General features: G+C 68.9%; 103 protein-coding genes, 3 tRNA genes and 1 other RNA gene (2 of these 107 only partly in view). 44 read left to right on the top strand and 63 right to left on the bottom strand.

The genetic code is table 11. The annotated features are described in order from the left end of the window. A protein-coding gene (gene ileS, locus QM708_RS09725; RefSeq protein WP_415107452.1) for an isoleucine--tRNA ligase crosses the window boundary here: on the bottom strand, positions 1-683 show its start. Its footprint begins 2,461 nt before the window's first position; the window shows 683 of its 3,144 coding nt (coding positions 1-683); it begins with the start codon at positions 681-683; the stop codon falls past the left edge of the window. A gap of 223 nt (positions 684-906) precedes the next feature. On the opposite strand from ileS, the gene QM708_RS09720 reads away from it, so the two are divergent. The 3 genes from QM708_RS09720 to QM708_RS09710 all read left to right on the top strand — a co-directional run bounded on the left by QM708_RS09720 (position 907) and on the right by QM708_RS09710 (position 3,106). Beyond that, positions 907-1,080, top strand: coding sequence for a hypothetical protein (locus tag QM708_RS09720; RefSeq protein ID WP_415107449.1), 174 nt, complete (start codon positions 907-909; stop codon positions 1,078-1,080). A gap of 11 nt (positions 1,081-1,091) precedes the next feature. Next, the gene (locus QM708_RS09715) at positions 1,092-1,370 is read left to right on the top strand and encodes a hypothetical protein (protein ID WP_415107446.1); all 279 of its coding nucleotides are present in this window, start codon (positions 1,092-1,094) and stop codon (positions 1,368-1,370) included. Positions 1,371-1,735: 365 nt separating this feature from the next. Beyond that, the gene (locus QM708_RS09710; protein ID WP_415107443.1) at positions 1,736-3,106 is read left to right on the top strand and encodes an alpha/beta hydrolase; all 1,371 of its coding nucleotides are present in this window, start codon (positions 1,736-1,738) and stop codon (positions 3,104-3,106) included. On the opposite strand, the gene QM708_RS09705 is transcribed toward QM708_RS09710, so the two are convergent. The 8 genes from QM708_RS09705 to QM708_RS09670 form a co-directional block, all read right to left on the bottom strand. Further along, positions 3,094-4,896: an SIP domain-containing protein gene (locus QM708_RS09705; RefSeq protein WP_415107440.1), complete on the bottom strand. Its 1,803-nt coding sequence runs from the start codon at positions 4,894-4,896 to the stop codon at positions 3,094-3,096. The genes QM708_RS09710 and QM708_RS09705 overlap by 13 nt on opposite strands. A gap of 52 nt (positions 4,897-4,948) precedes the next feature. Further along, a complete protein-coding gene (locus tag QM708_RS09700; protein ID WP_415107437.1) occupies positions 4,949-5,920 on the bottom strand; it encodes a zinc-binding dehydrogenase in 972 nt (323 codons plus the stop codon). A 61-nt stretch (positions 5,921-5,981) separates the two neighbouring features. Further along, positions 5,982-6,797, bottom strand: a complete 816-nt coding sequence (locus QM708_RS09695; protein ID WP_415107434.1) for an HAD-IIB family hydrolase — start codon at positions 6,795-6,797, stop codon at positions 5,982-5,984. 58 nt (positions 6,798-6,855) lie between these two features. Then, a complete protein-coding gene (gene recR, locus QM708_RS09690) occupies positions 6,856-7,455 on the bottom strand; it encodes a recombination mediator RecR (RefSeq protein WP_415107431.1) in 600 nt (199 codons plus the stop codon). A gap of 10 nt (positions 7,456-7,465) precedes the next feature. Next, positions 7,466-7,789, bottom strand: a complete 324-nt coding sequence (locus QM708_RS09685) for a YbaB/EbfC family nucleoid-associated protein (RefSeq protein ID WP_415107428.1) — start codon at positions 7,787-7,789, stop codon at positions 7,466-7,468. Between the two features lie 143 nt (positions 7,790-7,932). After that, a complete protein-coding gene (locus tag QM708_RS09680) occupies positions 7,933-10,731 on the bottom strand; it encodes a DNA polymerase III subunit gamma and tau (RefSeq protein WP_415111371.1) in 2,799 nt (932 codons plus the stop codon). Positions 10,732-10,830: 99 nt separating this feature from the next. Then, an RNA gene (ffs, locus tag QM708_RS09675) (signal recognition particle sRNA small type) lies at positions 10,831-10,927 on the bottom strand. A 40-nt stretch (positions 10,928-10,967) separates the two neighbouring features. Further along, positions 10,968-11,792 (bottom strand): carbon-nitrogen hydrolase family protein, encoded by an 825-nt coding sequence (locus QM708_RS09670; protein WP_415107425.1) that lies wholly within the window; start codon positions 11,790-11,792, stop codon positions 10,968-10,970. Between the two features lie 168 nt (positions 11,793-11,960). Between QM708_RS09670 and QM708_RS09665 the strand changes: the two genes are divergently transcribed. Both QM708_RS09665 and QM708_RS09660 read left to right on the top strand, forming a co-directional pair. After that, a tRNA-Ser gene (locus QM708_RS09665) sits at positions 11,961-12,048 on the top strand. Between the two features lie 232 nt (positions 12,049-12,280). Then, entirely contained in the window at positions 12,281-13,480 is a 1,200-nt protein-coding gene (locus QM708_RS09660; protein WP_415107422.1) for a Fic family protein, read from the top strand. Between the two features lie 28 nt (positions 13,481-13,508). Here QM708_RS09660 and QM708_RS09655 read toward each other — a convergent pair whose 3' ends face one another. The 3 genes from QM708_RS09655 to QM708_RS09645 form a co-directional block, all read right to left on the bottom strand. Then, positions 13,509-13,892 carry a PIN domain-containing protein gene (locus tag QM708_RS09655; protein WP_415107419.1) on the bottom strand — a complete coding sequence of 128 codons (384 nt, stop codon included), beginning with the start codon at positions 13,890-13,892 and terminating at the stop codon, positions 13,509-13,511. Between the two features lie 3 nt (positions 13,893-13,895). Beyond that, on the bottom strand, positions 13,896-14,153 hold the full coding sequence (locus tag QM708_RS09650; RefSeq protein ID WP_415107416.1) for a hypothetical protein: 258 nt from the start codon (positions 14,151-14,153) through the stop codon (positions 13,896-13,898). A 152-nt stretch (positions 14,154-14,305) separates the two neighbouring features. After that, a complete protein-coding gene (locus QM708_RS09645) occupies positions 14,306-14,662 on the bottom strand; it encodes a VOC family protein (RefSeq protein WP_415107414.1) in 357 nt (118 codons plus the stop codon). Between the two features lie 193 nt (positions 14,663-14,855). Between QM708_RS09645 and QM708_RS09640 the strand changes: the two genes are divergently transcribed. Continuing rightward, complete coding sequence (locus tag QM708_RS09640; protein ID WP_415107411.1) at positions 14,856-15,218, top strand: iron chaperone; 363 nt, start codon at positions 14,856-14,858, stop codon at positions 15,216-15,218. A 178-nt stretch (positions 15,219-15,396) separates the two neighbouring features. Next, positions 15,397-16,200, top strand: coding sequence for a hypothetical protein (locus QM708_RS09635; RefSeq protein WP_415107408.1), 804 nt, complete (start codon positions 15,397-15,399; stop codon positions 16,198-16,200). 54 nt (positions 16,201-16,254) lie between these two features. Here QM708_RS09635 and QM708_RS09630 read toward each other — a convergent pair whose 3' ends face one another. After that, on the bottom strand, positions 16,255-17,133 hold the full coding sequence (locus QM708_RS09630; RefSeq protein WP_415107405.1) for a bifunctional helix-turn-helix transcriptional regulator/GNAT family N-acetyltransferase: 879 nt from the start codon (positions 17,131-17,133) through the stop codon (positions 16,255-16,257). A 247-nt stretch (positions 17,134-17,380) separates the two neighbouring features. On the opposite strand from QM708_RS09630, the gene QM708_RS09625 reads away from it, so the two are divergent. Next, positions 17,381-18,271: a L,D-transpeptidase family protein gene (locus QM708_RS09625; protein ID WP_415107402.1), complete on the top strand. Its 891-nt coding sequence runs from the start codon at positions 17,381-17,383 to the stop codon at positions 18,269-18,271. A 132-nt stretch (positions 18,272-18,403) separates the two neighbouring features. On the opposite strand, the gene QM708_RS09620 is transcribed toward QM708_RS09625, so the two are convergent. Then, complete coding sequence (locus tag QM708_RS09620) at positions 18,404-20,023, bottom strand: AbgT family transporter (protein ID WP_415107399.1); 1,620 nt, start codon at positions 20,021-20,023, stop codon at positions 18,404-18,406. Between the two features lie 83 nt (positions 20,024-20,106). Next, complete coding sequence (locus QM708_RS09615; protein WP_415107396.1) at positions 20,107-21,456, bottom strand: amidohydrolase; 1,350 nt, start codon at positions 21,454-21,456, stop codon at positions 20,107-20,109. Between the two features lie 134 nt (positions 21,457-21,590). Here QM708_RS09615 and QM708_RS09610 point away from each other — a divergent pair, with 134 nt between their 5' ends. Both QM708_RS09610 and QM708_RS09605 read left to right on the top strand, forming a co-directional pair. Then, positions 21,591-22,250, top strand: a complete 660-nt coding sequence (locus QM708_RS09610; protein ID WP_415107394.1) for a 5-oxoprolinase subunit B family protein — start codon at positions 21,591-21,593, stop codon at positions 22,248-22,250. Continuing rightward, complete coding sequence (locus QM708_RS09605) at positions 22,250-23,125, top strand: biotin-dependent carboxyltransferase family protein (RefSeq protein WP_415107391.1); 876 nt, start codon at positions 22,250-22,252, stop codon at positions 23,123-23,125. The genes QM708_RS09610 and QM708_RS09605 overlap by 1 nt, the downstream gene beginning before the upstream one ends. 77 nt (positions 23,126-23,202) lie before the next feature. Here the strand turns inward: QM708_RS09605 and QM708_RS09600 are convergent, their stop codons facing one another. From QM708_RS09600 to QM708_RS09580, 5 genes are all read right to left on the bottom strand, one after another. Continuing rightward, positions 23,203-23,472 carry an HPr family phosphocarrier protein gene (locus tag QM708_RS09600; RefSeq protein WP_415107388.1) on the bottom strand — a complete coding sequence of 90 codons (270 nt, stop codon included), beginning with the start codon at positions 23,470-23,472 and terminating at the stop codon, positions 23,203-23,205. A gap of 27 nt (positions 23,473-23,499) precedes the next feature. Then, entirely contained in the window at positions 23,500-25,503 is a 2,004-nt protein-coding gene (locus tag QM708_RS09595) for a fructose-specific PTS transporter subunit EIIC (RefSeq protein ID WP_415107385.1), read from the bottom strand. Positions 25,504-25,516: 13 nt separating this feature from the next. After that, positions 25,517-26,539: a 1-phosphofructokinase family hexose kinase gene (locus QM708_RS09590; RefSeq protein ID WP_415107382.1), complete on the bottom strand. Its 1,023-nt coding sequence runs from the start codon at positions 26,537-26,539 to the stop codon at positions 25,517-25,519. A 240-nt stretch (positions 26,540-26,779) separates the two neighbouring features. Next, on the bottom strand, positions 26,780-27,580 hold the full coding sequence (locus QM708_RS09585) for a histidine phosphatase family protein (protein ID WP_415107380.1): 801 nt from the start codon (positions 27,578-27,580) through the stop codon (positions 26,780-26,782). A gap of 198 nt (positions 27,581-27,778) precedes the next feature. After that, on the bottom strand, positions 27,779-28,546 hold the full coding sequence (locus QM708_RS09580) for a DeoR/GlpR family DNA-binding transcription regulator (protein WP_415107377.1): 768 nt from the start codon (positions 28,544-28,546) through the stop codon (positions 27,779-27,781). A gap of 135 nt (positions 28,547-28,681) precedes the next feature. On the opposite strand from QM708_RS09580, the gene ptsP reads away from it, so the two are divergent. From ptsP to QM708_RS09555, 5 genes are read left to right on the top strand one after another with little or no spacing between them, the layout of a single operon-like run. Then, entirely contained in the window at positions 28,682-30,346 is a 1,665-nt protein-coding gene (gene ptsP / locus QM708_RS09575; RefSeq protein WP_415107374.1) for a phosphoenolpyruvate--protein phosphotransferase, read from the top strand. An 18-nt stretch (positions 30,347-30,364) separates the two neighbouring features. Beyond that, positions 30,365-31,405: a cobalamin biosynthesis protein gene (locus QM708_RS09570; RefSeq protein ID WP_415107371.1), complete on the top strand. Its 1,041-nt coding sequence runs from the start codon at positions 30,365-30,367 to the stop codon at positions 31,403-31,405. Then, positions 31,390-32,844, top strand: a complete 1,455-nt coding sequence (locus QM708_RS09565; RefSeq protein ID WP_415107368.1) for a cobyric acid synthase — start codon at positions 31,390-31,392, stop codon at positions 32,842-32,844. Before QM708_RS09570 ends, QM708_RS09565 begins: the two co-directional genes overlap by 16 nt. Further along, on the top strand, positions 32,841-33,494 hold the full coding sequence (gene cobO, locus QM708_RS09560; RefSeq protein WP_415107365.1) for a cob(I)yrinic acid a,c-diamide adenosyltransferase: 654 nt from the start codon (positions 32,841-32,843) through the stop codon (positions 33,492-33,494). The genes QM708_RS09565 and cobO overlap by 4 nt, the downstream gene beginning before the upstream one ends. Next, positions 33,488-36,058: a cobyrinate a,c-diamide synthase gene (locus QM708_RS09555; protein WP_415107362.1), complete on the top strand. Its 2,571-nt coding sequence runs from the start codon at positions 33,488-33,490 to the stop codon at positions 36,056-36,058. Before cobO ends, QM708_RS09555 begins: the two co-directional genes overlap by 7 nt. A 64-nt stretch (positions 36,059-36,122) precedes the next feature. On the opposite strand, the gene QM708_RS09550 is transcribed toward QM708_RS09555, so the two are convergent. Both QM708_RS09550 and QM708_RS09545 read right to left on the bottom strand, forming a co-directional pair. Beyond that, positions 36,123-36,263, bottom strand: coding sequence for a hypothetical protein (locus QM708_RS09550; RefSeq protein WP_415107360.1), 141 nt, complete (start codon positions 36,261-36,263; stop codon positions 36,123-36,125). 267 nt (positions 36,264-36,530) lie between these two features. Next, positions 36,531-36,719, bottom strand: a complete 189-nt coding sequence (locus QM708_RS09545) for a hypothetical protein (protein ID WP_415107357.1) — start codon at positions 36,717-36,719, stop codon at positions 36,531-36,533. A 238-nt stretch (positions 36,720-36,957) separates the two neighbouring features. Here QM708_RS09545 and hxlA point away from each other — a divergent pair, with 238 nt between their 5' ends. The 3 genes from hxlA to QM708_RS09530 all read left to right on the top strand — a co-directional run bounded on the left by hxlA (position 36,958) and on the right by QM708_RS09530 (position 39,226). Beyond that, complete coding sequence (gene hxlA, locus QM708_RS09540; RefSeq protein WP_415107354.1) at positions 36,958-37,623, top strand: 3-hexulose-6-phosphate synthase; 666 nt, start codon at positions 36,958-36,960, stop codon at positions 37,621-37,623. Further along, entirely contained in the window at positions 37,620-38,180 is a 561-nt protein-coding gene (gene hxlB / locus QM708_RS09535) for a 6-phospho-3-hexuloisomerase (protein ID WP_415107351.1), read from the top strand. Before hxlA ends, hxlB begins: the two co-directional genes overlap by 4 nt. A 242-nt stretch (positions 38,181-38,422) precedes the next feature. Then, positions 38,423-39,226 (top strand): HAD family hydrolase, encoded by an 804-nt coding sequence (locus QM708_RS09530; protein WP_415107348.1) that lies wholly within the window; start codon positions 38,423-38,425, stop codon positions 39,224-39,226. 102 nt (positions 39,227-39,328) lie between these two features. On the opposite strand, the gene QM708_RS09525 is transcribed toward QM708_RS09530, so the two are convergent. The 6 genes from QM708_RS09525 to QM708_RS09500 all read right to left on the bottom strand — a co-directional run bounded on the left by QM708_RS09525 (position 39,329) and on the right by QM708_RS09500 (position 45,630). Beyond that, positions 39,329-40,459 (bottom strand): ABC transporter ATP-binding protein, encoded by a 1,131-nt coding sequence (locus tag QM708_RS09525; RefSeq protein ID WP_415107345.1) that lies wholly within the window; start codon positions 40,457-40,459, stop codon positions 39,329-39,331. Continuing rightward, the gene (locus QM708_RS09520) at positions 40,456-42,213 is read right to left on the bottom strand and encodes an ABC transporter permease (protein ID WP_415107342.1); all 1,758 of its coding nucleotides are present in this window, start codon (positions 42,211-42,213) and stop codon (positions 40,456-40,458) included. Before QM708_RS09520 ends, QM708_RS09525 begins: the two co-directional genes overlap by 4 nt. Before the next feature lie 4 nt (positions 42,214-42,217). Further along, positions 42,218-43,279, bottom strand: a complete 1,062-nt coding sequence (locus tag QM708_RS09515; protein WP_415107339.1) for an ABC transporter substrate-binding protein — start codon at positions 43,277-43,279, stop codon at positions 42,218-42,220. Positions 43,280-43,405: 126 nt separating this feature from the next. Further along, on the bottom strand, positions 43,406-44,110 hold the full coding sequence (locus tag QM708_RS09510) for a response regulator transcription factor (RefSeq protein ID WP_415107336.1): 705 nt from the start codon (positions 44,108-44,110) through the stop codon (positions 43,406-43,408). Continuing rightward, complete coding sequence (locus tag QM708_RS09505; protein ID WP_415107333.1) at positions 44,110-44,958, bottom strand: sensor histidine kinase; 849 nt, start codon at positions 44,956-44,958, stop codon at positions 44,110-44,112. Before QM708_RS09505 ends, QM708_RS09510 begins: the two co-directional genes overlap by 1 nt. 126 nt (positions 44,959-45,084) lie before the next feature. After that, positions 45,085-45,630, bottom strand: coding sequence for an NADPH-dependent FMN reductase (locus QM708_RS09500; protein ID WP_415107330.1), 546 nt, complete (start codon positions 45,628-45,630; stop codon positions 45,085-45,087). 199 nt (positions 45,631-45,829) lie between these two features. On the opposite strand from QM708_RS09500, the gene QM708_RS09495 reads away from it, so the two are divergent. Continuing rightward, the gene (locus QM708_RS09495) at positions 45,830-47,677 is read left to right on the top strand and encodes a hypothetical protein (protein ID WP_415107327.1); all 1,848 of its coding nucleotides are present in this window, start codon (positions 45,830-45,832) and stop codon (positions 47,675-47,677) included. Position 47,678: 1 nt separating this feature from the next. On the opposite strand, the gene QM708_RS09490 is transcribed toward QM708_RS09495, so the two are convergent. Continuing rightward, positions 47,679-48,275 (bottom strand): DUF4870 domain-containing protein, encoded by a 597-nt coding sequence (locus tag QM708_RS09490; RefSeq protein ID WP_415107324.1) that lies wholly within the window; start codon positions 48,273-48,275, stop codon positions 47,679-47,681. Between the two features lie 110 nt (positions 48,276-48,385). Further along, positions 48,386-49,078 (bottom strand): transglycosylase family protein, encoded by a 693-nt coding sequence (locus QM708_RS09485; protein ID WP_415107322.1) that lies wholly within the window; start codon positions 49,076-49,078, stop codon positions 48,386-48,388. Between the two features lie 145 nt (positions 49,079-49,223). Between QM708_RS09485 and QM708_RS09480 the strand changes: the two genes are divergently transcribed. The 3 genes from QM708_RS09480 (at position 49,224) to QM708_RS09470 (ending at position 54,674) form a co-directional block, all read left to right on the top strand. After that, positions 49,224-49,505, top strand: coding sequence for a cell division protein SepF (locus tag QM708_RS09480; RefSeq protein ID WP_415107319.1), 282 nt, complete (start codon positions 49,224-49,226; stop codon positions 49,503-49,505). A 71-nt stretch (positions 49,506-49,576) separates the two neighbouring features. Next, on the top strand, positions 49,577-52,957 hold the full coding sequence (locus QM708_RS09475; RefSeq protein ID WP_415107316.1) for a hypothetical protein: 3,381 nt from the start codon (positions 49,577-49,579) through the stop codon (positions 52,955-52,957). Positions 52,958-53,099: 142 nt separating this feature from the next. Further along, on the top strand, positions 53,100-54,674 hold the full coding sequence (locus QM708_RS09470; protein ID WP_415107313.1) for an OmpA family protein: 1,575 nt from the start codon (positions 53,100-53,102) through the stop codon (positions 54,672-54,674). 118 nt (positions 54,675-54,792) lie between these two features. Here QM708_RS09470 and cysK read toward each other — a convergent pair whose 3' ends face one another. Next, positions 54,793-55,728: a cysteine synthase A gene (gene cysK, locus QM708_RS09465; protein ID WP_415107310.1), complete on the bottom strand. Its 936-nt coding sequence runs from the start codon at positions 55,726-55,728 to the stop codon at positions 54,793-54,795. A gap of 367 nt (positions 55,729-56,095) precedes the next feature. Here cysK and QM708_RS09460 point away from each other — a divergent pair, with 367 nt between their 5' ends. Further along, on the top strand, positions 56,096-57,808 hold the full coding sequence (locus QM708_RS09460; RefSeq protein WP_415107307.1) for a PQQ-binding-like beta-propeller repeat protein: 1,713 nt from the start codon (positions 56,096-56,098) through the stop codon (positions 57,806-57,808). A gap of 4 nt (positions 57,809-57,812) precedes the next feature. On the opposite strand, the gene QM708_RS09455 is transcribed toward QM708_RS09460, so the two are convergent. Next, positions 57,813-59,741, bottom strand: coding sequence for an ABC transporter ATP-binding protein (locus tag QM708_RS09455; protein WP_415107304.1), 1,929 nt, complete (start codon positions 59,739-59,741; stop codon positions 57,813-57,815). After that, a complete protein-coding gene (locus tag QM708_RS09450; RefSeq protein ID WP_415107302.1) occupies positions 59,738-61,570 on the bottom strand; it encodes an ABC transporter transmembrane domain-containing protein in 1,833 nt (610 codons plus the stop codon). The genes QM708_RS09455 and QM708_RS09450 overlap by 4 nt, the downstream gene beginning before the upstream one ends. 291 nt (positions 61,571-61,861) lie before the next feature. Between QM708_RS09450 and QM708_RS09445 the strand changes: the two genes are divergently transcribed. From QM708_RS09445 to QM708_RS09435, 3 genes are all read left to right on the top strand, one after another. Beyond that, positions 61,862-62,092, top strand: a complete 231-nt coding sequence (locus QM708_RS09445) for a hypothetical protein (RefSeq protein WP_415107299.1) — start codon at positions 61,862-61,864, stop codon at positions 62,090-62,092. Beyond that, complete coding sequence (locus QM708_RS09440) at positions 62,089-62,388, top strand: type II toxin-antitoxin system RelE/ParE family toxin (RefSeq protein WP_415107296.1); 300 nt, start codon at positions 62,089-62,091, stop codon at positions 62,386-62,388. Before QM708_RS09445 ends, QM708_RS09440 begins: the two co-directional genes overlap by 4 nt. An 85-nt stretch (positions 62,389-62,473) precedes the next feature. Further along, a complete protein-coding gene (locus tag QM708_RS09435; protein WP_415107293.1) occupies positions 62,474-62,773 on the top strand; it encodes a DUF1345 domain-containing protein in 300 nt (99 codons plus the stop codon). A gap of 314 nt (positions 62,774-63,087) precedes the next feature. Here the strand turns inward: QM708_RS09435 and QM708_RS09430 are convergent, their stop codons facing one another. The 3 genes from QM708_RS09430 to QM708_RS09420 are packed head-to-tail and all read right to left on the bottom strand — an operon-like array spanning position 63,088 to position 65,414. Then, positions 63,088-63,477 (bottom strand): type II toxin-antitoxin system VapC family toxin, encoded by a 390-nt coding sequence (locus tag QM708_RS09430; protein ID WP_415107290.1) that lies wholly within the window; start codon positions 63,475-63,477, stop codon positions 63,088-63,090. Continuing rightward, positions 63,474-63,710, bottom strand: a complete 237-nt coding sequence (locus tag QM708_RS09425) for a FitA-like ribbon-helix-helix domain-containing protein (RefSeq protein ID WP_415107287.1) — start codon at positions 63,708-63,710, stop codon at positions 63,474-63,476. The genes QM708_RS09430 and QM708_RS09425 overlap by 4 nt, the downstream gene beginning before the upstream one ends. A gap of 54 nt (positions 63,711-63,764) precedes the next feature. Continuing rightward, positions 63,765-65,414, bottom strand: a complete 1,650-nt coding sequence (locus tag QM708_RS09420; RefSeq protein ID WP_415107285.1) for a helicase HerA-like domain-containing protein — start codon at positions 65,412-65,414, stop codon at positions 63,765-63,767. Positions 65,415-65,471: 57 nt separating this feature from the next. Here QM708_RS09420 and QM708_RS09415 point away from each other — a divergent pair, with 57 nt between their 5' ends. Both QM708_RS09415 and QM708_RS09410 read left to right on the top strand, forming a co-directional pair. Continuing rightward, the gene (locus QM708_RS09415; RefSeq protein WP_415107282.1) at positions 65,472-65,765 is read left to right on the top strand and encodes a type II toxin-antitoxin system VapB family antitoxin; all 294 of its coding nucleotides are present in this window, start codon (positions 65,472-65,474) and stop codon (positions 65,763-65,765) included. A 36-nt stretch (positions 65,766-65,801) separates the two neighbouring features. Then, positions 65,802-66,326, top strand: coding sequence for a LytR C-terminal domain-containing protein (locus tag QM708_RS09410; protein WP_415107279.1), 525 nt, complete (start codon positions 65,802-65,804; stop codon positions 66,324-66,326). Between the two features lie 36 nt (positions 66,327-66,362). On the opposite strand, the gene QM708_RS09405 is transcribed toward QM708_RS09410, so the two are convergent. Then, positions 66,363-67,832 (bottom strand): potassium/proton antiporter, encoded by a 1,470-nt coding sequence (locus tag QM708_RS09405; protein WP_415111368.1) that lies wholly within the window; start codon positions 67,830-67,832, stop codon positions 66,363-66,365. Between the two features lie 191 nt (positions 67,833-68,023). Between QM708_RS09405 and QM708_RS09400 the strand changes: the two genes are divergently transcribed. Next, on the top strand, positions 68,024-69,850 hold the full coding sequence (locus QM708_RS09400; protein ID WP_415107276.1) for a phosphoenolpyruvate carboxykinase (GTP): 1,827 nt from the start codon (positions 68,024-68,026) through the stop codon (positions 69,848-69,850). A gap of 89 nt (positions 69,851-69,939) precedes the next feature. On the opposite strand, the gene QM708_RS09395 is transcribed toward QM708_RS09400, so the two are convergent. The 5 genes from QM708_RS09395 to QM708_RS09375 all read right to left on the bottom strand — a co-directional run bounded on the left by QM708_RS09395 (position 69,940) and on the right by QM708_RS09375 (position 74,668). Next, positions 69,940-71,481, bottom strand: a complete 1,542-nt coding sequence (locus tag QM708_RS09395) for a tripartite tricarboxylate transporter permease (RefSeq protein WP_415107273.1) — start codon at positions 71,479-71,481, stop codon at positions 69,940-69,942. Then, positions 71,478-71,981: a tripartite tricarboxylate transporter TctB family protein gene (locus QM708_RS09390; protein ID WP_415107270.1), complete on the bottom strand. Its 504-nt coding sequence runs from the start codon at positions 71,979-71,981 to the stop codon at positions 71,478-71,480. Before QM708_RS09390 ends, QM708_RS09395 begins: the two co-directional genes overlap by 4 nt. Further along, positions 71,969-72,865 (bottom strand): dihydrodipicolinate synthase family protein, encoded by an 897-nt coding sequence (locus QM708_RS09385; protein WP_415107267.1) that lies wholly within the window; start codon positions 72,863-72,865, stop codon positions 71,969-71,971. The genes QM708_RS09390 and QM708_RS09385 overlap by 13 nt, the downstream gene beginning before the upstream one ends. A gap of 74 nt (positions 72,866-72,939) precedes the next feature. Further along, on the bottom strand, positions 72,940-73,914 hold the full coding sequence (locus QM708_RS09380; protein ID WP_415107264.1) for a tripartite tricarboxylate transporter substrate binding protein: 975 nt from the start codon (positions 73,912-73,914) through the stop codon (positions 72,940-72,942). Positions 73,915-73,978: 64 nt separating this feature from the next. After that, the gene (locus tag QM708_RS09375; RefSeq protein WP_415107262.1) at positions 73,979-74,668 is read right to left on the bottom strand and encodes a GntR family transcriptional regulator; all 690 of its coding nucleotides are present in this window, start codon (positions 74,666-74,668) and stop codon (positions 73,979-73,981) included. Positions 74,669-74,902: 234 nt separating this feature from the next. On the opposite strand from QM708_RS09375, the gene QM708_RS09370 reads away from it, so the two are divergent. Further along, entirely contained in the window at positions 74,903-76,117 is a 1,215-nt protein-coding gene (locus tag QM708_RS09370) for a globin domain-containing protein (RefSeq protein ID WP_415107259.1), read from the top strand. 317 nt (positions 76,118-76,434) lie between these two features. Here QM708_RS09370 and QM708_RS09365 read toward each other — a convergent pair whose 3' ends face one another. Together QM708_RS09365 and QM708_RS09360 are read right to left on the bottom strand one after the other, a co-directional pair. Continuing rightward, positions 76,435-76,797 (bottom strand): hypothetical protein, encoded by a 363-nt coding sequence (locus tag QM708_RS09365; RefSeq protein ID WP_415107256.1) that lies wholly within the window; start codon positions 76,795-76,797, stop codon positions 76,435-76,437. Between the two features lie 10 nt (positions 76,798-76,807). Continuing rightward, on the bottom strand, positions 76,808-79,312 hold the full coding sequence (locus QM708_RS09360; protein WP_415107253.1) for a DUF4185 domain-containing protein: 2,505 nt from the start codon (positions 79,310-79,312) through the stop codon (positions 76,808-76,810). Between the two features lie 47 nt (positions 79,313-79,359). Here QM708_RS09360 and QM708_RS09355 point away from each other — a divergent pair, with 47 nt between their 5' ends. Then, entirely contained in the window at positions 79,360-79,839 is a 480-nt protein-coding gene (locus QM708_RS09355; protein WP_415107250.1) for an aminoacyl-tRNA deacylase, read from the top strand. Between the two features lie 503 nt (positions 79,840-80,342). Here the strand turns inward: QM708_RS09355 and QM708_RS09350 are convergent. Then, positions 80,343-80,597: a FitA-like ribbon-helix-helix domain-containing protein gene (locus QM708_RS09350; protein WP_415107247.1), complete on the bottom strand. Its 255-nt coding sequence runs from the start codon at positions 80,595-80,597 to the stop codon at positions 80,343-80,345. An 817-nt stretch (positions 80,598-81,414) separates the two neighbouring features. Here QM708_RS09350 and QM708_RS09345 point away from each other — a divergent pair. Further along, positions 81,415-82,572, top strand: coding sequence for a hypothetical protein (locus QM708_RS09345; RefSeq protein WP_415107244.1), 1,158 nt, complete (start codon positions 81,415-81,417; stop codon positions 82,570-82,572). Positions 82,573-82,744: 172 nt separating this feature from the next. Here QM708_RS09345 and QM708_RS09340 read toward each other — a convergent pair. Next, positions 82,745-82,837, bottom strand: a tRNA-Ser gene (locus tag QM708_RS09340). Between the two features lie 122 nt (positions 82,838-82,959). Next, entirely contained in the window at positions 82,960-83,160 is a 201-nt protein-coding gene (locus tag QM708_RS09335; protein ID WP_415107241.1) for a hypothetical protein, read from the bottom strand. Positions 83,161-83,255: 95 nt separating this feature from the next. On the opposite strand from QM708_RS09335, the gene QM708_RS09330 reads away from it, so the two are divergent. After that, positions 83,256-84,539: an LCP family protein gene (locus tag QM708_RS09330; RefSeq protein WP_415107238.1), complete on the top strand. Its 1,284-nt coding sequence runs from the start codon at positions 83,256-83,258 to the stop codon at positions 84,537-84,539. Between the two features lie 12 nt (positions 84,540-84,551). Here QM708_RS09330 and QM708_RS09325 read toward each other — a convergent pair whose 3' ends face one another. Then, positions 84,552-85,001 carry a hypothetical protein gene (locus QM708_RS09325; RefSeq protein ID WP_415107236.1) on the bottom strand — a complete coding sequence of 150 codons (450 nt, stop codon included), beginning with the start codon at positions 84,999-85,001 and terminating at the stop codon, positions 84,552-84,554. Position 85,002: 1 nt separating this feature from the next. Continuing rightward, positions 85,003-85,087 (bottom strand) — tRNA-Ser (locus QM708_RS09320). 184 nt (positions 85,088-85,271) lie between these two features. Here QM708_RS09320 and helR point away from each other — a divergent pair. From helR to QM708_RS09280, 8 genes are all read left to right on the top strand, one after another. Next, complete coding sequence (helR, locus tag QM708_RS09315; protein ID WP_415107233.1) at positions 85,272-87,527, top strand: RNA polymerase recycling motor ATPase HelR; 2,256 nt, start codon at positions 85,272-85,274, stop codon at positions 87,525-87,527. 58 nt (positions 87,528-87,585) lie between these two features. Continuing rightward, entirely contained in the window at positions 87,586-88,557 is a 972-nt protein-coding gene (locus QM708_RS09310) for an NAD(P)H-quinone oxidoreductase (protein WP_415107231.1), read from the top strand. Between the two features lie 9 nt (positions 88,558-88,566). Beyond that, on the top strand, positions 88,567-89,784 hold the full coding sequence (locus QM708_RS09305) for an MFS transporter (RefSeq protein WP_415107228.1): 1,218 nt from the start codon (positions 88,567-88,569) through the stop codon (positions 89,782-89,784). Between the two features lie 217 nt (positions 89,785-90,001). Then, a complete protein-coding gene (locus tag QM708_RS09300) occupies positions 90,002-90,832 on the top strand; it encodes a DUF4253 domain-containing protein (protein ID WP_415107225.1) in 831 nt (276 codons plus the stop codon). A gap of 107 nt (positions 90,833-90,939) precedes the next feature. Next, positions 90,940-91,392 (top strand): Fur family transcriptional regulator, encoded by a 453-nt coding sequence (locus QM708_RS09295; protein WP_415107222.1) that lies wholly within the window; start codon positions 90,940-90,942, stop codon positions 91,390-91,392. Positions 91,393-91,463: 71 nt separating this feature from the next. Next, positions 91,464-93,695, top strand: coding sequence for a catalase/peroxidase HPI (gene katG, locus QM708_RS09290; protein ID WP_415107219.1), 2,232 nt, complete (start codon positions 91,464-91,466; stop codon positions 93,693-93,695). Between the two features lie 296 nt (positions 93,696-93,991). After that, complete coding sequence (locus QM708_RS09285) at positions 93,992-94,300, top strand: ArsR/SmtB family transcription factor (RefSeq protein WP_415107216.1); 309 nt, start codon at positions 93,992-93,994, stop codon at positions 94,298-94,300. A gap of 20 nt (positions 94,301-94,320) precedes the next feature. Continuing rightward, positions 94,321-94,485, top strand: coding sequence for a zinc transporter permease (locus QM708_RS09280; RefSeq protein WP_415107214.1), 165 nt, complete (start codon positions 94,321-94,323; stop codon positions 94,483-94,485). Positions 94,486-94,716: 231 nt separating this feature from the next. Here QM708_RS09280 and QM708_RS09275 read toward each other — a convergent pair whose 3' ends face one another. The 4 genes from QM708_RS09275 to QM708_RS09260 form a co-directional block, all read right to left on the bottom strand. Next, positions 94,717-95,448 (bottom strand): class I SAM-dependent methyltransferase, encoded by a 732-nt coding sequence (locus tag QM708_RS09275; RefSeq protein ID WP_415107211.1) that lies wholly within the window; start codon positions 95,446-95,448, stop codon positions 94,717-94,719. A gap of 1,982 nt (positions 95,449-97,430) precedes the next feature. Next, positions 97,431-97,928: a DUF1707 SHOCT-like domain-containing protein gene (locus QM708_RS09270; RefSeq protein WP_415107208.1), complete on the bottom strand. Its 498-nt coding sequence runs from the start codon at positions 97,926-97,928 to the stop codon at positions 97,431-97,433. Positions 97,929-97,978: 50 nt separating this feature from the next. After that, on the bottom strand, positions 97,979-99,310 hold the full coding sequence (locus QM708_RS09265; RefSeq protein WP_415107205.1) for a DUF4921 family protein: 1,332 nt from the start codon (positions 99,308-99,310) through the stop codon (positions 97,979-97,981). 288 nt (positions 99,311-99,598) lie between these two features. Continuing rightward, positions 99,599-99,931: a type II toxin-antitoxin system HicB family antitoxin gene (locus QM708_RS09260; RefSeq protein ID WP_415107203.1), complete on the bottom strand. Its 333-nt coding sequence runs from the start codon at positions 99,929-99,931 to the stop codon at positions 99,599-99,601. A gap of 172 nt (positions 99,932-100,103) precedes the next feature. Here QM708_RS09260 and QM708_RS09255 point away from each other — a divergent pair, with 172 nt between their 5' ends. Further along, positions 100,104-101,108, top strand: coding sequence for a magnesium transporter CorA family protein (locus QM708_RS09255; protein WP_415107200.1), 1,005 nt, complete (start codon positions 100,104-100,106; stop codon positions 101,106-101,108). A gap of 522 nt (positions 101,109-101,630) precedes the next feature. Here QM708_RS09255 and QM708_RS09250 read toward each other — a convergent pair. The 4 genes from QM708_RS09250 to serS all read right to left on the bottom strand — a co-directional run bounded on the left by QM708_RS09250 (position 101,631) and on the right by serS (position 106,282). Next, positions 101,631-101,843 (bottom strand): hypothetical protein, encoded by a 213-nt coding sequence (locus tag QM708_RS09250; protein WP_415107197.1) that lies wholly within the window; start codon positions 101,841-101,843, stop codon positions 101,631-101,633. Between the two features lie 868 nt (positions 101,844-102,711). Continuing rightward, entirely contained in the window at positions 102,712-103,734 is a 1,023-nt protein-coding gene (locus QM708_RS09245; protein WP_415107194.1) for a pentapeptide repeat-containing protein, read from the bottom strand. Between the two features lie 329 nt (positions 103,735-104,063). Then, positions 104,064-104,933, bottom strand: coding sequence for an aminoglycoside phosphotransferase family protein (locus QM708_RS09240; protein ID WP_415107191.1), 870 nt, complete (start codon positions 104,931-104,933; stop codon positions 104,064-104,066). A 74-nt stretch (positions 104,934-105,007) separates the two neighbouring features. Next, positions 105,008-106,282: a serine--tRNA ligase gene (gene serS, locus QM708_RS09235; RefSeq protein WP_415107188.1), complete on the bottom strand. Its 1,275-nt coding sequence runs from the start codon at positions 106,280-106,282 to the stop codon at positions 105,008-105,010. 62 nt (positions 106,283-106,344) lie between these two features. On the opposite strand from serS, the gene QM708_RS09230 reads away from it, so the two are divergent. Then, positions 106,345-107,892 carry a diacylglycerol kinase family protein gene (locus tag QM708_RS09230; RefSeq protein WP_415107185.1) on the top strand — a complete coding sequence of 516 codons (1,548 nt, stop codon included), beginning with the start codon at positions 106,345-106,347 and terminating at the stop codon, positions 107,890-107,892. A gap of 105 nt (positions 107,893-107,997) precedes the next feature. On the opposite strand, the gene QM708_RS09225 is transcribed toward QM708_RS09230, so the two are convergent. Beyond that, positions 107,998-110,004, bottom strand: a complete 2,007-nt coding sequence (locus QM708_RS09225) for an S-layer homology domain-containing protein (protein WP_415107182.1) — start codon at positions 110,002-110,004, stop codon at positions 107,998-108,000. Here QM708_RS09225 and QM708_RS09220 point away from each other — a divergent pair. Beyond that, the gene (locus QM708_RS09220; RefSeq protein ID WP_415107179.1) at positions 109,979-110,131 is read left to right on the top strand and encodes a type II toxin-antitoxin system VapC family toxin; all 153 of its coding nucleotides are present in this window, start codon (positions 109,979-109,981) and stop codon (positions 110,129-110,131) included. The genes QM708_RS09225 and QM708_RS09220 overlap by 26 nt on opposite strands. Positions 110,132-110,313: 182 nt before the next feature. On the opposite strand, the gene QM708_RS09215 is transcribed toward QM708_RS09220, so the two are convergent. From QM708_RS09215 to QM708_RS09195, 5 genes are all read right to left on the bottom strand, one after another. Beyond that, positions 110,314-110,490, bottom strand: coding sequence for a hypothetical protein (locus QM708_RS09215; protein ID WP_415107176.1), 177 nt, complete (start codon positions 110,488-110,490; stop codon positions 110,314-110,316). Positions 110,491-110,536: 46 nt separating this feature from the next. After that, the gene (gene pheA, locus QM708_RS09210; protein ID WP_415107173.1) at positions 110,537-111,463 is read right to left on the bottom strand and encodes a prephenate dehydratase; all 927 of its coding nucleotides are present in this window, start codon (positions 111,461-111,463) and stop codon (positions 110,537-110,539) included. 105 nt (positions 111,464-111,568) lie between these two features. Continuing rightward, positions 111,569-113,314 carry a polyprenol phosphomannose-dependent alpha 1,6 mannosyltransferase MptB gene (gene mptB, locus QM708_RS09205; protein WP_415107170.1) on the bottom strand — a complete coding sequence of 582 codons (1,746 nt, stop codon included), beginning with the start codon at positions 113,312-113,314 and terminating at the stop codon, positions 111,569-111,571. 26 nt (positions 113,315-113,340) lie between these two features. Next, complete coding sequence (locus tag QM708_RS09200) at positions 113,341-114,336, bottom strand: S-layer homology domain-containing protein (RefSeq protein WP_415107168.1); 996 nt, start codon at positions 114,334-114,336, stop codon at positions 113,341-113,343. 236 nt (positions 114,337-114,572) lie between these two features. Beyond that, on the bottom strand, positions 114,573-115,343 hold the 3' portion of the coding sequence (locus QM708_RS09195; protein ID WP_415107165.1) for an S-layer homology domain-containing protein. Its footprint extends 312 nt past the window's final position; the window shows 771 of its 1,083 coding nt (coding positions 313-1,083); the start codon falls outside the window, past its right edge; its stop codon occupies positions 114,573-114,575.

The following is a 115,343-nucleotide window of genomic DNA, read 5'->3' as shown; positions in this document are numbered from 1 at the left end:
AGGTCGGCCTTGCCGGCGAGCGGGCCGGAGGTGAGCGGGAACCGCACGTACACGCTGGGGTCGGTGACGTCCTCGTAGCCCTGGGCCAGCTCGTGATCCGACAGCGTGGTGCCACAACGCGGGCAGTAGGGGGCAACCCGGTAATCCTCGACCAGCAGTCCCTTGGAATGAATCTGCTTCAGCGACCACCACACCGACTGCACGTACTCGGTCGACATGGTCTCGTAGGCGTCGTCCATGTTGACCCAGTAGCCCATCCGGGTGGTCAGCTCGGTCCACTGGTCGACGTGCCGGCTCACCGAGGTGCGGCAGCGCTCGTTGAACGCCTCGACGCCATAGGCCTCGATGTCGGCCTTGCCGGAAAAGCCGAGATCCTTCTCGACGGCGAGCTCGACGGGCAGGCCATGGCAGTCCCAGCCGGCCTTGCGGTCGACCCGGAAGCCCTGCATGGTCTTGAACCTCGGGAAGACGTCCTTGAAGGCGCGGGCCTCGATGTGGTGGGTGCCCGGCATGCCGTTCGCGGTCGGCGGGCCCTCGTAGAAGGTCCAGCGCGGGCCGTCGGCGGTCTGGGCGAGCGAGGCGGCGAACGTGTCATTGTCGCGCCAGAAGTCGAGCACGTCGTGCTCCATCGCGGGCAGGTCGACCTGCGGTGCGACGGCGTTGTACCCGGGCTGGGTGGTCATGTCATCCCTCTTCGTCTGATCGGCGGACGAAGGGACGAGGCTTACGGCCCCGCGGTACCACCCTTCTTGGGCGCTCGCGCACCCCTCTCTTGCTCGCCGCGGCCGGTTCTAGTGAGATCATCGATCCGTTCTTCCGGCAGCTCCGGGGTGATGGCCCCATCATCGCCTTGCGACCCTTCTAGTGTAGGAAGGTCGTCAACGGTGCGGAAATCGGGAGGCTGGCGTGGACGGACTGCTCGCGGTACTGATGCTCGCCGGCGTGGCCGCCGTGGTCGGGTCGATCCTCATCTTGCGTAAGGTCCCCCGCGACATCCGCCCCGTCGCGATCGTGCCCCTGCTGGTGGTCTTGGTGGGTTTCGCGATCGGCTTCCTGGCGTTGAGCGGAGTCTTCGGGTGAAAGGGAATGAGATGGGCGAACGCGAACGGCTCCGGTCACGCATCGCCGAGTTCGAACTGCTTCTGCGCGTGAACGCCGACCCGCGGCCGGTCGTGGCCGCGCTGGCGTCCGCCGAGCAGGGTGACGTCACCGCTCGGCTCGCCCGCGCGATCGGGTGCAGCGAGGAGGAAGCCGAAAACCTGCGCTGGCAGCCTCTGGACTACCTCACTCCCGAGCGCCGAGGCCTGTTCGAGGCTCAGATCGGGCAACTGCGCGAACAGTTGGACCGCTGCGACGAGGGTGGAGAGTAAATCACTGCACTCAAAATCGTGGGGCGCCGAAAAAACTCAGTGGGACTGATGTTTTCTGATGCTCTCGCTGGTTGAGTGCAGTGATTTACTCTCCGGACCGGGGAGACCGGTGTGGCGCCTCCGGGTACTCGTCGCAGATCGGCGATCCACCCTCGGGGCTGGAGCCCCCGGATCCTGTGCGGTTCCGGACGTTCACCTCTCCCCGGTCTCCGGCGAGGGAACACCATGGACAACGCGCATCAGCGGTTCCAGACCTTCGCCTCTCCCCGGTCTCCGACGCCGGACTACAGTGATCGTCGCCTGGCCGGTGATCGGCCGAGGCCTGCGACACCCACCATCCGGGCGGCCCGGAATGAAGGAAGACGATGACCGAGAACTCCCGCGTGCCCGGTGGTGGGCGCCCATTGCGCGAATGGCGTGACCGGCACGGAGTTCCGCACCAGGAGCGCCGCGCGGCGCCACGCACCGACGAACCTCGTGTGCAGCGCGTGGTCGGGCCCCTCGAAGCCGCCTGGCGCAAGGGGAACGAACCTGGCGCGCAAAGCAGTGTCATCACGGGCGCCGCCGGAGACGGCGACCATCTCGTCGAATCTGAGCGGCATTCCCTGCTCGCGCAGGAGGCGCTGGAGCGGCCCAATCCGCATATCGAACCCGATCCAGACGACTCGGAGCGCAGCCTATGGACCTGGGTGATCGAAGACGCCGACGCCCGGGCCATCGTGTTGTGGGTCAACCCCGTGTTCGACTTCCGCGATGCCCGCGAGGCCGAGTTCACCCGGCTTCCGGGCTCCGACCTGTGGACCATCTGCCTGCGGTTGTCGTCCGCGCTGCGCGCCTCCTACCGCATCGCGTCCTGGTACGAGGAGGGCCCACCACCGTGGCGCACCGCGGTCGGGCGCCGCAATGTGATCCTCGCCGCCCGCGATCCCGGCCTGCCAGATCCCCGCGGCGTCCACACGATCCGTGGTTCCTGGGGACAGGAATCCTCGATCGGCGCGGGCCCGCTCGCTCCGGTCGAGTTGTGGCGGGTGAGCACGGAGAGGCCCGCTCCGGCTTCCTCACGCCTCGATGAGCTGACGCTCCCCGACGGCGAGCGGGCCTGGGTCTACTCCCCCGGCCAGGTCGAGGCGCCGACACCCTTGCTGGTGCTGTTCGACGGTCAGGTGTGGAAGGGCGTCGGACTACCCGAGATCCTCGACATCGTCATCGCCGCCGGTCATCTGCCGCCGCTGCATGTCGCCTTGCTGGACTCGCGCGACCGCGACCACCGCTGGGCCAAGACCGGTGTTCCGGGCGGCCAGGTCGATACCGTGATCGACCACCTGCTGCCGCGTGTGCGTGCGAACTGGGCGGTCGACCCGAGCGGTGATTCCACCCTGGTCAGCGGCCAAAGCCTCGGCGGGATGGCCTCGCTCTGGACACTCGCGCTATCGGAGGGTGAGGTGCAGCACGCGATCGCCCAATCGGCGTCGCTGTGGCGCTTCGATATCGCCGAGCCGTTGTTGAACGAACCACGCTGGCGTTCGCTCGAACTCCAGGCGGGCACCTGCGAGGGCGCCATGCTTCCCACCGCCCAAGCCTTGGAGGCTTCCTTACGGGCGGATCAACGCCTCGGGCACCGCACCGTGCGCACCACGGGTTTCGAGGCCGGCCATGACTGGGCCGTCTGGCGCGCCAACCTGATCAACACCCTGGCCGACCGGTTCCGCCCGCAAACGGCGGTTCAGCAGGCGTAGCGGCGCAACCGGAGGCCCCACCCGATGGTTTCGCGCGCGACCAGATGTAGGCCGGCGTCCTCGGCCAACGCATCGGTGGCAGCCTCGGTGCGCACCGCACCACCCGTCGTTGCGAGGGCGATCAGGTCCTGTTCGCGTTCGTGCTCGCCGGCGTCCTCGCCCAGCGGGCGATCGATGAGCAGCACCGATCGGTCGCCGGTGGATGCTGCCGCCTGAGCCAGCACGTGCGCGGCGTCCGCGTCGGGCAGGTCGACGAGCGGGTTGAGCAGCAGGAACGCCTCCGACGTGACCGGGCGGGCATCCAGCAGGCCGCCGACTTCGACGCGGATCCGGTTCCCGTCCACCCAGGGCTCGGCCTCGACCAAGGCCTTCTGCGACGGGGTGACCAGCAGGATCAGCGACAACTCCGGCAGGGTGCGCGCCAGCACGGCGCCGACATCGAGCACGCCGGGGCCGGCCAGGCGCAGTTCGCGCAGCCCCGTGATCAGCGACGACCGCGCGAGCGGCTCGGCGATCACCCGGGCGCGCACGTCATGCAGACGCTCCGGCTCGGCGGCGCGAACGACGTCCGTAAACGGCGCGCCGAACGCGGCGTGGTAGCCGGAGGCGCCGGTGCGCACGGCGTCCGGCAGGCCGACGATGCCGAGGAGGCTGCGGCCCTCGAAACTCGTCAGGTCGAGGCTTTCGGCGGCGTCCTCATCGGTCAGCATGACCCCGGTCGGCGTGAGTCGCCACGATCCGCCCTCGGCCTCGGTCAGGTCGAGTGCGGCCAGGTAGGCGAGCAGGCGCGCGGTGGCTCCGGCATGCAGGCCGAGCCGGGCGGCGAGCGCGGACGCCGACGTCGGCCCGGCGGTCAGCGCATTGAGCAGCCCGAGCGTGGAGGCCGTCCGTATCGCGATGCCGGGCACGATCTCGAGCAGCTCGTGCAGGTAGTCCTCGGGATCTTCTTCGGGTGCCGATACCTCGGCCGCTCCGTCGGCGTTCCCGGCACGGCGCCAGTAGCCGGTGACCTCGACGCGTTCCTTCGGCAGGCCCTTCTCCTGCCGGAGCCAGCGCCGGATCGGGGCGAGCGTGATGGCCTCGCCGGCCACCCAGGCGTAGACGTCGTCGCCGTGCCAGGGAGCCGCGCGGAGCGCATCGAACAGCCATGTGGTGGTCCCGGCGGGCGCGCCGTCACGGGTCAGCCAGGTGATCCGCGCGCCGGACGGGGCGGCCAGATCCTGAATCCGGGTGGCGTCGGCGACCTCGATGAACACCTCGGCGACGCTCTCGGCCGGCATCTCCTCAAGCCAGCGGCCGATCGCGGGCAGCGCGGTCTCGTCGCCGGCGATCAGCACCCACCGCGCCGGCGGATGACCGGAACTCACCTTGGGCCCGGCGATGTGGATGTCGTCACCGGGACGGCAGCTGTAGGCCCAGGTGGTCCCGGGGCCGGAACCGTGCTTCACCACGTCCAGGTCGAGCTCGCCCGCCTCGGGATCCCAACGGCGGATCGTGTAGGTGCGGGTGTTCCCGAACGCCTCACGCGGCCAGTCGAGCGTACCTTCGCCCTGCGCGGGTACGAGCAGTTCACCGGTCTGCGGGTTGGGCAGGATCACCTTGAACTCGTCATCGAACCCCTCCGACCGGAACGCCGCCACCGGATTCCCATTCGGCGCCGCATGCGCCGCCAGACCGGGACCACCCAGCGTCACACGCCGCATCCCCGGCGTGACATCCACGGCCCGGATCACCTGCAACCGGCGCGTCGTGATGCCGAAGACGGTCGCCGGACGGATCGATTGCAGCATGAAGCGTCTCCAGAGTCAGGGAGCAAGAGCAGAATTCAGGTCACCCTAGTGGCTATGCCTGCGGGGTCAGCACCACCTTGCCGAGCACACGGCCCGCCTCCAGGTCGGCGATCGCGCCGGCGATGCCGTCGAAGCCGGTCACCCGATCAATGCGGGGCCGGACGCCGGTGCGCTCCAGCAGGTCGAGCAGTTCGGCCAACTCGGCACGGTTGCCCATCGTCGAGCCGATCACGCGCAACTGCAGGAAGAACACCCGGTTCAGGTCGGCGGGCGGATTGGCGCCCGAGGTGGCGCCGCAGACCACGACGGTGCCGCCGGGGCGCAGCGACTTCAGCGAATGCGACCAGGTCGCCTCGCCCACGGTCTCGACCACCAGATCGACGCGCTCGGGAAGACGTGCGCCCGGCTCGAAGGCCTGGTCAGCGCCGAGTTCCACGGCAAAGGCGCGCTTGGCGTCCGTACGGGCGGTCGCCCACACCCGATGGCCGAGCGCCTTCGCCAGCTGGATCGCCGCCGACGCCACGCCGCCGGAAGCTCCCTGCACCAGCACGGTGCCAGGACCGGTCAGGCCCGAGTCACGGGTGAGCATGCGATAGGCGGTCAGGTAGGCGGTGGGCACGCAGGACGCCTCCGCGAACGACAGCGAGGCGGGCTTGTCGACCAGGTTGCCGGACGGCACGGTCACCCATTCGGCGAGGGTGCCCTGGTGCAGTTCCGACAGCAGCGAGCGGCGCGGGTCGAGAGTCTCCTCACCGGTCCATCCCGGCGAGGTGATCACCGCGTGCACGATCACCTCACGGCCGTCCTCGGTGACGCCTGCGGCGTCCGTGCCCAGAATCATCGGCATCCGGTCGGCGGGCAGTCCCACGCCGCGCAGCGACCAGACGTCGTGATGGTTGACCGCGGCCGCCTCGACCCGAACGCGCACCCAGCCCTCGGCGGGTTCGGGTTCGGGTCGCTCACCGACGACCAGGGCCGCCAGCGGATCGGACGGGTTGGCTTCTTCGACGAACACGGCGCGCATGGCGTCCACCCTACGCACCCGGGCCTTCGTTCGCGCCGACTCTCCCGAGGACGCCGCGCGCTCAGCCGAGCAGGCGTTCGATGACCACCGCGACGCCGTCGGCGTCATTGTCGAGGGTGACCTCATCGGCGGCCGCGAGCGCGGGACCGGTGGCATTGCCCATCGCGACACCGAGGCCGGCCCATTCCAGCATTTCGACGTCGTTGGTGTTGTCACCGAAGGCGACCGCCTCGCCCGGATCGATGCCCAGGCCGTGCGCCAACCGGGCCAGCGCGCTCGCCTTCGACACGCCCTCACGCGCTACCTCGAGGAACGGTGCCCCGGAGATCGTCGGGTGGACGCCCGGGATCCCCCACGAGCGGCTGACCTCCAGAAGCTGGTCGGGTGTCACCTCGGGATCGCTGATCACCAGCTTGAGCGAGGGCGCCGCCAGCACTTCGTCGAGGGACGCCTCGAGGTAGTCGACCGCCCACAGCGTGTGCTCGGCGCCGGGATCCCGCTGGCCGACGTAGCCGTACTGCCCGACGTAGGTGTTGCCGCCGTCGCGGACCGACACGATCCGGACGCCGGGGAACGCGTCCACCAGCCGTTCGGCGAGCGCCCGTTGGGCGTCCACCTCGATCATCTCCTCGAACAGCAACGAGCGGTCGCGCAGGTCGACGCCGACCGCGCCGTTGCTGCCGATGATCGGGCCCTCCAGCGCGGTGCCGGCGACCAGCGCGCCGATCGAGTAGGGCTGGCGTCCCGAGATGGCGACGACGGCGATGCCAGCATCGCGGGCGGCGGCGAAGGCCGCGCGGGTGCGTGGGGAGATGGTGCGATGGTCGCTGCGGACGGTGGTGCCGTCCAGGTCCGTGGCGATGAGCCGGATGGCCACCGGGCCTTCCTTTCCGGGCCCGTGCGGGCCGTTTCGTTGAGAGTGTGGGGGCGGCGTCCTACACGCCGACCCGGCGGCGTCCGGAGAAGGCGCGGCCGAGGGTGACCTCGTCGGCGTATTCCAGGTCGCCGCCCACAGGCAGGCCCGAGGCGAGCCGCGACACGACGATGCCGGTCGCGGCGAGCAGGCGGGTGAGGTAGGTGGCCGTGGCCTCGCCCTCGACGTTGGGGTCGGTGGCGAGGATGACTTCGGTGACGACCGGGCCGGAGAGCCGCCGCAGCAGCGGCGCGATGTGCAGGTCTTCGGGGCCGACATGGTCGATCGGGCTGATCGCGCCGCCGAGCACGTGATACAGCCCGCGGTATTCGCGGGTGCGCTCGATGGCGGCGACGTCCTTGGATTCCTCGACGACGCAGATCAGCGACTGGTCGCGGCGCGGGTCGCGGCAGATCCGGCAGGTGGTCTCTTCGGACACGTTGAAGCAGATGTCGCAGAACTTCACCTTGTCGGCGACCTCGCGCAGGGCGTCCGCCAGGCGGTCGACGTCGTCGCGGTCGGCGTTGAGCAGGTGGAATGCGATCCGCTGCGCGCTCTTGGGGCCGACGCCGGGCAGGCGTCCGAGCTCGTCGATCAGGGTCTGGATGGGGCCTTCGTACACGCGTTTCCGATCAGAACGGCATGCCGGGGACTTGCGGCATGGCGGCGCTGGCCAGCGCCTGGATCTGGTTCTGTGCGTCACGGACGGCGGCCACGATCAGGTCGCCGAGCGTCTCGGTGTCGTCAGGGTCGATGACGGACGGGTCGATGAGCACCTGCGTGAGATCGCCGGAGCCGGTCATGACGACCTTCACCAGGTCGCCGCCCGCCGAACCGGTCACCCTGGTGGCGGCCAACTGCTGCTGCGCGTTGACCATCTGCTCCTGCATCGCTTGGGCTTGCTGCAGCAGCGCGTTCATGTCGAACCCGCCACCTTCGGTGCCGAACAGGGACATGGCGTCCTCCTTCACGTCGTCTGGCCCATCGTAGGCGAGGGGGTCCTGCTCGCGGCGGCGGGCTCACCGTGCGCGAGCCGGTCCTCCGTTGCCGCGCGGCCCCCTCGTTCGCCGATTACCGCGCGGCCTCTCTTCTTCACCGACTACCGCTCGGGTTCTTCTTCCCCGATCAGTTCCGCGCCGAGGTGTTTGATCAGCAGTTCATCGACGTTCACGACGCCTTGATCGAGGTCGACATCGTCGAGCGACTCCCCCGCCTCGTCCTCGTCGTCGCCGACCCCGATCTGGGTGGGCTGGACGTTGGCGCGCGCCCGCGCGATCGCGCGCGCGGCCTCGGCAGATCCTTCGGCGTGCGGCGCCGGCGCGGGGCCGCACCCGGCGTCCGGACGTGTTCCGCTGGGCGCGGGAGCATACGGATCCTCCGGTGGCATCGCCGCCGACTGCCCGGCATACGGGTCGCCCCACCCGGGATCGTCGCCGAACCGGCGCGGGGCGGGCGGCTCGCCGGGCCGGGAGGCGGCGGCCGGGGCGGGCGGCGCGTCGAAGGCCGGCGTGGCCACCACGGGAGCGGCCTCCGCGTTGTCGATGGCCCGCACGGTGGCCGCGACCCCGAACGCCTCACGGAGCACCTCGCGCAGGATGGCGTCGTGCCCGCCCCGCGCGAAGCTCTCGCGTGCGCCCGGGTTGTTGAAGGCGAGGGTCAGCACGTCGCCGGCATAGTCGTGGACGACCGCGTTCTCGCGCACGACGATCCAGGTAACCCGACGGCGCCCCTTGATGCGCTCCAGCACGCTCGGCCACTCGGCCCGCAGTTGCGCGGTCGACAGCACCGAGGGGTCGGACGCCGCCCGCGCCTGCCGCTCCGTCGGCTGGGATGTCGCACGGGGAGCCGCCTGCTGCCGCTCCGGCTGCGACGGCCGAGCGGACGCCTCAGGGCGCGGTGCACCCCCCGAGGGCTCAGGACGAGCCGCCGATGCGGCGGGCGCCGGCGACGCTCCGGCCGGCGCGTCCGGCCAAGGCTGAGCCCACGGATCAGCGACGGGCGGCCTTGCGGGTGCGGCCTCCTGCTCGCGACCGGCCGGGTACTGCCCGGTTTCTCCTGGCCGCCCCGCAGGGGGCTCCTGGGGCGCGACCGAGCGGCGCTCCGCGGGCAGATCCCCGGACGCCGGAGACGGTGTGTCGGATGGGCGCTGCCCGAATGCCTGCTCAGGCACGGGCCGTGGCTCGGGACGCTGAGCGTCGGGACGATCGGGCATAGGGGCCTGCTCCGGCACCGGCCGCGGTGCGGGACGTGTGGCGCGCGGGCGATCCGGCGCGGGTGGCGCGTCCGGGCCGGCGGGTTCGATCCGGTCGGGCGACGGTGCGGACGGCCCGGTGCCCACCACCATTTGCAGGCGGCGTTCGATGCGGTCGAGGCGTGCGTGCACGCCGCGGTCGTCAACGTCGGCGCCCGGCAGCAGCACGCGGGCGCACATGAGTTCCAGGTGCAGGCGGGGCGCGGTGGTGCCGCGCATGTCGGTGAGGCCCTTGGCGATCACCTCGGCGGCCCGGGTCAGTTCGCCGGCCCCCATCGCCGAGGCCTGCGTGGACAGCCGTTCCGCCTGATCGGCGGCCACATCGACCAGGCCGGAGGTGAGCGCGTCCGGCACCGCGGCGACGATGATCAGGTCGCGCAGGCGGCGCAGCAGGTCTTCGCCGAAGCGGCGCGGATCCTGCCCAACTTCGACGACCTTGTCGATGCACGCGAACACCGCCTGGGCGTCGCCGGCGGCGAAGGCGTCCATCACCTCGTCGAGCAGCGAGTCGGGCGTGTAGCCGAGCAGCCGGGTGGCATGCCGGTAGCTGACGCCGCCGGCGTCCGCCCCGCCCAGAAGCTGATCGAGCACGGACAGCGAGTCGCGCACCGATCCGGCGCCCGCCCGGACCACCAACGGCAGCACCGACGGATCGACCGAGACGCCCTCAGCTTCGCAGAGTTGGGCCAGATACGAGGTCAGCGTGCGCGGCGGCACCAGCCGGAACGGGTAGTGATGCGTGCGCGAGCGGATCGTGCCGATGACCTTCTCGGGCTCGGTCGTCGCGAAGATGAACTTCACGTGCGCCGGAGGCTCCTCGACCACCTTCAGCAGAGCGTTGAAGCCCGCGTTGGTGACCATGTGGGCCTCGTCGATGATGTAGATCTTGTAGCGGCTGTGCACGGGCGCGAAGAACGCGCGCTCGCGCAGGTCGCGCGCCTCGTCCACACCGCCGTGACTAGCGGCGTCGATCTCGATGACGTCAATGCTTCCCCCGCCGCCGCGGGCCAGATCGCGGCACGACTGGCACACGCCGCACGGGTTCGGCGTCGGCCCCTGCTCGCAGTTGAGGCAGCGCGCCAGGATGCGCGCCGAGGTCGTCTTGCCGCAGCCGCGCGGACCACTGAACAGGTACGCGTGGCTCACCTTGTTATTGGTGAGCGCCCGCTGCAACGGATCGGTGACGTGCTCCTGCCCGATCACCTCGGCGAACGTGTCGGGACGGTAGCGGCGGTACAGCGCCAGCGGAGCGTCCGGCCGGTTGCGCTGCGGCGCCCGATGCGGTGCCGACGGCGGAAGAAAAGCGGACGCCGCGTCCTCCGGCGCGAACGCGGCCGGCTCGGGCACCAGCGCTTCCGCCGGCTCGGGCACCAGGGTTTCCCCAGGTTCGGGAACCGTCGGGGAGGCACCGCCGATCAGACCGTCCGCACCAGCGCCAGGACCCACGAGAGCATCGGCGTCCGGATCATCGTCGGAATCCTCATCGGGGTCGATCGGGATCTCGCTCATCTCGTCGAGGTCAATCTCCATCTCCGGATCAGGAGTGGGCACCGGTTCGGAAGGCAGGATCAGTTCGTCAGGCTCCAGGCCGAACAGGTCAGGACCAGCCTGCGCGAAGGCGCCCAGCGGCTCGGCGGCGAGACTCATCTCGTCGTCGAACAGGCCCTCGGGTACGTCATCTGCCACGTCAAGAACACTACTCGACCCCTCTGACAAAATTCTCCGCCGGCTGCGCGGGCAGCGGACGCGCAAGGGCCCCCGCGCACCTGACAGAGCTCACTTACCCTTGCTGCCTTCCGGCCCTGGGGGAGTTGGGCGAGGTACCACCGCGCGGGGACCCGGAGAACACCATACCCGACCGGCCCGCCCGTGCGCAGATCGGGTCAGGGCGCCGCGATCGTGAACCGCGAGGTGGCCAGCACCGGCAGCCGGGCGCGGGCGTCCGCGACGACGGCCGGGTCGAGATCGGCGATCAACAGGGCCGGGGCTGCGTCGGCCTCGGCGAGAATGTCTCCCAAGGGGCTGACCACGACGCTGTGGCCAACCCCGGTCGGGGAATCGGGCTTGACGGTCAAGCCCACGGTGGCAGGGTCACCCTGCCCGGCGGCGACGATATAACAGGTGGAGTCGAGCGCGCGCGCCACCGTGAGCGCACGCCACTGGTCGATTTTCCTTTCCCCTCTCATCCAGGACGCCGCCACCAGCACGACCTGGGCTCCCGCCAACGCGAGATATTTGAACAGTTCAGGAAAGCGCACCTCGTAACAGGTGGCCAGGCCGAAGGTGATCCCGCCGCAGGTGAAGGTGACCGGACGGTCGCCGGCCTCGATGTGCCGGGACTCCTCGAACCCCCACGCCTCGAACAGATGCATCTTGTCGTAGTGCGCGACCACGCCGGAGGCGTCCGCCACCAGAAGGGTGTTGCGGGCGCGGGGCCTGCCTCCCGCGGCCTCGCGCGCGGGGGTGAACATGCCGGCGACGATGGTCATCTCGAGTTCGCGCGCCACCGTGAGGACGCCGTTCGCCCACTCCCCGTCGAGAGGCTCGGCCACCTCCGCGGAGCGGGTGGCGAAGCTCGCCATGGTCGCCTCGGGGAACACCACCAACTCGGCACCGGCGTCCTTGGCGCGCCGCGTACAGTCACGGATCAGGTCAAGGTTGCCCCCGGGGGCGACCCCGGAGACCACCTGGGACACTGCGATCCGCATGGGTCCATTCGACGTGCTGATCCCGCATGCGTCAACGCGACGCGCCACACGCGACCCCTTCGTGACCTCACCCCCACACGCCGCGCGCCCGCACGATCCGGGCCCGGACGAGCACAGCCCCGGGCACCCGATTGGGCCCCGCGAGGGTCATCGGGTAGCATCTCCGGCGGAGGATTCGCCTAGAGGCCTATGGCGCTCGGTTGGAAACCGGGTTGGGTTCACGCCCTCACGAGTTCGAATCTCGTATCCTCCGCCATATGAGCGCTACTCGAACTCCCGATGGAAACATCGGGAGTTCGTTCGCGTTCAGAGGCACCCACGGACCTGGCCGGGCAAACGACACGGGCCTCCTGCCGGACGACCTCGCAGGGCTCTGACGTAGCCGAGGCCACCGGGCCCAGTCTTGGGCGGCGCTGCGGCGACCGATCACTCGAATCTGGATCAATCACATCGATGAAAGTTTCCACAACGGCCAGTAGTGTTGCATTGTGGACGTCCAACTGTTCCAGAAGGCGCCGTTCGGCACCCTTGTTCCGATCAGCGGCTCACTTCCTGGTGGCAACACGTGGGAACACTGGGCCTTCCTTCCCAACCCGCTCCCGGACGACAGCCCAGAGCTGAGCGGCCGGGCGTACCGGTACGTCGGCGACGCGCGCGCGGCTCTGGCAGCCCTGGACGCCACCGCCCAGCGGTTGCCGAATCCGAGGTTGTTCAGGAGTTCCGCACTGCGCTTGGAGGCCCAGTCGACCGCCGCACTCGAAGGCACCTACGAACCGTTGGCCCGCGTCTTGGCCGCCGACTCAGATGATGTGCAAGACCCCTCGCTTCGAGAAGTCCTCAACTACGTGATCGTGGCCGAGGCCGCCTTCAGCTGGGCGGAGGAGGGACGTCGCTGGAGCATGCCTGGTCTGGCCAGTCTGCAAGGCGTCCTCGTGCGAGGAACCCCATCGGAGCGGGAACACTCCGGACAGGTCCGCCCGGTCCAAGTGGTGATCGGGCGCCGAGAGGGCACGCCGCCGAGCGAGATCCCGATCAAGGCGGCACGCTACGTGCCACCCCCTCCGGGAGCCGACCTTGAAGCGAGACTGCGGGACCTGATCGCCTGGATGCAGGCCGATCACGGCGGCCGGATCGATCCGGTCGTAGCAGCGGCAATGGGGCACTACGGGTTCGAAGCCCTTCACCCGTTCCACGACGGTAACGGACGCCTCGGGCGGCTGCTGATCGTCCTGCAGTTGTACGCGTCCGGCGTCCTGACCGAGCCCACCCTCTCGGTATCGACGTGGTTCGAGGCACGGCGGACGGAGTACTACGACGCCCTGCTCGGTGTCTCGACCGATGGCGACTGGTCGACCTGGGTCGAGTTCTTCGCACAGGGTCTGGCGGAATCGGCCGAGGCCGCACACAGAAGGATGCTGGCTCTAGCCGCAGTCCAGACCGAACTGAAGGAGCACCTTCAGTCGACACCGATCCGGACCGGAAATGCGCGGCTGCTCGTCGACTTCGCCGTCGGCCAACCCACCTTCACTGTCGCCCAAGCGGCCAAAACGCTGGGCATCGGCAACGCCGGCGCCAAGAAACTCATCGACTCTCTCGTCCACCACGGCATCCTCGCCGCCTATGACGAGCGTGTGTACGGCCGACGATTCCACGCACCACGAGTCTTGGACGTTCTTCTCAAGCAGTAGAGAAGGACCCGCGATCGTAGGTCAGGCATCAGACCACCTCGAGAGTCACGTTGAAGCCGAGCGCGTCCGCGATCCGCTGCAGATCGCCGGGATCGGAGGTCAAGATCGCTGTCGCCTGCTGACGGCGGGCTGTCGCCACGACCGCAGCGTCGACAACGCCAGACGTGCCCGAGGCGCCCAACAAGCCCCCCACCTCGCGCGCGTGGTCCTCGGTCATTGCTTCGACCTCACACAGCCGCAGCATGCGGGCCAACGACGCCTGCCGCGCACCACCGCGCCACGCCTGCGCCAACACCGGCGCCGGAACGGTGGGGGCGATATCGCGAGCAAGCAGTTCGGCGTGCACCGCCCACATGCGGCGATCATTGCGTTCTCCAGCCAGCAGCGCGCCAGCGTCATAGACGACACCCATGCTTCAGGCGCTCTGCCGCGCCTCGCCGAGGCCGAGCATGCGATCAACGCGCAAGCTGGCATCGCGACGTTCTTGTTCGGTCAGAACACCGTTCTCGGCTTCCCACTCGGCAAACGCCCTGCGCCCGGCCTCCATCCGCAGACGATGAGCGGCACTCTCGGCCAACCACGCGCTCACCGAGGTGTCCGCCGCCGCCGCCGCAGCCTCGATCTGCGCCGCGAGGTCGCCCGCCAACGAAATCGACCGCTTCACCCGTGTCATGGACCCACTCTACCCGTCAGGTAGGACAGATGGTAGGACAACTGCCAGACACACTCGGCCGCTCGTCTGGCTGCGTGCCGGGCCCACCCCGAAGAAACCCTCGGGGGAAGAGCTCAGAACGCCGGACCTTGGCTCGATACAGCCCCTACGCCTTATGCCGTGCCGAACATGACCTCTCGGCCGTCCGGATCGACCACGGTGACCACGACATCGTCGACGGTGAGCGGTTCGATCCCGAGATCGTTCAGCTGGACGACGAAGGCCTCGCGGTCCTCGATCGTGAAGTAGAGGTGGGTGAGGTTGGAGCCGCGGTTGGGCGGGTAGGCATAGTCGGCGAACGCCTGCGCGTCGTGGATGGCGAGTTGCATACCGTCGCGGTCCAGCCGCCAGTAGGTGTAGCCATCTCCGCCGGCCTGTTCCAGCGGCAACCCGGCCACCTCGCGGTAGAACCGCGCGGTCGCTGCGGGATCGGCACCGGTGAGGAACACCCCTCGGAAAGTCGTCTTCATGCGCTCTCGTCCTCTCGTTCCGTTCGACCGGCGAACCGGCTCCGGTGCTCGTCGTGCAATTCCTGCCACCCGTAGGCCATCGCGCGCTGCCCGGTCGGACGCTCCCGATCGGTTCCATCGACGAGCATATGCTCGCCTTCGAACCGCCGAACAGCGACCGCACTGTGGCCGCCAGCCAGGAAAGGCAGGAGTGATGAGCGGCAAGGTGACGAGCATCGATGAGTACCTCGACGGGGTCGACCCCGCGTACCGGCCAGAGCTCGAACGGATCCGTGCGCTCGTGACCAGGCTCATGCCGAGCGTCGAGGAGACCATCAGCTACCGCATGCCCACCTTGAAGTACAAGGGTCGCGCCTTGGTGTACTTCACGGCATCCAAGAAGCACATGAGTTTCTATCCCTCGTCCTGGGCTATCGAAGAGCTGAAGGATCGGCTCTCGGGCTACCGGACCACAGAGCACGCGATCCAGTTCACACTGGAGAACCCGCTTCCCAGTGAGTTGATCGAAGACCTCGTTCGATTCCACGCACTCCAGATCGACCTCGACCGGCACTGACCGATCACCGGAGTCGTCAGGCACCCCCGCAAACGAGGGGGTTCACCCACCCGGGGAGCACCTCATCCCCCGCAAATCTGGGGTGTTCACAGCGTCTTCACAGGCGGACACTGAGCACACCACCGGGGCGCACGGGTTGACGCGGGCCCCACCACTTGAGTCGGTAAGGATGGTGTCGATGATGAAAGCCCGATGGAGGATGCTCGGCGCGCTGGTTCTCACCGGGGCGCTCGCGTTCACCGCGATCCCCGCGTCCGCCACGTCAGGACGTGGCCACTCGCATGCCGCCAAGGCATATGTCTGCACGGGCGGCGAGATCCCGTCCGGCACCTACTCCAGCATCATCGTGAAGGGCCAGTGCGCGGTCGCCAACGACGCCAAGATCACGGTCAAGGGCAACATCGACGTCCGGGCGGGTGCGCTGCTCGACGCGCAGAGCGCGCCGTCGACGATCACGGTCGGCGGCAACGTATACGGCGCCCGGGGCGCGATGGTCGGACTCGGCTGCCAGGCCCCGACACACACGGGCAACTCGGCGCACCCCTGCATGTCCGATCCTGAGAACGGCAAGTCCACGATCACGGTGAAGGGCGACGTCAAGCTCACCAAGCCCGCCGCAGTGATGATCAATGGCATCACGGTGCGCAGCATCAAGGTGGCCGGCGGTGGCTCTTACGAGATCCCGTGGTCGATCAAGAACAACACCGTCAACGGCAGCGTCTTGCTGTCAGGCCAGAAAACCTGGTGGATCGGCGTCCTGTTCAACAAGATCAAGCGTGACCTGGTGCTCACCCACATCAAGCTCGACGACCCCCACCCCGCCGAGAACCCGGATTCGGAGGACATGCTCTTCGTCGTCCGCAATGACATCGGCCGCCACGCCGCGTGCATGTACGTGACCAAGGGCATTACCGGCTACGGCAACACGATCGGCAAGCGAGCGCTCGGTCAGTGCTCATCACTGGTCAGCAGCCAGCCGTAGAACAGCGACGGCAACGAGGGGTCCGGCAGCAGCCGGGCCCCTCATCCGCGCCCGCTAGGAGTGGGGCGCGCGCAGCACCTTGGCGTGAAAGCTGGTCGCGTACGGGTTGTCGTTGTAGCGCTCGATCCGCTCATACCCGGCGCGATCATAGAGCGCGACCGCCTCGTGCAGGTGCTCGTTGGTGTCGAGTACCGCCCGACCGAACCCGGACGCCGCCGCGTGCTCCTCGAGCAGCCGCATCAGCCGGGAGGCGACGCCGGCGCCGCGCCAGTCGGGGCTGGTCCACAGGCGCTTGATCTCGGCGTCGCGCTGCGACAGCGGACGGTAGGCGCCGAAGGCGACCAGCCGCCCATCGCTGAGCGCGGCCAGACAGTACGCCTCCGGGTCGACCGCCTCGTCGCTCACCTCGAAACCGGAGGGGAACCGTGCGTCGAGTTCGGCGAAGTAGTGCTCCATGGCCTGGCGCGCGAGCGGCCCGTCCGGGGGAACCTCCCGGAACTCCAGCGTCGCCGCACGAAGCAGCAGGTCGGCGGTGGCCAGCGCCTCTTCGAGGCGGCGTCGCTGGCCGGGTGACAGTGGCGCGACGAGGCGTTCCACCAGGCCTTCCGAACGAAGGTCCAGCAGTTCGGCCGCCTCGGTTCCCGGTCGGGTGAGCGACACGATCCTGCGCCGGCGATCTTCACGATCCTCCGCGACGACCACCAGCCCTTCGTCAGCCAAGTGAGTGAGCATCCGCGACAGGTAGCCCGAGTCGAGCCCGAGCCGTGCGCGGAGGTCCAGCACACCGATACGCCCGCCGGGAGCGTGCGCGATCTCGAACAGCAGACGCGACTGGTTCAGCGGACGCCCGGTGCCGAGATGGTTCGCATCGAGCAGGCCAACCCGCTGCGACCAGGAGCGGTTGAACTGGCGAAAGACATCCGAGAGACCCATGTCTCTGACATTAGTCAAATAATCATCGCGTGGCGACCCCGCGCCGCGGCACGCGCACGACCCGGTTCAGCACGCCGGTGACCGATTTCTATGTCCAGATCGAGGCCGCGTCGCGAAACCCCTAGTCGCGCACCCGCCCTGTCGAACTGAACATCGAAAACGACCATCCGCACCGCGACCGACACGAGGCCGGCAACCTCGAAAGCATCTGCGACACTGGAGTGACCACCCCTGTGAGGAAGCGCCCGTGAATCGTCGTCTCGTCGTGAGCCTGTTCGGCCTGCCGCTGCTACTGCTGAGCGCATGCGCTGCGCCACCGCAGATGCCGCCGGCACCTGCGCCCGGCACCGACGCGCGGGCACCGATCGTGCAGCAGGCCGAGGCCACCCCCGACCCTTCCCCCACCCCGGTGCCCGACCTGACCCTCGGCTACCGCCGCCCGGTCTTTCCCGAGGACGCCCCGCTGCCCACGCTGACCGGCGAGCAGCAGGCGGCCTACGGCGACTGCCTGACCACCACGATCACCAGCGGCTCGGGCGGCGACTGCGCCGCCCTGCTCCAGGACAAGCTCACCGAGCTGGGCTACTTCACCGGCAAGAAGACCTCACGCCTGGGCGTCGCCGCGGTCAACGCGTTGCTGCGCTACCAGCGTTCCCGCGAGCTGCCGGCGACCGGCAACGCCGCAGAGCGGACCTGGTACGCGCTGGCCTCCGAACAGCCCGCCCGCTCGGAGGAACTGCCCGCCGAGTGCACCATCCCGGGCGTGGTGCTGTGCGTCGACCAGGCCCATGACACGCTGCGTTGGATTCGCGACGGCGAGGTGGTCAAGACGATCAAGGTGCGCACCGGCGGGTTCATCACCGAGCCGAAGACCGGCAAGTGGCGGGTGCACGCGACCGTCAACGGTTTCTACCGCGTCTACAACAAGCACCGGAACCCGAAGTCGGAGAACTACGGCGCCGGCGCGATGCCATATGCGGTCATGTTCGACCCGAACATGTACTTCCACTACTCCTCTGACTTCGCCAAGCGCGGCTATGCGACCTCCAGCCACGGCTGCGTGAACATCGGCTCCAAGGAGGAGGCGAAGTGGGTGTTCGACAACACCCCGATCGACGCGCGAGTGCTGATCTACTGAGCACCTCACGGACGGCCGCGTGCTCAGTGCCGGCACGGACACGGCGACCAAGAACACGATGACGGTAGAGGCGGTGCCCCCGCTCGGGGGGCACCGCCTCTACCGTCATCTCGTCAGCGGAACATCATCCGGTCAGCGCAGCGCCTCGATGAAGATGCCGTTGCCCGGGCCGAGCGGCAGATCGAAGAAGTAGTAGATCGCCACGACGCCCATCCACAGCACCCAGAACGGCACCACGAACGGCATCATGCCGGCGGCGAGGTTGCCGAAGCCGGCCTTGGGCATGTACTGGCGCAGGTAGGTGAGCAGCACGATCATGTACGGGTTCATCGGCGTGATCACCTGGGTGGCCGAGTCGCCGACGCGGAAGGCGGCCTGCACGAAGGCGGGTTCCAGGCCGACCAGGCCGAACATGGGCACGAACACGGCGGCCATGATCGTCCACATCGCCGATCCGGAGATGATGAACAGGTTCAGCAGCGAGCACAGCAGGACGAACAGCACGATGACGCCGAAGCCGGTCATCCCGGTGGCCTGCAACGCCTCGGCACCCGACACGGCGACCCAGGAGCCGATGCCCGACCAGTTGAACAGCGCCACGAACTGGCCCATCACGAAGGCGAGCACCAGGAACGGGACCATGTCCTTCAGCGCCTCGCCCATCAGCCGCGGCACGTCGTCGAACCCGTTGATCGACTTGGACTTGGTGCCGTACACGTAGCCGCTGGCCGCGAACAGCAGGAAGACGATGAACACGATCGAGTTGAGCAGCGGCGAGCGCGGCAGGAACTCTCCGGCCTCGTTGCGCCACGGCGAGTTGGGCAGCACCGCCACCACGGTGACCACGATCGAGGTGATCAGGGCCGTCCATCCACCCCAGCGCAACCCTCGCCGCTCGTCATCGGTCAGGGCGTGATCGGCGCCGAGATCGGTCGCCACCGTGACTTCCACGCCATCGTCCTCGATGGTGACCGAGCTCTCCCCGGACGTGCGCGCGACGGTCGGCACGTTCTCGCGGGTGAGCCGCGGCTCAAGCACCTTGTCGATCAGGAAGCCGGCCGCGATCATCAGCACCACCGAGGAGACGATGTTGAAGTAGTAGTTCGACACCGGGTTCACCGGCGCGGCCACCGCCGCCACCGTGGGCACCGTCGGCAGCACGGCGGTGGTGATGCCGGCGAACAGGGCGTCCAGCGAGGTGGGCACGATCGAGGTCGAGTAGCCCGCGCCGGCCGCGGCGAAGCCGCCGAGCAGGCCGGCGACGGGGTGGCGTCCGACCGCCTTGAACGCGAGCGCGGCCAGCGGCGGCAGGATGACGAACACCGAGTCGGCCATCACCGAGCCGGTGATGCCGAGGAAGCCGACCATGTAGGGCAGCAGCCACTTCGGCGCCGAGCCGATCGCCGCCCGGATCGCCGCCGACAGGAAGCCTGTCTTCTCGGCGATGCCGATCGCGAGCAGGATCGGCATGACGGTCACCAGAGGCGGGAAACCGATGTAGTTGGCGCCCAGGTTGGAGGTGAACCAGGCCAGCCCCTCCCCGGTGAAGAGTCCCTTGACGACCGTCGCCTTCTCCGCACCCGGCACGGACACGGTCACCCCCATCAACGAGGCGATGGTGCCGATGGCCCCCACAATGATGAACAGCCATAGGAACAGATTGAACGGTGAGGGCAGCTTGTTGCCGGCCACCTCGATCGCGGTGAGCATGCGGTCGCTGAACGTCCGCCGTCCGGTGCTTGTCTCGGTCATGCTTGTCACTCCTTCGATGAGAGCCGGGCGGTGGGAGCCACGCGGCGGACGTACTACGGGAGGCCTGCCTCCTGAAGGTGGGTTTACTGAAGTCCGGCGAAGAGCGCGTCGATGTCGCGCGGTCCGCCCGCGGCGACGAAGTCGGCATGAACCGCTTCGGCCAACGCGTCGTCGGTGAGGAAATCGAGCGCGGTGGCCGCCAGCCCGTAGGCGGCATCCGCGACGGCGGCATACGCCGCATCGGACGCCGCGGCGTCCGCGAACGCCCGGGTGTGCAGCGCCACGTCGGAGTCAGCGATCTTGATCAGCGGGTGGATTCCCGGCACCCGGAAGCTGACGTTACCGAAGTCGGTGGACGCCGCCAGCGACTCGGGCACCACGCCCAGCGGCAGCGCGCGGCGTCCACGGGCGGCCTGGCTGATCGCCCAGCGTTCGGTGAGCGGCCCGTTGGCGAGGACGGGCAGCGAGGGCGGGTGCTTGTCCCAGTTGATTTGGACGCCGACGCCGGCCATCAGCGCCGCCCCGTTGGCGATGTCGCGGATGCGGTGGGACAGGTCGGCGAGGGTCTCGGCGTACTTGGAGCGCACGTACAGGTCGACCACGGCGCGCTCGGGAATGACCGACGCCCGGGTGCCGCCCTCGACGATGACGGCGTGGACGCGGTCGACGGGGATCATCTGCTGCCGCAGCAGCCCGATGCCCTGGTAGAACAGCGAGGCGGCGTCCAGGGCGTTGCGGCCCATGAACGGTTCGGCCGAGGCGTGCGCGGTGATGCCGGTGAACACCACCTGAAGCGTGCGGCGTCCGAGCCACACCTGTTCGGCCACGTCGTAGCCGTAGGGGTGCACCATGATCGCCGCGTCGAGGCCATCGAAGGCGCCTTCGCGGGCCATGTACTCCTTGCCGGTGTGCCCTTCCTCACCGGGGGTGCCGAGCAGGACCACCCGGCCGTCGAAGGCTCCAGGATTGGCTTCGGCCACCCGGCGCAACGCGAGGTAGGCGCCGACGCCGGAGGCGCAGATCACGTTGTGGCCGCACGCGTGGCCGATCTTGGGCAGCGCATCGTACTCGGCGAGGACGCCGATGGTCCGCCCGCCCGATCCGGCGGTGAACTCGCTGCGCACGGCGGTGTCGAGGCCATGGACGCCGACCTTCGCCTCCGCCCCTTCCGAGGCGAGCAGGTCCGCGATCCGGCGAGCGGAGCGGACCTCCTCGAAGGCGGTCTCGGGGTCGGCGTGCAACGCCGACGCCAACGCGGACAACGCCGGGTGGAGGGCCGCGACAGCATCGGCGGTGGCGTCCAACAACGCCGCCGGCGCACCATCGAACGCAGACGTGATCGCAGGCGCCGAAGCGAGCCTTTGCCCGGTGTCAGCGGCCACCTGCTGGGAGTAGTACGGATCGGGGCGGGTGAGGCGGGGTTGCGCGGACATGGGTTTACGCTAGCCGGACCGAACATGCCCGGGTGGGCGTTCAAGGTTAAAGCCCCGTTTCATCATGGTCGCCCGGCGTCACGATCTGACCGGGTTCGCCCAGGCACCAGGGATCACCGTGGCAGTCTTGCCCCATGAATTCGCGACTACTGCCGTGCGGCGAGCGGGCGGTACTCGTCGAACTCGATGACCTGTCGCAGGTGTTGGCCCTCGAAGCCGCGGTGCGGATTCTGCTGGAACGCAACGAAGGCCCCTGGGCCGCGGTCGTGGACGCCGTGCCCGCCGCCCGCACGCTGCTGCTGAAGGTGCGCCATGCCGGCGCGCTCGCCGCGCTCACGGCGGCGCTGCCCTCGCTGCTGTCGGCGATTAGGTATGCCGGCGCCAGCGGCTCCGAGCGCCCACCGAGCGCGGACACCACGACGATCGCGGTGCACTACGACGGCCCCGATCTCGGCGAGGTCGCCGCGCTGACCGGGCTGAGCACCCGCGAGGTCGTCCAGGCCCACACCCGCACGCCGTGGCGGGTCGGGTTCGTCGGGTTCGCCCCCGGCTTCGCCTATCTCGTCGACGGCGACCGCCGCCTCGAAGTGCCCCGGCGCGCCGAGCCACGCACGGCCGTCCCGCCCGGTTCGGTCGGCCTGGCCGGGCCGTTCTCGGGGGTCTATCCGCGCACCTCGCCGGGCGGGTGGCAGTTGATCGGCCGCACGGACGCCGTGCTGTGGGACACCGATCGCCAACCGCCCGCGCTGCTGCAGCCGGGCTCGTGGGTCCGCTTCGTCGCGGTGGAGGACTGATGGCCGGATTCCTCGAAGTCCTCAGCCCCGGGCCGCTGGCCACCCTGCAGGATCTCGGCCGCCCCGGCTATGCGCACGTGGGCGTGGGGCCGGCCGGTGCCGCGGATCGCGGGGCGCACGCGCTGGCGAACCGGATCGTCGGCAACGAGACCGACCAGGCCACCATCGAGGTGCTGCTCGGCGGGCTGGCCCTGCAGATGCGCGGCTTCGCGGTGCTGGCCGTCGCGGGCGCCCCGGCCCCGGTCACCATCAACGGTCGCGCCGCCGATCACCACAGCCCGCTCTATCTAGCCGACGGCGACGTCATCCGCCTGGGGACGCCGCCCGCCGGGCTGCGCAGCTATGTCGCCGTCGCCGGGGGGATCGCCGAGCCGCCCGTGCTCGGCTCGCGCGCCTGGGACTCCATGGCCCGGATCGGCCCGGAACCGCTGGCCCCCGGCAAGCTGCTGCCGATCGGGGAGGGACGCCATCACGCGCCGAATCTGGGGGTGGTGCCCACTCTGCCGCCGACCCTGGATCCGGTGATGGTGGCATTGATCCCGGGCCCGCGCGACGCCTGGATCGCCGGCGGGGTGCGCCGGCTCACCGACGGTCATTGGACGGTCTCGGTGCAGTCGGACCGGGTCGGCGTCCGGCTCGAGGGCGACCCGCTGACCCGCGCCCGCGGATTCGCCGACCGAGAGTTGCCCAGCGAGGGCACGGTCCGCGGCGCCATCCAGGTGCCGCCGTCCGGGCTGCCGGTCGTGTTCGGTGCCGATCACCCCGTGACAGGCGGGTATCCGGTGGTCGGAGTGCTGCGCGAAATCGACTCCGACCGGCTCGCCCAAGCCCGCCCGGGCCAGCAAATCGTCTTCACCACCCGTCCCACGAACTGAGATGACGCCCACCCGGACACGCTGAAGGGCCCCCTTCCGGCGATGGAAGGGGGCCCTTCAGCGCAATTCAGGCCGGATCAGGCGGCGTCGAGATCCTTGGCGATGAGCCCGGCGATCTTCTCGACGGCCTCTTCGTTGTCGGATTCGACCGTCACCTCGGCGCCCTTCTCGGCGCCCAGGGTCATGATCATCAGGCTCGACGCCGCATCCACAGCGTCGTCGGCATCGGTGCCGGCGAGACGAAGGGTGATCTCGTCGTCGAACTCACCAGCCGCCTCAGCGATGAGCGCGGCGGGACGGGCGTGCAGGCCGACGGACGAGCCGACAGCCACGGTCTTGCTTGCCATATGAGTTTCCTCTCTCAGGGTTTCCGGTTAGGCGCTAACGGGGGTCTTCTTGGTGAACTGCTTGGCAGCGATCACAGCCGCAGCACCGACAACCATGCCCGCAAGAATAGCGATGATGAACCCCCACAGGGGGTCGATCGCGAAGAAGACGAACAGGCCGCCATGCGGTGCGCGGCTACCGACGCCGAGTGCCATGGTGATGGCACCGGTCACGGCGCCACCGGCCATCATGGACGGGATGACACGCAGCGGGTCGGCCGCGGCGAACGGGATCGCGCCTTCGGAGATGAAGGCGGCACCGAGCAGCCAGGCGGTACGGCCGTTCTCGACCTCGTTCTTCGAGAACAGCTTCGGCCGGATCGTCGTGGCCAGCGCCAGCGCGAGCGGCGGCACCATACCGGCGGCCATGACGGTCGCCATCACCGCGAAGGACGCCGGGGTCTGGGCATCCAGGCCCGCGGTGGCGAACAGGTAGGCAGCCTTGTTGACCGGACCACCGAGGTCGAAGCACATCATCAGGCCCAGCACCAAGCCCAGCGCGATCGCCGAGCCGCCCTGCATGCCTCCCAGGCCGGTGTAGAGCGCCTGGGTGAGCGCCGCGAGCGGCTTGCCGAGCAGCATGTACATCAGGCCACCGGTGAGGAAGGTGACCACGAGCGGGATGATCACCACCGGCATCAGGCCGGCGAGCCAGCGCGGCGGACGCAGCGTGGTGAACCACAAGGCGACGACGCCGGCGAACAGGCCGGTGACCAGACCGCCGAGGAAGCCGGCACCCAGGGTGACGGAGATGGCGCCGCCGACGAAGCCGGGAGCGATGCCGGGACGGCCGGCGAGCGCGTAGGCGATGTAGCCCGACAGGGCCGGCACCAGGAAGCCGAAGGCCGCCCCGCCGATCTTGAAGCTGATGGCGCCGAGCCAGATCCCGAGCCCACTGCCCGGGCCGATGGCGAGCGCGATATCGGCGTTCTGGCCCATCTTCTCGCACGCGTCGGCGTCGAAACCGGACGCCCAGGCGGGCAGCGCGTCACAGGCAGGGGCGAGGTTGATGTCGTAGCCGGCCAGCAGGAAGCCCAGCGCGATCAGCAGACCGCCGGCGGCGACGAAGGGCAGCATGTACGACACGCCCGTCATCAATGCCTGCTGAATCCGCTTGCCCCAGCCCAGCTGGGTGCCGGTGTTCTCATCGGAGGAGCCACCCGGAGTCCCGGACACCTTGCGGGCGTTCGGGTTCTTGGACGCCGCGAGGGCCTCTTCGACCATCTTCGCGGGCTCGTTGATGGCCCGCTTCACACCGGATTCGATCACCGGCAGGCCGGCGAAGCGCTCGCGCTCCTTCACCCCGACGTCGGTGGCGAAGATGGCCGCGGCGGCGCTGGCGATGGTGGCGGCGGGCAGCGGGGTCACGCCGCCGGAGCCCTGGGTCTCGATGATGACCTCGACGCCGGCCTCCTTGCCCGCGGCGACGAGCGAGTCGGCGGCCATGTAGGTGTGCGCGATGCCGGTCGGGCAGGCGGTGACGCCGACGATGATCGTCTTGCCGGCCGCGGGCGCGGCGGGCGCCGGGGCGGGAGCGGCATCGGCGGGCGGGTTCACCACGCCGTCGACGAGCGCGACGATCTCGGCGGGGCTTCCGGCGGCGCGCAGCGACGCGAGGAACTCCTTGCGGACCAGCGCGCGGGCGAGCTTGGTGAGCAGCTTGAGGTGGTCGGCGTCCCCGTCTGCGGCGGCGGCGATCAGGAAGACCATGTCGGCCGGGCCGTCCTTGGCGCCGAAGTCGACCGGGTGGGCCAGCCGGGCGAACGCCAGCGACGATTCGCGAACGGCGGCGGAGCGGCAGTGCGGAATGGCGAAGCCGCCGGGCATGCCGGTGGCGAACTTGGCTTCGCGGGCGAGCGCGTCGGCGGTGAGGCCTTCGGCCTCGGCACGTCCGGCCTTTTCGACGATCCGGGCGAGCGAGGCGATCACCTCCTCCTTGACGACGCCGAGGTCGGCATCGAGCGCGACCAGTTCCTCGACGATGAGTGACATCGCAGTCCCTTCCTTAGGAGTCGAGTCGGGTGATGACGACGTCCCCGGCGGGGAGGTCGGATGGAGTGGGCAGGGTGGTTCCGGGCAGGGACGCCGCGGCGGAACCGTAGCGGACGGCGCTGGCCAGGCACTCCTCGGCGGGCTTGCCCGCCACGTCCGCCAGGATGAACCCGGCCACCGAGGAGTCGCCCGCGCCCACGGTGCTGCGCACCGCGATCTTCGGCGCGGTGGCGTGCCAGGCGCCCTCGGCGTTCACCAGCACCGCGCCGGACCCGCCCAGGGTGACCAGCACGTTGGTGATGCCCCGGTCGCGCAGCTGGGCGGCCGCGGCCACGATGGCGGCGACCTCGCCGCGGGCGGCGTCCGCCTCGAAGGCGGCGGCGTCACCGCCGGTGAGCTGGGCGAGTTCGTCGGAGTTGGGCTTGATCAGGTCGAACGAGCTCGCGGGCAGCCCGGCGATCACCGCGTCCAGGGCGGCGTCGGAGGTGTCGACGGCGATCTTGCAGCCGGACGCCTTGAGCGCGACGACCAGGTCGGCGTACCAGCTGTCCGGCGCGCCGGGCGGCAGCGATCCGGACAGCGCCACCCACTTCGCACCCGCGGCGGCGGCCACGAGCTGCGCCGAGGCGGCCTCCAGGTCGGACGCGTCCAGCGTCGGCCCGGGCTCGTTGAGCTTGGTGGTGACCCCGTCGGGCTCGGTGACGGTGGTGTTGGTGCGCGGGCGGTGCCGGATCGCCGGGGCGCTGACCGCCATGAGTCCGGGCCGAGCGGCATTCAGCGCCGCCAGGTAGGCGTCATCGCCGAACGGCAGCACCGCGGTGCAACCGACGCCGGACTCGGCGACGACACGGGCCACGTTGACGCCCTTGCCGGCGGCTTGTTCGGTGGCGGACGCGACCCGCTGCACTTCGCCGCGGGCCAGCGGCCCGCCGAGCAGCAGCGTCTTGTCCATACTGGGGTTGGCGGTGAACGTGACGACGGGCGCCGTGCCGGCTCCGCTCTGCGGATCCGCGTCCACCGGATCGGTGTAAGTCATGCGCACTCCCTCGGGCGATGGTGACCTCTCGTCCGTTTATATCTCCCTCACGCAGGCCACCACAAGCGGTCAGCATACTTTTGGCGTCCGATTACTTGGTTTTGAGTCTGTTCACCTGCGTATGAGCCCGTTGTCGCCCTGCGACTCCACGGCGACCGGGCCCGCGAGCGGGCCGGGAGAGAGCCGAGGCCCCGCGTGGTCGATCCACGCGAGGCCCCGGAGACTGAGGTGGCCGGACGATCAGGCCTTGCCCTTCTCGATGTAGCTGGTGTCGTTGACCGACTCCAGGGTGAACTTGCCATCGGAGTACTTCAGGATCGAGACGGCGGCGTTCTTGATGTTGCCCTCGGGCATCACGTAGTTCTCGGTCACCGTGTCGAACAGCGCCGAGATGCTCAGGCCGTGCGAGACCAGCAGGATGCTGTCGTTGCCCTTCGCGGCCTCCTTGGTGACGATGTCGTTGATGCCCTCCGACAGGCGCGCCGAGATCGTCTCGTAGTTCTCCGCCGGCCAGTTCTTCGCGGCCTCGGGGTTGGCGGCATCGAGCTTGGCCACCGAATCGGCGAAGCTCTTGGGCGTCATGTTCTTGAGGAACTCATCCAAGGTGATGCCCTGATCGGCGGCGATGGCCGACCACATGGTGTGGTTCAGGTCGCCCTCCCAGGTGCCGAAGTTGAACTCGCGCAGGCGGGCGTCCGTCTCAAGGGTCGCCTTGGTCGCTTTGTTCTCCTTCAGGATCAACGTGGCCGTCTCGACCGCGCGGCCCGAGTCGCTGCTGTAGGCGGCGTCGAACTGGATGTCCTTCAGGCCGCGCCCAGCGGCCTTGACCACCTCCGCCCCCTCGGGCGTGAGCGGGGCGTCCGCCCAGCCCTGGACGCGGTCGGTGGTGTTGAGCATGGTCTTACCGTGGCGCACGACGTAGACGGTCACGTCCTTGACCGGCGTGGGCGACGGCGTCGCGGGGGCCTGCGGGGCGGCGGAGCAGCCGGTGAACGCGACGAGTCCGACGGTCACCGATGCCAGCAGGGTACGAATCTTCATTGATCAGCTTTCTGTTGGGGGAGCAACAAAAAAGACCCGGCGGTGCCGTCTGCGCGCGAACGCGCAGCGAAACCAGCCAGGTCTAGCTTGCCGTGGGCAATCACTATCCTCGTGATCGGCGCCGATCCTATGCAGCGCCTTTCGGTGGCGTCAAGGACGCCTTCGCGCACCCGCGCCGCCGCTCCCGGAACTGAGCGCTCACGCCAGTTCGACCTGCATCCCGGCACGGGTGAACTCGGACACGCTGGCCTCAGGCAGTCTCGTGTCGCTGATCAGGACGTCGGCGTCCGAGACACCGGCGAAGCTGACCAGGTAGTCGGCGCCGAGCTTGGAGGAGTCGGCGAGGATGAACACCTCGCGCGCCGAGCGCACCATCAGCTCCTTCATCGCCGCCTCGGTCGGGTCGGGCGTCGAGAAGCCGTGCTCGACGGAGAATCCGTTGGTGCCCATCAGGGCCACATCCACCCGCAACTGCCGCAACGAGTGCAGCGACTGGGGGCCTACCGTCGCCTGGGTGATGCCACGGACCACCCCGCCGAGCAGCACCACCTCCATCTCATGCCGGGCGGCCAGCTCGGCCGCCGAGGGCACCGAGTTGGTCACCACCAGCGTCACCCAGCTCGGCAGCAGGCTGCACAGGCGCGCGGTGGTGGTGCCGGCGTCCATCAGGACGGTGAGCCCCTCGCGGCGCGGCAGCAACTCGACCGCACGGCGCGCGATCGCCAGCTTCTCCTCCGGCCAGGACACCTCACGGTCGCCCATCGGCGCCTCCGTGAGGCGCAACTTCTCGGCGGGCACGGCACCACCGTGCACGCGGCTGAGCAGGCCCCGCGACGACAGCGCGTCCAGGTCCCGCCTGATCGTTTCGGGCGTCACGTCGAAGTGAACCGCGAGCTCGGCGACGGACACTCGGCCCAGCCCCCGCGCGCGGGTCACGATCTCGTGCTGTCGCTCCTCGGCGTACATCGTCCCAACTCCCTCGTTGAGAAACACAAGCGTTCAAACATCTTCCACGTCTTGGTATAGCGCCTTTGTGTTGACCGCGGCAAGACGGAGGCGAGATGATCAGCGGACAGCATTCCCTCAATGCGGAGGAACTTCATGGAGAGCAAGACCGTTCGTGGCACCGGCGTCGTTCCCGGATACGCGTACGCCCCTGTGGGCTGGGTGCATCAGCCCTACGTCCCGTCCGTCACCACCGCCACCATCGGCGAGGACGAGCGGCCTGCCGAGATCGAGCGCTTCAAGGCGGCCGTCGAGGTCGTCGCCGGGCGCTTCGAAGAGCGTTCGTCGCTGGCCGCCGGTGCGGCCGCCGAGGTGCTCGGCGCCACCGCGGCGCTGGCCCGCGACCGCGGCTGGGCGCGTGCGGCGACCAAGCTGATCAACTCCGGCCAGAAGGCCGAGCCGGCCGTCGCCGGTGCGATCGCCGACTTCGTCGAGAAGTTCGAGAAGATCGGCGGCCTGATGGCCGAGCGCACCACCGACCTGAAGGACATCCGCAACCGCGTCGTCGCGGAGCTGATGGGCCTGCCCGAGCCGGGTGTGCCGAAGCCGACCACGCCGATCATCCTGTGCGCCGACGATCTCGCCCCGGCCGACACCGCCGGTCTCGACCCGACGTTCATCCGCGCGCTGGTCACCCGCCTCGGCGGCCCGACCAGCCACACCGCGATCATCGCCCGCCAGCTCGGCATTCCCTGCATCGTGGCCGCCTCCGCGCTCGACACGGTCAACGAGGGCACCCTGGTGCTGGTCGACGGCGTCTCCGGCGTCATCACCCTCGAGCCCGACAAGGCCGAGGCCGAGGCGCTCGTCGAGGCGGACGCCGCCCTGCGCGCCGAGATCCGCGCCTGGACCGGCCCGGCCAAAACCTCCGACGGCGTCCACGTCCAGCTGCTCGCCAACGTTCAGGACGGCGCGGCCGCGGCCAAGGCGTCCAAGAGCGAGGCCGAGGGTGTCGGCCTGTTCCGCACCGAGCTGTGCTTCCTGACCGCCCAGACCGAGCCCTCCACCAAGGAGCAGGCCCGCATCTACGGTGAGGTGTTCAGCGCGTTCCCGGGCAAGAAGGTCGTCGTCCGTACCCTGGATGCCGGCTCCGACAAGCCGGTTCCGTTCGCGAACCATGCCGAGGAGGAGAACCCGGCGCTCGGCGTCCGCGGCATCCGCCTGGGCTGGACGAACCCCGGCCTGGTCGACCGCCAGCTGGACGCGATCCAGCTCGCCGCCGAAGACAACAACGTCGAGGCCCCCTGGGTGATGGCGCCGATGGTCGGCACCATCGACGAGGCGTTCGAGTTCGCGCAGAAGTGCCGCGAGCGCGACCTCAAGCCCGGCATCATGGTCGAGGTTCCGGCCGTGGCGATGCTCGCCGAGCAGTTCCTGGACGAGGTCGAGTTCTTCTCGATCGGCACCAACGACCTGACCCAGTACACGATGGCCGCCGACCGCATGTCGAGCGACCTGGCCATGCTGACCGATCCGTGGCAGCCGGCCGTGCTGCGCCTGATCCAGCTGACCGCCGCCGCCGGCATCAAGAAGAACAAGCCGGTGGGTGTCTGTGGTGAGGCCGCGGCCGACCCGCTGCTCGCCTGCATCCTGATCGGCCTGGGCATCACGTCCCTGTCGATGGCCAGCGGCGCGATCCCCGCGGTGGGCGTGCAGCTGTCCAAGGTGACGCTCGAGCAGTGCCAGAAGGCCGCCGTCGAGGTGGCCCAGGCGCGCAACTCGCGCGACGCCAAGGATCTGGCCGCCAAGCTGCTCGGCTGATCTGAAGATCGTTTCGTCGTGACGCTCGGCCACCCGGCTCGCGCTCGCTCGCTCGGCCACCTGGTCGGCGCTCGCGCGCTCGGCCTGGTGCTGGGCGTCACGGCGGATGCTCTGATCGGAGACCCGCGACGGTTCCATCCCGTCGCGGGTTTCGGCACGTTTGCGGCCGCCGTCGAGCGGCGGATCTGGGCCGACCGCACCGTGCGCGGCGGGCTGCACGTCGCGTTGACGGTGGGGCCGGTGGTCGCGCTCGGGGTCGCCTCGGAGCGGCTGACCCGCGGGCGTCCGGTGGCGCGGATGCTGACCACGGCGGTGGCGACCTGGGCCTCGCTGGGGGCGCATTCGCTGGCACGCGAGGGCCGGTTGATGGCCGACGCGCTGGATTCGGGTGATCTGGACGCCGCCCGCGCCCGGCTGTCGCATCTGTGCGGGCGCGCGCCCGAGGGTCTGGACGCCGAGGAACTCGGCCGGGCGACGGTGGAGTCGCTGGCCGAGAACACCAATGACGCCGTCGTCGCTCCCCTGTTCTGGGCCGCGACCTGCGGCGTCCCGGGGGTGCTCGGGCACCGGGCGATCAACACCCTCGACGCGATGGTGGGCCACCGCTCGGCCCGCTATGCCCGGTTCGGGTCGGCCGCCGCGCGGCTGGACGACGCGTCGGCCTGGCTGTCGGCGCGGGTCACCGGCGGTCTGGCCTGCCTGCTGGCCCCGATGGTGGGCGGCTCACGCACCGAGGCGTGGCGGGTGATGCGCCGGGACGCCCACGACCATCCCAGCCCCAACGGCGGCTGGTGCGAGTCCGCCTGGGCGGGTGCGCTCGGCGTCCGGCTGGGCGGGCGGAACGTCTATCACGGCCGGGTCGAGGTGCGCGGACGCCTCGGCGACCCCTCCTCGCCGCGTCCGGACGCCGACGCCGTGCGCCGGGCGGCGCGGCTGGTGACCGGTGTCACGGCGGCGGCCACCGCGCTCGCGGCGGCGTCGGTGGTGAAAGGATCGTGGCTGGCGCGCAAAAGGCCGTCGCCGAACGATCCGAAGGGAACCGCATGCCGGGCGTCCTGATCGCGGGCACCTCCTCCGACGCGGGGAAGTCGCTCGTGGTGACCGGGCTGTGCCGCGCGCTGCGCCGGCGCGGCATCGACGTGGCGCCGTACAAGGCGCAGAACATGTCCAACAATTCGATGGTGTGCTCCGACGGCTCCGAGATCGGGCGGGCGCAATACCTGCAGGCGCAGGCGGCCTGCGTGGAGCCGAGCAGCGCGATGAACCCGGTGCTGCTCAAGCCGGGCACCGACCGGCGCTCGTTCGTGGTGGTCCGCGGCCAGCCCTCGGGCACGCTGGAGGCCGGCGAGTACGCCACCGGACGCCGCCACCTCGCCGAGGCCGCCTTTGCCGCGTACGCCGAGTTGGAGTCCTCGTGCGACCTGGTCGTCGTGGAGGGCGCCGGATCGCCGGCCGAGATCAACCTGCGCGAGCGCGACTACGTGAACCTCGGTCTGGCGAGGCATGCCGGGCTGCCGGTGGTGCTGGTCGGCGACATCGACCGCGGCGGCGTGCTGGCGTCCATTTTCGGCACCTGGGGCATCGTCGACGACGCCGACCGGGCACACCTGGCGGCCTATCTGATCAACAAGTTCCGGGGGGACGCCTCGGTGTTGCAGCCCGGGTTGGTGGAGTTGACCCGGCGCACCGGGCTGCCCTGTCTGGGCGTGCTGCCCTGGCTGGACGGGGTGTGGCTCGACGGCGAGGACGCCCTCGACCTGACCCGCTGGCCGGCCTCGGACGCCGAAGGCGCCTTGCGGGTGGCGGTGGTGCGGTTGCCGCGGATCTCGAACTCGACCGATGTGGACGCCCTCGCCCACGAGCCGGGGGTGGAGGTGGCGGTGACCACCGATCCTCGGGTGGTGGCGGCGGCCGATCTGGCCGTGTTGCCCGGGTCGCGTTCGACCGTCACCGATCTGGCCTGGTTGCGCGACCGCGGTCTGGCGGATGCCGTCGTCGAGCGGCATCGTGCCGGACGCCCCACGATTGGCATCTGCGGCGGCTATCAGATGCTCGCCCGCACCATCGACGACCCGGTCGAGTCGAAGGCCGGGGTGGTGGACGGCTTGGGCGTGCTGCCCGTCGAGGTGGCGTTCGGTGAGAAGGTGCTGGCGCGCACCCGTCATCCGTGGCGGGGCCTCTCGGTGCCCGGCTACGAGATTCATCACGGCCACTGCACCGTCGTCGGGGACGCCGACGAGGAGTTCCTGGACGGCGTCCGGGTCGGTGCGACGTTCGGGACGCTACTGCACGGCGCGATGGAGGATGACTCCTTCCGCCGGGCATTCCTGGCCGAGATCGCTCCACTCAGCGGCAGCCGTTGGACGCCCGACCCCGAGGCGTCCGGCTATGCCGACCGGCGTGAGGCCATGATCGAGACCCTCGCCGATGCGGTCGAAGAACACGTCGACATCGACGCCCTGCTAGCGCTCGTCCGCGACTTCCGGAGTGTGCGATGACCAGGCCTGACGATGAGGTGCCGGTTACCGGCGGATCGGCGACCGGCAACCGCGGCGTCCCCCCGGTGCGTGCGGGTGTCAGTCAGCGTGAACTGCGGTTGGCGCACCGGTTGCTCGTCTTCACCGGCGAGGGCAAGGGCAAGTCGACGGCGGCGTTCGGCATGGGGTTGCGCGCGTGGGCGCAGGGATGGTCGACCGGGGTGTTCCAGTTCGTGAAGTCGGCCAAATGGCGCACCGGCGAGGCCGCCGCGTATGCCGCGCTCGACGAGCTGCACCGGACCACCGGGCAGGGCGGTCCGGTGGAGTGGCACACGATGGGGTCGGGGTGGACGTGGCTGCGCGCCACCCAGGACACCGATCCGGCGGCGCTGGCCCGCGCCGGATGGGAGCGGGTCGCCGAGCAACTCGAGCAGGGCGTGCACCGGCTCTACATTCTCGACGAGTTCAGCTATCCGCTGGCGCGCGGGTGGGTGGATGTCGATGAGGTGCTGGACGTGCTCGCCCGGCGTCCGTCACCGCAACATGTGGTGATCACCGGACGCGGCGTGCCCGAGGCGGTGCGCGAGGCGGCCGACCTGGTCACCGAGATGACGAAGATCAAGCACCCGTTCGACAGCGGGGCGAAGGGACAGCCGGGGATCGAATGGTAGAGCTTCCGCGTCTGGTGATCGCCGCGCCGAGTTCGAGCACGGGCAAGACGACCGTGACCGTCGGCCTGATGGCCGCGCTGCGCGAGCGCGGGCTGGCGGTGTCGCCGCACAAGATCGGTCCCGACTACATCGATCCCGGTTTTCATGCGTTGGCCACCGGACGCCCCGGCCGCAACCTCGACCCGTGGTTGTGTTCGGAAGAACTCCTGGTGCCGCTGCTGCTGCACGGCGCCCGGGACGCCGACATCGCCGTGATCGAGGGCGTGATGGGCCTGTTCGACGGCCGGATCGGCGCCCGCGGTTTCGGCTCGACCGCCCACGTCGCGCGGCTGGTCTCCGCGCCGGTCGTCTTGGTGGTGAACGCCGCCAGCACGTCACGGACGGCCGCCGCGGTCGTCGCCGGAATGACATCCTTCGATCCCGGGATCACCGTGGCCGGCGTCATCCTGAACCGCGTCGGATCGCCCCGCCACGAGACGGAGATCCGCGACGCCCTTGGCGAGATCGGCATGCCCTGCCTCGGCGTCCTGCCCCGGGTGAAGGACTTGAGCACCCCCTCGCGCCACCTCGGCCTGGTCCCCGCGCAAGAGCGCGACGAGGCCGCCGCGTTGATCGCCGAGGCGTCCCGCCTGGTCGCCGAGCACATCGACCTGGACGCCGTCCTCGACGTCGCCCGCTCGGCGCCCGCGCTGGACGCCGAGCCGTGGTCACCCAACGCCGTGGTGGTTCCCGTCACACGAGCATTGGACGCCGATCTCTCCCCCGCGCCGCAGCCCCCGATCACCCCCGCATCTGGATCACCGGCAGGCGTTGGCACCCCAGCGGTACGGCGCCCGAGGATCGCCGTCGCGGGAGGGCGCGCATTCACCTTCCGCTATGCCGAAACCACCGAACTCCTGGAGGCCGCGGGCTGCGAGGTGGTCACCTTCGACCCCGTGTCGGCGGCGTCTTTGCCCGAAGGAACCGCGGGCTTGTACGTCGGCGGCGGCTTTCCGGAGGTGTATGCCGAGGACCTGGCCGCGAACGCCGCCCTGCGCGCCGACGTGGCGCAAGCGGTGGCGTCCGGGCTGCCCACGGTCGCCGAATGCGCCGGACTGCTCTACCTCGCCGACACCCTCGACGGACGCCCGATGGCCGGCGCGCTGCCGATCGAGGCGGCGATGCGCCCGCGGCTGACGCTCGGCTACTACGTGGCGACTGCCCCGCGCGACACCCTGTTGGCGCGTGCGGGCGAGACGGTGCGCACGCACGAGTTCCACCGCACCGGGGTCACCCCACTGCCGGGAGCGACCATCGAACCGGCCTGGTCGATCGGCGACGAGGCCCGCCCCGAGGGCGCCTCCGCTGATCCCGCCGGACTCGGCACCCCGACCGTCCATGCCGCCTACCAGCACCTCCATTGGGCGGGCTCTCCTCAATTCGCCCAGCGTTTCGCGGACGCCGCAGCCGCCTTTGCGTCGCGAACAGCCGGCAAGGGCTGGCGACCGACGTCCGATCCGGCCGCCCCTGCGCGAAGCCACGCCGACTCTGCCGTCTTGGATGAGGCAGCATTCGACCTCGATCACCACGGAGACCGCGACGCGGCGCCCGGATTGGTCGACCTCGCCGTCAACGTGCACTCCCCCGCGCCGGGGTGGCTGATTCGGGCGGTGATGGAGTCGGCGTCCGAGTGGTCGCACTACCCCGATCCCTCCGCTACGCGCACCGCACTCGCCGCCCACCACGGCGTCAGCGAGTCCTGCGTGCTACCCACCGCGGGCGCCGCGGAGGCGTCCACCCTGATCGCTCGCGGACTCGGCGCGACCCACGCCGCGGTGGTGCACCCGCAGTTCACCGAAGGCGAGGCGGCGCTGCGCCGTGCCGGCGTCCGGGTCACTCGCGTCCTGACCAGGCCCGAGGACGGATTCGCGCTCGATCCGGCCGCGATCCCCTCCGACGCCGACCTGGTCCTGATCGGCAACCCCACCAACCCGACCGGCGCCCTGCACGCGGCGGCGCTGCTGCGCGCGCTCGTCCGCCCGGGACGCACCGTGGTCGTCGACGAGGCGTTCATGGACTTCGTCCCGGGCGAACCGGAATCCCTGATCGGCCCGGACATGACCGGCCTGGTGGTGCTGCGCTCGGCCACCAAGCTCTGGGGCATCCCCGGATTGCGCGCCGGCTACGCCGTCGGCGACCCGGCGCTCATCGCACGCTTGGCGACCCAACAGCCACCCTGGTCGGTCTCCGCACCGGCGTTGGCGGCCTTGATCACCTGCGCTTCGGACGCCGGCCGCGCCCACGCCGCCGAGGTGGCCGCACAAACCGATCACGATCGCGCGGCCTTGATCGAAGCGCTCGCCCTGGCCGGCTTCCCCGCCGCCGGCCATCCGCGCACCCCGTTTGTCCTGGTGGACGCCTCCGCGGCGGGTCCCAATGTCCGTCAACGTCTCGCCGACCAGGGTTTCGCGGTGCGTCGAGGCGAGACATTCCCCGGCCTGGGACCTCAGTGGATCAGGATCGCCGTCCGCGACACCACGACGAGCCACAGTCTGGCCGAGACCCTGGCTGGGCTACGCGCATAACACCGTTTCGGCGCCTCCGACTCTGGGCACAAGCCGATGGCCGTTAGCAGTCGACGGCCGCCCCTCACACCAACCAGAAAAGCAGCGACAAGACGATCCCGACGACGTGGGCAATCACCACCATGCCCACGTTCATCTTGCGGGTGAGCCACGCGGCGGCCGCCGCGAGAACGATGGGCAGATACACGAGCACGACGGCAGCCATGTGGTTCAAAAACGACCCCATCTCGGACGAATCGGAGAAAAGTCTTGACGCCACCAGTCCCACTTGGACGAAACACACGGCAGCCCAAAGCGCACCGAATAGGACATTGACAAGCAACCGGACCGCGCGCTCGGTCGAGGATGTTGAACCCCGACTGTCCGGCGCAACCCGCGCCTCCCGAGTTAGCATGCCTCCTCGCCCCCTTGCTAGTGGAACGTGCTATGATACCGGACGCCCGGCCGGGCATCGTCCGCCTTCCGCTGGTCTCTAGGCTTGGCTGCTCTGGATTCGGCGACTCAGCCTGCCGAACGATGCCACGAGCGCGAGCGTCCACAGCACCCAGGTGATCTCGTCGGTGCCGATGGGATTGGAATGAGGCCCTATCGCGAATCTGACCAGATAGATGGCGTAGGCGATCGCCGTGGCCACCAGCACCAGCACGATCGTTTCGGCCACGAAGCGGGAAAACATCCCCCACCGCATCAACATAGCTTCCTCCCCAGCAAGCCCGTCGTCGGGACAGGGCCGCCGCCCCATCCGTCTGCTCCAGTCCACGGTTCTACACCAAGGCCGGGGCTTCCGCCAGGCGCGCTGCACCTCGGCAAACAGGCCCCGGAAACTGTCCGATCGAGGGCGTAGGGTCGGCTTTGTCCTGTCGGGCGAACCCCGCCTGCAGGTGCCGAGGAAGGGATCCATGCCAACACCATCATCGCCACGGGCACTGCTTCAGCTCGCGCTGGACGATCTCTCCCGCGAGCAGATCTTCGCCCTGCTCGACCAGGTCGCCGCGCAGGTCGACATCATCGAGGTCGGCACGCCGCTGCTGATGCGCTACGGGGTCGAGATCATCACCGACATCAAGCGCCGCTACCCGGGCCCGAAGGTGCTCAGCGACACCAAGATCATGGACGCCGCGCACTACGAAGCGGTGCTGTCGTTCGATGCGGGCGCCGACTACGTCACGATCCTCGCCCTCACCGACGACGGGTCGGTGACCGAGGCCGTCCGTGCTGCTGCCGAATATGAGGGACGCCAGATCGTCGCCGACATGATCTGCGTGCCCGATCTGCCCGCGCGCGCCCACCAGCTCGCGGCACTCGGGGTCGACGTGATCGCCGTCCACACCGGCGTCGATCAGCAGGCCCAGGGCCGCACTCCCCTCGACGATCTGCGCGAACTGACCGACGCCCAGGCCGGCGTCCCGCTCGCCGTCGCCGGCGGCATCGCGCGCGAAACCCTGGCCGACTACCTGGCGCTCGGCCCACACATCGTCATCGTGGGCGGCGGCATCACCGGACGCCCCGATCCCGCCGCCGAGGTCGCCCACCTGCACGCCCGCCTCACGCAAGGACTGTCGTGAGCGTCCGTACTCATCTCACCGGCATCCTGGCCGAACTGACCCGCAACGCCGCGCTCGTCGACGACGCTCAACTCGCCGCCGCGGTGGCCGAGATCCAGCGGGCGAACCATCTCTTCCTGGCCGGAGCGGGACGTTCCGGGGTGGCGATCACCGGTTTCGCGAACCGGCTGATGCACCTAGGTAAGTCGGTGTCGTTGGTCGGCGAGATCACCAGCCCGCACTCCCGGCCGGGTGATCTGTTGATCATCGGCTCCGGGTCCGGCGAGACCGCCAGCCTGGTCGCCCTGGCCCGCAAGGCGCACGCCGGCGGCGTCCGGATCGTGCTGATCACCATGGACGACCGCTCCACCATCGCCGGGTTGGCCGACGTGTGCGTGGTGCTGCCCGGCGTCTCGCCGAAGCTGCGCGCGGCCACGGCGGTCACGTCGATCCAGCCGATGGGGTCGGCGTTCGAGCAGATCTCGTTCCTCAGCTACGACGCGATCATCCTCGAACTGATGGACGCCCTCGGCGAAACCTCCGAGACGATGTTCCCCCGCCACGCCGACCTCGAGTAAACGTCGTCATCGCGCACGCTTCTTCTTGAGGTTGCCCGCGCGCAGCCTGCCGATGGTGACGACTATGGTCGCCAGAAGTGGACGTTATGGCGACCATAGTCGTCATAACCGCGACCGCCCTCAGGTTAACGCGCACGGCGTCCGGCCAACCGCCCACCGAACGGACTGCGACGAAACACCGCGGCGGCGCGCGAGACACTGGTGTTCCCGCACTCGCCACCACCGAAGGACACCTCGCGCCGATGAAGGACATCCGCCTCATTGCCTCCGACATGGACCACACCCTGCTCACCAGCAGCGGCGAGTTCCCGCCCGGATTCCATGACCTCGTGGCACGCCTCAATGAGGCCGGCATCACCTTCGTGGCCGCGAGCGGGCGCGCGCTGATCAGGCTGCGGCGGATGTTCCCGCAAGGCGGCCCGGGGATCGCCTACATCGGCGACAACGGTGGCGCGATGGTGCACGACGGCGAGGTGCTGTTCACCAGCGTGATGGACGCCGCACGCTACCGGGAGATGGTCACCCGCACCCTGGAGGCGACCCGAGGCGTCCCGATCGTCTGCGGCGTCGGCCGCGTCTACACGCTTGCCGAGTATCGCGGCTACGAGGACGCCTTTCGTGTCTTCTTCGGCGAGGTCGAGTTCGTCGGCAGCCTCACCGATCTCGACGTCGACGTGGTGAAGTTCACCGCCTACTTCCCCGGCGGCGACGCCCTCCGGCACCGCGACGAGGTGTTCGATCCGGCCTACTCCGAGGAGTTCTCGATCACCCTCGGCGGCCCGCAGTGGCTCGACATCATGAATCCCGGCGTCACCAAGGGCAGCACCCTGCTCCGGTTGGCCGATCACCTCGGCCTGGAGCCCGGCCAGATGATGGCCTTCGGCGACACCTTCAACGATCTCGAGATGCTGGACGCCGTCCGGCACAGCTACGCGGTCGCCAATGCCCACGACGTCGTGCGCGAACGCGCACGCTTCCTGACCGGCTCCAATGACGAGTACGGCGTCGTCCAGGTGATCGACCAGGTCCTCGCCGCGAAGTCCTGAGCCACCGAACTGCCGGAATCGTCACACTCATCTCCCGCCACGGCCGGAATCCCAAGGATTCCTGTGACGTTTCCGGCAGTCCTCGCCCGAACACTGCAAAGATCAGGCCGGCAACAACCAGCCTCGGCTGCGCGGGAAGTCGACCTCGACCAACTCGCCTTCGACCATGATGTCGGACGGATCGGGGTCGGCGACCTCGGCGATGATCGTGCCGGCGTCGGTGTCGATCTCGTACTCGACCACCGAGCCGTAGAACACCGCGCGCAGAATCCGTCCCCGCCCGCCGACCACGGCCTCCCCCGGCGCGACATCGGCCGGAGCGTCGGCCACCCGCCGCACCTGCACCGACTCGGGACGCACCAGCACCACGTGCGCGGTAGCGGACGCCGCCCCGGGCGCGGCGGGCAACTCGCGCTGACTCCCCAGAACGTCGACCCGGGCCACGTCGTCGACGACGCTCACCGAGGCCGGGTCGAGGAAGTTCGCCGAGCCGATGAAGTCGGCGACGAACACGGTGGCCGGACGCCGGTAGATCTCGTCCGGGGTGCCGCACTGCTCGATCTTGCCCTTGTTCATCACCACGATCCGGTCCGACAGCGACATGGCCTCGTCCTGGTCGTGGGTGACGTACAACGCGGTGATCCCCAACCGCTGCTGCAGGGAGCGGATCTCGGTGCGCATCTGCACGCGCAGCTTGGCGTCCAGGTTCGACAAGGGCTCGTCGAACAAGAGCACCTTGGGCCGCATCACCATCGCGCGGGCCAGGGCGACGCGCTGCTGCTGGCCGCCGGAGAGCTGGTTGGGCGCGCGTCCTGCGAGCTTGACCAGATCCATCGACGCCAACGCGGAGTCGACCGCCTCGGTGATCTCGGCCTTGCTCATCTTCTTCAGCTTCAGGCCGTAGGCGACGTTGTCGAAGACGCTCAGGTGCGGGAAGAGCGCATAGCTCTGGAACACCATCGACATGGGCCGCTTGTCGGGGGTGAGCCGGGTCATGTCGGCGCCGTCGAGCAGGATCTCGCCCGAGGTCGGGGTCTCGAATCCGGCGATCATCCGCAACGTCGTGGTCTTGCCGCACCCGGACGGCCCCAGCAAGGTCAGGAACTCGCCCGGTTCGGTGACCAGGTCGACGTCGTCGACCGCGCGGGTGGTGCCGTCGCGTCCGGTGAACTCCTTGACGAGGCTGGTCAGGCTGATCCGCCCCGTGTCTTCGTGGCGTCCTGCGATGGTCATGCTCCGGCTCCAATCTGGGTGCGGACGTCGTTGCGCCCGTGCACGAGAAGGGTCATCAGGCCCATCACCGCGAGCACGATGATCAGCAGCAGGGTGCAGAAGGCGAACGCGTTGCCGAACCGGCCGGCGTCCACTTCGGCGAGGATCTGCTTGGTCATGATCTGCGTCTGCGGTGTGGTGATGAAGATGATGGGTGACAGCGTGGTCATCGACCGCGCGAAGGCGTAGATGAGGCCGGCCAGGAAGGCGGGCCTGATCAGGGGCAACGTGACGGTGCGGAACACCGTGGTGCTCTCGGCTCCCAAGGACGCCGCGGCCTCGTCGATCGACGGGTCGATCTGTTGCAGCGCCGCGATGCCGGTGCGCTGGCCCGAGGGCAGCGAGCGGATCACGTACACCATCACGATCGCGATGGCGCCGCCGAACATGGCCGCGCCGCCGCCCAGCGCCGGCAGCAGCTGGTAGGTGGTGCCGCCCAGCTGGACGCGCAGCGGCGTGTTGAACGCGATGGCGTAGCCGATGCCGACGACGGTGCCGGGCACGGCCAGGCCGAGCATGCCGAGGAAGTCGAGCAGCGCCGAGCCGCGCTTGACCTTGCGGACCACCAGCCAGGCCATCAGCATGCCGAGGACGCCCGCGACCGGCGTCGCGAGCAACGCCAGCAAGGTGGTGTCCTTGATCGACTCGTTGCCGATCCCCGACAGCACGTAGGCGAAGTTCGCCAAGGTGAACTCGTTGTTCACGCCGAGGATCTTCGTGAACGCCCCGACGATCACGGTCAGGTAGATGAGCACGATGAGCGCCAGCACCAGGATGCCGAAGGCGAGCAGCGGCACCCGCCCGGACGGGTGGGTGATCAGCCGGCGCTGGCCGGCGGGCTTGCCGGTGACGCTGACGGTGGAGCGGCGGCTCACCCAGTACTGCTGGATCACGAAGACGAGCAGCGCGGGCATCAGCAGCACCAGCGAGTACGCCGATCCGGCGACCACGTCGTATTCGCCGGTGATCGCGATGTAGGCCCGCGAGGCGAGCACGGTGAAGTCGCCGCCGATGACCAGCGGGTTGGCCAGGTCGGCGATCGCCTCGACGAACAGCAGCAGGAAGGACGCCGCGAAGCCCGGGATGAGCATCGGCAGGGTAACCTTCCAGAAGGTCTGCCACTTGGACGCCCCCAGGTTGGCCGAGGCGTCGTCCAGGGCCGGGTCGAGGTTCTCCAGCATGCCCTTGAAGTTCATGTAGGCGACCGGGAAGAACGACATCACCAGCACGATGGTCAGGCCGGGCAGGCCGTAGATGTTGGTGTCGAGGCCGAGCATGCCGTGGGTGATGATGCCGCGGCGTCCGATCAGGGTGATCACCGCGGTGGCCGCCGCGAACGGCGGCGACACCACGGGCAGCAGGCAGAGCAGGTGGAACCATTTCTTGCCCTTGAAGGCCACCTTCACCTGCACGTAGGCGAGCAGGAATCCGAGCACGGTGCCGAGGACGCCGACGACCGTGCCCAGCACGAAGGTGTTGATCACGATCTGCCGGTTGACCGGGTTGGTGAGGGTCGAGGAGGCGACCTCCCACCCGCGGGTGCTGAGCGCCTGGCCGAAGATGGAGGCCAGCGGGTAGATGATCAGCACCCCGAGGATCAGCACGACGACAGCGACCACGGCGGCGGTCGGCCAGTCGAAGGCCTTGCGGCGTCCGCGTCCGCGCGTGCGCGCCGGGGGCGGGGCGGCCGGGGCCGCCGTGGAAGCTGTCGTCATCGGATCACGCCTTCGGCTGGGCCGCGATCTCGGCGTCGAAGCGGGCGGTCAGGTCCTTCTTGCGCTCGGCGGCCTTCGCGAAGTCGTAGTCGACCAGCTTGATGTCGGCCAGGTTGGCCATCCGCGAGTCGCTCTTCGTCTTCGGGTTGGTCGGCAGCTGGTAGGAGCCGACGGTCGGGCCGAGTTCCTGCGCTTCGGCGGTCAGCGCCCAGTTGGCGTAGTCCTTGGCCGCTGCGGCGTTCTTGCTGTTGGCGACGACGGCCACACCGCCGACCTCGAAGCCGGTGCCCTCGCTGGGGAACGACACCTCCAGGTCGGTCATGCCGCGCTCCTTGTACAGCACGCAGTCGTGGCTGAACACGAGGCCGACGGCGACCTCACCGCGTCCGGCGACCTGGCCCGGCGCGGTGCCCGACTTGGTGTACTGCAGCACGTTGTTGTGCATCTTCGCCATGTAGCCCAGGCCGGCGTCCTCACTGCCGAGGCGGGTCACCTGGGTCCACAAGGTGGTGAAGGCGGTGCCGGACGTCGACGGGTGCGCCGTCGAGATCTGCGACTTCAGCTTCGGGTCGAGCAGGTCCTCCCACGACCCCGGCACCTCGACGCCCTTCTCCTTGAGCACCTTGGTGTTGGAGCAGAAGCCGAGCACGCCCACGTAGACGCCGTTCCAGTAACCGTTGGCGTCCTTGTACTTCTCGGGAATGTCCTGGGCGTTCGCGGGGGTGAACTTCTCCAGCAGGCCCTGGTTGGCGGCGGCGCCGTAGCCGTCGGCCGGGCCGCCGTGCCACACGTCGAACTCGGGGGCGTCCTTGGTGGCGCCCAGGCGCGCGACGGTCTCGCCCGAGCTGAGCCGCACGAACGAGGTCGGGGTTCCGGTCTTGGCCTGGTAGGCCTTGGTCCAGGCGTCACAGATTTCCTCCATGGCGCCGCAGGCGACGGTGAGCTTCGCATCGGCGGCGACCCCGCCGGCCGACGGGCTGGCGGCGGTGTCGACCGCACACCCCACCATGGACAGCGACATCGCGACGGCGGCCGCGGCCCCGCCCAGCACACGCTTCTTGATCATGAACGACTCCCTTGACGTTTCACCGGGGTCACTCGCCCGTGACCCGCATCTCGGCAGTCTAGGAATCGTCCTGGGCGCGCGGCGACGGCTCCGAGAAGGGAAAACATCACACTTCCGTGATGTTCGTCACCCGGAGCCGGGCGAGGTCACGAACCGGTAGCCACGTCCGTGCTCGGTGACGATGACGGCCGGCTCGCCTTCACTTTCCAGTTTGGCACGCAACCGGTAGATCGCGGTACGCAGCGCGCCGCGGCCCCGCCAGGCATCGGTGGTCACGCCGATCGCCTCCAGCAGCAGATCGGTGCCGACCGTGCTGCCGGGACGCTCGGTGAGCAGCCACAGCAGCCGGAACTCACCCGGGGTGAGATGCAGTTCGCGGACGCCGCGGCGCGCGTCGGCGCGGGCGGCGTCCAGCACCAGGTCCCCCACCGTGCGCCGGGTGGTGACCAGCGGCTGGGCGGGCGCGTCCTGGGCGCGGCGCAGGATGGCGGCGACGCGCAGCACCAGTTCGCGCGGGCTGAACGGCTTGGTCAGGTAGTCGTCGGCTCCGGCCTCCAGCCCCGCGACCCGCTCGGAGGTGCGGCTCAGCGCGGTGAGCAGGACGACCGGCACCGCCGAATGGTCGCGGATGCGCCGGCAGAGCTCGATCCCGCTGGTCCCGGGCAGCATCACGTCGAGGACCACCAGCGAGACAGGGTGCTCGGTGAGCAGCCTCCAGGCATGGGCGGCGTCCGGCGCGGTCAGCACCTGGTGGCCGGCCGCCTCCAGCGCCAGCTGGAGGATCTCGACCATGCGCGGCTCGTCGTCGACGACGAGGATCGTCGCGGGCATCACACGCCCACCTCGGCCTCGGTCACACCCTGCGCGGCGTCGGTCTCGCGCGCGGACGCCGCCCGCGGCAGGCTGCACAGGATCGCCGTGCCGTGGTCGACCATCGAGTCGACCAGGCAGCGTCCGCCATGCAGTTCGACGACGCGGCGGGTGATGAGCATCCCCAAACCGTGTCCGGTTTCGCTCTTGCCCGCAAGCCCTCGCCGGAACAGTTCGCGGGTCTGGTCGGGCGTCATCCCGGTTCCGTCGTCGCTGACCACGATGAGGACGCCGTCTTCGGCCGCGCGGACGGTGACCGCGATCCGGGCCTGGGTGCCCGCATGCCGGGCAGCGTTGGTGATCAGATTCGACAGCGCCTTGCGCAGCAGCGCGGCATCGCCGACGATCCGCGGCGAGGCACCCCGCGCCGACAAGGTGATCTGGTTGGGGTAGAGGCGGCGCAGGTCGCGGACGACCCCGTGCGCCAGCCGGTGCACATCCACCTGAGCGCTGCGGAACTGGAACAGTTCGGCGTCGATCCGGGCGTCGACGAGCAGATCGGCGGCGAGTTCGGTCACCTCGTGCGACTTCACGGCGATGGTGTCGATCAGGCCGTCCTGGGCACCGGTGAGCGGGCCGGCGGCGTGGTCCTGCAGCAACTCGACGGCGCCGGCGATCAGGGCCAGCGGTGTGCGCACCTCGTGACTCACGATGGCGACCCGGTCGGCGCGGTCCTGGGCGAGGGTCCGCCAGCGGTCGTTCTCGACCGCCAGCAGGTTCGCACGCCGGCGCTCGCGCCGCCACAGCCACCCCAGCCCACCGGCACAGGCGAGCGCGATGATCGCGACGATCACACCCACCTCGGCCATGGACGAAGGGTAGTCCGGTCCCTGCCCGCGCGGGCAGGGACGAACCGGGTTGGCGGCCGGTGTCCGGACCGATGTTCGCGGACGCCGGCGCGGGCGGGACGAACGGCACGTCCCGCCCGGCGAGGGTCAGCCGCGCGCGGCGGCCGCCTCGATCTGGGCGAACACGGCATTCAACTCACCCTCGCGGCGGTCGGCGGGGGTGAGGCGTCCGTCGGTGACGTCGGCGAAGGTGCTCAGGTTGACCTCGGCGCGCACTCCGGTCATCGAGAAGTTGGCCACGATGGCGCGCCAGTGCTCGATGGCGCGGACGCCGCCCACCACGCCGTAGCCGACGAACCCGACCGGCTTGCCGATCCACTCGCCACCGAGGCTGTCGACGGCGTTCTTGAACGCGCCCGGCACGCTGTGGTTGTACTCGGCGGTGACGAAGACGAAGCCGTCGCAGGCGTCGATCGCGTCGCTCCAGCGCTGCACCCGCTCGTCGTCGTAGGACTTGTTGGCCGCCATCGGGTGGGCGGCACCGGCGTACAGGGGCACGTCGAAGTCCGCCAACTCAATGAGTTCGTAGGACGCCGCGCCGTCCCGCTTGGCCGCCACCTCGGCGATCCACGCGCCGACCTGCGCACCGAGCCGCGACTCGCGGATGGACCCGACGACGATTCCGATCTTCATGCTCTCTCCTGGGATATTGAGTGAAACTTCAACCACCAGAGCAACGCCCCGAGCCGCGCGAGCATTCCCTCCCGGACACGCTCCCCGTAGTGGTCGGCGAGCCTGGCGAACGCGGTGGTGCCGCCGATGCCACCTCAGCACGCGGCAGAGAGGACGCCTCCGCCTGGTGCGCTCCCCCCCAGCCCCCTAGGGTCAGCCCATGAAGGCACCTCTCGATCCGTGCGACCTGGTGATGAAGGGTGGGATCACCAGCGGAATCGTGTACCCGAAGCTCGTCACCACCCTGGCGAAGCGCTACCGCTTCGGATCCATCGGCGGCGCGTCCGCCGGGGCGATCGCCGCCGCGCTCACCGCGGCCGCCGAGCACCAGCGCGGGCGCGCCTTCGCGGGCGAGACTCCACACCGGGACGGGCCGGTCGGCTTCGACCGCCTCGAAGGGCTGCCCACCGAGCTGGGCGGGGTCTTGCAGGGCCTGTTCGTGGCGCGCACCGACCTCACCGAACACCTCGGCGCGCTGATGGACGTCGTCGACCTCCCCACCTGGCCGGCCAAGCTCCGCGCGGTGGTGGGACGGGTGGCGCGCGCCGTACCGGGGCCGTTCTGGCTCGGCGTACTGGGCAGCCTCGCCCTCGGCACCCTCGCGGGGATCGCACTCGCGACGACCGGAGCGAACGCATGGCTCGCCGGGATCGTCGGGCTGGCGCTGGCCGGGCTGGCAGCGGTCATCGGGCTGGCGCTGGCCGTGGTGACGTTCGTGCGCGTGGGCATCGAACGCATGGACGACAACGGCTTCGGCCTCGTCCGCGGCCTGTCCAACCCCGGCGAAACGCCAGGAAGCGCCCTCACCGAATGGCTCGCCGACACACTGGATTCGGTCGCCGACCTGCCCGCCGGCGAGGTGCTCACCTATGGGCACCTGTGGGGCGCCGAGGCGTCCGCCGTCTGGGAACGGCTAGGCCTGGAAACCCTCGCGGCCGTGATCGACCCGGCAAAGCTGGACGAGTTCGCACCCGACGTGGACCTGCAGATGATGACGACCTGCGTCTCACTGCGGCGTCCGTACACCTTCCCGCTGCGCACGCGGATCTTCCACTGGTGCCCGGACTGCTGGGCCGACTACTATCCGCCGCGCGTACTCACCCACCTGCGCGAGCACTCGGCTCCGGCCGAGGCGCAGTACAAGCACGTGAACGACGAGCAGGTGCTGATCCCGGCCATCTGCCCGGCGCACCCGCGGACGGAGTTGCGCTCGCTGCCGTCGGCACCGAGCATGCCCCTGATCGTGGGCGTCCGGATTTCGCTGTCCTTCCCCGGCCTGATCAGCGCCGTACCGATGGCGATCATCGACCACTGGCGTGCGCAGCCGCACTGGGCTTATGCGCAGGTGTGGTTCTCCGACGGCGGCCTGACCAGCAACTTCCCGCTGGAGTTCTTCGACAGCCCGATGCCGCGGCACCCGACCTTCGGGATCACGCTGGAGGAACGGCACCCCGACTTCCCCGACCAGGGCGCCTACCGCCCCGCGGACAACCACAGCGGCATCCTCGGTCGCGTCCGCACCGTCGACGGCACCGTGTCCTTCCTCACCTCGCTGGTCGGGGTGCTCACCGACTGGCGGGACGCCCTCACCATTCCCGCAGCCGGCAACCGCGACCGCGTGGTCGAGTTGCGCCTGCCCACCCACGCCGGCGGTCTGCACCTGGCGATGCCCGCCGACGTCATCGAGGAGGTCGCCGAACTCGGCGCGGAGGGCGCGGAACAACTGGCGCAGTTCGACTGGGACAACCATCGCTGGATCCGCTATCGCACGGCGACGACGGGGCTGGGCGATCTGATGCACGGCATGCGGCGTGCGGCCGGTCAGTACGTCGATCTGGTGAACAGCGCGGAACCGCCGAGCTATCCGGTCGGGCGTCCCGCCGACGACCGCGCCGCCAGCAAGGCACTCCTCGATGCGGCCAACACGCTCGCCGATCTGGGCAACCCGGCCCACACCGGCAGCGTGCCGAGCCCGCGCCGCCAGTTCACGGCCACGCCGAAGGCCTGAGTCAGGACAGGACGGGCAACTGCCACGGGTAGGTGAACGAGGTGCCGCGCGCGGTCTTCACCGCGCCGACGATGCCGAGCACGATCGAACCCAGCGCGCCGATGATGATCATCGGGATGCCGATGATGGCGAGGATCACGGTGAAGCTCAGGATCCACCCGATCACGCTCACCAACCACATCGTCAGGACGAAGTTGAAGGCGCCCGCGGACGCGCGGCGAACGAACGCCGACTTGTCTTTGTACATCAGCCACACCAGCAGCGGGCCGACGACGCTGAGCCAACCAGCCGACACGACCGAGGCGATCGGCGCGGCGAGGTGCGCGAGGATCGCCCACGTCCGCTCATCGGCACTCACCGGAGCCTGGTAGCCGCCGTAGCTCTGGACGCCGTAGGGGTTGCTCGCGTACGGATTGGCACCGTAGGGCGAGGTTCCAGCAGCGGAGTACGGATCCTGCGGAGGCGTCGACGCGTAGGGGCCGTAGGGAGCGGACGGCTGCCCGGCGTTCGGGAACGGCGGCGGGGCGTCCATCGGGTTGGCCCAGGTCTGACCGCTCGGGTGTTCGGGGCTATCGGAGTGGCGGGGCTGTTCGGTCATACCGCCATTGTGGCCCTGCACCGGCCGTCTCTGAAGGGCAGCCGGGGACGCCCCAGGGGCCATGGGGGGAAAACCCGTCCCGTGCGAGCACCGCACGGGACGGGTCCGGATCAGCGTCCGTTGAGGTAGTTCTGCAGGGCGCGCGTGGTCTGCGAGCCCCACTTGCCGTCGACCTTGGTGCCGACGAGCCGCTGCACGGCGCGGGTGGTCTCGGCGTTGCGGACGCCCGTCACCCGGACGCCGACCTTCGCCTGGAGCGCGCGGGTCGTCTTCGGACCCCAGACGCCGTCGGGCGTGCTGCCCACCCAGCGCTGCATCGCGGCGACGGTCGCCTTGTCGAGCCTGCCGGTGACGGAGAGCGAGCCGCTCGGCCGCTCGGCCGACCGGCTCGGGGTGCCACTCGAGCTGGAGCCGCCGGACGGCTGCGCATTGCGGTCGGCGCCGCCGTTGGCGCGGGTCAGGCCGGCCTTGCGGGAGCACACCGGCCACGCACCCGGCCCCTGCCCCTGCAGCGTGCGGCGTGCGATCGCGATCTGCTGGGCCTTGGTGGCCTTGTGGGCGTGCGAGGCGTACTGGGTGCCGCCGTAGGCCCGCCAGGTGGACGCCGAGAACTGCAGTCCGCCGTAGTAGCCGTTGCCGGTGTTGATCGACCAGTTGCCACCGGATTCGCACTTGGCGACGCGGTCCCACACCGCGACGTCCCACGCCTGCGCCTGAGGGGCGGCGACGACGCCTGCGAGCGCGATAGCGCCGGCGAGCGTGGTGGTGGCCAGCGTCCGGGCAACGATGCGGGGAGCGGTCATGAGCAGTCCTCCTAGACTCAAGGTTTCCGGCATCCTAAGCCAATCCTGAGAAATTCACCAGTCTTCCTTCGCAAGCTCTCAGATTCACCGGCACCGCGGCGCGCCGTCCGCTCTGCGAAGATGGGGGCGCTGAAAGGAGTGGCCGATGACGCCAACCCGCACCATCGCGGTTTTTCACCCCACGTCGTACCGGGAGTCCCGTCTCATCGGCGAGCGCTTCCGCGACGGGTCGGTGGTGATCCTCGACCTCACCCGGCTGCCCGAGGACGACCGTCACCGGCTGGTCGATTTCGTCGCCGGCCTCGTCTTCGGCGTCCAAGGCAATATCGACAAGGTCACCGCCTACGTCCTGGTGCTGGCGCCGCCCGGAGTGGTCGCCATCGACGACCAGGAGCACCTGACCGGGTCGTTCTACAACCAGAGCTGACATGTGAGACGGTTTGGGCTGATATCTGAAACGCCCCCCGCGCACTGGTCACAGCGACAACAATAAAGGGCATGGATACCGCATCCTCTGCCATCAATCTCCGCCTCAACCTCATCGGTCAGCCCATGGTCGATGCGGATGACTTCGCCAACGACACGGCGGTGGCGCCTCTGCTGGCCCGCCAGCGCGAGATGTCGCGACGCCTGTCCGACCGGCTGTGCCCGACGGATCAGCGCATCCAGAACTTCCTCGACGACTACCTGGCCGGCACCTCGACCAGCCCGCAGCTGCCGCGCCAGACCCTCGTGCTCGACCAGCCCGGGCTGGCGCGCGCCCTCTCCCTGCCGCTGGACGCCGACGAGTTCTCCTCGCACCTGCTGTCCAGCTACCGGTTGGTGAACGGCGTCCTGCACAACCCGGCCAACGACCGTCGGACGACCGCGGGCGTCTTCCACATCGCCAAGGGGGGCCTGCCGATCCCCGACGACAAGATCGCGGTCAACCGTGACGTCGCCTCGCGCATCTTCGCTGCCGCCTTCAATCCGCCGCGCGAGGCGCTGCGCCTGCCGTGGTCCTCGACCGCCAACAACCCGGCCGAGTGTTTCGTGTCGCTGCTGCTGCGCCCGGCCGTGGTGCCGGCAGTGGCCGGCGTCACCCCGGCCCGCAGCCTCGAGGTGCGCTTCATCGTGCCCGGCGGCATGGTGGCCAACCTCGACTTCGTCGAGTCCATCTTCGGCAACGGCGGCGACCCCTACCTGCCCGAGCACGATGCGTCCCTCGACCCCGAGCATTGGACCGGCCACACCGGCCTGGTCGTCCTCGCCCCGCACCTGACGGCGCTCACCAAGAAGGAACTGGGCATGCCGCACGTCTCGCAGGCGAGCGAGCGCGAGAAGCGCGACGGCCAGTGCTGGACGACCGAGGACGAGCGCTACAACGGCGGGCAGGCCTTCAAGCTGTGCATCCGCGACGCGCGCGGCGTGATCGCCACCGTCATCGCCGACAACTACTTCGGCTACTGCAAGAAAGAGGTCAAGACCCAGATCTCCTACTCGGCCAACCTGGTCGGCAACGCCGAAGAGGAGCACGCCGGCGGCGCCGTCGTGTTCCCGGCCTACAACCTGGGCGTCGACTGGACCGACGACCGCACCCCGGCGTCCTATACGGTCGCCCAGGTGCTGGAACGCGACCCCGGAGCGTGGGCCAAGCACCCCGAAGGCCACGCCGACCATGCGACCTGGCCACACCTCACCCTGGTGCCGGCCGGCGCGACGTTCTCGATGTCCACCCAGACCATCACCTGGGACAACGACGAGGGCGCCGGCACCATCTCGCTGCAGGTGCCGCATACCTATCTGCTGCCGAACGGCTACCGCGTGCACGCCAAGCACCGCGAGACCGACAAGAAGTACTGGCACCTGGTCGGCACCGTTCCCGAGCCGACGCACTGCCACAAGCCCGCCACCGTCTCCGGCGGCGGCAAGTCCGAGATCTCGAAGTCGCTGCTGGACGCCTTCATGTTCGGCACCAGCTTCGTGTCCGGCTTCGAAGCCGACATGAAGCGCGTTCAGGAACTGATCGACACCGACTACTCGTCCCGGTTCGCCGACCCCGAGCTGAACGGCACCGACCATCGCGGCCTGCTCTCGCAGGAACGTTCGCTCGGGTCGGTGATCAAGCTGATGACGCGCTCGGACGACTACCACGAGGAGTACAACGAGTTCGTGCGGGCGATCCCCGATCACGTCAAGGAACTGCTGTTCACCGTCAAGCGCTACTACCGGCCCGAGTGGGGCAATGACTGGCGCTCGCACTTCAGCGTGAACACGTTGAACGGCCGCGAGGGCAACGCCCTGCGCCGTGACGGCCGCGAGATCATCGTGAACTACCTGCGGGTGGGCTTCGAGGCGGACGGCAGCTGGCGGCTGTTCTCGCTGCGTCCCGATTTCTCCGCGGCGGTCAAGGTGCAGTCCGAGGACGACATCACCGCGTCCACGGTGGTGCCCGGATCGGCGCTGCCGGCCCACGGCAGCGAACTGTCCCGCAAGATCGTGGTCAACTGCGAGCAGCGGCTGTTCCAGCGTCCCGATGACGCGATCCACCGCGGCTACGACAAGCAGACCGAGATCGACATGGCGCGTCCCGATACGTTCATCTCGAACTTCGAGCCGCTCACCCGCACCGACGCGCGGGAGATGATCGAACAGGTGCAGGAGTTCTCCAAGTTCACCGATCCGATGGCGAGCCTGGTGCGCACGGCCGCGGCGAGGGCCGACGGCGAGAGCCCCGCCTACTTCGCGGCGTCTTCGGAACCCCGCCTGGTCAACGGCAAGCGCAGCAAGAACCCGCGCTACCTGCAGGTGCGCCCCGATCTGGCCAACCCGGAGGCTACCGCGTCCGCCGATGTGGCGATGCACCTGTTCCGCCGGGTGCCGTTGTCGCAGCCGTGCCCCGCGCCGGTCGACATCGTGGCAGCCGGACGCCGCAACAACGCCGCCGAGCCGGGGGTGCCCCCGCTGTGCACCTACAACCCGCTGCACTACATGGAACTGCCCGAGCTGTTCATGGAGTTCATCAGCTCGATGACGGGCAAGTCGCCCTCGACCACGGGCGCGGGCTCCGAGGGTGCGATGACCAAGGCGCCGTTCAACGCGCTGCCGGCGATCTACGACCTGAACGCGGCGCTGCTGTCGTTCGTGCTCACCGGCTACGACGGCTGGCTGTCCTCGGCCGGCACCATCGGCCCGAACGTGCGCATCGACCACGACTTCTCGCTGCTGGTGCCCGAGCTGTTCAGCCGGATGAAGCTGCAGGAGCGTTCGGCGTCCGCGCTGATCGCCGAGGGGTACCTGGAGAAGCTGGAGGACTTCGAGCACGACGGCAAGCCGGTGCTCGCCAGCCGGCTCGGCTACCGGATGAACGAGGCCTTCGCCACGCACTTCTTCGGCCGGATCTTCCTGCATCCCGAGGTCGTGTTCACCCCCGAGATGCTGGCGCCGGAGACCCAGAGCATGGACACCTTCGCCGAGTCGATGGCCACCATCGTCGCCACGCACCAGCGCGTCGCGCAGGCGTACTTCGACGACGGCACCATCGCGGCGGCCGTCCCGCCGCTGCACGGGCTGCTGGAGATCATGGCGCGCGGCCGCACCGCCGAGGGGCTCACCCTCGACGATCCGGCGTTCCGCGAGCAGTTCACCCTGGCATCGGTGCTGGCCAGCGACTGGTACGCCGAGCGCCTGGACGCCAAGCAGCAGGAGGATCTGCAGCACGCCCAGCGGGCGGTCGCCGCGCTGACGAAGTTCCTGGAGCGTCCGCGCAATGCCGACGCGGCCGCGCGCCTCGGCATCGAGGACCGGCTCGCCGCCGCCGAGGCCGAGGTCGTGAAGGTCTCCTCGCCTGCGTACCGCGCGTCTTTGGTGGGCACCATCGGACGCCAGCCCTTGCGCTGAGTCAGGGTGTGACACACGACGGGTCCGGGGTCGTCACCGCAACCCCGGACCCGTCGCACTCGCTGGTGGGCGGCATGCCGGTACGCCGCCAGGGCTGTTTGCTAAGTTGAGCGCGCCTCTTATCGCGCCCAGGGAGAACACCATGGCTTGTGGACCTCGCCGGCTGGCCACGTTCGGCCTCATCGCAGCCCTCGCCCTCACCGGCTGCACACCCGGCACTCCCACACCGAGCCCGACCTCCGCCGGCCTCGTCACACCGTCGGGGGCAACCCAGGACGCCGCGACCCGCCTGGTGCGTGAAGGCGCTCCCGCCCTGCCCCAGGTGATCGCCACCGCCACCTTCGCCACCGACCACGACTACGCCGGGTGCGAACTGGCCTTCTTCTCGGTCACCGCCACCGACGCCTCGACCGTGGTGACCTGGGGTCCTCGCTGCGGAGACCGTGAGCCCGCCACGATCTTCACCCGCGAATCCCCCCGGCAGGAACCACCGGCGCTCCGCGTCGGGGACGACACCTACAAGGTGACCCAATTCCAAGACATCACCTATTCGGTCGCCGCGACCCTGCGCCAAAACCTGTCCCCCTGGGGTGGGTTCCAGCCGGAGGCGCGCCCCTCCTCGGCCCTGTACGCACCGCTACCAGCGGGCACCACCAGCGTCGAGATCACCAGCCCCGCCTTCACCGCCCCGGTCACCGTTCCGGTCACCCGGCCGGACGCCCACGCCGGCGGCAGCACCGCCATCCCCATCCTCGCCCGGGCCACCCTCCAAGGCAGATCGACTGGCCACGGCGACACCCCGATACTCGCCTCCGTGCACGGAATCCGGCGGGTCCCCGGGGCCACCGCCGTCTACTACTCCCTCACCACCCCCGATGGCGGTGACCAGCGCGCGCTCGGCACGCTGGGCTTCTACGGGAACAACACCACCTACTCGCCCAACTGGATGGCGCTGGGCTTCATGGAGAACTTCGCGAACGCGTCCGCCGCCTTCGACCACGACCGCGACCTCGCTCTCGGCCAGCTGGGCCGCAACGGCAGCGGGGACTATGGCGTCCTCGCCTCCGGGTACAAGGCGGAATGGCCCTTGCGGGACGCCACGCAGCCGCTGGTTCTCGTCGCGTACCTTCCCGAACTCCCGGCGTCCACCCACAGCATCGACCTCCTCCTCGGCGGACGCCTCATCCTGCAAGACCTCCCGGTCAGCGACGGCGCCATGACACCGGTCAGCAGCGACCAGTTCCCCGTCCTCGGCACCGGATGGCCCACCATCCCCGAAGACATGCTCACCTCGCTGCCCGCCGAGGAATCGACCAACGTCACCTCACCGCTCACCGACATCGTCACCGACGGCAAGATCACCCATGCCGGCCAGACCCTGGAACTCAACACCGAGGTCCTTTTCGACTACAACGAGGCCACCCTCACCCCGGCCGCCAACGGCGTCATCAACCAGGCCGCCACCGACATCACCGCTGCCGGAAGCGCCGGTGAGATCACCATCACCGGTCACACTGATGACACCGGCACCGACTCCTATAACCTCGACCTGTCCGAACGCCGCGCCCGCGCCGTCGCCGACGCACTGCGCCCGCACCTGCCCGCCGCCATCACCATGACCGTCGACGGCAAGGGCGAAGCCGAACCCATCTACGACAACGGCACCGACACCGGCAAAGCGGCCAACCGCCGCGTGACCATCACCCTGCCCGGGTGACCACAGCACCCACTCAGAAAGGCGCTCGACCGCGCCAACGGCGCGGAAAAGAAAGGTGGCGTCCTCCAGTCGGAGGGCGCCACCTTTCGCTCTGTCTCCCGAATCGGGAGGCGGATGATCAGTCGAGCAGATCGGCGTACAGGACGCTGGACAGGTAGCGCTCGCCGAAGCTGGGGATGATCACGACGATCGTCTTGCCGGCGTTCTCCTCGCGCGCGGCCAACTCACCGGCGGCGGCCAGGGCCGCGCCCGAGCTGATGCCGACCAGCAGGCCCTCCTCGCGGGCCGCACGGCGCGCCCACTCCACCGCCGTGTCGGAGCTCTGCGGCAGCACCTCGTCGATCACCGAGCGGTCCAGGATCTCGGGGATGAAGTTGGCGCCGATGCCCTGGATCTTGTGCGGCCCGGGCTTGCCACCCGACAGCAGCGGCGACTCGGTCGGCTCGACCGCGACGATCGTCACCTCGGGCTTGCGCTCCTTGAGCACCTGGCCGATGCCGGTGATGGTGCCACCGGTGCCTACGCCGGCCACCACGACGTCGACCTCGCCGTCGGTGTCGGCCCAGATCTCCTCGGCGGTCGTCTTGCGGTGGATGTCGGGGTTCGCCGGGTTGGCGAACTGGCGGGCCAGCACCGCGCCCGGAATGGACGCCGCCAGCTCCTCAGCCTTGGTGACCGCGCCGCGCATGCCCTCGGCGCCGGGGGTGAGGACGAGCTCGGCGCCGTAGGCGCGCAGCAGGGCGCGGCGCTCCTTCGACATGGTCTCGGGCATCGCCAGGATCACCCGGTAGCCGCGGGCAGCACCCACGAACGCCAGCGCGATGCCGGTGTTGCCCGAGGTGCCCTCGACGATGGTACCGCCCGGCTTCAGTTCACCGGAGGCTTCGGCGGCGTCCACGATGGCGACGCCGATGCGGTCCTTCACCGAGTTGGCGGGGTTGTAGAACTCCAGCTTGGCCAGCACGGTGGCCTTCGAATCGCCGTAGAGGCGGTTGATGCGCACCAGCGGCGTCCGGCCGATCAGGGCCGAGGCATCGGCGAAGTAAGCGGTCATGGGTGTTCTCCTTTTTGGGTTTGTCAGCAGCGTAGGCAGTGGCTCCAAGGCCGCCACGGGGTACGAAAAGGACGCCGCCTGCGCGAGATCGTGCGGCGGACGTATTCCTGCGGTGAGGGCGAGAGGTGTCAGGCCTGACAACAACAACACGGACAGGCAGCGGCACACTCAACGCACGCGTGGCGTGCGGTGTGGAGCTGGCGGGCGTCCGCGGTTGTGATCATGAGGGAAGAAATCCTTGCCTGGTGGAGGCATTGCCTCGGTTTCTGCCTGGCAACCTAGTGCACGTCCGCATGTTTGCCCAACTTTCCCAGTCGGCGGACGGCAGTAGGCTGGGCGCGGACACCCCCGGGAGCGAGGAGACACGATGGTGCAGCGACGGCGCATCGCGGCCACAGCGATGGCGACGACGGCACTGCTGGCCCTGGCGGCCTGCTCGACCGAGACCGTCCGCACCGGCGAGCGTCCACACGCGCCCACGGCGTCCGCCCCGGCCCGGACGCCGCAGGCCGACCCGGCGCCGATCCGGCTGACGGACCTGCCGGGCTACACGAAACCGCGCACCACCGCCGCCGGAGTCTTCGAGCGCAACCTGACCGAGGCCGAGGGCGCCTTCTCCTGGTCGGTGGTGGACGCCGACGGCAAGCCGGTCGGCTACAAGCCCGGGCCGACGGTCAGCTTCGGCGACCCCGAGACCTACCCGCAGATCCCGGGCGTGCTGACCTTCCGCGGCAACAATCAACGCACCGGCGGCACCTGGGGTACCGCACAGGTGACCGAGAAGAAGCTGTCGGTCGAATGGACCAAGAAGATCGGCGAGATCCGCGGCGAGGGCTCCTATTGGCCCGGTGCCGGCTGGACCGGCCAGCCGCTGCTGGTGCAGTGGCCGCGCGCCACCAAGATCGCGATGGGCCTGGCCGAGGAATTCATCAACGACGACGCCTTCGTCGAGGTGATCTACCCGGTCTTCGAGGGCAAGATCTACCGGCTCGACCTGGCCACCGGGCGTCCGACCCGCGACCCGATCGAGGTGGGCTGGGGCTTCAAGGGCACCGCGTCGGTCGACCCGCGCGGCTACCCGCTGCTGTACGCCGGCCAGGGGCTGAACGACACCAACGGCACCATCGGGCCGTGGCGCTACCGGGTGTTCGACCTGATCCAAAACAAGGAGGTCTGGCACATCTCGGGCCTGGACGCCGCCGCGCCGCGCCACGACTGGGGCGCGTTCGACTCCTCGGCGCTGGTCGATGCGAGCACCGACACGCTGATCCAGCCCGCCGAGAACGGGCTGATCTACAAGGTGAAGCTCAACTCGAAATATGACGCGGCAGCCAAGACCGTGTCGGTCGACCCGCAGGTCACCCGACTGCGCTACACCGCGCCGGGGAACGAGAAGTACGGCATCGAGAACTCGGCGGCCGCCTACCGCAACCTGATGTTCGCCGCCGACAACGACGGCAAGCTGTTCGCCTGGGATGCCACCTCGCTGGAGATGGTCTGGATGCGCGACACCGGCGACGACGTGGACGCCTCCGTGGTGGTCGACGAGACCGACGACGGCGTGTTCCTCTACACCGGCAACGAGGTCGACAACCGCGGCTCTTCAGGTGGTGAACGGATCACCAACATCCGCAAGATCGACGCCCTCACCGGCAAGCAGGTGTGGCAGTACGACATCCCCTCCTACTTCGCCAACGGCGTGAACGGCGGCGTGCTGGCCACCCCGGCACTGGGCCGCGGCCCGGTCTCGGATCTGGTGATCTTCAACGTGTCGCGCACGACGGCACCCCGCGAGGGCGATCTGGTCGCGCTCGACAAGGCCACCGGATCGGTGGTGTGGCGCCGGCACCTGTCGAACTACTCGTGGAGTTCGCCGACGCTGATCACCGGCAGCGACGGGGCCGTGTACGGCGTGCTCGCCGACTCCGAAGGCATCATGCACCTGTTCGATCCCGCGACGGGCGAGGACATCTCCACCGTCAGTCTGGGCAAGAACGTGGAAGCCACCCCGGCGGTGTTCGGCGACATGCTCGTGGTGGCGTCCTACGACCGCAACATCTACGGGATCCGGATCAAGTAGCAGATCAGGAGCGCCAGGTGCGCCACAGACGGGCATATTCGCCGTCGGCGTCCATCAGTTCGTGGTGGCTGCCCAGCTCGGCGACATGGCCGTCGATGACGACCGCGATCCGGTCGGCGTCGTGGGCGGTGTGCAGCCGGTGCGCGATGGCGACCACTGTGCGCCCTTCAAGCAGGGTCGCGATGGAGCCCTCCAGGTGCCGCGCGGTGCCGGGATCGATCAGGGAGGTCGCCTCGTCCAGCACCAGCGTGTGCGGATCGGCCAGCACCAGCCGGGCCAGCGCGACCTGCTGCGCCTGCGCGGGCGTGAGCTCGACGCGGCCATGGCCCAGCACGGTGTCGAGCCCGGCCGGCAGCCGCTGCGCCCAGTCGGCGTCCACCGCGGCCAGCGCCTGCAGCACCTCCTGATCGGACGCCGCCCCGTCGCGGGCGAGCACGATGTTGTCGCGCAGCGTGCCGACGAAGACGTGATGCTCCTGGGTGACCAGGGCCACCTCAGTGCGCAGCACGGGCAGGGGCAGATCCATCACGTCGACGCCGCCGACCTCGACCCGGCCGGTGCGCGGCCGGTTGATGCCCGCGGCGAGGCGTCCCAGGGTCGACTTGCCCGACCCGGACGGCCCGACGATCGCGAGGCGTTCGCCGGGCCGCAGGTCGAGATCGATGCCGTGCAGCACGTCGTGGCCCTCGCGGTAGGCGAAGCGCAGGTCGCGGCCGACCAGGTGCGGGCCCTGCGGCAGGTCCGCCTGCGGCGTCCGGTCATCAGGAACCTCGGCGATGCCGAGCAGGCGTGTGGTGGCGGCGAGGCCGATCTGTAGGCGGTCCAGCACCTGGATCAGCTGGTCGAGCGGACCCACCAATTGCTGGCAGTAGAGCGCGGCGGTGGTCACCTGGCCGACCGTGACCAGGCCGGCATCGAACCCCCAGGTGCCCAGCAGCACCACCAGCACCAGCGGCAGCTGGAAGGCGAAGTCGAGCCAGATGAACAGCAGGTTCCGCAGGCTCATCGTGTACCGCTCGGCCTGGGCCGACTCGGCGATGTCGTCGTCGAGCCGGGCCTGGCGCTTCTCGCCGAGGCCGAGCGCCTCGATCGTGCGCGCCCCCTCCACCGATTCGGTGATGGTCGCGTTGATCTGGCTGTAGGTGGCCGACTCGGTGATGTAGCCCGGCATCGAGCGGCGCAGGTAGCGGCGCACCACCACGAACAGGATCCCGAACGAGATCAGCAGCGGCAGCGCGAGCAGCACCGAGTTGAGCAGCAGCGCCACCACGGTGAGCACCACCATCGACGCCGACGTGATCAGGTGCGGCAGTCCCCAGCGCACGGCGGCGCTCATCTTGGAGACATCCGAGGTGATCCGGGTGATCAGGTCGCCGCTGCTGGCCGCCTCGACCCGGCCCAGCGGCAGCCGCAACACGGTGCGGACGATCGACTCCCGGGCCGCGGCGAGCAGGTCGTAGCCGAGCGCGGCCGAGGACCGCTTGGCGATGAAGGTCGCGATCGCCTGGCCGACGACGACCGCGGCCACCGCCAGCAGGATCGCATCCATCCGTGCCGTATCCGAGGTCCCGGACGCCGCGGCGTCCACCACGGTGCCCACCAGACGGGGCACGACGAGCGCCCCGATGGCCGCAACGGCGTTGAACACGAGCATCACGATCGCCGCGGCCTTGCGCGTGGACAGCAACTCACGCAGGAAGGCGAGCGCGCTACGCGCCCCCGAGACAGGGAGTCCCCGCGCGGGATTGCGCGAGTCGGCATACACCGACGTCGCCCGCTCGGCCCGCACCTGATGGCGGCGCTTCCACGCAGCCAGGCGCTGCCGTGGGGGCAGGCTGGTGTCGACGGCGAGTTCCGGCGACACGCGTGCGGGGGCGGGCGCGTCCCGCCAGGTCTCGGCCGACCGGGCACGCAGGTCGGTGCTCAGCGTCATTCGGACTCCTCCATGCCACGGGCCACCACGGCCCGGTAGTCGGCCCGCGCGAGCAGATCGGCGTGACGCCCGCGCGCCACCTCGATCCCGTCGGCGAGCAGCGCGACGGCGTCCGCGTGGGCGAGCATCAACGGGGAGGCGGTCGTCACCACGGTGGTGCGGCCACGGCGATGCTCCGGGAGGCGCTCGGCGATCCGGGCCTCGGTGTGCGCATCGACCGCCGAGGTCGGCTCGACGAGCAGCAGCACCTCGGGATCGAGCACCAGCGCGCGGGCCAGCACCAGCCGCTGCCGCTGCCCGCCGGACAGGCCACGGCCCTTCTCGTCGACCCGGCCCTGCCAGCCACCCGGCAGGGCGTCGAAGACGTCCTCGGCGCAGGCGGTGACCAGGGCGTCCTCGGCCTGCTGGCGAGTGTGGGAGCCCCAAGGATCGAGCGCCTCCTGCAGGGTTCCCGACAACAGCAGCGATCCGGAATCGGAGACGACGACCCTGCTCCGGTAGCAGGCCAGGTCGACGTCGGCCAGATCGACGCCGTCGGCGGTGACGCCCCAGCGTTCGTTGGCGCGCGCGGCCTCCGCCTCGGCGAGGGCCGCGCGGGCGGCGAGCTTCTCACGGCGGGCGCGGCGCAGCGCCCGGCCCTTCAGTTGTTCGTCGTCGTTGTCGTGGTGCACGCGGGCGGGCAGGTAGCGGCCGAGCCGGTCGATGAGCGCGGCGGAGGCGTCCGGATCGGTGGAGACGATCGCCAGGTACTGCCCCGGTTCGACGACCACGCCGGAAGCGGCGTCCACCAACCGCGGGGCCGGCGCCACCGGCGCGCCGCCCTGCGGCCAGGGCGGCTGCTGCGCGAGCAAGGAGGTGGTCTTCTCGGCCGACACCAGCGCGGTCACCCAGCGCGCTGCCAGGTCGTAGAAGGTCTGCAACGGCCACAGCATGTAGAGCGCGTAGCCGACGAACGAGATCAGCTGGCCGAGAGTGAGCCGCCCGGCGACGAGCTCGTGGGTGCCGAGCCACACCAGCAGCACCAGCAGCCCACCGGACAACAGCACCGAGAACGCCTCCACCGCACCCTGCCAGGTGCCGACGGTGACGCCCAGGCGACGGACCTTCTGCGACTGGCGGGCGTAGTTCGCGCCGAAGGTGCGCTCGCCACCGATGCCGCGCAGGATGCGCAGGCCCGCGACGATGTCGGTCGCCTGGCCGGTCAGCTCGGAGTTCTGGGTGCGCTCGGCATGCTGGGCAGCGCTGAGCGGACGCAGGAAAGGCGCCGATACCGCGAGCATCAGCGGCGACACCACCAGCACCACGGTCGCGAGCAGCGGTGACTGAGCGAACATCAGCGCACAGACGATGCCGAACGCGATCAGGGCTCCGGCGGCGCGGGCCACCACCTCGATGGCGGCCCCGAAGATGTCCGAATCCGAGGAGGCGACGCTCAGCACCTCACCGGTCGGTACGCGGCGGCCCAGTACGTGGCCGAGGCGTCCGGTGGTGTGCCCGACCCGCTTCATCGTCTCGTAGATCGCGATCACCCAGGACCGCACCACCAGCGTGTGCTGCCATACACCACCGGCACCGCCCACGATGACCGCGGCGAGCAGCAGCGCAGCCCAGCCGATCGTCGCCCACGGATCGCGCGAGACCAGGCCGGCGTCGATCGCGCGACCGAGAATCCACGGCGAGAACACGCTCGGCAACTGCCAGACCGCGACCAGCACCGACATGAGCGGGACCAGTGCGCCCTGGGTACGCATGAGCCACCCGAGGAACCGTGCCGGTGAGCGCGTCTCGGGTTTCTCGGTCGCCTCGACGGCAGGCGGGAAGTCACGCATAGCCGAGCTACGGTACGCCCGGTTCGGGGTCGGGTCAATGGCGTGGTCGAAATCTATGTCCAGATCGAAGGGGTGGTCCCACGGCTAGGGGAAACGCAGACAGGCCTGAATCTGGACATAGAAATCGACCACGTGGCAGCCGACACCTCGCCGCTCGATAGGGAGGACTTCCTGCGCGCCCCGCGGCCCCGCGAGGGTGGTGACGGTCTTCGGTGGGCGAGGCAGGAGGGGGTTCCTCGGATCGGTACGTGATGCTCCTGCCGGTCTGGGTTGGCGGGTATCCTTGAGTGCATGGTTGACCATGATCTGCTGGAGCAGGTGCTGAGCCTCGACGCTGACGCGCGTCGGGACCTGCGTGACGCGATCGATCAGTCGTTGCCGGTGGAGGTCACAGCAGAGCTTGCCGCGTTGCTCGACGCCCGGATCGCCGAGGCCGACGCCCACCCCGAGGATGCAGCCCCGTGGGAGGCCGTGCGGGATCGGGCGCGCGCGAAGGTCGCCGCCGCGGGAAGAACTGCGTGAGCTTCCGGCTGGTTTTCGTCCGCCGCGCGGACGAGGAGTACGAGCATGCCATTGACTGGTATCTCACCGAGGCACCGCATGAAGTCGAACGCTTCATCTCGACCGTCGAGACCACGGTCGAGGTGATCCGGGAGCGACCTCTGCTGCCGCGAGTCGTGTACCGGGAACTGCGGAACGTGAAGACCCCGGTGTTCCCGTACCACTTGTGGTACCGGGTGTTTGAGGACATCGAACTGGTCGAGATCGTCGCCGTCCTGCACGGGGCGCAGCACTGGTCGCACCTCGAACGACGCTGAACCTCGCATGGTTCAGCTATCCGCAGGTCGCGTCAGGGGTTTCCTCACGTGACACCAGGCCGGCGTCGATCTTCGCGAAACCCCGATGACACTCGGAGTCTCCGTCCTCATGGTGATCGCGGCGTGGCTGAGCGTGACCATCGCCTACGCGGTGCGCTATGCGCGCATCGGGGCGGAGTCGCTCGCCTTTCCCGGCGATCCGCCGGACACCCTCGCCGACTACCTCTGTCTCGCCTTCGCCGCTCAGGCGGCGTTCGGCACCGCCGATGTCGAGGTGCGTACCACCGAGGCCCGGCGTGTGGTCACCGGCCATGTGCTGCTCGCGTTCGCGTTCAACAGCGTCATCCTGGCGACCGTCGTGTCATTGTTGCTCGGGGTCTCCTGACCTCGGCTATTCGGGGTCGCCGGATCTCGAGGGGCCTCCCCGTGACCGCATGTATCTGGCGTCGTTCGCCAAGCCTTCGGCAAGGGCTAGGGCGCCTGCCGGGTACAAAGGGCGATTCGCGCGGTGGAAGGCCTGGTCTTTCACGCTGTCGTACCCGTCAAGCACGAGCACGTGCCCAGCCCGGACCGGCAACCCCACGGCGATGACTCGTATCTGCGGCATGAGCGCGACCCTAGTCGTGGACCGAGGTCGACGAACCCGCCAATGCAACATCCTGGAAAGTAGACGCGCCACGATCATGCATTGATGCCCGGTCAGATTAGGATCACCGGCACCTCGCCCATCGCGGACGCCAGACGGCGGTCTCCGGTGACCAGGGTTCCCGACACGGTTTCGGCGAGCGCCACGTAGTGGGCGTCGTAGGTCGAGTGCCGAAGGCTGAGTCGCCAGATCGAAGGCAACAACGCCAGCCCGCTGACCCACTCGACATCCAGTCGGCGCAGATCGCGCAGCGCCAATCGCGCTTCGGCGTCCGAGATCACGCCGCCACGCACCAGACCACGCAGCGCCGAGGTCACCTCGCTGATCATCAGTTCGGGCGCATAGATCGTCGACGCCTCCGCTAGCGCCCCGGCGACCGCGCGGCCTGCCGCCGTGCCGAGCAGGAACTCAACGCAGGCGGAGGCGTCCAGCACCGCCCTCACGGGCGGGCGTCACGTTCAGCGCGAATCAACTCCGCAGCGCCCACGTCCGCCCGCTCGAAGACGGCCCGCGTCTCGATGTCGGCCCACACCACATCGATTCGCGGACGGCGCGCCACGCGAATCAACTCCGTCAGCGCGTACTGCGACAGCGACTGCCCAGCCGCCGCCGCGCGCGCCTTCAGCTCCCGGGAGACATCCTCGGGGACATCCCGAATCTGCAGGGTTCCAGCCATGCACTGATCATGCGCCACATGCATAACACGTGTCAATGCCGAATCGCGTGGCGCTCAGCGGCGGCGTCCGGTGCCGAAGATCGAGCGGGTGATCTCGCGGCTGGCGGTGCGGGCCATCTGGCGCACCATCGGGTTCTCGGTGAGCTGTTCGAAGAAGCTCTTCTCGCGGCGCGCGGACGCCCGGGGGCGTTCCTCGCGTTCGATCCGGCGCTCCTCGCGTTCGAGGCGGGCGCGCTCGGCCTGGAGCGCCTTCTCGGCACGCGCGGCTTCGCGGGCGGCGTCCGCCTCGGCTTTGGCGCGGGCTTGAGCGTCCTTTTCGCGCTGCGCGGCCTCGGCCGCCGCGGCGGCTGCGGCAGCACCGGCTTGTAGACGGGTGTTCAGCACCTCGTAGGCGGATTCGCGGTCGATCGCGGTGCCGTAGCGGGCCTGCATCTGCGAGGACGCCACCCCGCTGGCCATCGCGCCGGCGTCGAGCGGGTCCATGGACGCCTGCGGCGCGCGCATCCGCGTCCACGCCACCGGGGTGGGGGCGCCGCTCGGGTTGAGAACGGTCACGATCGCCTCGCCGATGCCGAGCTGCTGCAGGCGCTCGGCGAGGTCGTAGTCGGTGCGCGGATAGGTGGCGACGGTGGCTCGCAGCGCCTTCGCGTCGTTGGGCGTGTGCGCCCGCAGCTGGTGCTGCACGCGCGAGCCGAGTTGGGCGAGGACGTCCTCGGGCACGTCCTTGGGGGTCTGGGTGACGAAGAACACGCCGACCCCCTTCGACCGGATCAGCCGCACCGTCTGCTCGATCGCATCGGTGAACGCCTTGGACGCCCCGTCGAACAGCAGGTGTGCCTCGTCGAAGAAGAACACCAGCTTGGGCTTGTCGAGGTCGCCGGCCTCGGGGAGGTCGGAGTACAGGTCGGCCAGCAGCCACATCAGGAAGGTGGAGAACAGCGCGGGGCGGTCTTGCAGTTTGGGCAGTTCCAAAAGCGAGATGACGCCACGGCCGTCCGGGGTGACCTTGAGCAGGTCGGCGGTGTCGAACTCGGGCTCGCCGAAGAACGCGTCGCCGCCTTGGGCGGCGAGCGCGGTGATCTGGCGCTGGATGACGCCGACGGTCGCCTTCGACAGCCCGCCGATGTCGGCCAGCTCGGTCTTGCCCTCATCGCTGGTGAGGAACTTCAGCAGCGCGCCCAGGTCCTTCAGGTCGAGCAGCAGCAGGTTGTTCTGGTCGGCGTAATGGAACACCAGGGCCAGCGAACTCTCCTGGGTCGCGTTGAGCCCGAGCACCTTCGACAACAGCAGCGGGCCGAACGAGGTCACCGTGGCACGCAGCGGCACGCCCGTCCCCTCGCCGCCCAGGGCGTAGAACTCGACCGGGCAGGCGGCCGGCGAGTACTGCTGGCCGATCGCGGTGGTGCGGGCCAGCAGCTTCTCACTCGGCGTGCCGGGGATCGCGAGCCCGGACAGGTCGCCCTTGATGTCGGCGGCGAACACCGGGACGCCGGCGTGGGAGATCTGTTCGGCCATCAGCTGCAGGGTCTTGGTCTTACCGGTGCCGGTAGCACCGGCGACCAGGCCGTGCCGGTTCAGCATCGACAGCGCCAGCCGGATGGTGACGTCGGGCACGGGCGCACCGTCGTGCACGAGTGCCCCGAGTTCGATCGCGGGCGTCGAGAAGGTGTAGCCGGTGCGGATGGCGTCGAGGGCATCGCTCATGGTCGGCAGGCTAGCGGACACCGGGGCACCGCCGAAGGCCAGGGGTAGACTGAGGCGGTGATCTTCAAGCGCGTCAGCGAGGACCGGCCCTACCCCGAGCACGGCTATACGCAGCGCCAATGGGCCCAGATCGCGCCGCAACAGGTGATGTTGAACCAGCTCGTCACCACGAAGCGCTGGCTCGACCTGGAGGCGCTGTTGGAGGAGGACTCCACGTTCTACGGCGATCTGTTCGCGCACGTCGTCGCGTGGAACGGCGAGTTGTATCTCGAAGACGGGCTGCACCGGACGCTGCGGGCGGCCCTGCAGCAGCGCCAGTCGGTGCATGCCCGGGTGCTCGAGCTGAAGTAGGCTGGCCCGGCGACCCGCGCTGTAGGGAAGGATCTGATGGACACGAGGCAGACCGTCCGGGCTCTGAAGACGCCCGTGACTCTCATCGCGCTCCTGGCCCTGGTCGTCCTCTCGGCGAACTGGGCCTGGGACGCCGTGCGCGCCCCGATCCCACGCCGTCCCCACCCGCCGTGCGTGGTCAAGGACATCGGCCCGGAGTTGAAACCCGAGAACGTCTACGTGGAGGTCTACAACGGGTCGGAGACCAACGGTCTGGCCAAGCGGTTGGGCCAGCTGTTGTCGGCGGACGGTTTCAAGGTGCTCCGCCGCGTCAACGCCGACCGCAACGACTACCCCGAGTCTTTGGTGGTCGGGAAGTCCGAGGACAGCCCCGAGGTGATCCTGGTGCGCCAGGCCTTCGACAACATCGCGTTCCAGGCGGACGGCCGCACCGATGCGACGGTCGACGTCATCATCGGCGCGAACCAGCCGGTGCCCCTGGAGAACCCGTCGTTCGGCGTTCCGCTCCCGGACGGGAAGGCCTGCGTTCCCGAGATCAACGTCGCGGCGAACGTCGACTGAGACGCGCGGCGTCCGCCGGCGGCAGGAAGGCCGGCATCAGGGTTTGTGCCAGCGCGCGAGGCGTCCGTAACGCCCGATAGTGCGGAACCGCTTCTCCACCTCGGCGCGGCGGGCCGACGGGACGACCACCATCAGTTCGTCGCCCTCGTTGAGACGGTCATCAGAGTGCGGAACGATCGGTTCGCCCTTGCGCAGGATGACCGCGATCACCGTGAACTTGGGCAGCCGCAGTTCGCGGATCGTGACACCGTGCAGCTTGGAGCCCTCCGGCACCTTCACCTGCATGAAGTCGGCCTGGATCTGGTCCAGAGGCGCCACCTCGACCTCGATGTCGTGCGGGTCGATCTCGCCGGCCACCCCGAGTTTGCGCGCCACCCACGGCAGCGTCGGCGCCTGCAGCATGGTGAACACAACGACGAAGAAGAGCACCTCTTCGGAGATGCGTTCGGCGGCATCGAGCCCGGCCGCCATCGGCACCGTCGCCATGATGATCGGCACCGCGCCGCGCAGCCCGGCCCACGAGATGAAGGCCTGTTCCCGCCAGGGCACCTTGAACCACACCGCGCACACCATCACCGACAGCGGCCGCGCGACGAAAGTGAGGAAGGTGCCGATCACGAGCGCCTCCCCCACCATGTGCGGCGTGAGTCGCTCAGGGCTGGCCAGCATGCCAAGCATGACGAACAGCCCGATCTGTGCCACCCAACCGATGCCTTCGGCGAACGACTTGGTGGCGTTGCGGTGCGGCAGCTTGCTGTTGCCGAGGATCACCGCGGCCACGTAGACGGCCGCGAACCCGGACAGGTGCAGCCACACTCCGAGCCCGTAGGCGATGACGGCGGTGGCCAGCGCCCCGAGCGGGTAGAGGCCGGACGCCGGCAGCGCGACGCTACGCAGCAGGCGGGCGCCCACGAACCCGACGGCCGCGCCGAGCAGGACGCCGCCGGCCAGCTCGATCAGGATCAGCACGCCCAGTTCGGTGGCCCCGCCCTCGGGCAGTTCGCCCAGCGTCCAGGCGGTGGCGGCACCGACGAGCAGCACGATCGGGGCATCGTTGAGGCCCGATTCCCCCTCCAGCACCGAGCGCACCCGGCCGGGCAGCGGCATCCCGCGCAGTACCGAGAAGATGGCGGCCGAGTCGGTGGGGGCGGTGATCGCGCCGATCAGGACCGACTGCGGCAATGACATGCCCAATCCCAGATGGCACAGTGCCGCGACCAGCCCGATCGAGACCAGGACGCCGACCGTCGCGAGCAGGCCGGCGATGGTGAGGGAGCCCTTGATGTCGACCCATTTGGTCGCGAACCCGCCCTCGGCGAGGATGAAGACCAGCGCCGCGAAGCCCAGGTTGTGCGCCAGTTCGGCGTCCGTCATGTGAATGCCGAACAACTCCAGGGACAGGCCCAGGCCGAGGAAGAGCAGCAGCGCGGGCAGGCCCACGCGCGAGCTGAGGCTGGCAGCCCAGGTCGCCACGATCAGCACGATGGCACCGATCAGCAGCAGCATGTCCAGGCTCACGAGACCTCCCTTGTCCCAGCCTATCGGTGAGACGGATGCGTCCAGATGGGATGCCCGTAAGACGCGACCAAGGGACACCTGAGTTCGGCCGCTCCCCGGCCGGTGCGGCACCATAGGGGAAATCACACGGGTCAAGGGAGCCCAGCGATGGTCGTTGGGCCCCGATGCAAAGGAGCATTATGACGTCAGTCGCCAACAACACCCCCTCGAACGCGCCCGCCGACCTGGTCGCGTGGGTCGACGAGGTCGCGGCTCTGACCAAGCCTGATGCCATCTACTGGTGCGATGGCTCCGAGGCAGAGCGCGACCGCCTCAACGCGCAGATGGTCGACGCCGGGGTCTTCATCAAGCTCAACGAGGCCAAGCGCCCCAATTCCTACCTGGCGCGCTCAGCCCCCTCCGATGTCGCGCGTGTCGAGTCCCGCACGTTCATCTGCTCGGAGAAGGAAGAAGACGCCTGCCCGACCAACAACTGGGCCGACCCGGTCGAGATGCGCACGACCCTCACCGGGCTGTTCGACGGCAGCATGCGCGGTCGCACCATGTACGTGATCCCGTTCTCGATGGGCCCCCTGGGCGGCGCGATCTCGCAGCTGGGTGTCGAGCTCACCGACTCCGAGTACGTCGTGGTCAATATGCGCATCATGACCCGTATCGGCACCGAGGCGCTCAACCTGATCGCTGAGGGCAAGCCGTGGGTCAAGGCGCTGCATTCGGTCGGCTACCCGCTGGTGGACGCCGACGGCAACCGCCGCGAGGACGTCAGCTGGCCGTGCAACGACGAGAAGTACATCACCCACTTCCCCGAGCACAACGAGATCCAGTCCTTCGGCTCCGGCTACGGCGGCAACGCGTTGCTGGGCAAGAAGTGCTTCGCGCTGCGGATCGCCTCGACGATGGCCCGCCGCGACGGCTGGATGGCCGAGCACATGCTGATCCTGAAGATCACCCGCGAGGCCGACGCCAAGGAGTTCTACCTGGCGGCCGCCTTCCCGAGCGCCTGCGGCAAGACCAACCTGGCCATGCTGCAGCCGACCATCCCGGGCTTCAAGGTCGAGACCGTCGGCGACGACATCGCCTGGATGCGCCCCGGTGAGGACGGCCGCCTGCACGCGATCAACCCCGAGGCCGGCTTCTTCGGCGTCGCCCCGGGCACGTCGGTGAAGACCAACCCGGTGGCGCTGGCGTCCCTGGATCACGACACGATCTTCACCAATGTCGCGCTGACCGACGACGGTGACGTCTGGTGGGAGGGGCTGACCGACGAGAAGCCCGCGCACCTGATCGACTGGAAGGGCAACGACTGGACGCCGGAGTCCACCGAGCCGGCCGCACACCCGAACAGCCGTTTCACCGTCCGCGCCGACCAGGCGTCCACGATCGCCCCGAACTGGGAGGATCCGGCCGGCGTCCCGCTCGACATCATCCTGTTCGGCGGACGCCGCGCGTCCAACATCCCGCTGGTCGCGGAGTCCTACGACTGGGAGCACGGCGTCTTCATCGGCGCCACCGTCTCCTCGGAGCAGACCGCGGCCGCCGAGGGTTCGGTCGGCTCGCTGCGCCGCGACCCGTTCGCGATGCTGCCGTTCTGCGGCTACAACATGGCCGACTACTGGCAGCACTGGCTCGACATGGGTGACACCCTGGGCGACAAAGCGCCGAAGATCTTCCAGGTCAACTGGTTCCGCAAGGGCGCCGACGGCTCGTTCCTGTGGCCGGGCTTCGGCGACAACGCGCGTCCGATCGAGTGGGCGATCAAGCGGGTGATGGGCGAGGTGGACGCCGAGGCGGCCATCTCGGGCCAGCTGCCCAAGCCGGGCGACCTGAACGTCGACGGGCTCGACCTCGACGAGGCGACCCTCGAGGCGATCTTCGCGCTCGATCCGGAGGCGTGGGCCAAGGAGGCCGACCTGACCGAGGAGTACTTCGCCCAGTTCGGCGACAAGCTGCCGGCGCGCCTGTCGGCGCAGCTCGCCAAGCTGCGTGAGCGCATCGCTTCGGCCTGATCGCATCGTCAAAGGGGTGGGCCCCGGTCCTGAGGACCGGGGCCCACCCCTTTGCAGAACGTCCCGTGCCAGTGTGTGGCCGGTGCGGGTCAGGACTCCTTGGTGTCGTCCGGACGCGCCGAGGCCAGATCCTGCTGGACCTCCTCCAGCACCGACTCCTCCAGCGAACGCTTCGGGCGGAACACCGTCGAGCGCAGCAGGATGAACAGGGTCAGCAGCAGGAACGCGATCGAGATCCAGCTGCTGACCAGCGCACCGGGCCCGCCGATGACGAGCGCGCGGCGCAGGTTGCCCTCGGCGATCGGGCCGAGCAGCAGGCCGAGCACGACCGGGCCGGCCGGAATGCCCGAGCGCTTGAGCGCCAGGCCGATCACGCCGAAGATCAGCATCTGCACGACGGTCATCACCGAGTTGGTGGTCGTGTAGGTGCCGACCATGCAGAACACCAGGATGATGGTCCACAGGTACTGCGGCTTGATGTCCAGCAGCATCGTCATGCCCTTGGTGCGGGCCAGGCTGACCGCGCCCAGGATGATCGTGGCCGTGATCATGATGGCCGCGATCAGGATGACGATGTCGGGATGGTTGCTGAACAGCGACGGTCCCGGCTGCAGGCCCCAGATGATCATCGAGCCGATCATCACCGCCATCACCGAGTCGCCCGGGATGCCGAGAGCCAAGGTGGTGGTGAGCGCGCCGCCGAGCGTGGCGCTGGACGCGGCGTCCGAGGCCGCCACACCGCCGACATAACCGGTACCGAACTTCGCGCGCAGCTTGCCCGCAGCCGCCCGCGCCCGGTCCCAGCCGATCAGGCCGGCGATGTCGCCGCCGGCAGCCGGCACGATGCCGACACCCAGGCCGACACCGGTGCCGATCAGGGCCGGCTTGACCGACTCACGCAGTTCGCTCTTGTTGGGCCACCAGCGGCCGAGGCCCTGCACCGCCTTGGTCTTCTGCTCCCGGTGGGTGAGGATCTGGTCGAGCACCTCAGCGATGCCGAACAGGCCGATGATCACCGCGATGAACTGGACGCCGCTGGACAGTTCGTCCGAACCGAACGTGAACCGCGCCACACCCGTGATCGGATCGCGGCCGATCACGGCGAGCAGCAGGCCGAAGACGCCGGCCAGAACACCCTTGAGCAGCGACTGCGCCGAGATGCTGATGATGATGGTCAGGCCGAACAGGACCAACGCGAACATCTCCGCGGGCCCGAACTTGAGCGCGAAGCCCGCGATGGGCTGGGCGATCAGCACGAACAGCAGCATCGAGGCCAGGATGCCCCCGGTGGTCACCAAGCCGGAGATGACCAGGGCCAGGCCGGCCTGGCCGTTCTTGGCCATCGGGTAGCCGTCCAGCGTGGTCGCGATGGACGCCGGCGTGCCCGGCGTGTTCACCAGGATGGCCGGGATCCGGTCACCGTACTGGCCGCCGACGTAGATGCACAGCATCACGGCCAGGCCCTGCGCGGGCTCCAGCGTGAGGGTGAAGCCGGACGCCAGCGCGACGGCCATCGTCATGGTCACACCGGGGAAGAACCCGACCAACAGGCCGAGCAGCATGCCGACGGCCATGCAGATCAGGAAGGTGGGATCGGCGAACCATTGCATCGCCTGCGCGAACGCGTTCATAGCGGCACCCTCAGCAGCACGCGGAACAGCACGTAGATCAGCCCGGTGATCCCGGCGGGGAAGGCCACCAGCCACAGCGGCGAGCGGACGCCGAAGATGAACAGCGTGCCCACCAGGAACACCGCGCAGGCGAGCACGAAGTTGACGTAGGCCCACAGCAGCAGGAACACGATGCTCGCGAGCACCACGAGTCCCACCTGCGTCTGGCCGGCGCGGGTGGCCAGGTTGACGCCTTCACGCTCCTGCGGGCGTCCCGCCTTCGCCTTGATCAGCAGCCCGATCGCCAGCGCGATGGCCAGCCCGGACAGCAGGGTCGGCCAGTCCTTCGGGTGCAGGCCTCCGGCGTCCACCCGCGAGGTGATCTGCGTCGACAGGGCCAAGACGGCACCGGCGGCGACCAAGGCCACCACGCCGATGAGCAGCTCCAGGCGTGGGGACGCCGGTGCCGCGAAGCCGGTCTCCTCGGCCGCTCCCGCGTCGGCGGGATCTACAGCGCCCATCGTCCCACCGCCTGATCGATCGCGGCACGATCGTCGTCGGGCAGGGGCGCGACGGCGGCCCGGACCGGCCCGCCGGGCAGGCCGCGGGCCTCCACACCCGCCTTGAGGTAGCGGATCTCACCGGCGTGCACGACCGCGACCAGACCACGGACGATGCCGGCGAGTTCGGTGGCGCGCGCCTCGTCGCCCGCCGCGATGGCGTCCCGCAGTTGCAGGAACGGAGCCGGGAAGACCGAGGAGACCCCCGAGACGACGCCGTCGCCCCCGGCGGCCATCAGCGAGGCGAACGAGACGTCGTTGCCCGAGAACACCCGCATCGCATCCGGGGCGTGCTCGACGTACGAGGCGACGGTCGCGTCGTCGTAGCCGCTGAGCTTGACCCCGGCGACGCCCACCTCGAACAGCCGGGGCAGGATCGCCGGCGCGCAGCGGGTGGTCGTCCGTGCCTCGAACAGGTAGGCGTACACCTCGGCCTCGGGCGTGGCCTTGACCAGGCGAGCGAAGTAGTCGATCACCTCGGCTTCGGGGGCGGGGAAGTAGTAGGGCGTGACCGCGGCCAGTTTCCGCGAGCCGAGGTCGACCGCCGCGCGGGCCAGGTCGACCGCCTGGTGGGCGGTGGCCGCGCCGACGTGCTGGTAGGCGCGGTCGGGACCGAAGGCGTCCAGGCCGGCCTTCAGGACGGCGAGGCGCTCGTCGCGCTCCAGCGCGGTGAACTCACCGGTGGTGCCGGCGACGAAGGCGCCGTCGACCGGGCGCGACGCGATGTCGGCGAACAAGGCGCGGGTGCCGTCCAGGTCCAGCGACCCGTCGGTCCGGAACGGGGTGGGGACGGCGGTGATCAGGTGCGGACGGCGCGAGGTGCCGCCCTGGTTGGTGTCAGACATGTGGGTCTCCTCGTAGGAAGGGACGCCGACCGGAAGGGCCCGGCGGGACGGTGATCCCGCCAGGCCCCGCAGGTCTAGCGCAGGGAGGACAGCAGGTCGCCGAACCGGGCTGCTTCGCTGGTCACGAACGCCTCGGAGTCCGCCGCGCTGTGCCACTCGGGAAGGTTGCCGGCCTTGGTGATGACATCGGAGTACTTGTCCGAGGCCACCGCCTTCTTGACGGCCTCGTCGTACACCGTGACCACGGCCTCAGGCATGCCCTTGGGCCCGCCCACCAGACCCCATCCACCGATGGAGAGGTCGACGCCCTGAGCCTTGGCGGTCTTCACCTCCGGCAGCGAGGCGATCGGATCGTCGGCCAGCACGGCCAGGATGCGGAGCTGGCCGTCCTTGTGCGCTTGGGAGGTCTCCGACGGGCCGGCGACGACCGCGTTGATCTGGTTGCCGATGGCGGCGGTCACCGCGGGGGCGCCCCCGTCGAAGGGAACCGGACGGAAGCTGGTGCCGGCCGCCTTGCCCAGGGCGATGGTGGCGGCCTCCCAGATCGAGCCGGCGCCGGAGTTGCCGACCGTGATGGTGTCGGGGTTGGCCTTGGCGTCGGCGAGCAGCTCGTCGAGGGTCTGGTACTTGGAGTTGGCCGGCACCGCGACCGTGGCCGGGACGCCCACGATCTGGCCGAGGTAGGCGTACTTGGCCGGGTCGATGTCGTAGCCGTTGTGGGACAGCATCACCGTCTCCACCGGCATGTAGCCGATGGTGTAACCGTCGTTCTTCGCGCTGGCGAGGGCACCCAGGCCGACCGATCCGGCGCCGCCGGTGCGGTTCTCGACGACGATGGAGACGCCCAGCGTGGGCTCCATCTCGCTGGCGAGGGTGCGGGCGGCCAGGTCGGAGGCACCGCCGGCCTGGTAGGGCACGATCATGGTGATGTCCTTGGCCGGGAACTTGGCGTCCCCGCCCGCAGGACCACCGGACGGGCCGCCCGAACAGCCGACCGCGAGCGCGCCGACGGCCACGAAGCCGACGACCGTGGCGAATCGCTTCTTCATCATGTCACTCCTTTGTGAGTTGTTTGTGCGTTGTCACGCGTGGGATTCCTCGGTGGGGTGGTCTTCAGGCGGACGCCGCGACGGCGTCCGTTTCGAACACCGCGTCGTCGAGCGAGTGACGCACGCGCTGGCGGGCATCCTCGAGATGAGCGGTGAGTTCGCGGTCGACGGCGTCATGGTCGCCGCTCGCGATCAGGTCGTGGAGCAGGACGTGCCGCTCGAACGACGGCTGGACGTCCTGCCAGGTGATCCGGGACACCAGCAGGATCGTTTCGACGCTGGCGCGGTACTGGTTCCAGATGGTGGTGATCCTGCGGTGGCGGCTGAACACGAAGAACTGGCTGTGGAAGTCGGCGTCGGCGACCGTGAAGGCCTCGTGCCCGCCCGTCTCCACCGCCCGGCGCATGTCGTCCAGGGACGCCTTCAGGGCGGCGGTCAGGCCGGGCAGGTCGTTGTCCATCGAGCGATGCAGCGCGGTCGATTCGAGCAGGTGCCGCAAGCTGTACAACTCGTCGACGTCGTGAGGGCGCAGGCCGCGGATCACCGCCCGCCGGCCCTTGCTGTCGATCAGCCCCTCGCCGATCAGGGTGCGGACGGCGTCCCGCACCGGGCCGCGGCTGGTGCCGAACTCGGCGGCGAGATCGTCGGCGACGATCACCGTGCCCCGGGCGAGCTCGCCCGTGACGATCATGCGTCGCAGCTGACGGGCGACGCGCTCCCCCAGCTGTTCCTGGGCGACGGGATGGATCGGCATGCTGTGAACCTCTTCGTTCACCGTTAACGGTCGACGGATAACGGAAGGCTAAGACGGCAGCATCCGCCGGTCAAGGGTTTGCGTGATGTCTCGGCCCGGCCGCCTGGGGCGTCCGAGGAATTATTTGTCCATATCCGCGCGTAATTAATGGCCTGTAGGGCGGGTTCGGGCCGCTAGTGTGGCGCGATCCGACCTCTTCGACACCGCTGTCGTACGCCCGATCTAGGAGCCCATGTGAAGCTGTCCCCCGCCTCCGAGGCCATCGTCAAAGCCACCGCCGCCGTGGTGGCCGCGAACGCCGAGACCATCACCCGCACGTTCTACCCCGACATGTTCGCGGCCCATCCCGAACTGATGCGGGTGTTCAACAAGGCCAACCAGGCGGTCGGCGAGCAGCCCAAGGCGCTGGCGGCGTCCGTGGTGGCCTACGCGGTCAACCTGATCGACCCGGACGCGCCCGACTTCACCCCCGTCATGCAGCGCATCGCACACAAGCATGTGTCGCTCGGCATCAGGGCGCAGGAGTACACCATCGTCGGCCACCACCTGATGAAGGCGGTCGGCACCGTGCTGGGCGAGGCGGTCACCCCTGAGGTCGCCGCCGCCTGGGACGAGGTGTACTGGCTGTTCGGCTGCGCGCTGATCGCCGAGGAGGCCAAGCTGTACGCGCTCGGCGGCACCGACCCGGACGCCCCGTGGCGCCAGTACCGCGTGGTGGAGCGCTTCGAGGAGAGCGACGACATCTTCAGCCTCGTGCTCGCCCCCGTCGAAGGCGAGACCCCGCGGCACGCGACCGGCCAATACGTGGCGATCGCGGTCAACCTGCCCGACGGCTCGCGCCAGCCGCGGCAGTACACCATCTCGTCCGGGCCGCGTGGGGATGCCTTGCGGGTCACGATCAAGCGGGTGAAGGGCGTCAATGGCGCCCCGGACGGCCAGGTGTCGAACTGGCTCGGCGACAACGCCCAGCCGGGCACGATCCTGGAATTGTCGCAGCCGTGCGGCGACCTGGTCCTCGAAGACAGCGACGACCCGATCGTGCTGATCTCGGCGGGCATCGGCATCACCCCGGTCGCGGCGATCCTGGAGGACCTGTCGCGCCGCCAACCGAACCGCACCGTCCGGCTGTTCCACGCCGACCACAGCCACGACACGCACACGTTCTACCCGTCGCTGCGCCGCCAAGTGCTGTCCATGGCGGACGCCCGCGCCCAGAACTGGTACGAGGAGGGCGCCGAGCAGGCGCCGACCCTGCACCCGGCCCGCTCGGGCCTGATGGATCTCTCCGACGTCGAACTGCCCGAGAACCCGATCGTGTTCATGTGCGGCCCGCTGCCGTTCATGTACGCGGCCCGCAAGCAGTTGCTGGCCCGCGGCGTGAACCCCGAGCGGATCCGCTACGAGGTGTTCGGCCCCGACATGTGGGCGCAGAACCCCGACAACGGCTGAGGTAGGAGGACGGTCCGTCGCCAGGCCACCCTGGTGGCGGACCGTCGCCGTCCCGCCACCAGATTCAGCGTCCCCGACTCACCCGGCTCACGACGCCGCCGCGCCGGAAACGTCACACAAATCCTCGCCAGACGGACACTCACCTTCGTTGTGGGTGACGTTTCCGGCAGTTAAGGAGCACTCGGCTTCTGCTCGCCCGGGATGTCACGCCATCGCCGGGCCCAGATGACCACCTTGTGCAGTCTGGTGTCGCAGTTCGTACCCTGACAGGCAGGTAATGCAGCACCAGACCGCACCTGCGGGAAGCCCGCGCCGAGTCAGAAGGAGAGCGTGGTGGGGTCCGGGAACTCGGGATAGACGATCTCGTCATCGTGGGGGGCGAGTTCCAGGTAGCTCGGCACGCCTCTATCGATGAACAACAGCACCAGAGCGTCCGTGAGCCCGGCCATCAGCACCACCCGGCCCTCGGCGGCGTCCGGAGCAGGGGCCGATCGGTCAGCAAGCGAGATGCTCGGGCACGTCCCGCATCCGCAGACGCCATCGACCCTGAGACCGGGCACGCGGGCACGCCAGCCGCTTCGGGCGGCGGCAGTGGGCGTCGCCTGGTCGTCGAATGCGCCGGCATGGTCGATCATGGCCACAAGGACCTGCTGTTCTCTGCTGCTGAGAGGACGATCCACCTCACCGACTCTACCGAGCACACGCCAATCGATGCTCGAGCAGGACCACCTGGTAGGGGTTCCACGTCGACAACGTGTAGCGCAGGACGAGGTGGTCACCAGCAGGGGTGGCATCGAACAGATAGGGCGCGTACCCCGCGCCGGTCGAGCGGGCTTGAAGTGTGAAGACACGGTCCCCCACCGGATCGCCGTCACCATGTGCCTTGATGAATCGCTCCGACGGGTCGTGGTGCGACATCCCCCGCGCCACCCAGTCGAGCAGACGATGCCGCGGCGTCCACGGACCCCACGGCGTCGGCGAGGTGCGCAGCGTGACGGACGGGCCGATCGGATCCTCCGGACCACTGCCCGCCAGCAGCAAGAACCGCTCGATCCCGGCCACCCAGCGCACCGAAATCTCCCCGAACGCCCCCGGATGCAGCAGCGGACGGGCGTCTTCTTCACGCTCGGACCACACCGGAACCCCGCCGCCCGGGCACCGGTCGGCCGCCGCCGAGAGATCACCCGCACCGTCCGGCCGAAGCGGAACGGCGTCCATGCCCGCCCAATAGCGCAGGCCGAGCGCCTCGCGCGAGATCGGGCCGGGCGAGGCGAGGGCGTCCGCCACGCCGGGACGCCTCGGGTCGAGGACGGCCAGGCGCAGGTTGCCGGCGCGGTAGGCGTCCGTACCGAACAACAGGATGACGTCGTGATCGCCGCCCCAACCAGGAATGCGCGAGGCCGGGAACCGCTGGGCGGAGACGTTGATGAACAGACGGCCCGAGAGGGTGCACAGCGCGGTGAACCGCAGCGGACGCCGCGAGGCCGACTCGATCGGCAGGCGCGGGTCGGCGGCGCGGGCGAGCACCGAGCGCCCCATCGTCTGGAAGCGGGCGAAGTGGTTCGAGGTGGCGAGCAGGAAGAAGTCACCGCCGGTGCTGAAGGCGTCCAGCGGCACGTCGTATTCGCGCATCGTCACGCCGAGCCCGTCGATCTGCAGCGGCGCCCCATGAAACCGGACGCCGGGCAGTCCCGGAATCGGGCCGTCGGGGGTGAGGCGCGCGATCGCGTCGCGGGTGACCAGCCACGGACGCCGCCGCCAGTGCGAATCACCAAAGAGCAGATAGGACGCACCACGATGGTCGACGCGGACGCCGAGATCGGTGCCGCGCACGCCTGCGGTCGACGCGGACCGGCTCAGCGTCGGGCGCAGGCCGCCGTCGAGGGTCGGCTGGGTGTCGACATCGCCCGAGACCTGAGCGAGCTTGTGCGAATCGACCGGATCGACGGTGAAGTGGCGATCGTCGAGCCGGACGCAGGAGTGCCGCATCCACCGCGGACGATCATCGTCCTGGAACGACGGCCCCGTGGTCGGCGCGCGACCGTCCCGGCCACGCGGCCACGGCCACCAGGACGCCCCGAGCAGGCGTGAGGTGCCATCGTCCCGTTCCGGTCGCTGCCGGCCTCGCCGCCGAGACCGATCGTCCTGCCGGTGATGGTGGAAGACCGAGCCGTCCTCGTCGGTCAGCGCCTGGAGCCAACCGCCCGCGGCCACCAGCGCGGACGCATCCGCCGCCACTCGCGCGTCGCCGGTCGCCGCACCCGGGCGACGCCAGCGCGGCACGATCGGAGCCCGTTTCCCCGACGAGGCGGCCGACTCCCGCCCCAGCGCCTGCCGTCCCGGGAACAGTTCCGGTGAGCGAAGACTTGAGGGCGCCAGCGCGAGGCCGCGGATGATGCCCGCACCCCAGGTGAGCGGCCGGTCCGGGGTGGGTTCGCGACCGGGCAGGACGGTCCAGGTGTCGACGCGGTCGGCGTCCGCAAGGGCGATCAGCCAGCCGCCGCTCATCGGAGCAATCGCTGCCGCAGCCCCGGGTCTCGCTGATTCCTCGCGATTCTCAGGGGCCGGGCCACGAGGCCCGTCGCCACCACCTTCAGCCGGCAGTCCGGTCGGGCCACCGGCCAGCAGCAACCGCTCATCACCCACCGGGGAAGGGAACCACCACCGGCCGTCCTGGCGCATGACCATCGCCCACCGGTTGCCCTCGGACGCCAGCGCCGCAGCGTCAGCATCAGGAAGACGGCTCTCGCGGCACCAACCGTGCCGGTGAACCCAGATCTCCACGGCATCATCGACCGTAGCCGCCACAATGAGGACGCCGCCCGCGACGGTCGCCGAGACGGCACGACCGGGAAGTGGGATGCCCAGCGACTCCCAGCGCAACGAGGTCGCGTTGGCCGCGCGATAGTGCGCGACGCCCCCGGGCTCGGGAACGAACACGTCGCACCCCTTCGCCCGGGCCACGATCGCGCCGGGGCCGACGGCGTCCGGACTGATCAATTCGCCGCGACGCCAGTCGCGATCGGGACGATCCTGGGCGCGACGGTAATGCCACAGCCCGGAACCGTCCGCGCCGAGCAGCACCGCGTCCAGTTGTGTGGGAGCGGCGAGCCCACGGACGCCGGGCGCGCTGGGTGCGATCCCCTGCACCAGCGACGACGGTCCGAGCACCGGTGTCACGCCTTTGTCGTCCATGCGCCGCACCCTACTGCCGCAGCACACCAACGACGTAGGGTCGCGGAATGACCGTTGACCAGCCCACCAGCACGCCCGCGATCGACGCCGTGGTCGCACTCGGTCTCGACCACGAGGTGACCCGGCATGGGCGGGTGTCATCGCTGGCCGAAGCGGCCGCTCTTCGCGGCATCGAACCGCGCGATCTGGTGAAGACCATCGTGGTCAGGCGCGGGGAGGACGACTACCTGTTCGTCCTCGTTCCCGGCGACCGTGAGTTCAGCTGGCCGAAGCTGCGCGCACTGCTGGACGTTTCGCGCCTGTCGATGCCGGACGCCGCCACTGCACTCGCCGTCACCGGCTATGAGCGTGGAACGATCACCCCGTTCGGCGCCTCTCATGCCTGGCCGGTCGTCGCGGACGCCTCGATCACCGGCCGCCGGATCTCGCTGGGCGGAGGCGCCCACGGCGTCGCCTTGGCTCTCGATGCGGACGCCGCCCTGGCCGCCCTCGAAGCGAGAGTCGCCGACGTCACCGATCCTCCCTGACGAGCACCGGCCTCTCCCTAAGGAGCACCGACAGCGCACTCCCGCGCTCGACCTGGGCCTCGGATGCGCTTGCCAAGGATCGCTTTGCCCCACGACGTCCACACAACAAACGCCCGTGCTCGACCTGAGCCTCAAGGGCGCTGGGCGGGGCCCAATCTGTGCCCCGCTCTGCCCCTCCCGCCAGGGTTTCAGCTTCTGCGAATGCGGGACCAAGATGTGGTCGTTCTCAGACGGGTGATCGGCGCGTGCCAAGGGGGTGAAGAAGGAAGGGCCAAGGTGTGGTCGTTATGAACCGGCCACGCGCCCTGGAATACGACCACATCTTGGCCCAACCCTCACTCCGGGTCGGCAACCCGCCTGAGAACGACCACTTCTTAGCCCAACGCGGTGTGACGCCCCGGCCAACCGACGAGATCACTCCCAGGGGTCGATGAGGTCGATGCCACAACCGTCGAAGTCGCGCGGCGCGAGCGTGAGGCCATTGGTTCTGCAGATCGCGGCGATCATGGCGTCGACAGCAGGGCCGCGGTCGCCCGGGGCGGCTCAACCGTGCGCTCGGGGAACTCAAGATCAACGGGGTCCTCGCGCATGGCGACGTGAAATTCGATCAGCGCGTTCGGGACCGCCACATCACCCCTCACCTGATCGGCGAGGATCTGCCGAACTTCCGCCTCCATCGACCGGCCATGCCTGCGTGCCCTCCGCTGAAGCGCCTCATGCACCTGTGCATCCAAACCGCGCACCGTGATCGTCACCATCTGACACCTCCTCTTCCACCCACGCTGACAATAGCCGGGCGCCAGGAAGGAGCGAGCGGCGATCATGGTTACAAGTCCGAGAATGAACCACCTCCCCCCGAACAGGCACCCCAACAGGGGAACCATGGCTAGTTGTTCTTCGTCGACGAGAACCGGAACCGCATGTGGGAGTCTCTTGCCCCCTCTTCGAGAAGGTTCGGATCGCTGCACCCCCGAAGCGGACCATGGCGCAGAGTGCCGGGAATGTCACACAAATCGTCTCGGCGAAGCGCCCGAGCGACGATTCGTGTGACATTTCCGGCATCCAAACCCTGGCCCGAACAACCCTCACCAACGAATCCAGGCAACGGAGCACACGCCCCCTCCTGGCGCACCCAACTTCGTCCGCACGCATGCTGCAACACACGCGGTGACAACGTCTCGCGCAAGGCCACGGAGCGCATATCCATTTGACGATGCCCTGTTCGTGGGCATAGCGTGAAACTGTTCCGTACAAGATCGTCCAAATGCGGAATCCGGTGAGGCAGTGGAGCCCGATCGGGGACATTTCCACTTCACTAAGGGCTTCAGCGGCTCGGTCTATCCAACGTTCGGCATGTCCGCCTGGCACTCGTGCCGGGTCTCCGTACTAACGTCGCTCCGACGGCCGCGCGGCGGTCGTTCCCATGAGGTTGGCGAATCAACTGATGAACGATCAATCAGGATATTGATTTTCCCAAGAAAAGGAGTTGTTCGTATGCGCAGAGCGTGGTCTATCGGGGCGCTGATGCTAGCGGTGGTTGTGCCGTTGTCTGGTTGTGCTACGAGTCGGGTTCCATTGGCCGAGGAGACCGGTTCGTTCGTCACTGACGATACCGTGCTGGCGGTGCGATTGAGCACACAGGCAGTCCACTCTCAGGGCGAGAAACACGGCGGGTATGTGCTCTTGGTTTCCGATGACGGCAGTACCAGACGTGTTGATGCTGGAATGCTCCAGGGGTCGTTGCTTGCATGGGCAGGCGATACGTTGTACATGGGTGGGCCAGACGAGGAGTTTGCTATCGATGGCTCGGGCATGAGCGCTGATCTCCGGGGAGGCTCTCCCATCAGTTCCGAGACTGCCCGGTATGCATACGGTGATGGGTTCATCTCGTTGTATAACGGCGGCGACACCGGCCAGGTATACATGCAGCAGGTGACCGCTGGCGATACGTCCGGTGTCGAATCCTGGGATGCTGATGGTTGGTACTCGTCCGTGGGTCAATGCGGCGATGTGGTGGTAGGCGTGAGCGAACTCCAGTACACCTCCCTGGCCCCTCAGGCAGCCGCGATGGGATTTGATCCTGGCAGCGAGAACAGCACGACCAATGCTCTGATACAGCTGTATCCCGAACCCGCTACGCCAGAGGACAGACTGCTCGGCGTTGCGACGACTGAGGGTGTCGTGACTTCAGGAGGAGCTCCGGCCTACTGCGCCGATGGGAAGCTCTACACGTTCGGTCAGTTGCGTGCCAGCCGTTCCGTGGCCAGTGATGATCCTTCCCGTGAGGTCATCCTGCATACCTGGGACATCGCCACCGGTCAGCGCTCGACGACCCCGATCGTCGTCGACAGCGCCGTCAGGCCCGACCAGCCAACTGAGAACATTCCTCCGGCAAGGAGCATCGTCCGCGACGGTGAGCTCTGGTGGGTGGTGAGGGACGGCCGGGTCTTCATGACCGATCTTAAGACGGGTGAGACAACAGAGCGCTTCACTCTTCAGACCACGAGCCCGAATCCCATGACTGCTTACTGGTTGAACTTCCAGTTCACGAAGGATCATCTCTACGTGCTCGACGGCGGCGGGTCTGACGCCGCGCCGATGGTGTTCTCCCGATACGAACTCCAGACGGGAGCCCGGGACGAGCTCGACACCCTGCCGTCACTCAAGGACGTAGACCCAAGCCTTCGCCTCTTCGTCTACGACATCGCAGTCCGGCCCAGCCTCAAGGAGTGACTCGATCGAGGCGCTCATAGCTCGCGCCTCCTGAAGGTCGGTGGGCTTCTCTGGGAACCGTCGAGCAGCACCGAAAAAGACAACTGAGACCAAAACTGAGACCACGGGCCTTGTGAACGCAGAAAACGCTGCCGAGGAGCACGAGCTCCTGGGCAGCATTTCCCGTAGTCAGTGGCGGAGGTGGTGGGATTTGAACCCACGATGGGGTTAACCCCCAAACCCGCTTAGCAGGCGGGCGCCATAGACCTGACTAGGCGACACCTCCTCAACCGAGAACACAGCCTATCGCCCGATGTGCCGACGGGCAAAAGCCGGGTACGAGCCGCGGGTATGCTCGGTGTGGTTACTTGACGGGAGGGCGATGGCCACACAGCAGGACTCGGACGGCTACTCGTCCGGCGCCGACATCGCGCGCCGCTCGCTGCCCGATGAGCCATCCCAGCGCCGGGGGCGCCCGCGGCGTCCGGTGCGGGAGGGGAGCTTTCCCGCATCCCTCGGCTGGGCCGTCGCCGGAACCTTGATCCCCGGGCTCGGGTTGACGCGCACGCGCTGGCGTCCGTTGGGCGTGGCCTTGCTCGCCCTGACCATCCTCGTCATTCTCGCCGTCGGCATCACCGCCCTGGCCGCCCCCACCCTGCTGTTCACGCTCGTCGGGATGCCGGGCGTGCTCGAACGTCGCCTGGGTGGCGATCACGGTCTACGGCCTGGCGTGGGTGGTCAGCATCGCGGCCACGCATCTCGCGCTACGCCCCACCCCCGCCCGCGCGTGGCAGCGGGCCCTCGGGTCGGTGCTGATCGGCGCCCTCGCCCTCGTCGTCGCCGCCCCCACCTTCGCGGGGGCGCGCACCCTGTACGACACGACCCAGTTGATCAGCGGCGTCCTCAACGGCGGCGGCGCCGGCGAAGACAACCCTTACGGCACTGTCTTCAACCCGTGGGCCCACAAGGCGCGGCTCAATGTGCTCGTCCTCGGCGGCGATGCCGGCGCAGACCGGACGGGCAACCGAACCGACACCGTCATGCTGGCGTCCATCGACACCAAGACCGGCAACACCCTGCTGTTCAGCCTCCCCCGTCAGACCGAACGCATGCCGTTCCCGCCCGGGTCAGCGCTGGAGAAGCGGTGGCCGCGCGGGTTCACCAGCGGGTCCAGCAGGGATCGCGACAGCTACTTCCTCAACGCGATCTACGACAGCGTGCCCGTGCTGGCGCCCGAGGCGTTCGGCCCCGAGATCGAGGACCCCGGCGCCGAAGCGCTCAAACTCGCCGTCGGCGAGGCCCTCGGCCTGAAAGTCGACTACTACGCGATGGTCAACCTGGAGGGCTTCGTCGAAATGATCGATGCCCTCGGCGGGATCACCGTCAATATCAGCCAGCCCGTCCCGGTGGGCGGCAAGAACGCCAGCGGCGGCTCCCCCGCGGTGCCGCCGGACCGCTGGCTCCCGCCTGGGCCCGACCAGCATCTCAACGGCTTCGACGCGCTCTGGTTCGCGCGCGGGCGGTACAAGACCGACGACTACCACCGGATGGCGCGCCAGCGATGCGTGATCCAGGCGGTCGTCCGCCAAGCCGATCCGACCAGGGTCGCCGCCAACTATGAGGCGCTCACCAAGGCGGGACGCAACATCGTCGCGACCGATATGCCCTCCAGCCGCCTGTCGGCCATGCTGACCCTCGCGCTGAAGGTCAAGGACGGCACGATGAGCTCGGTGTCGTTCGAGAACGACAAGGACGGCTTCTACACCGCGCACCCGGACTGGGATCTGGTCCGCCAGCGCGTCCGGGACGCCATCGACCCGCCTCCGGTGACCGAGCCGACCGATCCCGGACTCCCGCAGCCGCCGGACTCGCCCTCCGCGGACCCGACGTCGGCCGCCGATCCCTCCTCCGGGCCGGCCCCCTCCGGGAACCCGAGCGAGACGCCCGCGATCGTCGACGAATGCGCCTACAACCCGGTCATCCCGTAGCCGGCCGGGGGGTTAGCCCTCGAACCTCGTGTAGCCGCGGTTCGCGTCGAGGCGACGTGAGATGGCCTCACCCAGGGCGTCCATCTGAAGGGTGGGACCGCCCGGTGAAACCAGATGGATCCGCTCGTTGTCACCCTGGTGCAGCGTGAGGCGTCCGGGAACGGCGGTCACCCGCGTCACGCTCGCCCACGTGCCGACCCGGACGCCGCTCGGCCCGTCCACGCGGTAGCCCGCGTCGTCCAGGGAGACGGTCACCCGTTGCCGGCGGGGCATGGCGAAGGCGAGCAACCCCAGCAGGACGGCGACCAGGAGCACCAGTCCGCCCAGGATGGCGAAGATGGTGCGCCACACTCCCGGCGTGGGGGCGACGATCAGCGCCGCACCCCCGATCGCGAACACGGCGGCGAGGGCGAGGGCCCGCACCGGCGGGCGGGGGGTCATCACGAACACATCGGCAGCCACGCGGCGAGAGTGGGATTCGAACCCACGGAGGGTCTCCCCTCGGCCGCTTTCAAGGCGGCTGCACTCGGCCACTATGCGATCTCGCCCGAGTGCGCCCATCCTAACCAGCACAGCGGACGCTCGCGCGGCGACGCTCGCCTGCGACGACCAGCGCTCCCCTGCTATTACCAAGCTATAACCCAACCGGGGGCTTGCCGCAAGGCCCCCCATGGAGCGCACAATCAGTGGCCGTGCGGACCTCATCACCGCACTGGCAAGGAGCGTCACGTCATGATCATCACCGTTCCCCGGCATCCGGCCAAGGCGGATCCGGCCCTGATCGGCCCCGACGAGCATCATCTGGCCCGGGTCGCGGACGCGCTGAAGGCGCAGATCGCCGAACTAAGCAGGCAACGGGACGCCCTGCGCACGGCTCCGGCGGGCCGCGGCACCCGTGCCCTGGAACGCGACCTGAACATCCACCGCCTCTCGGCGCGGCTGCGGCTGCTGCGCCGCTTCGGCGTGGACGCCTGCCTCGGCCGGATGGTGCCCGCCGGCGATCCCGGGCGTCCCCTCTACGTCGGACGCCTCGGGCTGGCCGATCCCGACGGCGGCGAACCACTGCTGGTGGATTGGCGCGCACCGGCGTCCGCGCCCTTCTTCGCGGCCACCCACGCCCACCCGCACGGCCTGGCCAGCCGCCGGCGCTACCGCTGGTCGGGCGGCCGGGTCGTCGACTATTGGGACGAGGTGTTCGCGCTGGACGGGACCGGTTTCGACGCGGACCAGGACTCGCCGGGCGCGACACCTCCACGGGCCGCGCTTTCCTCCACGGTCACCCTGGACGATCAGTCGGCGTTCATCGCCAGCCTCGGCGACGCACGGACGCCGCGGATGCGCGATGTGCTGGCGACGATCCAGGCCGATCAGGACGCGATCATCCGGGCGGACGCGCGCGGCGCACTCGTGGTGGACGGCGGTCCGGGCACCGGGAAAACCGTGGTCGCGCTGCATCGCGCGGCCTACCTGCTGTATGCCGACCCGCGGCTGCGGGCGGGCCGGGGCAGCGTCCTGGTGGTCGGGCCGCACCAGCCCTATCTCGCCTACACCGCCGACGTGCTGCCCTCCCTCGGCGAGGAGGGGGTGCGGACCTGCACGCTGCGCGACCTGCTGCCCGAGGGGGCGAGCGCGATCGAGGAACCCGATCCAGAAGTGGCCGCGCTGAAGGGGGACGCCCGGATGGCGGCGGCCGCCGGCCCCGCGGTGGCGCTGTACGAGGAACCACCTACCGACGACCTGGAACTCGAGACCGCCGCCGGCGAGGTGCTGGTCAGCGCGGACATCTGGGCCGAGGCGTTCGCGTCCGCAGGCCCGAACACCCCGCACAACGAGGCCCGCGACGAGGTCTGGGAGGCCCTGCTCGACCTGCTCGCCGACCAGCACGACGACGGCATCACCGCAGACGAGTTCCGTCATGCGCTCGTCCGCGACGCCGCGTTGCGCCGCACCTTCCGGCGGGCGTGGCCGCTGCTGGAGGCGTCCGACCTGGTCAGCGACCTGTGGGCCGTGCCTGCCTATCTGCGCCGCTGCGCGCCGTGGCTGACGCCCGACCAGGTGCGGGCGCTGCGGCGTCCGGAAGGGTCACCGTGGACGGTGGCCGACCTTCCGGTGCTGGACGCCCTGCGGTACCGGCTCGGCGACCCCGAGGCGTCCGCGCGCAACCGCCGCCGGCGCGCCGAGGAGGCCGCCGACCGGGCCTACATGGACGCCGTGGTCGAAGACATCCTGGCCGCCGACGACGACCCCGAGTCGGGATTGGACCTGCTCCACTGCGACAGCATCCGCGACGCGCTCGTGCACGACGACGCCCTGCCCGACGCGGACGCCGATCCGCTGGCGGGACCGTTCGCGCACCTCATCGTCGACGAAGCCCAGGAACTCACCGACGCCCAATGGCAGATGCTGCTGCGCCGTTGCCCCTCCCGCAGCGTCACGGTGGTCGGCGACCGCGCCCAAGCCCGCGCCGGGTTCGCCGAATCATGGACCGAACGCCTGAGGAGGGTGGGCTTCGGCACGATCCGCCAATCCACGCTGACGATCAACTACCGCACCCCCGCCGAGGTGATGGACGCCGCCGCTCCCGTCATTCGCGCGGTGCTCCCGGACGCCGGCGTGCCGGTCTCGGTCCGCAGCACCCGCGAACCGGTGCGCTACGGCGCGATCGGCGAGTTGGACGCCGTCCTGTCGTCGTGGTTGGCCGAGCACGACGAAGGCGTGGCCTGCGTCATCGGCACGCCCGAGCTCCTGGCCAGGGCGCGCCGACCGGACGCGATGCCCGAGCAGGAGACCGCCGTTGCGGCGATCCCGCCGTCCGGGACGGATGGCGACCGGGTGTCCTGGCTGGCGCCCGAGCAGGCGAAGGGGCTGGAGTTCGACCTGGTCGTCCTCGTCGATCCCGGCTCCTGGGGATCGGGCGTGGCCGCGGCGGTCGATCGCTACGTGGCGATGACGCGAGCGACTCAGCGGCTGGTGATCCTGTCGTCGTGAGCATCCGCGCGGACACGGCGTCCGGACAAACACCGGGCAGCCCTCTTAAGGTGAGAGCATGCGCGCCGTTATCGCCACTGAACCGGGCGGACCTGAGGTCCTCCAGATCGCCGACGTCGAGGCCCCGGTCGCGGGGCCGGGAGAGTTGCTGCTGCGCACCGTCGCCGCGGGCGTGAACCGCGCCGACATTCTGCAGCGCCAGGGGCACTACCCGCCGCCGCGGGGCACGTCGGAGATCATCGGGCTCGAGGTGTCCGGCCACATCGAGGCGGTCGGCGAAGGCGTCCAGGGCTGGAAGGCCGGCGATCCGGCGGTCGCCCTGCTGGCCGGAGGCGGCTACGCCGAACTGGTCGCGTTGCCGGCCGGGCAGGTGATCAGGCCGCCCGAGGGCGTCGACCTGGTCACCGCGGCGGGGTTGATCGAGGTGGCCGCGACCGTGGTGTCGAATATGGACCACGTCCACCTCGCCCCCGGCGAGACGCTGCTCACCCACGGCGGCGCCGGCGGGATCGGGTCGTTCGCGATCCAGTACGCGAAAGGGCTCGGCTGCCGGGTGGCGACCACCGCCGGCTCGGCCGAGAAGCTCGATCTGTGCCGCGAGCTCGGCGCCGACATCGCGCTCGACTATCACGACGACTGGGTCGCCCAGCTCAAGGAGGCGACCGGCGGCCGGGGCGTCGACGTCATCCTCGACGTGATGGGCGCCAAGTATCTGGACGCCAACGTGAGGTCGCTGGCCCGCCGCGGCCGGCTGGTGGTGATCGGGATGCAGGGCGGCATCAAGGGTGAACTCAACCTGAACGTACTGCTCAGCAAGAACGCCACGGTGACCGCGACCTCACTGCGGTTCCGCCCGGTTGAGGAGAAGGCGGCGATCGTGGCGCGGGTCGCCGAGACGGTCTGGCCGCTGCTCGCTTCGGGTGCGATCAGGGTGGTCCGCGAGACCCGCTTCCCCGTTGAGGACGTCCGTGCGGCACACGAACATCTCACGAGTGGAGCCAATGCAGGCAAAATCATCCTGACCTTCTAAGATTATTCGGTGAAATTTTCTGCTTACTCCGATCTTTGGCGGCTGCCGGGCATCCGGCAGGCCGTGGTGCTGGGCATGCTGGGCAAGGCTCCGTGGTTCGGCGCCGCGGTCGTGCTCACCCTGCACGTGGTCGGCGAACTCGGGCAGTCGTACGCGAGCGCCGGCGTCCTGACGGCGGTCTTCACCCTGGCGACCGCGCTGGCCTCGCCGATGCGCGGGCGGATGCTCGACCGCATCGGCCTGCGCCGCACCCTGCTGCCCAGCCTGCTGTTGCTGCCGCCGGCCTTCCTGGCGGCACCGTTCCTGCCCTACACCTGGCTGTTGGTCGCGATGGGCGCTGTCGGGCTGATGTCCGTGCCGTGGTTCTCGCTGACTCGGCAGATGGTGCTGGCGGCCGCGCCACTAGGGCAGCGCCGCGCCGCGATCGCGCTGGACTCGGTGGTCACCGAGATGGCGTTCATCATCGGCCCGGCGGTCGGCATCGTCGCGGCCGTGTCGTGGCACTCGGGCTGGACCCTCACCGTCCTCGCCCTGCTCTCCATCACCGCGGCGGCAGTGCTGATGTGGCGCAACCCGCAGCTCGCCTCCGATACCGCCCAGCCGGACGCCGAGGCGTCCGGCGACCGCCCGCGTGGCATGCGCGCGTGGCTGAGCGGCCCGGTGTTGATGACCTTCATGGGCACCGTCGCGGTGTCGTTCATCCTGGGCGGCACCGACCTGGCGATCGTCGCCGCGACCCGCACCATGGACGCCAACAACTGGCTGGCGATCATCCTCGGCGTGTGGGGCGCGGGCTCGCTGATCGGGGGCCTGCTCTACGGGGTGCTACAGCAGCGCACCTTCGGCATCACCGCGCTGCTGCTCGCGCTGGCGATCACCACGATCGCGGGCGCCCTCGGCAGCACCCCGTGGCTGCTGGCCGCGCTGATGGCGGTGGCCGGATTCTTCTGCGCCCCCAGCCTGTCCGCGCTCACCGAGCGCCTGGGCGAACAGGTTCCCGAGATCAACCGGGGCGAGGCCTTCGGCTGGTCGGGCACCTGTTCGACGGTCGGCAACGCGATGGCCCCGCCGATGGTGGGCGTCCTGATGGACTCGTTCGGCTGGCAGGCGGGCTTCGTCGCCGCCGGCGTGATCGGGCTCGTCCTGGCCGGGCTGGGCTGGGGCGCGATGAAGGCCGGCGCCGTCGGCGTCCGCCGGGCCCGCGCCCGCCTGGTGACGGCCGCCTGAGCCCTCGCCTCGCGCACACACCCCGGGGCGACGCGCCGGTCTCGGCGCCTTCGAGAGTAAATCACTGCACTCATTCCGCGACAGCTCCGGAAAAACACACTCGGACTGATGTTTTCACGGGCCCTCCGGAATCGGGCGCAGTGATTTACTCTCGCCCCCGTCCCCAGATGAACCCCGACCCCCGAACCAACACCCGGGCGGCCCGTAGTGTGAGCGCATGGGATTCTTCGACCTGTTCCGTGGACGCCGTCGCGACGACGAACCGGACGCCCCGCGCGAGCGACCCACGGTGCCGGCGAGTGTGACCGTCATCCCGCGTGCCTCGCGACCTGGAAACCTCGGCGCCCTGCCGGAGGGGCTCCCCGCCGGTGAGTTCGTGTTCGCCGAACAGGGTGACGAACCGATCGCGTGGTTGGCCCGCGGCAAGGACCTGCGCGCCCTGTGGGCGCGGCTGGTCGCCGACTTCCCGGCCACCGGCCTGTGGCCCGTGGTCGGCCATCTGTTCACCACCACGGAAGTGCACCGCTGGCTGGAGCGTGAATTCGACGGCCCGGATTTCACCATCCGCCCGGTCGAGGACGTGCTGCGTGCCGGACTGTGGACCACCGAGATCTACCCACCCGACGATCCCGCGGACGCCTGGCGCTACACCTTCGCCGGCCTCGCCCAGGGCACCTTCGACGGGGGTGCCGTGACGCTGCCCACCCCGGACCAGGTCACGGCACTGGTCCTCGTACCGGTCACGCGTCCGGCCGACGTCGCCGCCCAGCTCGGCTGGGTGGGCGCCGGCAACTACGAACTGACCGGCGGCGACGTCACCGCCGTGCTGCGTTCCTGGGAGGACCGGTTCGGCATGGTGGTCACCAACATGGAGTCCGACACCCTTCTCGTGACGGTCGCCACGCCACCGACCGACCCCGCGCAGGCCGAACTGCTCGCCCGCGAGTGGTACGCGTTCTGCCCCGACGCCATCGACCAGGGTGTCGACGACCTGGACGCCCTCGCCGAGGTGGCCATCCACGACACCTGGTATTTCTGGTGGGACTGAGCAGCGACAACCCTGACCGGATCCGGCGTCCGCACTGACCGTGCGACTATCGCCAACACTTCACGTTCGTAATTTGAATGACTCAAATTAAGGGCTATGGTGGCGGCATGCCCGTTCCCGCCACCCCCTCGCCCGAGGAATGCGCCGCGCTGCTGCACAGCCGCGGCCTGCGGGTCACCGCGGGGCGTGTGGCGACCATCATCCACGTGCGCGCGCATCCGCACAGTTCGGCGTCCGAGGTGCACACCGCGCTGGCCGGCGACCTGCCGTCGCTATCGGTGCAGTCGGTGCACAACATCGTCCAAGACCTGAGCGAGTGCGGGATCCTGCGTCGCGTCGAACTGCCCGATTCGGGCGGCGCGCGCTATGAGGTGGAACGACTCGACAACCACCACCACGTCCAGTGCGTGGTGTGCCACCGGATCGAGGACGTCGAGTGCGCCGAGGGGCGCGCCCCCTGCCTGACACCCAGCGACACCCACGGCATGCGGATCATCGAGGCGTCCTTGACCTTCCGCGGCATCTGTCGCGATTGCGATGCCGAGCCGAGCCCGGCTTGACCGCCCGCGCGGCCCACGATTCTCACCCCCGCCACAACTCCATACGCATCGACCCTGAAAGGGAGACTGCCGTGACCGACGCAGCCAAGTGCCCGATCGACCATCTCGTCGTGGTGAAGACCACGACCCCTGTTCCCGCGGGGGGAACGAGCACGCCCGTGGGGGGAACCCGCAATATCGACTGGTGGCCTGACCGCCTCAACCTGAAGATCCTGGCCAAGAACCCCGACGTCGCCAATCCGCTCGGCGGCGACTTCGACTACCGCGCAGCCTTCGAGAGCCTCGACCTGGACACCGTGAAGCGCGACATCGCGGCGCTGCTCACCGAGTCGCAGCCGTGGTGGCCGGCCGATTTCGGTCATTACGGCCCGCTGATGATCCGGATGGCCTGGCACAGCGCCGGCACCTACCGCGTCTTCGACGGACGCGGTGGCGGCGGCACCGGCCAGCAGCGGTTCGCGCCGCTGAACAGCTGGCCGGACAACGTCGGCCTCGACAAGGCCCGCCGCCTGCTGTGGCCGGTGAAGAAGAAGTACGGCCAGGCGCTCAGCTGGGGCGACCTGATGATCCTGGCCGGCAACGTCGCGCACGAAGAGATGGGCATGCCCACCTTCGGTTTCGCCGGCGGACGCCCCGACGTGTGGGAGCCGGACGACGACGTGTACTGGGGCTCGGAGAAGACCTGGCTGGGCGACGACCAGCGCCTGGGCAGCACCGGGCTGGCCAAGCCGCTCGGCGCCACCATGATGGGCCTGATCTACGCCAACCCCGAGGGTCCGGGCGGCAACCCGAACCCGCTCGCGGCCGCACGCCAGATCCGCGAGACCTTCTCGCGGATGGCGATGGACGACGAGGAGACCGTGGCGCTGATCGCCGGCGGCCACACCTTCGGCAAGACGCATGGCGCGGCACCCGAGGGCGACCATGTCGGCGCCGATCCCGAGGCCGCCCCGATGGAGCAGATGGGCCTGGGCTGGAAGTCGGGCCACGGCACCGGTCACGGCAACGACACCATCGGCTCGGGCCTGGAGGTCACCTGGACCTACCACCCGACCCGCTGGGACAACGAGTTCTTCCACATCCTGTTCGGCTACGAATGGGAGTGCGTCACCGGCGAGGGCGGCCACTTCCACTGGCGTCCCAAGGACGGCGGCGGCTCCGACATGGTGCCGATGGCCCAGGGCGAGACCCGCCGCGAGCCGCGAATGCTCACCACCGACCTGTCGCTGCGCGAGGACCCGATCTACCGGCAGATCTCGCTGCGCTTCCGCAGCGACCAGGCCGCGTTCACCGAGGCCTACCGTCGCGCCTGGTTCAAGCTGACCCACCGCGACCTGGGCCCGAAGTCGCGCTACCTCGGCCCCGAGGTTCCCGCGGAGGATCTGCTGTGGCAGGACCCGATCCCGGCGCGCACGTACGAGCTGATCGACGAAGCGGACGTGGCACTGCTGGAGCAGCGCATCGCCGAGTCCGGCCTCAGCGTGACCGCGCTGGTGTCGGCGGCGTGGGCCGCGGCGGCGTCCTTCCGTGGCAGCGACAAGCGGGGCGGCGCGAACGGCGGCCGGATCCGGCTGGAGCCGCAGCGCAGCTGGGAGGTGAACCGTCCGGCCCAGCTGGCCGGCGTGCTGGAGGTGCTGGAGCGGATCCAGGGCGAGTTCAACGCCACCGCGTCCGGCGGCAAGCAGGTCTCGATCGCCGATCTGGTGATCATCGCCGGCAACGCCGGGGTGAAGCAGGCCGCGCGCGCCGCGGGCCATGAGGTGCACATTCCGTTCACCCCGGGCCGTACGGACGCCTCGCAGGAGCAGACCGACGTCGCGTCGTTCGAGTACCTGAACCCGGCCGCGGACGGCTTCCGCAACTACGAGTCGGACCGTGCGCTCGGCATGCCGGCCGAGCATCTGCTGGTGGACCGGGCCAACCTGCTCACCTTGTCGGCGCCCGAGATGACCGTGCTGGTCGGTGGCCTGCGCGTGCTGGGCGCCAACTGGGACGGCTCCGCGCACGGCGTCCTCACCGAGCGCCCAGGCGTGCTGACCAACGACTTCTTCGTGAACCTGCTGGACCTGAACACCCAGTGGCGCGCCCTCGACGAGGAGTCGCGCACGTTCGAGGGCTTCGACGAGGCCACCGGCGAGCGCAAGTGGACCGGCACCCGCGCGGATCTGGTGTTCGGCTCGAACTCCGAGCTGCGCGCCCTCGCCGAGGTGTACGCCAGCGACGATGCCGCGGACAAGTTCGTGACCGACTTCGTCGCCGCCTGGACGAAGGTCGCCGATCTGGACCGCTTCGACGTCCGCTGACCGGCCGCTCCGGAGGGGTGCTCCCCGCACCTGCGGGCAGCACCCCTCCGGTGGACCCGATCCGGGACAGTCTGGGCGCGCTCCTCGCGCACCTGCGGGCAGCACGCTTCTCGGAAACCGGCGACCACTCCACAGGAGGGGGCTCCACCATCATGGTGAGGCCCCCTTTCTCGCTACCGCCCCTGGTGGCGCGGCGTGACGTGGACCCCTGCTCGGTGGAAGTCTGGGAGGGGGTCACGAAGGACGCCCCACATTGATGTATTGCAATTTGTTTATATGTGTGATGGAGTAGAGCCATGGACGCGGAGCCAGGACTGGCCGAAGCGGCACAGCTGTTCAAGGTGCTGGGCAGCGAGTCCCGACTGGGACTGCTGCGCATCATCGAGCGGGAACCCCGCACGGTGAGCGCGCTGGTGGAGGCGACGGGACTGTCGCAGCCATTGGTGTCCCAGCATTTGCGGACGCTGCGCCAGGCCGGCCTGGTCAGCTCGCAGCGGCGAGGGAAAGAGGTGATCTACGAACTCGCCGACGGTCACGTCACGCACGTGATCGCCGATGCCCTGGCCCACGTCCTGGAGCCCGCACCCGCGGGCGCCGATGAGTAACCATCACAAAGGGGCACACCATGACCGACACCACCACCGACCACAAGACCGCCGAGCACACCACCGCGGATCACACCCACGGCAACGAGTGCGGCCACGAGGCCGTCCAGCACGGTGACCACGTGGACTACGTGCACGACGGCCACAAGCACGCCGCCCACGGCGACCACTACGACGAGCACTGAGCCTCGCCCACCGCGCGCACGGGTCCGGCCACGTCCGGGATCACTCCACCCACCGTGGACGAGCCCCGGCCCGCCGCACGCACGCCTCGGCCGGGCGCATGACACCAGTCTTCGTCCAGGCGCGACGCCGGACGCCAACACCCCACTCCAGGACCGGAGACTTCGACGAAGAATCCGAGTCCGCGTGAGGTGACGCCGCGGGTGCCCACCCAGCACACCCGCGGCGTCACCTCACGGACGAATCAGCAACCAGTGCGTGCCCACACCCACCCTTTCGGCGCGCAGGCCGACCTGTGCCGCTTCCGCGACCAGCACCTCGGGGCCAGGGTGGTGATAGTCATGCTCGGTGGTGGCTTCGGTGAGGACACGCTCGCCCTCCAGGGTGAGGTAGGTCATCCGCCAACGCATCCGTTCGCCGCCAACCGGCCAGGCCTCCGCGATGCCGCGATAGCTCAGATCACCGATGGTCGCGACCGCGAACTCGTAAGCCGGGACGACCTCGGGTCGCTGCGGGTCCTGCAGGTCGAGTAACGCGGCACCGCCACGAGGCAGCCGCCGAGCCAGTTCGGCGATGACGGCGGCCCTCTCCTGAGGGTCGAAGTGCCCAATCACGCCGAGCAGCAGCGCGCCCCCGATGCGATCGGGGAGCGGTGCGAAGAAGAAGTCCTCCGGCCGCACGCTGACCCGGTGAAACCATTCCGGGTGCGCCGCGAGCCGTCCGAGGATCAGCGACCGCATGGCCGGGCTCGGCTCCAGCGCGCACACACGCGCCGCGGGCAGCCGCTCGAGCAGCAGCGCCACGTTCGCGCCCGACCCGGCACCGACATCCAGGATCGGGCCACGCTCCGGCCGGAGCAGCGGAATCAGCTGCTCGATCGCCGCGACCTGCAGGGGCCGCGATGCCGCCGCGTACAGGTCGTAGGCACTCGCCGTCGCCGCATAGCCGTCCACAACATCGCTCATGCGACTCATTCTCAACTAAACCGGATGGTTTTGCATCACCGACCGCCGAACCGTGACGGAACCTCACGCTCGAGCCCGCAGGATCGCCCACCGGGACACTAGGGCTCACGAATGGTCGTTCCCAGGCGCCCAGCGCAGCGCTTTCGCCCCTAGGGCTCAGCAATGGTCGCTATCGACCCAGCCAGAGCACCCCATAGCGACCACTTCTCAGCCCAACCCCGGAAGCGCGCCCCGGCACCCCCGCCATTCCGACCACACGCAAGCCCAACTTCGGGCGACTCACCGAACGCGACGTGTTCGAGAACACCCACCGCCGCCATCCCGGCGCCAGCGACTCCGGCACAGCAGTGCCGTCGTTCGCATTCGACAGGTGGGATATCTTCGGCGACTCAGCACACCACCCCAGCAGCGCGGATCCGGCAACCACGCCGAGCCGCCGCACCACCTCGTAAGCCTGGGCGACGCTCCGGCCGTAGACCTCGGAACCGCTCACGGTCCCGAGGCCCGGCCAGGCATCTCTCCCCCGACGAAAACACAGAACACCTCCGGCATGCGGTGCGCCAGCATCCCCCCGGCTGCCTCGCACTCAACACACCTCATGCGGTGCGACATCACCCCCCAGCTCGTCGCACTCAGCACTACCCACGCCGCGCGACGCCCTCCCCCAAGCGCGTCGCTCACGGCATGAATGCCCTTGTGTTTCCCTCACGAACGGCACCTCCCCCGAAGGCCGCTCACTCACAAAGACCCACCCCACCGGAGATGATGACGCGACCTGACAAAGATTTCTTCACGGAGCCTCTTCAGTGTTCACTCGCTAACCCCCAGGGGTATCGACTTCCCGATCCGGGCTCCATCGGCGAGCCCGAGCGCCGTCCCGCGCATGCCGGCGTCCGCGTTGAGAGCTTCACCCACTGACGTCCTTGCGCCCCGCGCCCGGCGCCCGGACGGAGCGTACGCTCCGTCGCGGAGCGCTGCTCACTCTGTCGAGCGCATGCTGCAACACCCGCTCGAGCACAACTTCCTAGGCTCAAGCACGGAGCGCACGCTCCATCACACGGCTGAGTCGCCCGGACGCCGCGCATCGCGCGACCGGCCCGCCATCGGGGTGCATGCGCTCCGGCATCTGAGTTGTTTGTAGCGCTCAACGCATACAGAAGAGGCTTGGACACCGTCGAGCGCTACAAACAACTCACGCCCAACGGACACACGGCGCCACGCTCGCGAAAATCAACCACTCAACGCTGGCTGCAGGGGACCCAGGGCCCGCCGAGTGGCAGATCCTTGCGCCGGACGCCTACGTCGCACCCAATCACTACCGCTGAACACACCGGAAGGCACACCGCGATCCGCGATGTCCTCACGCGCCGCCACATCTCTGATCCGCGCCGGACGCCGATTCACCACCCGCGCCACCTCGCACAGAAGCTGATCCGATTCGCGATGACCAAGCTGTGGAAGCCGTCGTAAGTTCTCGTAAGCCTGGGCGACGCTCCGGCCGTAGACCTCGGAACCGCTCACGGTCCCGAGGCCCGGCCAGGCATCTCTCCCCCGACGAAAACACAGAACACCTCCGGCATGCGGTGCGCCAGCATCCCCCCGGCTGCCTCGCACTCAACACACCTCATGCGGTGCGACATCACCCCCCAGTTACGTCGCACTCAGCACTACCCACGCCGCGCGACGCCCTCCCCCAAGTGCGTCGCCCACGGCATGAATGCCCTGTGTTTCCCTCACGAGCGGCACCTCCCCCGAAGGCCGCTCACTCACAAAGACCCACCCCACCCCAGATGATGACGCGACCTGACAGAGTTTTCTTCGCGAGACCTCTTCAGTATCAACTCCCCTACCCAAGGGGGTATGGACGGGCGTTCAGCCTGCTTGTGCGGCCAAGCGTTCCAAGGTGGCGCCGACCGACGAGAAGGGCATCAAGCACCTCGGCGACGTCCCGCTACCCGGTGAACCGGAGTCACCCTGCCGCGTCAGTGACCCAACTCACGCTGATCGCCGCGCTCGCGCTTGTCACCCTCGCGATCGGGAACCAGGAACGCGATGATCAGCGGGATCGCCGTGCCGAGCATGGGCCAGATCGGCCAGTAATAGTACGGCGCGGACCCGGACGCCAGCCAGGTGGCGACCCAGATCAGGTTGACCACCACCGCACCCGACAACCAGGACCGGAGCGCCACGCTGCGCCTCTTCTCGACCGGGGTGACTGGACGCCGCGGCCGGTCGGAGATGGTCACATCCGACAGCAGCGGCACCAACTGGCCGAGCGTCTTGGCCTGCAGCACCGCCCCGAGCCGCTCGGAATGCTCGATCGAGTCGAGGCGTCCCTCTTGAAAGGCGGTGTTGACCACGTCGGCGGCAAGGTCGCGGTCGGCGTCCGAGGCGCGAACCGAGCCTTGGGTGCGCGGATCCGCGCTGAAGCGCGCCCACAGCGGTTTGGCCGGAACGTCGGGAAGCTCGGAGGAGGACATGGACGCCTTTCGTCGGTGCTTGCGATCCTAACCGGCCGCCACCGGACGCCTCACCGCGTCCGTTCGGAATAGCGCAGCGAATTGGGACGGCACGGCGCCTCGAACGCGATCCGCAGCGATGAGGCGACCTTGCGCTCGGTGCGCAGCCCGAACAGCCGGTCGACGACCCGGTCGCGGACCATCTCGGGGGTGATCGTGTTGAGGTAGATCTTGGTGGCACCCTCGAAGCCGGCCAGCGTCGACACCCGCCATTTCAGCATCACCCGCCACGGCATCGACAGGTCGACATCGATGGGGCGGTAGTGCCATTCCTCGTTGCAGGGAACGTCCACGCCGGTGGCCGCGTGCATGGCATGAATCATGTCGCTCATGCCGCGCACTTCGGCGAGGCTGAGCTCCCAGGGGTCGCTGTGCTCAGACTTGCTGTAAATCTCGATGGTGGGGAACCGATGCCCGAACCCGGCGAAGGCCAGCGCGTGCTCGTTCTCGGCGATGACGAGATTCTTGTACGAGGCATAGTTGGACGCCGCCTCGTTGAACAGGTTGGGGTTGCGGCGCAGTTTCGCGAGCGTCGCCTCATGCTGGACGCCGCGCTCATCGATCGCCACGAGTTGCTTGTGCAGATGATCGAAGGACGCCCCCGCCGGCTTGAGCCAATTCTGGAAGACGGTCACATAACGGGCATACCGGTTGAGGTCGTAGAGCGCCTTCACCGACTCGATGGTGTAGGTGACGAACTGCAAATGCTCCTCGGGAGTGAGGGTGCCCGCGCCGGCCAACTGATGGTCGTGGGTGGCGCCCTTCACATAGTGCCGGCGGGCGATGATCACGTCATGCCCGCCACCGAAGAAACCGGACGCCGCGGCAATCCGGTCCTCGACCGGCATGGCGGCGATCTCGGCGTCCGTTTTGCCCGCGGCGCGCAGCTTGGAGCCGATCACGCCGAGCACGTGCGCGCGTCCGGCTTCGGATTCCAGATAAGCCTTGCGGCGCGCCGCGACCCGCGGGGGGAGGGTGTAGCCGTAGTTGAGATTCCAATACTCGTAGCTGAGGATCTCGAACAGATTCGGGACGCGGCGGAACTCGGCAGTGGTGGCGAACAGGTCTTCGGCGGGCGTCCGGTACAGCGTCTCGTAGCCCTTCATGCTGCGAATCACCCGGGACTTCTCCGGCGGCGTCTCCTGATAACGCCGCTCGCAGAAGGCGCAATAGGACGCCTCCTCTTCAGGGTCGAGCGGGCTCGATGTGGGAAACACCATCCCCAGCGGACGGTTGGCCCGCCCGGGCACCGTCCACACCTCCGTCCCCGTGAACGGGTTCAGCTGCTTGAGAGTGCCATCGGCGAGCTGGATCAGATACTCGGGCTCCCGGCTGTAGTCCATGCCCCCAGCCTGCCCCTGTCCGCGCCGCACCACAACGCAACCGCCAAACTGGCACCGTCCGGGTTGCGCCGTCACCTGAGTTACATCGCCGCCCGCGACAGCATCGGACAACGCTGGATGGCCTCACCCTCGGCCACGTTCACCACTTTGGAGTCAGGCCAGCCTTCTCGAGGTAGCCACCCCCAGTGCGGGCTGTTGGCGTGAACACCGACAAAAAGCTAGCGCTGGGCGTCCGCTCACCAAAGGCGCCCCGCCACCTTGCCGGGGCGCGACACAGGCAGGGATCACCTACGCTCCGATAAGACGGCTGGCGACCAGCCGGTTGAGGGAAACCTGTTGCTCGGCCGCATCGATCGCGAGTTGGCGATGCGCTTCGGGAGTCTGGCGCACCATGAACTTGCCGCTGTAGGTGCGGTCGGCAATCGCCTCGGGAGGCGCCTCGCCGTTGGAGACCATGTCATCGAGCACCTCATCGACCAGCGAACGAAGACCCGTGAGCGCTTCAGCGTGTGCGTCCGCTGCCCACGAGAGCGACGGCATCTCTGCCACGGTGGCGATATACGCCTCATCCTCCGCCGACCAACGCACGCGGTAGGTGTAATGGTCGCCATTCACGGTCATGATCGCTCTCCTTCCAGTTTCTCGATCGCCATGCCACACAGACAGTATCGATAGTGATACCACTACCGAGGAGCTCGCTATCAGCAGAGGTCCACACTCGGGTGGTGACAGACACCCAACCCGTTCGGCCCGGACGCGTGACGCGGATCGCGCGGAGCGCGACGATGGGGGCATGCCCAAGAACGTGACCGTCCGGACGTGGCGTGCCGGCCGACCGACGGACGAACCGATCGGGCGCGACGACTTCGCGGCCGCGATCCATGACCCCGACATGCTGGTCTGGGTCGACCTGGTCGCTCCTTCGGCGGAGGGGCTCGCCTCGATCGCCGACGAGTTGGGCCTGCCGCGGACCGCCGTCGAGGACGCCCTCGCCCCGCACGAGCGGGCGAAGACGATCCGGCACGAGTCGCACCTGTTCTTCACCGTCTATGCCTTGTCGGCCGACGCATCCGCCCTCGGCAGTACCCCGGCCACCGACCGGGTGGTGCCGGCGGCGTCCCGCATCTCGGGGTGGGTGCTGCCCCACGCGCTGGTCACGATCCGGCTTGATGACCGTTTCGATCTGGACGCCGTCGCGCACCGCTGGGACGACGAGCCGTCGCTGCTCGCCCACGGCGCACCGACGTTGGTGCACGGCCTGTTGGACGCCGTGGTCGACAGCCATTTCGACGCCATCCAAGCCGTCGATGACCGGCTGGAGCAGATCGACGACGCCCTGTTCGCCGCCCGCCCGGCGGGCAACGCGTTCGTCCGGTCGATCTACACGCTGCGCAAAGACCTGGTCGCGCTGCGCCGGATCGTCCTGCCAATGCGCGAGGTGATGAACGGCCTGCTCCGGCATTCGGTCACCGATGTCGCCGAACTGCGGCCGTGGTTCGACGATCTCTACGACCACATCCTGCGCGCCTCCGAATGGACCGAATCGCTGCGCGACCTGGTCACGTCCGCGTTCGAGACCAACCTGTCGCTGCAGGACGCCCGCCTCAACACGATCATGAAGAAACTCGCCGGCTGGGCCGCGATCATTGCGGTGCCGACCGCGATCACAGGATGGTTCGGCCAGAACCTCCCCTTCCCCGGCTACGACCAACCCGCGGGGCTCTGGGCGTCCGTCGCCCTGATCGTGGTGGGCAGCACGATCCTGTATCTGCTGTTCCGCGCCCGCGATTGGGTGTAAGCGGACGCCCTCACTCTGGGCTCGCATGCTCGAATCCGAAAGACCGGGCCATGGACACGCGCGAAGGGCGGGGTCGTTGCGGCCGCGCGCGAGGCAAAACGTACTGCTCAATCTCCGCCGAGCGTCAAAAACACCAGTCCGACTGATGTTTTTCTGGTCGCGCTCAGATTGAGCAGTACGTCTTACCCCGATCCGGGCATCGCCATCGCCCTCGACGGCCTACTCATGCGACACGATCAGCCGGAGTAGCGAAGTGTGGCCCTGGCTGCCCGCCCGATGATGTGCAACCCAACGATGACGTTGGCGTTCGGTGACCGCCACCGGCTTCATGCGATCGGTTTCGGGCCGTAATTCCGGCCCTCATCGCGATGCGGTACCACATCCTGACCGAGGTCGGGCTGCCCGAGTTGGTCGATCATGGCATGATGCCCAATGAGGTCGGCGGCCGCTGCACGCGGCAGTGCTGCACCACACGTGGATCCTCATCGCCGGTGACCAGGGCGCGGGCGAGACGACGTTGCTTCAGGCGCTGAGCACATCGGTTCCGCTCAACAAGTGCTTCGGACGGAGCACGAACTGCTCACCCACCTGCAGCCGGGACACCGGCAACATGGTGGCCTCGCAGGCGGAAGCCGGATAGGCGAGTTCACCGTCGCCGACCTGATCCCTGAGGCGCGGCGCCAGACCCCATCCCGGATCATCGTCGACGCTGGCGCGATGTTCGAAGCGATGCAAGCGGAGGCTTACGCCAAGGTGCTATGCGCACCCGCGGGGCTGGATGGCGGCGCATTCTGGCAGGCCACTGCCTAGCTGTGTCATACTCTGGGGCAATCCCGGGTTTCCGGGAGGAGGACATGTATAGCCCCTTCAGGAGGCCATATGAGACAACGCTACGGTAGCGGTAGGTAGGACAGAAAATTGGAGACCCTGGATCCATGGATCGCGGGTCTCCTCCCGATCGTGGTTACCGTAATTCTCTTTGCATTCTTCTGGCGTATCTTGGCGCTTGCCGAGAAGGCATTAGATGGGCCAGGTGTGAAGTTGAAGGTATCATTAACGAGAAGGTCTGTGAAGCTCACCGTGAATACTATGGGATTGAGTCAACGGGAAGTCGTTGGCCATTCAGGCCAACTTGGAGGCGCGGCGCCCGCAGCCCATACCCCCCAGAGAATCAAGCGGAAGTCACCCTAGTGTGTCTGCTGTCAACACCAGCCCCCACAGCCTTCTGGCCGTGGGGGCTGGTCCAACATTCCCCTCATCCTCTTGACCCGACGGGGTGCGGGCGATGAGATCTCCCCCTGCACGACACAGGCCCATCTAGCGAGCGGCAGAGTTCCGCAGACATTGATCCAACACATGATGAACGCACGGGCACACCCCAGAAGGGAAGGCCCAGCACACATCTATGATACCGAGGTTACAAGCGCCGCCGTTCGCCCACCGCCGCTTCCCTTATAGCCGAACCATAGAGAGGTCTTCAGGTCGACCAGGAAAGCCTAAGTTTCAGCAAGAAAATCGGCAATCGCGCCCATATCAAACCTGAATATGCGCCGACTGGCGACCCCCGCTGTGTATATAGTCATGTGAAACTCGGGCCCGATGATTACCCACCGAACTCCAGCCGTCCGCCACGCAAAACGGCACCACCAAAGTCTATGCGACTTCCCGAAAGATCAACATCGCCGAACGTCACCAACCCTCCAGAGAGCCGCACCCCCGAGAAGCTCAATTCCCCACCAGAAAATACGGCATCATCGAACGATACCCGACCGCCAGAAAATACCACCCTTTTGAAAAAAACGGAGCCACCAGAGAACTCGGAAAGCATGAAGCTCACGGAGCCACCGGAGAACTCAGCACCACGAGGAGCAACTCCCCCACCAAAGGACACTTCACCTCCGGAGAAGTTGGCGGCAAAATTCACCTCGCCGCCACAGAACTTTGCACCGACAAAGGAGACAGAGCCATCCGCGAATACAGCAAGCATGAAGCTCACCACGCCAGCCGAGAACTCGGCCTTTGAAAACTCAACCTGTGAACCACAGAACCTAACACCATCAAACTTTACTTCACCATGACCAAACTTGGCACCCCGAAATGACACCTGGCCACCCGAAAATTCCGCGCCCTCAAAGGAGACTCCCACACCCGAAAAGATGGCATCCCCAAAAGAGACTACACCACCCGAAAACACCACATCACTGAAATCACCTCCGTCGAAGGTGGCGCCAGAGAAATCGAGATTAAGCCCCTGCCAGCTGACAACCGCTTCGGGTCGTAAGCGATCCCTAATCAAGCGGATGACCGTCAGGCGGACTTCCCTGTCATCGACGCGGTAAACGCGCCTGTCGATAGACTTTGAGCCATCTTCCGTGCAGGATGTTTCGATGGTGCGCTCGGTCACGTGTCCCGCGCCTACTTCTGCACTGTAGGGCAACCTGAGATAACCGCAAAGGAGATCAATACACTGCTGACGTTGGGCGCGATACTGATCTGCTAGCGCAGCGATCGCGTAGACACCAGCAACACGGACCGCGGGCGCAGCGTCGCCAAGTTGGCTGGCGGCTGCAGCAAAGTCTCGGGCGAAACGACTACTCTCGGCGTCGAGTTGCTTACGGTAGTTCACCACTAACGCCACTACGGCACCGCTAAGCGTGACCACACCGCCTGCGTATAGCAGGCGGTCCCCCCAGGACAGATACCCATCACCAAGGTAGTTCCAGCCGTACACCCACGGCCTCCCGAGGAGGTATAGCGCACCAAAGGCCGCCACCACAAACACGAGAAGGCTAAGACCCGTCGCAGCCCCGATGGAGAGGTCCCTTAACGGACGTCGTCGCGACCGACTCGTCGACCGACTCCGCGGCTTCCTCAAATACCGGCTGATCTCTGCCATGAGAATAATCATGGTTGACGAATGCCCGCTGGCCTAAACGGCGCGCGGGCGAAACACCATCACGACGTCTCGATGCCCTGCATCGCCTTGGCGATGGTGACGTTGCGGGTGAGCCATTCGCGGGGGTCGCGCAGGCCTCCGCCGGCGACGGCGTCCGGGGCGGCCTGCCAGGCGACGTTGATCATGCAGCGCACCACCACCCAATCGCGGGCTCGGCGCTCGTCGAGTCCGGCGGTGTCCACGATGGCGTAGAACCGGTCGCGGATCGCTCCTCCGACGTCGCCGGAGGCCACCAGGTCGTCCCAGCGGTTCCATAGCAGCGGGGCGGGTTCGTAGCAGGGGTCGGCGTTGAAGCCCTTGGGGTCGATCGCGACCGGCTCGCCGTCTCGTTCGAGGACGTTGAGGTAGTGCAGATCGCCGTGGACGACATGGGTTCCCGGCTCGGCGGCCAACGCCCGTCCGGCGCGCAGGGCCCAGTCGACGAACTGCGGCGGGGCGGGTGCGCGGCGTCCGAGCGCGGCGAGATCATCAAGCCACGCGCGCACGAACGCGTGACCGTCGGGCAACTGCGGGGCCGCGCGCCGGTGCAACAAGGGGTAGAGCGCCGCGATCGAACGCGCCGCCTCCTCGGCGTCCCACCGCCCGTGCAACGAGGCGCCCAACCACTCCAGCAGCAGGACGCCGCGACGCGGGTCAGCCCGCAGCAACTCGACCGCACCGCGTCCGCGCCACCGCTGCAGCGTCGCGATCTCTCCGGCGTTATCTCCCTCGACGAACGAGAACTTGCACGCCCGCCGGACGCCGTCGGCGTCCCGCACCGGCAACACGAGCGCGGTGTATCCGGTCATCGGGTCGCCGTCGAGCGTCACATGCCAGCGCCGGAAGGTGTCCGCGATCAGGCGCGGCAACCCCTCCAGCCACGCCTCCATCGCCGGCCAACCAACAACCCGCTCAGTGAACCCAGCGGGAATCAAACCGCTCGCGACGTCAGCCACGACGCCACTCAGGCGTTCGGCGCGAGCACCTCGCGTCCGCCCAGGTAGGGCCGCAGCGCCTCGGGGACGCGCACGGAACCGTCGGGGAGCTGATGGTTCTCCAGGATCAGGATGATGGTGCGGGTCATCGCGCACAGGGTGCCGTTCAGGGTGGCCAGTGGGCGGGTGCCGTCGGCGTCGCGCATGCGGATGTCGAGGCGGCGGGCCTGGAACTCGGTGCAGTTCGAGGTCGAGGTGATCTCGCGGTACTTGCCCTGGCTAGGGATCCAGCCTTCGCAGTCGTACTTGCGCGCCGCCGACAGACCGAGATCGCCGGCGGCGACGTCGATCACCCGGAACGGGATCTCCAGCGAACCCAAGAACTCCTTCTCGTACCCGAGCAGACGCCCATGCAGCGCCTCGGCGTCCTCGGGCGCGCAGTAGGCGAACATCTCGACCTTGTCGAACCAGTGCACCCGGAAGATGCCGCGGGTGTCCTTGCCGTAGGTGCCGGCCTCGCGGCGGAAGCAGGGCGAGTAGCCGGCGTACAGGCGCGGCAGGGTTTCCGCGGGCAGGATCTCGCTGGAATGGTAGGCCGCCAGTGGCACCTCGGCGGTGCCGACCAGGTACAGGTCGTCGGCCTCCAGCCGGTACACGTTCTCGGCGGCCTGGCCCAGGAATCCGGTGCCCTCCATCGCCGACGGCTTCACCAGCGCGGGCGGCAGGATCGGCGTGAAGCCCCACTTGGTGGCCATCGTCATCGCGTGCTGCACGAGCGCGAGCTCCAGCAGCGCGCCGACGCCGGTCAGGAAGTAGAACCGCGAACCCGACACCTTCGCGCCGCGCTCCATGTCGATCGCGCCCAGGATCTCGCCGATCTCCAGGTGGTCGCGCGGCTCGAAGCCTTCGGCGGCGAAGTCGCGCGGCGTCCCGACGTGCTCGAGCACGACGAAGTCCTCTTCGCCGCCTTCGGGCACCCCGTCGATGGTGATGTTCGGCAGCTGGCGCAGCAACGTGTCGAATAGCTCTTTCGCCTCGGCAGCCTCGGCGGTCTCCTGCTTGACGGACGCCGCGAGCTCCTTGGTGCGGGCCAGCAGCGCCGCGCGCTCGTCGGCGGACGCCTTCGGGATCTGCTTCGACAGCGACTTCTGCTCGGCCCGGGCGGCCTCGGAGGAGGCGATCAGCGAGCGTCGCGCCTCATCGGCGGCGATCAGCTGGTCGACGAGTTCGACGGGCTCGCCGCGGGCCACCTGGCTGCGGCGGACGGCGTCCGGGTCGGTGCGCAGAATCTTCGGGTCGATCACGGTTGGAAGTCTATCGCCGCCAGGCATGACACCCGGACGCCTCCCGGTGCCACACTGTCGCCATGCAGCTTCGTCCGCACCGAGCGCATCTGATCGCGCTGGCGCTGCTGGCCGCCCTGACCGGCTGGACGTGGATCGTGCTCAGCACCGACCTGCTCACCCCCTGGGACGCCTCGTCACTCTCCACCGGACCCACCGCCGAAAGCCCGGCGGGCCAGATCTTGGCGGCGGTCGCCATCATCGCCTCGCCCGTCGTCGTCTACACCCTGATCGCGGGACTGGCCGTCTGGGCCTGGCGGCGGCGCCTGCAACGCCTCGCCTGGGCGATCCTGGCCAGCATCCCGCTCACGTGGGGACTCACCCAGCTGGTCAAGCACGTGATCGCCCGCCCGCGTCCGCCCGAGGTGCTGCCGCTGATCACCGCCGGCGGCTGGGCCTACCCGAGCAGCCATATGTCCGCCATCACCGTCGCGGCGATCATGGGGGTCGCGGCCATCGTGGTGACCCGGCGGCGCCGGGCGTTCCTGCTCGCCGCCTCGGCGCTGCTGATGGTGGTGGGGGCGATCGTCGCGCTCAACCGGTGGCTGCTGCGCGCCCATTGGCCGACCGACCTGGTCGGGGGCATGCTGCTGGGCGCGACCGTCGCGGTCACCTGTCTGGCTACGGCGGGGGTCACCGTCGTGCGTCTCAGCACGCCGTTCGGCAAGGCCGTCCGGCGCGAACGGCGCGCGGTCGTGGTCTACAACCCGACCAAGATTCCCGACATCGCGACCTTCCGCAGCCAGGTCGAGGGTGAATGCGCCGAACATCATTGGGAGGCGCCGATCTGGATCGAGACCGATCCCGACGATGCGGGCGCTTCGGCGTCGCGGCGGGCGCGGCGGCGGCGTCCGGATCTGGTGCTGGTCGCCGGCGGGGACGGCACCGTGCGCACCCTGTGCGCCGAGATGGCCGAGACCGGCATCCCGGTCGCGATCGTGCCGGCCGGCACCGGCAACCTGCTGGCCCGCAACCTCAACATTCCGCTCGACTTCGCCGCCGCCCTCGAGGTGGCCTTCGCCGGATCGCAGCGCCCGATCGACATCATCGAGGTGCGCGCCGACGACGGCGACGAGGACTATTCCCTTGTCATGGCCGGTATGGGCTTCGATGCCCGGATCATGAGCGAGACCAACGCCGACCTCAAGAAGGTGGTCGGCCCGGCCGCGTACGTAATGGCCGCCCTGCAGACCCTGAACACGCCGCCGTTCGACATCACCCTCACCCTCGACGGTGACACCCCGGTGAAACGGACGCCCGCGCTCGCCCTGGTCGCCAACGTGGGCGCGCTGCAAGGCCAGGTCACCATCGCCCCCGACGCCCAGCCGGACGACGGCGTCCTCGATCTGCTGGTCGCCTCACCGTCGAGCGTCCTCGAATGGGGCGCGATCACCACCCGCATCCTCACCCATTCCGAGGACCATCCCGGCCTGGAGCGCGCCCAGAGCAAGCACATCGTCATCGAGGCGTCCGAGCCGGTCGCCTACCAGATCGACGGGGACGCCCTCGGCGAATGCCGCCGCATCGAGGCCACGGTCCTCCCCCAGGCCGTTGTGCTGATGGTGCCGTAGCGCGGGATCGTCGCGCGGGAGGCCCGCAGGTATGAGCGGTGCGGAACGGGCCGCGTAGGTGGGGGTCCCCGCGCGGGAGACCCCCACCCGGGGCCGAGTCAGCCGCTACTTCGGGAGCTGGTCATAGCGGAAGAGGAAGGCCGCCATCGCATCGCGCTTGACCGGGGTGACCGGGCGATACTCCCGCTTGCCTCCACCGACATCCCATCCCGTGGAAATGCCCTTCGAGGCCAGCCAGGCGATCTCCTTGTAGAACGCGGAGTTCTTCGGCACATCCACGAACGGCGGCGATGCCGGCGGCGTATACGCCGGCGAACCCGCGGCACGGTACAAGAACGCCGCCATCGCATCGCGGTTCACCGATGACCACGGGCGATACTCCCTCTTACCTCCACCGATATCCCACCCGGTCGAAATGCCCCGCGATGCCAGCCAGGCGATCTCCTTGTAGAACAGGTAGTTCGTCGGCACGTCCACGAACGGCGACGATGCCGGGGGCGTATAGGCCGGGGATCCCGCCGCACGGTACAAGAACGCCGCCATCGCATCACGATCGACCGGGGCCAGCGGGCGATACTCGCGGGTCCCATCGGGACGCACCCATCCGGTCGAGATCCCCTTGCCGGCCAACCAGGTGATCTCGTCGTAGAACTGAGAACCCTTCGGCACATCCACGAACGACATGACCTCGGTGCTCACCGTCAGCGTGTACTGCTTGTTCCAGGTCGCCCAACTGTTCCATCCGGCCACCTGAACGTAGTAGCGCCCCGCGGCCAGGAAAGGTGCCTGGCCACGCAGCAGCGCCCCATCGGCGTGCTCCCCCGACAGGTACCAAGCCGCGACCTGCGAGCCGGCCGCGTTCAGAACCTTGAGGTCGTACGACCGTCCGCTGATGGCGGGGAAGCGCAGATCAAACGCGACCCGCGACGCGACCGGAAGATCGACCGCGTAGTAATCGGGGTCATAGGGCAGCGACCAACCCTTGAGGATCGCTCCCCTGATCGTGACGCCCAGCGCCAACGGATCGGCGGTTTGCACGGTGTCGTTGAGTTCGGTCTCCACCGCCCCCGGAGCTGCCGTCACCGTCAACGTGTACTGCTTGCTCCAGATCGGACTCGTCTTCAGGCCAACGATCTTGACGTAGTGACGCCCCGCGGGCAGGAACGCCACCTGGTCGCGCAGCATCGCCCCGTTGGCGTGCTCCCCGGTCAGGTCCCAGTCGTAGATCAGCGCACCGGAGGCATCCAGCACGCTCACGTCATAAACGCGGCCACTGACCGCCGGGAACCGCAGATCGAAGGTGACCCGTGACGCTGCCGGAATGTCGAGGGCGTAATAGTCGGTATCTCCGGCCATGTTCCGGGGTCCCAGGATCGCGCCTTTGAGCGTCGCCCCGATCGGCAGCAGGTCAGCGGTCCTGATCTCGTCGTTGAACTCGGTTTCCACGACGCCCGGGGTGGCCGTCACCGTCAGCGTGTATGGCTTGCTCCACGTCGGCCAATTGCTGCCACCGTAGACACGGACGTAGTGCCGGCCCGCGGGCATGAAGGTCACCTGCTCGCGCAGCATCGCCCCGCTCGCATGCTCCCCGGTGAGCATCCACGAGTAGACCGGCGTGCCGGACGCGTCCAGCACCCATACTTCGTACGCTGTCCCGCTCACCGCGGGGAACCGCAGGTCGTAGGTGACCCGTGCTGCCGCCGGAAGATCGATCGCGTAATGGTCAAAATCGAAGGCCTTGGAACCCGTATCGGGGTCACCCTCCTGGCTCGCCCCGTTGACGGTCGTGCCCAGCGGCAGCGCCGTGGCGGTGGTCAGCTGATTGTTGGGTTCGATCTCACTGATCGTGGCCGCCACCGCGGCGCTGCCCGGCCAGACCAGAGCAGCAGCCACCATGGTGACGATGGCGATCCCCATACCCAGGCTTCGGCGTAATGAGCGAGCGTTCACAGGTGGCCCCCGTTCCTCGTGTCCCGCTGCCTGCGAGACAGGCTCCGCCCGAATACGGGGCTCGACGAGCGCCCGGTGTGGCGTGGAGGGAGTACAACAGCGGCACGCCCCTCTGTCAAGAGCCACACTTTCTTCCTTGAGGGATTCCTTCGCCACCTTCACCGAGGCGCTCATCGTGGCGGAGGCTCGGCAAGGGCGCGAGGCCGCGAGCGATCTCGCCGCATGCCGAGGTGAGCCGCTGCTGTTCAAGGGCAACGACTTCGCGGCCACCGACGTCCCCCAGGCATAGCAACCAAGGCCCGGGTTCGCGTAAGGACCAAGATCTGGTCGTTTTCAGACGGGTGATCGGCGCGAAGACAGCCACGGGCCAAGCAGTTGTCGTTATCCCTGCCCTGCAAGGGCCGCATAACGACAACTGCTTGGCCCACACCACTTCAGGCGGGTGCGACCCCCTCTGAAAGCGACCATTTCTCAGCCCGAGCGGTCCTGGCGACGGCGCCTCGACGCGATCACCCCGACCGCCACCAGCCCGAGGACGGACACCGCGCTCAGCACCAGGTCGAGGTTGAACCAGGCCGCCTTCGGCGCACTGAGGTAGAGCACGATCCCGAACACGACCGCGAGCATCACCGTGAGCGCCCGGCTCATCGCACTCGCCTCCCGAGCACCGCCGCCCTCCCGAGCACCGCCGCGCTCATCGCCGGCGGCCCATCAGGTCGTCCATCCAGCGCTCGGCGGACTCGTAGTCGGCGTCGGTGAAACCGCGGGCGATCTTGGGGCGCACCTGGTCGGCGCGCGGGTAGGAACCCAGGAACACGATCTTGCGGCAGACCCGGTGCAGGCCTTTAAGGGTGCCGCGCAGGCGGGGCTCGCCGATGTGACCTTCGGCATCGATCGAGAAGCAGTATTGGCCGAACGCCTTCTTGGTGGGACGGCTTTCGATGCGGGTCAGGTTGACCCCGCGCATAGCGAACTGGTCGAGGATCTCCAGCAGAGCACCCGACCGATCGGCGTGCATGTACGCCACGAGCGTCGTCTTGTCGGCGCCGGTCGGCGCGGGAATGTTGCCGGGACGCCGCACCAGCACGAAGCGGGTGACGGCGTCGGGGTTGTCGGCAATGTCGGAGGCGGCGATCTCCAGCCCGTACAGGTCGGCGGCCACCTCGGCGCAGATCGCCGCGTCGAACTTGGAGGCGGGATCGGACACCTCGGCCGCGGCGGCCGCGGTCGAGCCGCCCTCGGTCACGGTCGCCCAGGGCAGGGTCTGGTCGATCCAGTCGCGGGTCTGCGCGTGCGCGTGCGGGTGGGTGAGGATGCGGTGGATCTGGTCGAGTTCGGTGCCCGGGCGCACGGCCAGCACGAACGACACCGGCAGCAGCACCTCGGCGACGATGATCAGCGGCTTCCCGGCGGCGAGCGAGTCCAGCGTCGCCGATACCCCGCCCTCGACCGAGTTCTCGATCGGCACCAGTCCCGACTCGACCTCGCCGGTGCGGACGGCGTCCAGCACCCGGGAGACGGTCGCGAAAGGCGTCGCCTCGTCGCTGTCGGCGGCGATGCCGGTGAGCTTGATCAGGGCCTGGTGGGTGAAGGTTCCCGCGGGGCCGAAGTATCCGTGCACCCCGGCGAGTCTAGTGCCGCGGGAGCGGACGCCGTGCCCGCAGCCGCGCGGGGCGTGGTGGGCGAGGCGAGCAGGCCGTGACCGGGAGCGACCCCGGCGCGCACCTCAATCCGCCGACGGACGGTGCCACCGCCGCACGAGCGGCCCACCCGGGCTGCCCGCCGGGGACGTTCGGTTCGCCGAGAACAGCAACTCCCGGGCGCCGGACACCACGAACGCGCGGGTGGGCCATTCCCGGTTGGTGGTCCAGAACCAGTGCACGATGGCGATCAGCACGAACCATTGGACGCCACTGCACACGATGTCGCGCATGGCGAACGCGACCACGTCGGTCATCACCGAGGAGAAGCCGACCGTCCGGCCGGTGACGTAGGCCACCGACAGCGCCGTGCCGCGCAGCACGAACAGCCAGTCCAGCCGGGTGGGCATCAGCAGCGCCAGCGGCGCCCAGGCGATCAGGTCGTACCAGCTCAGCGTGTAGGGCGAGGTGACCAGCCAGGCGGTGCACAGGATGACGGCGGTGCGGACGGTGATGGTGAGCGGGTCGCGCTCGGCGGGCAGGGTCGCCCCGGGCACCGGACGCCACGGCAGCACCCGCGACAGCATCCAGCCGATCACGAACAGGCCCGCCCAGCCGAGCATGCCGGTGATCGAGCGTGCCAGCGAGTCGGGCAGCACCCAATCCAGCGCGCCCCACATCCAGGGCGCCCACGAGCCACCGGAGATGTAGCCGGTGTTGCGGCTGGCGGCGAACAGCGCGTGCGGGACGAACACCCCGTACAGGATGGCGAGCGGGATGATCGCCCCGATGCCCAGCGCGATCACCTTGCGCCAGTCGTGCCGGTAGCCCCACACCATGGCGAGCCCGTAGAAGACCAGCGACACCTTCACCGCGCCGGCCAGGCCGATGAAGATGCCGGTGATGAACGCGCTGCGGCGCATGAAGAACAGTCCGACGATCGCGAACACCAGGGTGAGCGCCTCGTTGTGCGCACCGGCGACGATCGCCCAGATCAGCAGCGGATTGAGGATGGTGAACAGCACCGACCGGGTCTGCAGCGCGGAGTCCCCGTGCGCCAGCTTCACCATCACCGCGCAGATCACGATGAACGGGACGACCGCGAGCACCTGCAGCCAGAACACGATGTCGTGCATCGACTCGCCGCCGAGCACGTTCGCCAGCCATTGGGACGCCGACGCGATCGGCCCGTACACGCTCGGCGTGTCCTGCCAGGGGCGTTCGGTCCAGACCAAGACGGGATCGAAGGTCTCGCGGAACAACTCGGCCGGCGTGATCGAGTAGGGGTCGAATCCTTGGCGCTGCAGGCGTCCGTAGGCGGCGTACATCAGCACGTCGGCGCTGGTCAGCGGCGGCACGGCGGCGGTGGCCAGGTTGAGGCCCACGCCGAGGGCGAACATCAGGTGAATCCGCGGACGCCAGCCGGCGGTGACCGCCCGCCAGGCCAGCACGAGCCCGACCGAACCGAGGGTGATGCCGATCCACAGTGCGGGGACGACGATCCACTCCGACAGCGGCAGGCCGATCGCGCGGCCCCATTCGACGGGCACGTACCAGGGCGGCAGCAGGCTGCCGTTGGCGGGGCCCACGTTGAGGGTGACGGTGGACGGCCCGAGGAATGCGACCACGATCGTGACGAGACAGCTGATCACGATGAGGCGGAACCCGAGGCGTCCGTCTTTCGTCCACGCCTGGGCGTCGAGGCGGCGTCGCCAGTCGGCGATCGCGTTCACCACAGGCCTCCCGGGGGTCGAGTGCAGGGCCCCCAGGCTACCTCGTCCGGTCCCGGTCACGCCGATGCCGCCGCCCGGTGTGAACACGAGCGGCGGCATCGGCGTGGAGTGACCGGGATCCCGGCTCAGGACGCCGGGCGGGTGGCCTCGCCGGTGTAGCGGAAGATGAAGGCAGCGAAGGCCTCACGGGTCACTGACTCCGACGGGCGGAACTCCCACGCGTCGGCGCCCACCTTCCATCCGGTGGAGATGCCCTTCTCGGCCATCCATGCCATCGGCGCGAAGTGCTCGGTTCCCTCGGGGACGTCCTCGAACCAGAAGTAGCCGGCAGGCGGGTTGAACGCCGGCATGCCCTTCAAGACCGCGAACCGGTAGAGGAAGGCGGCCATCGCGTCACGCTTGACCACGCTGGAGGGCCGGAAGGTCTTGGTGCCGTTGGCACCGGTCCAGCCGGTGGAGATGCCGGTGGACGCCAGCCACTCGATCTCCTTGTAGAACTGGCTGGAGGTCGGCACGTCGGTGAAGGACGGCTTGGCCGGTGCGGTGAAGGACGGCGATCCGGCGAGCCGGTAGAGGAAGGCGGCCATCGCGTCGCGGTTCATCGGTTCTTTTCCGCGGTAGGTGCGCCTGCCGTCGGACTCCCGCCAGCCGGTCGAGGTACCCGAGTGGAACATCCACTCGACCTCCATGCCGAACTGATCACCGAAGTAGTCGGAGTCGGTGAAGGGGTTGCCGCCCTTGCAGTCGGGCAGGCCGATCATCGAGTTCCAGTCTTCGCCCGGGTTGGTGGAGTTCCAAGCCCGGATCACGGCCTTGTCCCGATGCTCGGTGACGTGGGTCGCGGTGGCGTTCGGTCCCACCTGGATCTGGACCCACGACGTGGGCTTCTTGTTGTTGTCGGTGACGGCGACCTTGGTGGTGAGCGTCTTGTCGGACGTGTTCTTGAAGGTCCACATGGTGCCGGCGACCGGGGGCTTGTTGTTGCCGGACTCAACGCATCCCCATTGCAGGGAGACGTCCATCTTGGGGGTCGACGGAGCAGCAACAGCGTCGAGAGTGGAGCCGGCGAGCAGGCCTACGCAGGCCAGCCCAACAGCAAAAGTGCAGGCTAAACGCCTCATTGGTTCCTCGTTTCGGGGGTGTACGGGGAGATGGGGGGGAACGTCTCTCACGAGACGGCTATCAAGACCAACATGGTTAGCACTCTTGATCAAAATTCAATTGTGCGAGCACGCTATCACTCTTACACTTTCCGAACGCGCGGAGATCACTCAGCGACATCCGGGCGGAAAACACGGCAACGCCCCGCCGCCGGTGGATCCGGTGGCGGGGCGTTGCCGTGGGTGACGGAGATTACCTACTCGGGGCGAGAGGCGGCATCGACCAGGCGGAAGATGAAGGCCGCGATCGCATCGCGATTCACCGAGTTCCACGGGCGGTACTCGGGAAGTTCCGCGCCGGTATCCCATCCGGTGGAGATGCCGGTCTCGGCCATCCAGGCCATCGCGACGAAGTGTTCGGTGCCCTCCGGCACGTCATCGAACCAGACATAGCCGGGCTCGAACCCGAAATCGGGCTCGCCGGCGAAACGGTACAGGAACGCCGCCATGGCATCGCGGTTGACCGAGGTGTAGGGACGGAAGGTCCGCTTGCCTCCGGCCTCGGCCCACCCGGTGCTGATACCGGTGGACGCCAGCCACTCGATCTCCTTGTAGAAGGGGCTCGACGGCGTCACGTCGGTGAACGTCTGCTTCGCGGGCGGCGTGAAGTCGGGCTTGTTGGCCAGACGGTAGAGGAAGGCGGCCATGGCGTTGCGGTTCATCGGCTGCAGGCCACGGTAGGTGTGAGTGCCGTCGCCCTCATCCCAACCGGTCGACAGACCGGTCTGGGCCATCCAGTCGATCTCCATGCCGAACTGGTCCTCGAAGTAGTCCGAGTCGGTGAACGGGTCGCCGCCGATGCAGTCGGGAAGGCTGAGCATGGTGTCCCAGTCCTCGCCAGTGCTGGTTTCGGCCCAGACCCGGACGGTCGCCGCGTCCTGGATCGCCACGGCCGCCTGGACCGTCTGACCGGACTCGGCGTTGACCGTCTCCCATGCCTGCGGACGCTCATTGATCCGCGTCACCGC

It is taken from the genome of Propioniciclava sp. (genome assembly GCF_047602245.1).
Classification (GTDB): domain Bacteria; phylum Actinomycetota; class Actinomycetes; order Propionibacteriales; family Propionibacteriaceae; genus Propioniciclava.
Note: the sequence above shows the minus strand (reverse complement) of the source record. Positions and strands in the feature narration are given on the sequence as shown.

Bases quoted from the DNA above. Each gene is read 5' to 3' on its own strand.
- QM708_RS09715 (WP_415107446.1), top strand. From the start codon at position 1,092: ATGGGCGAACGCGAACGGCTCCGGTCACGCATCGCCGAGTTCGAACTG.
- QM708_RS09710 (WP_415107443.1), top strand. From the start codon at position 1,736: ATGACCGAGAACTCCCGCGTGCCCGGTGGTGGGCGCCCATTGCGCGAA.
- QM708_RS09705 (WP_415107440.1), bottom strand. From the start codon at position 4,896: ATGCTGCAATCGATCCGTCCGGCGACCGTCTTCGGCATCACGACGCGC.
- QM708_RS09700 (WP_415107437.1), bottom strand. From the start codon at position 5,920: ATGCGCGCCGTGTTCGTCGAAGAAGCCAACCCGTCCGATCCGCTGGCG.
- QM708_RS09685 (WP_415107428.1), bottom strand. From the start codon at position 7,789: ATGTCCCTGTTCGGCACCGAAGGTGGCGGGTTCGACATGAACGCGCTG.
- QM708_RS09680 (WP_415111371.1), bottom strand. From the start codon at position 10,731: ATGAGTCTCGCCGCCGAGCCGCTGGGCGCCTTCGCGCAGGCTGGTCCT.
- QM708_RS09670 (WP_415107425.1), bottom strand. From the start codon at position 11,792: ATGCGGATCGCAGTGTCCCAGGTGGTCTCCGGGGTCGCCCCCGGGGGC.
- QM708_RS09655 (WP_415107419.1), bottom strand. From the start codon at position 13,892: ATGGGTGTCGTCTATGACGCTGGCGCGCTGCTGGCTGGAGAACGCAAT.
- QM708_RS09650 (WP_415107416.1), bottom strand. From the start codon at position 14,153: ATGACACGGGTGAAGCGGTCGATTTCGTTGGCGGGCGACCTCGCGGCG.
- QM708_RS09645 (WP_415107414.1), bottom strand. From the start codon at position 14,662: ATGAAGACGACTTTCCGAGGGGTGTTCCTCACCGGTGCCGATCCCGCA.
- QM708_RS09640 (WP_415107411.1), top strand. From the start codon at position 14,856: ATGAGCGGCAAGGTGACGAGCATCGATGAGTACCTCGACGGGGTCGAC.
- QM708_RS09635 (WP_415107408.1), top strand. From the start codon at position 15,397: ATGATGAAAGCCCGATGGAGGATGCTCGGCGCGCTGGTTCTCACCGGG.
- QM708_RS09630 (WP_415107405.1), bottom strand. From the start codon at position 17,133: ATGGGTCTCTCGGATGTCTTTCGCCAGTTCAACCGCTCCTGGTCGCAG.
- QM708_RS09620 (WP_415107399.1), bottom strand. From the start codon at position 20,023: ATGACCGAGACAAGCACCGGACGGCGGACGTTCAGCGACCGCATGCTC.
- QM708_RS09615 (WP_415107396.1), bottom strand. From the start codon at position 21,456: ATGTCCGCGCAACCCCGCCTCACCCGCCCCGATCCGTACTACTCCCAG.
- QM708_RS09610 (WP_415107394.1), top strand. From the start codon at position 21,591: ATGAATTCGCGACTACTGCCGTGCGGCGAGCGGGCGGTACTCGTCGAA.
- QM708_RS09605 (WP_415107391.1), top strand. From the start codon at position 22,250: ATGGCCGGATTCCTCGAAGTCCTCAGCCCCGGGCCGCTGGCCACCCTG.
- QM708_RS09600 (WP_415107388.1), bottom strand. From the start codon at position 23,472: ATGGCAAGCAAGACCGTGGCTGTCGGCTCGTCCGTCGGCCTGCACGCC.
- QM708_RS09595 (WP_415107385.1), bottom strand. From the start codon at position 25,503: ATGTCACTCATCGTCGAGGAACTGGTCGCGCTCGATGCCGACCTCGGC.
- QM708_RS09590 (WP_415107382.1), bottom strand. From the start codon at position 26,539: ATGACTTACACCGATCCGGTGGACGCGGATCCGCAGAGCGGAGCCGGC.
- QM708_RS09585 (WP_415107380.1), bottom strand. From the start codon at position 27,580: ATGAAGATTCGTACCCTGCTGGCATCGGTGACCGTCGGACTCGTCGCG.
- QM708_RS09580 (WP_415107377.1), bottom strand. From the start codon at position 28,546: ATGTACGCCGAGGAGCGACAGCACGAGATCGTGACCCGCGCGCGGGGG.
- ptsP (WP_415107374.1), top strand. From the start codon at position 28,682: ATGGAGAGCAAGACCGTTCGTGGCACCGGCGTCGTTCCCGGATACGCG.
- QM708_RS09565 (WP_415107368.1), top strand. From the start codon at position 31,390: ATGCCGGGCGTCCTGATCGCGGGCACCTCCTCCGACGCGGGGAAGTCG.
- cobO (WP_415107365.1), top strand. From the start codon at position 32,841: ATGACCAGGCCTGACGATGAGGTGCCGGTTACCGGCGGATCGGCGACC.
- QM708_RS09555 (WP_415107362.1), top strand. From the start codon at position 33,488: ATGGTAGAGCTTCCGCGTCTGGTGATCGCCGCGCCGAGTTCGAGCACG.
- QM708_RS09550 (WP_415107360.1), bottom strand. From the start codon at position 36,263: ATGGCTGCCGTCGTGCTCGTGTATCTGCCCATCGTTCTCGCGGCGGCC.
- hxlA (WP_415107354.1), top strand. From the start codon at position 36,958: ATGCCAACACCATCATCGCCACGGGCACTGCTTCAGCTCGCGCTGGAC.
- QM708_RS09530 (WP_415107348.1), top strand. From the start codon at position 38,423: ATGAAGGACATCCGCCTCATTGCCTCCGACATGGACCACACCCTGCTC.
- QM708_RS09525 (WP_415107345.1), bottom strand. From the start codon at position 40,459: ATGACCATCGCAGGACGCCACGAAGACACGGGGCGGATCAGCCTGACC.
- QM708_RS09520 (WP_415107342.1), bottom strand. From the start codon at position 42,213: ATGACGACAGCTTCCACGGCGGCCCCGGCCGCCCCGCCCCCGGCGCGC.
- QM708_RS09515 (WP_415107339.1), bottom strand. From the start codon at position 43,279: ATGATCAAGAAGCGTGTGCTGGGCGGGGCCGCGGCCGCCGTCGCGATG.
- QM708_RS09510 (WP_415107336.1), bottom strand. From the start codon at position 44,110: ATGCCCGCGACGATCCTCGTCGTCGACGACGAGCCGCGCATGGTCGAG.
- QM708_RS09505 (WP_415107333.1), bottom strand. From the start codon at position 44,958: ATGGCCGAGGTGGGTGTGATCGTCGCGATCATCGCGCTCGCCTGTGCC.
- QM708_RS09500 (WP_415107330.1), bottom strand. From the start codon at position 45,630: ATGAAGATCGGAATCGTCGTCGGGTCCATCCGCGAGTCGCGGCTCGGT.
- QM708_RS09495 (WP_415107327.1), top strand. From the start codon at position 45,830: ATGAAGGCACCTCTCGATCCGTGCGACCTGGTGATGAAGGGTGGGATC.
- QM708_RS09490 (WP_415107324.1), bottom strand. From the start codon at position 48,275: ATGACCGAACAGCCCCGCCACTCCGATAGCCCCGAACACCCGAGCGGT.
- QM708_RS09485 (WP_415107322.1), bottom strand. From the start codon at position 49,078: ATGACCGCTCCCCGCATCGTTGCCCGGACGCTGGCCACCACCACGCTC.
- QM708_RS09480 (WP_415107319.1), top strand. From the start codon at position 49,224: ATGACGCCAACCCGCACCATCGCGGTTTTTCACCCCACGTCGTACCGG.
- QM708_RS09475 (WP_415107316.1), top strand. From the start codon at position 49,577: ATGGATACCGCATCCTCTGCCATCAATCTCCGCCTCAACCTCATCGGT.
- QM708_RS09470 (WP_415107313.1), top strand. From the start codon at position 53,100: ATGGCTTGTGGACCTCGCCGGCTGGCCACGTTCGGCCTCATCGCAGCC.
- cysK (WP_415107310.1), bottom strand. From the start codon at position 55,728: ATGACCGCTTACTTCGCCGATGCCTCGGCCCTGATCGGCCGGACGCCG.
- QM708_RS09460 (WP_415107307.1), top strand. From the start codon at position 56,096: ATGGTGCAGCGACGGCGCATCGCGGCCACAGCGATGGCGACGACGGCA.
- QM708_RS09455 (WP_415107304.1), bottom strand. From the start codon at position 59,741: ATGACGCTGAGCACCGACCTGCGTGCCCGGTCGGCCGAGACCTGGCGG.
- QM708_RS09450 (WP_415107302.1), bottom strand. From the start codon at position 61,570: ATGCGTGACTTCCCGCCTGCCGTCGAGGCGACCGAGAAACCCGAGACG.
- QM708_RS09445 (WP_415107299.1), top strand. From the start codon at position 61,862: ATGGTTGACCATGATCTGCTGGAGCAGGTGCTGAGCCTCGACGCTGAC.
- QM708_RS09435 (WP_415107293.1), top strand. From the start codon at position 62,474: ATGACACTCGGAGTCTCCGTCCTCATGGTGATCGCGGCGTGGCTGAGC.
- QM708_RS09425 (WP_415107287.1), bottom strand. From the start codon at position 63,710: ATGGCTGGAACCCTGCAGATTCGGGATGTCCCCGAGGATGTCTCCCGG.
- QM708_RS09420 (WP_415107285.1), bottom strand. From the start codon at position 65,414: ATGAGCGATGCCCTCGACGCCATCCGCACCGGCTACACCTTCTCGACG.
- QM708_RS09410 (WP_415107279.1), top strand. From the start codon at position 65,802: ATGGACACGAGGCAGACCGTCCGGGCTCTGAAGACGCCCGTGACTCTC.
- QM708_RS09405 (WP_415111368.1), bottom strand. From the start codon at position 67,832: ATGCTGCTGCTGATCGGTGCCATCGTGCTGATCGTGGCGACCTGGGCT.
- QM708_RS09400 (WP_415107276.1), top strand. From the start codon at position 68,024: ATGACGTCAGTCGCCAACAACACCCCCTCGAACGCGCCCGCCGACCTG.
- QM708_RS09395 (WP_415107273.1), bottom strand. From the start codon at position 71,481: ATGAACGCGTTCGCGCAGGCGATGCAATGGTTCGCCGATCCCACCTTC.
- QM708_RS09390 (WP_415107270.1), bottom strand. From the start codon at position 71,981: ATGGGCGCTGTAGATCCCGCCGACGCGGGAGCGGCCGAGGAGACCGGC.
- QM708_RS09385 (WP_415107267.1), bottom strand. From the start codon at position 72,865: ATGTCTGACACCAACCAGGGCGGCACCTCGCGCCGTCCGCACCTGATC.
- QM708_RS09380 (WP_415107264.1), bottom strand. From the start codon at position 73,914: ATGAAGAAGCGATTCGCCACGGTCGTCGGCTTCGTGGCCGTCGGCGCG.
- QM708_RS09375 (WP_415107262.1), bottom strand. From the start codon at position 74,668: ATGCCGATCCATCCCGTCGCCCAGGAACAGCTGGGGGAGCGCGTCGCC.
- QM708_RS09360 (WP_415107253.1), bottom strand. From the start codon at position 79,312: ATGGACGACAAAGGCGTGACACCGGTGCTCGGACCGTCGTCGCTGGTG.
- QM708_RS09355 (WP_415107250.1), top strand. From the start codon at position 79,360: ATGACCGTTGACCAGCCCACCAGCACGCCCGCGATCGACGCCGTGGTC.
- QM708_RS09350 (WP_415107247.1), bottom strand. From the start codon at position 80,597: ATGGTGACGATCACGGTGCGCGGTTTGGATGCACAGGTGCATGAGGCG.
- QM708_RS09335 (WP_415107241.1), bottom strand. From the start codon at position 83,160: ATGGTCAGGGCGAGCAAGGCCACGCCCAACGGACGCCAGCGCGTGCGC.
- helR (WP_415107233.1), top strand. From the start codon at position 85,272: ATGATCATCACCGTTCCCCGGCATCCGGCCAAGGCGGATCCGGCCCTG.
- QM708_RS09310 (WP_415107231.1), top strand. From the start codon at position 87,586: ATGCGCGCCGTTATCGCCACTGAACCGGGCGGACCTGAGGTCCTCCAG.
- QM708_RS09300 (WP_415107225.1), top strand. From the start codon at position 90,002: ATGGGATTCTTCGACCTGTTCCGTGGACGCCGTCGCGACGACGAACCG.
- QM708_RS09295 (WP_415107222.1), top strand. From the start codon at position 90,940: ATGCCCGTTCCCGCCACCCCCTCGCCCGAGGAATGCGCCGCGCTGCTG.
- QM708_RS09285 (WP_415107216.1), top strand. From the start codon at position 93,992: ATGGACGCGGAGCCAGGACTGGCCGAAGCGGCACAGCTGTTCAAGGTG.
- QM708_RS09280 (WP_415107214.1), top strand. From the start codon at position 94,321: ATGACCGACACCACCACCGACCACAAGACCGCCGAGCACACCACCGCG.
- QM708_RS09275 (WP_415107211.1), bottom strand. From the start codon at position 95,448: ATGAGCGATGTTGTGGACGGCTATGCGGCGACGGCGAGTGCCTACGAC.
- QM708_RS09270 (WP_415107208.1), bottom strand. From the start codon at position 97,928: ATGTCCTCCTCCGAGCTTCCCGACGTTCCGGCCAAACCGCTGTGGGCG.
- QM708_RS09265 (WP_415107205.1), bottom strand. From the start codon at position 99,310: ATGGACTACAGCCGGGAGCCCGAGTATCTGATCCAGCTCGCCGATGGC.
- QM708_RS09260 (WP_415107203.1), bottom strand. From the start codon at position 99,931: ATGACCGTGAATGGCGACCATTACACCTACCGCGTGCGTTGGTCGGCG.
- QM708_RS09255 (WP_415107200.1), top strand. From the start codon at position 100,104: ATGCCCAAGAACGTGACCGTCCGGACGTGGCGTGCCGGCCGACCGACG.
- QM708_RS09240 (WP_415107191.1), bottom strand. From the start codon at position 104,933: ATGGAGGCGTGGCTGGAGGGGTTGCCGCGCCTGATCGCGGACACCTTC.
- QM708_RS09230 (WP_415107185.1), top strand. From the start codon at position 106,345: ATGCAGCTTCGTCCGCACCGAGCGCATCTGATCGCGCTGGCGCTGCTG.
- QM708_RS09215 (WP_415107176.1), bottom strand. From the start codon at position 110,490: ATGAGCCGGGCGCTCACGGTGATGCTCGCGGTCGTGTTCGGGATCGTG.
- mptB (WP_415107170.1), bottom strand. From the start codon at position 113,314: ATGCCGCCGCTCGTGTTCACACCGGGCGGCGGCATCGGCGTGACCGGG.
- QM708_RS09200 (WP_415107168.1), bottom strand. From the start codon at position 114,336: ATGAGGCGTTTAGCCTGCACTTTTGCTGTTGGGCTGGCCTGCGTAGGC.